This window comes from Enterobacter sp. RIT637 (assembly GCF_019718755.1).
GTDB lineage: Bacteria > Pseudomonadota > Gammaproteobacteria > Enterobacterales > Enterobacteriaceae > Enterobacter.
This window is the reverse complement of the sequence record NZ_JAIHAZ010000002.1, coordinates 115,343-230,685: the sequence shown is the minus strand read 5'-3', so window position 1 is coordinate 230,685 and position 115,343 is coordinate 115,343. Positions and strand designations below refer to the sequence as shown.

104 protein-coding genes and 3 pseudogenes (2 of these 107 running past the window's edge) are annotated in these 115,343 nt (G+C 55.5%); 52 read left to right on the top strand and 55 right to left on the bottom strand.

Going from position 1 to position 115,343, the window contains the following annotated elements; all coding sequences use genetic code 11:
* Positions 1-887: the 3' portion of a VasL domain-containing protein gene (locus K5E19_RS04665; protein ID WP_221550201.1), read on the top strand. It extends 427 nt beyond the left edge of the window; only the last 887 of its 1,314 coding nucleotides appear in the window; its start codon lies beyond the left edge, outside the window; its stop codon occupies positions 885-887.
* 110 nt (positions 888-997) lie between these two features.
* On the top strand, positions 998-1,477 hold the full coding sequence (locus K5E19_RS04660) for a hypothetical protein (protein ID WP_221550200.1): 480 nt from the start codon (positions 998-1,000) through the stop codon (positions 1,475-1,477).
* A gap of 74 nt (positions 1,478-1,551) precedes the next feature.
* Here K5E19_RS04660 and K5E19_RS04655 read toward each other — a convergent pair whose 3' ends face one another.
* From K5E19_RS04655 to K5E19_RS04645, 3 genes are all read right to left on the bottom strand, one after another.
* Positions 1,552-1,692, bottom strand: a complete 141-nt coding sequence (locus tag K5E19_RS04655; RefSeq protein ID WP_221550199.1) for an Ecr family regulatory small membrane protein — start codon at positions 1,690-1,692, stop codon at positions 1,552-1,554.
* 75 nt (positions 1,693-1,767) lie between these two features.
* Positions 1,768-3,000 carry a sensor domain-containing diguanylate cyclase gene (locus tag K5E19_RS04650; RefSeq protein WP_221550198.1) on the bottom strand — a complete coding sequence of 411 codons (1,233 nt, stop codon included), beginning with the start codon at positions 2,998-3,000 and terminating at the stop codon, positions 1,768-1,770.
* Positions 3,001-3,092: 92 nt separating this feature from the next.
* The gene (locus tag K5E19_RS04645) at positions 3,093-5,222 is read right to left on the bottom strand and encodes a bifunctional diguanylate cyclase/phosphodiesterase (protein ID WP_221550197.1); all 2,130 of its coding nucleotides are present in this window, start codon (positions 5,220-5,222) and stop codon (positions 3,093-3,095) included.
* A 520-nt stretch (positions 5,223-5,742) separates the two neighbouring features.
* Between K5E19_RS04645 and K5E19_RS04640 the strand changes: the two genes are divergently transcribed.
* The 4 genes from K5E19_RS04640 (at position 5,743) to dbpA (ending at position 9,706) form a co-directional block, all read left to right on the top strand.
* Complete coding sequence (locus K5E19_RS04640) at positions 5,743-6,720, top strand: methyl-accepting chemotaxis protein (RefSeq protein WP_260411639.1); 978 nt, start codon at positions 5,743-5,745, stop codon at positions 6,718-6,720.
* 143 nt (positions 6,721-6,863) lie between these two features.
* Entirely contained in the window at positions 6,864-7,847 is a 984-nt protein-coding gene (gene zntB / locus K5E19_RS04635; protein WP_221550195.1) for a zinc transporter ZntB, read from the top strand.
* 302 nt (positions 7,848-8,149) lie between these two features.
* Entirely contained in the window at positions 8,150-8,305 is a 156-nt protein-coding gene (locus K5E19_RS04630; RefSeq protein WP_311775515.1) for a hypothetical protein, read from the top strand.
* 27 nt (positions 8,306-8,332) lie between these two features.
* Positions 8,333-9,706, top strand: a complete 1,374-nt coding sequence (gene dbpA, locus K5E19_RS04625) for an ATP-dependent RNA helicase DbpA (RefSeq protein WP_221550194.1) — start codon at positions 8,333-8,335, stop codon at positions 9,704-9,706.
* Between the two features lie 42 nt (positions 9,707-9,748).
* Here the strand turns inward: dbpA and ttcA are convergent, their stop codons facing one another.
* Both ttcA and K5E19_RS04615 read right to left on the bottom strand, forming a co-directional pair.
* On the bottom strand, positions 9,749-10,684 hold the full coding sequence (gene ttcA / locus K5E19_RS04620; protein WP_010431562.1) for a tRNA 2-thiocytidine(32) synthetase TtcA: 936 nt from the start codon (positions 10,682-10,684) through the stop codon (positions 9,749-9,751).
* 29 nt (positions 10,685-10,713) lie between these two features.
* A pseudogene (locus K5E19_RS04615) lies at positions 10,714-11,085 on the bottom strand (site-specific integrase); the annotation flags it as partial.
* A 92-nt stretch (positions 11,086-11,177) separates the two neighbouring features.
* Between K5E19_RS04615 and K5E19_RS24355 the strand changes: the two are divergent.
* Positions 11,178-11,243 (top strand): DUF4113 domain-containing protein, encoded by a 66-nt coding sequence (locus tag K5E19_RS24355; protein ID WP_221550500.1) that lies wholly within the window; start codon positions 11,178-11,180, stop codon positions 11,241-11,243.
* 294 nt (positions 11,244-11,537) lie between these two features.
* Positions 11,538-12,656 carry an aspartate-semialdehyde dehydrogenase gene (gene asd, locus K5E19_RS04605; RefSeq protein WP_221550193.1) on the top strand — a complete coding sequence of 373 codons (1,119 nt, stop codon included), beginning with the start codon at positions 11,538-11,540 and terminating at the stop codon, positions 12,654-12,656.
* 23 nt (positions 12,657-12,679) lie between these two features.
* On the opposite strand, the pseudogene K5E19_RS24195 reads toward asd, so the two are convergent.
* Both K5E19_RS24195 and K5E19_RS04600 read right to left on the bottom strand, forming a co-directional pair.
* A pseudogene (locus K5E19_RS24195) lies at positions 12,680-12,799 on the bottom strand (SOS response-associated peptidase); the annotation flags it as partial.
* Between the two features lie 111 nt (positions 12,800-12,910).
* Positions 12,911-13,519, bottom strand: a complete 609-nt coding sequence (locus tag K5E19_RS04600) for a benzoate transporter (RefSeq protein ID WP_221550192.1) — start codon at positions 13,517-13,519, stop codon at positions 12,911-12,913.
* 252 nt (positions 13,520-13,771) lie between these two features.
* Between K5E19_RS04600 and K5E19_RS04595 the strand changes: the two genes are divergently transcribed.
* The 3 genes from K5E19_RS04595 to K5E19_RS04585 all read left to right on the top strand — a co-directional run bounded on the left by K5E19_RS04595 (position 13,772) and on the right by K5E19_RS04585 (position 14,805).
* Positions 13,772-14,107, top strand: a complete 336-nt coding sequence (locus K5E19_RS04595; RefSeq protein ID WP_221550191.1) for a DUF1294 domain-containing protein — start codon at positions 13,772-13,774, stop codon at positions 14,105-14,107.
* Between the two features lie 75 nt (positions 14,108-14,182).
* The gene (locus tag K5E19_RS04590; RefSeq protein ID WP_126546453.1) at positions 14,183-14,380 is read left to right on the top strand and encodes a hypothetical protein; all 198 of its coding nucleotides are present in this window, start codon (positions 14,183-14,185) and stop codon (positions 14,378-14,380) included.
* Positions 14,381-14,382: 2 nt separating this feature from the next.
* Entirely contained in the window at positions 14,383-14,805 is a 423-nt protein-coding gene (locus tag K5E19_RS04585) for a GFA family protein (RefSeq protein ID WP_221550190.1), read from the top strand.
* 62 nt (positions 14,806-14,867) lie between these two features.
* Here the strand turns inward: K5E19_RS04585 and ompC (K5E19_RS04580) are convergent, their stop codons facing one another.
* Together ompC (K5E19_RS04580) and nifJ are read right to left on the bottom strand one after the other, a co-directional pair.
* Complete coding sequence (gene ompC, locus K5E19_RS04580; protein ID WP_221550189.1) at positions 14,868-15,977, bottom strand: porin OmpC; 1,110 nt, start codon at positions 15,975-15,977, stop codon at positions 14,868-14,870.
* 389 nt (positions 15,978-16,366) lie between these two features.
* Positions 16,367-19,891: a pyruvate:ferredoxin (flavodoxin) oxidoreductase gene (gene nifJ / locus K5E19_RS04575; RefSeq protein WP_221550188.1), complete on the bottom strand. Its 3,525-nt coding sequence runs from the start codon at positions 19,889-19,891 to the stop codon at positions 16,367-16,369.
* Between the two features lie 271 nt (positions 19,892-20,162).
* On the opposite strand from nifJ, the gene K5E19_RS04570 reads away from it, so the two are divergent.
* Positions 20,163-20,429, top strand: a complete 267-nt coding sequence (locus tag K5E19_RS04570; protein WP_010431552.1) for a DUF333 domain-containing protein — start codon at positions 20,163-20,165, stop codon at positions 20,427-20,429.
* On the opposite strand, the gene hslJ is transcribed toward K5E19_RS04570, so the two are convergent.
* The 6 genes from hslJ to tssD all read right to left on the bottom strand — a co-directional run bounded on the left by hslJ (position 20,430) and on the right by tssD (position 24,851).
* Positions 20,430-20,867, bottom strand: a complete 438-nt coding sequence (hslJ, locus tag K5E19_RS04565) for a heat shock protein HslJ (RefSeq protein WP_211445494.1) — start codon at positions 20,865-20,867, stop codon at positions 20,430-20,432. It lies immediately after the preceding gene.
* 127 nt (positions 20,868-20,994) lie between these two features.
* The gene (locus K5E19_RS04560; RefSeq protein ID WP_042713512.1) at positions 20,995-21,123 is read right to left on the bottom strand and encodes a DUF2474 domain-containing protein; all 129 of its coding nucleotides are present in this window, start codon (positions 21,121-21,123) and stop codon (positions 20,995-20,997) included.
* Positions 21,123-22,133 (bottom strand): cytochrome d ubiquinol oxidase subunit II, encoded by a 1,011-nt coding sequence (gene cydB, locus K5E19_RS04555; RefSeq protein WP_221550187.1) that lies wholly within the window; start codon positions 22,131-22,133, stop codon positions 21,123-21,125. The genes K5E19_RS04560 and cydB overlap by 1 nt, the downstream gene beginning before the upstream one ends.
* The gene (locus K5E19_RS04550; RefSeq protein ID WP_221550186.1) at positions 22,133-23,533 is read right to left on the bottom strand and encodes a cytochrome ubiquinol oxidase subunit I; all 1,401 of its coding nucleotides are present in this window, start codon (positions 23,531-23,533) and stop codon (positions 22,133-22,135) included. The genes cydB and K5E19_RS04550 overlap by 1 nt, the downstream gene beginning before the upstream one ends.
* Positions 23,534-23,916: 383 nt before the next feature.
* On the bottom strand, positions 23,917-24,396 hold the full coding sequence (locus tag K5E19_RS04545; RefSeq protein WP_221550185.1) for a DUF2778 domain-containing protein: 480 nt from the start codon (positions 24,394-24,396) through the stop codon (positions 23,917-23,919).
* Positions 24,393-24,851, bottom strand: a complete 459-nt coding sequence (gene tssD, locus K5E19_RS04540) for a type VI secretion system tube protein TssD (protein ID WP_260411671.1) — start codon at positions 24,849-24,851, stop codon at positions 24,393-24,395. Before tssD ends, K5E19_RS04545 begins: the two co-directional genes overlap by 4 nt.
* 446 nt (positions 24,852-25,297) lie before the next feature.
* Here tssD and K5E19_RS04535 point away from each other — a divergent pair, with 446 nt between their 5' ends.
* The 9 genes from K5E19_RS04535 to K5E19_RS04495 all read left to right on the top strand — a co-directional run bounded on the left by K5E19_RS04535 (position 25,298) and on the right by K5E19_RS04495 (position 33,817).
* On the top strand, positions 25,298-25,486 hold the full coding sequence (locus K5E19_RS04535; RefSeq protein WP_023311998.1) for a hypothetical protein: 189 nt from the start codon (positions 25,298-25,300) through the stop codon (positions 25,484-25,486).
* 82 nt (positions 25,487-25,568) lie between these two features.
* Positions 25,569-26,978: a PLP-dependent aminotransferase family protein gene (locus K5E19_RS04530; RefSeq protein ID WP_221550184.1), complete on the top strand. Its 1,410-nt coding sequence runs from the start codon at positions 25,569-25,571 to the stop codon at positions 26,976-26,978.
* Positions 26,979-27,250: 272 nt separating this feature from the next.
* Positions 27,251-28,396: a putative ABC transporter substrate-binding protein YdcS gene (gene ydcS, locus K5E19_RS04525; protein ID WP_221550183.1), complete on the top strand. Its 1,146-nt coding sequence runs from the start codon at positions 27,251-27,253 to the stop codon at positions 28,394-28,396.
* 17 nt (positions 28,397-28,413) lie between these two features.
* Positions 28,414-29,427 (top strand): ABC transporter ATP-binding protein, encoded by a 1,014-nt coding sequence (locus K5E19_RS04520; RefSeq protein ID WP_221550182.1) that lies wholly within the window; start codon positions 28,414-28,416, stop codon positions 29,425-29,427.
* Between the two features lie 7 nt (positions 29,428-29,434).
* Entirely contained in the window at positions 29,435-30,373 is a 939-nt protein-coding gene (locus tag K5E19_RS04515) for an ABC transporter permease (protein ID WP_409334596.1), read from the top strand.
* The gene (locus K5E19_RS04510; protein ID WP_221550180.1) at positions 30,363-31,169 is read left to right on the top strand and encodes an ABC transporter permease; all 807 of its coding nucleotides are present in this window, start codon (positions 30,363-30,365) and stop codon (positions 31,167-31,169) included. Before K5E19_RS04515 ends, K5E19_RS04510 begins: the two co-directional genes overlap by 11 nt.
* Before the next feature lie 24 nt (positions 31,170-31,193).
* On the top strand, positions 31,194-32,618 hold the full coding sequence (gene patD / locus K5E19_RS04505) for an aminobutyraldehyde dehydrogenase (protein ID WP_221550179.1): 1,425 nt from the start codon (positions 31,194-31,196) through the stop codon (positions 32,616-32,618).
* Positions 32,619-32,801: 183 nt separating this feature from the next.
* Positions 32,802-32,975, top strand: coding sequence for a GhoT/OrtT family toxin (locus K5E19_RS04500; RefSeq protein WP_221550178.1), 174 nt, complete (start codon positions 32,802-32,804; stop codon positions 32,973-32,975).
* Positions 32,976-33,061: 86 nt separating this feature from the next.
* On the top strand, positions 33,062-33,817 hold the full coding sequence (locus K5E19_RS04495; RefSeq protein ID WP_221550177.1) for an alpha/beta fold hydrolase: 756 nt from the start codon (positions 33,062-33,064) through the stop codon (positions 33,815-33,817).
* Between the two features lie 104 nt (positions 33,818-33,921).
* Here K5E19_RS04495 and K5E19_RS04490 read toward each other — a convergent pair whose 3' ends face one another.
* The 3 genes from K5E19_RS04490 to K5E19_RS04480 are packed head-to-tail and all read right to left on the bottom strand — an operon-like array spanning position 33,922 to position 40,413.
* A complete protein-coding gene (locus K5E19_RS04490; protein ID WP_221550176.1) occupies positions 33,922-36,096 on the bottom strand; it encodes a virulence factor SrfC family protein in 2,175 nt (724 codons plus the stop codon).
* Positions 36,093-39,074 (bottom strand): virulence factor SrfB, encoded by a 2,982-nt coding sequence (locus K5E19_RS04485; RefSeq protein WP_221550175.1) that lies wholly within the window; start codon positions 39,072-39,074, stop codon positions 36,093-36,095. The genes K5E19_RS04490 and K5E19_RS04485 overlap by 4 nt, the downstream gene beginning before the upstream one ends.
* A gap of 4 nt (positions 39,075-39,078) precedes the next feature.
* A complete protein-coding gene (locus K5E19_RS04480; RefSeq protein WP_221550174.1) occupies positions 39,079-40,413 on the bottom strand; it encodes an SrfA family protein in 1,335 nt (444 codons plus the stop codon).
* Between the two features lie 280 nt (positions 40,414-40,693).
* Here K5E19_RS04480 and K5E19_RS04475 point away from each other — a divergent pair, with 280 nt between their 5' ends.
* A complete protein-coding gene (locus tag K5E19_RS04475) occupies positions 40,694-42,292 on the top strand; it encodes an ABC transporter substrate-binding protein (protein WP_221550173.1) in 1,599 nt (532 codons plus the stop codon).
* A 101-nt stretch (positions 42,293-42,393) separates the two neighbouring features.
* Entirely contained in the window at positions 42,394-42,627 is a 234-nt protein-coding gene (locus K5E19_RS04470; RefSeq protein WP_010431507.1) for a YdcY family protein, read from the top strand.
* 3 nt (positions 42,628-42,630) lie between these two features.
* Here K5E19_RS04470 and K5E19_RS04465 read toward each other — a convergent pair whose 3' ends face one another.
* Together K5E19_RS04465 and K5E19_RS04460 are read right to left on the bottom strand one after the other, a co-directional pair.
* Positions 42,631-43,080, bottom strand: coding sequence for a DMT family transporter (locus tag K5E19_RS04465; RefSeq protein ID WP_042716194.1), 450 nt, complete (start codon positions 43,078-43,080; stop codon positions 42,631-42,633).
* Positions 43,077-43,595, bottom strand: a complete 519-nt coding sequence (locus K5E19_RS04460) for a GNAT family N-acetyltransferase (protein ID WP_221550172.1) — start codon at positions 43,593-43,595, stop codon at positions 43,077-43,079. The genes K5E19_RS04465 and K5E19_RS04460 overlap by 4 nt, the downstream gene beginning before the upstream one ends.
* Positions 43,596-43,746: 151 nt before the next feature.
* Here K5E19_RS04460 and K5E19_RS04455 point away from each other — a divergent pair, with 151 nt between their 5' ends.
* The 3 genes from K5E19_RS04455 (at position 43,747) to K5E19_RS04445 (ending at position 46,348) form a co-directional block, all read left to right on the top strand.
* Positions 43,747-44,322: an XRE family transcriptional regulator gene (locus tag K5E19_RS04455; RefSeq protein WP_221550171.1), complete on the top strand. Its 576-nt coding sequence runs from the start codon at positions 43,747-43,749 to the stop codon at positions 44,320-44,322.
* A gap of 66 nt (positions 44,323-44,388) precedes the next feature.
* Positions 44,389-45,429, top strand: a complete 1,041-nt coding sequence (locus tag K5E19_RS04450) for an NADP-dependent oxidoreductase (RefSeq protein ID WP_221550170.1) — start codon at positions 44,389-44,391, stop codon at positions 45,427-45,429.
* Positions 45,430-45,679: 250 nt separating this feature from the next.
* Positions 45,680-46,348, top strand: a complete 669-nt coding sequence (locus K5E19_RS04445) for a GntR family transcriptional regulator (RefSeq protein WP_221550169.1) — start codon at positions 45,680-45,682, stop codon at positions 46,346-46,348.
* Between the two features lie 122 nt (positions 46,349-46,470).
* Here the strand turns inward: K5E19_RS04445 and pqqU are convergent, their stop codons facing one another.
* Positions 46,471-48,585, bottom strand: coding sequence for a TonB-dependent receptor PqqU (gene pqqU, locus K5E19_RS04440; protein ID WP_221550168.1), 2,115 nt, complete (start codon positions 48,583-48,585; stop codon positions 46,471-46,473).
* Between the two features lie 242 nt (positions 48,586-48,827).
* On the opposite strand from pqqU, the gene K5E19_RS04435 reads away from it, so the two are divergent.
* A complete protein-coding gene (locus K5E19_RS04435; RefSeq protein WP_221550167.1) occupies positions 48,828-49,889 on the top strand; it encodes a YncE family protein in 1,062 nt (353 codons plus the stop codon).
* Positions 49,890-49,981: 92 nt separating this feature from the next.
* Here the strand turns inward: K5E19_RS04435 and ansP are convergent, their stop codons facing one another.
* Together ansP and K5E19_RS04425 are read right to left on the bottom strand one after the other, a co-directional pair.
* Positions 49,982-51,478, bottom strand: a complete 1,497-nt coding sequence (gene ansP, locus K5E19_RS04430; protein WP_221550166.1) for an L-asparagine permease — start codon at positions 51,476-51,478, stop codon at positions 49,982-49,984.
* Between the two features lie 304 nt (positions 51,479-51,782).
* On the bottom strand, positions 51,783-52,697 hold the full coding sequence (locus tag K5E19_RS04425) for a LysR family transcriptional regulator (protein WP_221550165.1): 915 nt from the start codon (positions 52,695-52,697) through the stop codon (positions 51,783-51,785).
* Between the two features lie 113 nt (positions 52,698-52,810).
* Here K5E19_RS04425 and K5E19_RS04420 point away from each other — a divergent pair, with 113 nt between their 5' ends.
* The 11 genes and pseudogenes from K5E19_RS04420 to pptA all read left to right on the top strand — a co-directional run bounded on the left by K5E19_RS04420 (position 52,811) and on the right by pptA (position 62,492).
* Positions 52,811-53,209: a cupin domain-containing protein gene (locus K5E19_RS04420; RefSeq protein WP_221550499.1), complete on the top strand. Its 399-nt coding sequence runs from the start codon at positions 52,811-52,813 to the stop codon at positions 53,207-53,209.
* A 73-nt stretch (positions 53,210-53,282) separates the two neighbouring features.
* A complete protein-coding gene (locus K5E19_RS04415) occupies positions 53,283-53,822 on the top strand; it encodes an AAA family ATPase (protein ID WP_221550164.1) in 540 nt (179 codons plus the stop codon).
* A gap of 109 nt (positions 53,823-53,931) precedes the next feature.
* On the top strand, positions 53,932-54,933 hold the full coding sequence (locus K5E19_RS04410) for an LLM class flavin-dependent oxidoreductase (RefSeq protein WP_221550163.1): 1,002 nt from the start codon (positions 53,932-53,934) through the stop codon (positions 54,931-54,933).
* Positions 54,930-56,051, top strand: coding sequence for an amidohydrolase (locus tag K5E19_RS04405; RefSeq protein ID WP_221550162.1), 1,122 nt, complete (start codon positions 54,930-54,932; stop codon positions 56,049-56,051). Before K5E19_RS04410 ends, K5E19_RS04405 begins: the two co-directional genes overlap by 4 nt.
* A 16-nt stretch (positions 56,052-56,067) precedes the next feature.
* Positions 56,068-58,331 (top strand): annotated as a pseudogene (locus K5E19_RS24190) (NtaA/DmoA family FMN-dependent monooxygenase).
* 9 nt (positions 58,332-58,340) lie between these two features.
* Positions 58,341-58,850 carry a GNAT family N-acetyltransferase gene (locus K5E19_RS04390; RefSeq protein WP_010431475.1) on the top strand — a complete coding sequence of 170 codons (510 nt, stop codon included), beginning with the start codon at positions 58,341-58,343 and terminating at the stop codon, positions 58,848-58,850.
* Positions 58,851-58,859: 9 nt separating this feature from the next.
* Positions 58,860-59,786: an amino acid ABC transporter permease gene (locus K5E19_RS04385; protein WP_221550159.1), complete on the top strand. Its 927-nt coding sequence runs from the start codon at positions 58,860-58,862 to the stop codon at positions 59,784-59,786.
* Positions 59,770-60,543: an amino acid ABC transporter ATP-binding protein gene (locus K5E19_RS04380; protein WP_023335851.1), complete on the top strand. Its 774-nt coding sequence runs from the start codon at positions 59,770-59,772 to the stop codon at positions 60,541-60,543. The genes K5E19_RS04385 and K5E19_RS04380 overlap by 17 nt, the downstream gene beginning before the upstream one ends.
* A gap of 9 nt (positions 60,544-60,552) precedes the next feature.
* Positions 60,553-61,440: an ABC transporter substrate-binding protein gene (locus K5E19_RS04375; RefSeq protein ID WP_221550158.1), complete on the top strand. Its 888-nt coding sequence runs from the start codon at positions 60,553-60,555 to the stop codon at positions 61,438-61,440.
* Between the two features lie 166 nt (positions 61,441-61,606).
* Positions 61,607-62,224, top strand: a complete 618-nt coding sequence (locus tag K5E19_RS04370; RefSeq protein WP_221550157.1) for a glutathione S-transferase family protein — start codon at positions 61,607-61,609, stop codon at positions 62,222-62,224.
* A 37-nt stretch (positions 62,225-62,261) separates the two neighbouring features.
* Positions 62,262-62,492: a tautomerase PptA gene (gene pptA / locus K5E19_RS04365; RefSeq protein WP_010426149.1), complete on the top strand. Its 231-nt coding sequence runs from the start codon at positions 62,262-62,264 to the stop codon at positions 62,490-62,492.
* 39 nt (positions 62,493-62,531) lie between these two features.
* On the opposite strand, the gene K5E19_RS04360 is transcribed toward pptA, so the two are convergent.
* Positions 62,532-64,217: an NAD-dependent malic enzyme gene (locus tag K5E19_RS04360; protein WP_221550156.1), complete on the bottom strand. Its 1,686-nt coding sequence runs from the start codon at positions 64,215-64,217 to the stop codon at positions 62,532-62,534.
* 381 nt (positions 64,218-64,598) lie between these two features.
* Here K5E19_RS04360 and K5E19_RS04355 point away from each other — a divergent pair, with 381 nt between their 5' ends.
* Positions 64,599-65,927 carry a 2-hydroxycarboxylate transporter family protein gene (locus K5E19_RS04355; RefSeq protein ID WP_221550155.1) on the top strand — a complete coding sequence of 443 codons (1,329 nt, stop codon included), beginning with the start codon at positions 64,599-64,601 and terminating at the stop codon, positions 65,925-65,927.
* A gap of 121 nt (positions 65,928-66,048) precedes the next feature.
* Positions 66,049-66,690, top strand: a complete 642-nt coding sequence (locus K5E19_RS04350; RefSeq protein WP_221550154.1) for a helix-turn-helix domain-containing protein — start codon at positions 66,049-66,051, stop codon at positions 66,688-66,690.
* Here K5E19_RS04350 and K5E19_RS04345 read toward each other — a convergent pair.
* On the bottom strand, positions 66,683-66,982 hold the full coding sequence (locus K5E19_RS04345) for a helix-turn-helix transcriptional regulator (RefSeq protein WP_221550153.1): 300 nt from the start codon (positions 66,980-66,982) through the stop codon (positions 66,683-66,685). The two genes, K5E19_RS04350 and K5E19_RS04345, sit on opposite strands and share 8 nt — an antisense overlap.
* A 161-nt stretch (positions 66,983-67,143) precedes the next feature.
* Between K5E19_RS04345 and fusA the strand changes: the two genes are divergently transcribed.
* Positions 67,144-69,243, top strand: a complete 2,100-nt coding sequence (gene fusA / locus K5E19_RS04340) for an elongation factor G (protein WP_221550152.1) — start codon at positions 67,144-67,146, stop codon at positions 69,241-69,243.
* An 83-nt stretch (positions 69,244-69,326) separates the two neighbouring features.
* On the opposite strand, the gene K5E19_RS04335 is transcribed toward fusA, so the two are convergent.
* The 3 genes from K5E19_RS04335 to K5E19_RS04325 form a co-directional block, all read right to left on the bottom strand.
* Positions 69,327-69,752, bottom strand: coding sequence for a DUF3828 domain-containing protein (locus K5E19_RS04335; RefSeq protein ID WP_221550151.1), 426 nt, complete (start codon positions 69,750-69,752; stop codon positions 69,327-69,329).
* Positions 69,752-70,114, bottom strand: coding sequence for a CHAP domain-containing protein (locus tag K5E19_RS04330; protein ID WP_221550150.1), 363 nt, complete (start codon positions 70,112-70,114; stop codon positions 69,752-69,754). Before K5E19_RS04330 ends, K5E19_RS04335 begins: the two co-directional genes overlap by 1 nt.
* 126 nt (positions 70,115-70,240) lie before the next feature.
* A complete protein-coding gene (locus tag K5E19_RS04325; protein WP_221550149.1) occupies positions 70,241-70,813 on the bottom strand; it encodes a flavin reductase family protein in 573 nt (190 codons plus the stop codon).
* A gap of 108 nt (positions 70,814-70,921) precedes the next feature.
* On the opposite strand from K5E19_RS04325, the gene nhoA reads away from it, so the two are divergent.
* Positions 70,922-71,758, top strand: coding sequence for an N-hydroxyarylamine O-acetyltransferase (nhoA, locus tag K5E19_RS04320; RefSeq protein WP_221550148.1), 837 nt, complete (start codon positions 70,922-70,924; stop codon positions 71,756-71,758).
* Between the two features lie 9 nt (positions 71,759-71,767).
* Here nhoA and K5E19_RS04315 read toward each other — a convergent pair whose 3' ends face one another.
* The 8 genes from K5E19_RS04315 to K5E19_RS04280 all read right to left on the bottom strand — a co-directional run bounded on the left by K5E19_RS04315 (position 71,768) and on the right by K5E19_RS04280 (position 82,515).
* Positions 71,768-72,721, bottom strand: coding sequence for a GlxA family transcriptional regulator (locus tag K5E19_RS04315; protein WP_221550147.1), 954 nt, complete (start codon positions 72,719-72,721; stop codon positions 71,768-71,770).
* Positions 72,722-72,782: 61 nt separating this feature from the next.
* Positions 72,783-73,496 carry a cysteine hydrolase family protein gene (locus tag K5E19_RS04310; protein ID WP_221550146.1) on the bottom strand — a complete coding sequence of 238 codons (714 nt, stop codon included), beginning with the start codon at positions 73,494-73,496 and terminating at the stop codon, positions 72,783-72,785.
* Positions 73,497-73,660: 164 nt separating this feature from the next.
* Positions 73,661-74,341: a respiratory nitrate reductase subunit gamma gene (narI, locus tag K5E19_RS04305; RefSeq protein ID WP_221550145.1), complete on the bottom strand. Its 681-nt coding sequence runs from the start codon at positions 74,339-74,341 to the stop codon at positions 73,661-73,663.
* Positions 74,338-75,033, bottom strand: a complete 696-nt coding sequence (narW, locus tag K5E19_RS04300; RefSeq protein WP_221550144.1) for a nitrate reductase molybdenum cofactor assembly chaperone — start codon at positions 75,031-75,033, stop codon at positions 74,338-74,340. Before narW ends, narI begins: the two co-directional genes overlap by 4 nt.
* On the bottom strand, positions 75,033-76,577 hold the full coding sequence (gene narH / locus K5E19_RS04295; protein ID WP_221550143.1) for a nitrate reductase subunit beta: 1,545 nt from the start codon (positions 76,575-76,577) through the stop codon (positions 75,033-75,035). Before narH ends, narW begins: the two co-directional genes overlap by 1 nt.
* The gene (locus K5E19_RS04290) at positions 76,574-80,314 is read right to left on the bottom strand and encodes a nitrate reductase subunit alpha (protein ID WP_221550142.1); all 3,741 of its coding nucleotides are present in this window, start codon (positions 80,312-80,314) and stop codon (positions 76,574-76,576) included. The genes narH and K5E19_RS04290 overlap by 4 nt, the downstream gene beginning before the upstream one ends.
* A 27-nt stretch (positions 80,315-80,341) precedes the next feature.
* Complete coding sequence (locus K5E19_RS04285) at positions 80,342-81,730, bottom strand: NarK family nitrate/nitrite MFS transporter (protein ID WP_221550141.1); 1,389 nt, start codon at positions 81,728-81,730, stop codon at positions 80,342-80,344.
* A 209-nt stretch (positions 81,731-81,939) separates the two neighbouring features.
* Positions 81,940-82,515, bottom strand: a complete 576-nt coding sequence (locus K5E19_RS04280; protein ID WP_221550140.1) for a TetR family transcriptional regulator — start codon at positions 82,513-82,515, stop codon at positions 81,940-81,942.
* Positions 82,516-82,631: 116 nt separating this feature from the next.
* On the opposite strand from K5E19_RS04280, the gene K5E19_RS04275 reads away from it, so the two are divergent.
* The gene (locus K5E19_RS04275; protein ID WP_221550139.1) at positions 82,632-84,119 is read left to right on the top strand and encodes an MFS transporter; all 1,488 of its coding nucleotides are present in this window, start codon (positions 82,632-82,634) and stop codon (positions 84,117-84,119) included.
* A 260-nt stretch (positions 84,120-84,379) separates the two neighbouring features.
* Here the strand turns inward: K5E19_RS04275 and ompC (K5E19_RS04270) are convergent, their stop codons facing one another.
* Both ompC (K5E19_RS04270) and yddG read right to left on the bottom strand, forming a co-directional pair.
* Positions 84,380-85,453 (bottom strand): porin OmpC, encoded by a 1,074-nt coding sequence (ompC, locus tag K5E19_RS04270; protein ID WP_221550138.1) that lies wholly within the window; start codon positions 85,451-85,453, stop codon positions 84,380-84,382.
* A 627-nt stretch (positions 85,454-86,080) separates the two neighbouring features.
* Entirely contained in the window at positions 86,081-86,959 is an 879-nt protein-coding gene (yddG, locus tag K5E19_RS04265; protein ID WP_221550137.1) for an aromatic amino acid DMT transporter YddG, read from the bottom strand.
* Positions 86,960-87,180: 221 nt separating this feature from the next.
* On the opposite strand from yddG, the gene fdnG reads away from it, so the two are divergent.
* The 3 genes from fdnG to fdnI are packed head-to-tail and all read left to right on the top strand — an operon-like array spanning position 87,181 to position 91,773.
* Positions 87,181-90,228, top strand: coding sequence for a formate dehydrogenase-N subunit alpha (gene fdnG / locus K5E19_RS04260; RefSeq protein ID WP_221550136.1), 3,048 nt, complete (start codon positions 87,181-87,183; stop codon positions 90,226-90,228).
* An 11-nt stretch (positions 90,229-90,239) separates the two neighbouring features.
* Positions 90,240-91,124 (top strand): formate dehydrogenase subunit beta, encoded by an 885-nt coding sequence (fdxH, locus tag K5E19_RS04255; RefSeq protein WP_221550135.1) that lies wholly within the window; start codon positions 90,240-90,242, stop codon positions 91,122-91,124.
* On the top strand, positions 91,117-91,773 hold the full coding sequence (gene fdnI, locus K5E19_RS04250) for a formate dehydrogenase-N subunit gamma (RefSeq protein ID WP_042713865.1): 657 nt from the start codon (positions 91,117-91,119) through the stop codon (positions 91,771-91,773). The genes fdxH and fdnI overlap by 8 nt, the downstream gene beginning before the upstream one ends.
* A 60-nt stretch (positions 91,774-91,833) precedes the next feature.
* Here fdnI and ppk2 read toward each other — a convergent pair whose 3' ends face one another.
* On the bottom strand, positions 91,834-92,676 hold the full coding sequence (gene ppk2 / locus K5E19_RS04245) for a polyphosphate kinase 2 (protein ID WP_260411628.1): 843 nt from the start codon (positions 92,674-92,676) through the stop codon (positions 91,834-91,836).
* Between the two features lie 179 nt (positions 92,677-92,855).
* Here ppk2 and K5E19_RS04240 point away from each other — a divergent pair, with 179 nt between their 5' ends.
* Together K5E19_RS04240 and araJ are read left to right on the top strand one after the other, a co-directional pair.
* A complete protein-coding gene (locus K5E19_RS04240; protein ID WP_221550497.1) occupies positions 92,856-93,500 on the top strand; it encodes a QnrE family quinolone resistance pentapeptide repeat protein in 645 nt (214 codons plus the stop codon).
* Positions 93,501-93,620: 120 nt separating this feature from the next.
* Positions 93,621-94,796 (top strand): MFS transporter AraJ, encoded by a 1,176-nt coding sequence (gene araJ / locus K5E19_RS04235; RefSeq protein WP_221550134.1) that lies wholly within the window; start codon positions 93,621-93,623, stop codon positions 94,794-94,796.
* Between the two features lie 6 nt (positions 94,797-94,802).
* Here araJ and K5E19_RS04230 read toward each other — a convergent pair whose 3' ends face one another.
* The 8 genes from K5E19_RS04230 to K5E19_RS04195 all read right to left on the bottom strand — a co-directional run bounded on the left by K5E19_RS04230 (position 94,803) and on the right by K5E19_RS04195 (position 104,989).
* Entirely contained in the window at positions 94,803-95,894 is a 1,092-nt protein-coding gene (locus K5E19_RS04230) for an alkylhydroperoxidase domain protein (protein ID WP_221550133.1), read from the bottom strand.
* 10 nt (positions 95,895-95,904) lie between these two features.
* Positions 95,905-96,894: a putative FMN-dependent luciferase-like monooxygenase gene (locus K5E19_RS04225; RefSeq protein ID WP_221550132.1), complete on the bottom strand. Its 990-nt coding sequence runs from the start codon at positions 96,892-96,894 to the stop codon at positions 95,905-95,907.
* Complete coding sequence (locus tag K5E19_RS04220; RefSeq protein WP_221550131.1) at positions 96,891-98,498, bottom strand: ABC transporter ATP-binding protein; 1,608 nt, start codon at positions 98,496-98,498, stop codon at positions 96,891-96,893. Before K5E19_RS04220 ends, K5E19_RS04225 begins: the two co-directional genes overlap by 4 nt.
* On the bottom strand, positions 98,498-99,346 hold the full coding sequence (locus tag K5E19_RS04215) for an ABC transporter permease (protein WP_221550130.1): 849 nt from the start codon (positions 99,344-99,346) through the stop codon (positions 98,498-98,500). Before K5E19_RS04215 ends, K5E19_RS04220 begins: the two co-directional genes overlap by 1 nt.
* On the bottom strand, positions 99,343-100,287 hold the full coding sequence (locus K5E19_RS04210) for an ABC transporter permease (RefSeq protein ID WP_221550129.1): 945 nt from the start codon (positions 100,285-100,287) through the stop codon (positions 99,343-99,345). The genes K5E19_RS04215 and K5E19_RS04210 overlap by 4 nt, the downstream gene beginning before the upstream one ends.
* 10 nt (positions 100,288-100,297) lie before the next feature.
* Positions 100,298-101,917, bottom strand: coding sequence for a TIGR04028 family ABC transporter substrate-binding protein (locus K5E19_RS04205; RefSeq protein WP_221550128.1), 1,620 nt, complete (start codon positions 101,915-101,917; stop codon positions 100,298-100,300).
* 150 nt (positions 101,918-102,067) lie between these two features.
* Positions 102,068-103,078, bottom strand: a complete 1,011-nt coding sequence (gene adhP, locus K5E19_RS04200) for an alcohol dehydrogenase AdhP (RefSeq protein ID WP_121931609.1) — start codon at positions 103,076-103,078, stop codon at positions 102,068-102,070.
* Positions 103,079-103,276: 198 nt separating this feature from the next.
* Positions 103,277-104,989 (bottom strand): ABC-F family ATP-binding cassette domain-containing protein, encoded by a 1,713-nt coding sequence (locus K5E19_RS04195; RefSeq protein WP_221550127.1) that lies wholly within the window; start codon positions 104,987-104,989, stop codon positions 103,277-103,279.
* Between the two features lie 330 nt (positions 104,990-105,319).
* Here K5E19_RS04195 and K5E19_RS24185 point away from each other — a divergent pair, with 330 nt between their 5' ends.
* A complete protein-coding gene (locus K5E19_RS24185) occupies positions 105,320-106,147 on the top strand; it encodes an HNH endonuclease signature motif containing protein (RefSeq protein ID WP_260411626.1) in 828 nt (275 codons plus the stop codon).
* Positions 106,148-106,171: 24 nt separating this feature from the next.
* Here K5E19_RS24185 and K5E19_RS04185 read toward each other — a convergent pair whose 3' ends face one another.
* The 4 genes from K5E19_RS04185 to K5E19_RS04170 form a co-directional block, all read right to left on the bottom strand.
* On the bottom strand, positions 106,172-107,869 hold the full coding sequence (locus tag K5E19_RS04185) for an NAD-dependent malic enzyme (RefSeq protein ID WP_221550126.1): 1,698 nt from the start codon (positions 107,867-107,869) through the stop codon (positions 106,172-106,174).
* A 176-nt stretch (positions 107,870-108,045) separates the two neighbouring features.
* Positions 108,046-108,183, bottom strand: coding sequence for a stationary-phase-induced ribosome-associated protein (sra, locus tag K5E19_RS04180; RefSeq protein ID WP_013096533.1), 138 nt, complete (start codon positions 108,181-108,183; stop codon positions 108,046-108,048).
* A 95-nt stretch (positions 108,184-108,278) separates the two neighbouring features.
* On the bottom strand, positions 108,279-108,494 hold the full coding sequence (gene bdm, locus K5E19_RS04175; RefSeq protein ID WP_221550125.1) for a biofilm-dependent modulation protein: 216 nt from the start codon (positions 108,492-108,494) through the stop codon (positions 108,279-108,281).
* Positions 108,495-108,726: 232 nt separating this feature from the next.
* Positions 108,727-109,578 (bottom strand): Vmh family MBL fold metallo-hydrolase, encoded by an 852-nt coding sequence (locus tag K5E19_RS04170; RefSeq protein ID WP_221550124.1) that lies wholly within the window; start codon positions 109,576-109,578, stop codon positions 108,727-108,729.
* Positions 109,579-109,689: 111 nt separating this feature from the next.
* Here K5E19_RS04170 and K5E19_RS04165 point away from each other — a divergent pair, with 111 nt between their 5' ends.
* Positions 109,690-110,583: a LysR family transcriptional regulator gene (locus K5E19_RS04165; RefSeq protein WP_221550123.1), complete on the top strand. Its 894-nt coding sequence runs from the start codon at positions 109,690-109,692 to the stop codon at positions 110,581-110,583.
* 101 nt (positions 110,584-110,684) lie between these two features.
* Positions 110,685-111,113, top strand: a complete 429-nt coding sequence (locus K5E19_RS04160; RefSeq protein ID WP_108417415.1) for an OsmC family protein — start codon at positions 110,685-110,687, stop codon at positions 111,111-111,113.
* A 24-nt stretch (positions 111,114-111,137) separates the two neighbouring features.
* Here the strand turns inward: K5E19_RS04160 and K5E19_RS04155 are convergent, their stop codons facing one another.
* Positions 111,138-112,043 (bottom strand): LysR family transcriptional regulator, encoded by a 906-nt coding sequence (locus K5E19_RS04155; protein ID WP_221550122.1) that lies wholly within the window; start codon positions 112,041-112,043, stop codon positions 111,138-111,140.
* A 117-nt stretch (positions 112,044-112,160) separates the two neighbouring features.
* Here K5E19_RS04155 and K5E19_RS04150 point away from each other — a divergent pair, with 117 nt between their 5' ends.
* Positions 112,161-112,910 carry an SDR family oxidoreductase gene (locus tag K5E19_RS04150; RefSeq protein WP_221550121.1) on the top strand — a complete coding sequence of 250 codons (750 nt, stop codon included), beginning with the start codon at positions 112,161-112,163 and terminating at the stop codon, positions 112,908-112,910.
* On the opposite strand, the gene K5E19_RS04145 is transcribed toward K5E19_RS04150, so the two are convergent.
* The 3 genes in view from K5E19_RS04145 to ddpC are tightly spaced (each overlapping or abutting the next) and all read right to left on the bottom strand, a layout consistent with a single transcriptional unit that may run on beyond the window.
* Positions 112,907-113,836 (bottom strand): ABC transporter ATP-binding protein, encoded by a 930-nt coding sequence (locus tag K5E19_RS04145; protein WP_221550120.1) that lies wholly within the window; start codon positions 113,834-113,836, stop codon positions 112,907-112,909. The genes K5E19_RS04150 and K5E19_RS04145 overlap by 4 nt on opposite strands.
* Positions 113,829-114,815 carry an ABC transporter ATP-binding protein gene (locus tag K5E19_RS04140; protein ID WP_221550119.1) on the bottom strand — a complete coding sequence of 329 codons (987 nt, stop codon included), beginning with the start codon at positions 114,813-114,815 and terminating at the stop codon, positions 113,829-113,831. The genes K5E19_RS04145 and K5E19_RS04140 overlap by 8 nt, the downstream gene beginning before the upstream one ends.
* Positions 114,815-115,343 carry the 3' portion of a D,D-dipeptide ABC transporter permease gene (ddpC, locus tag K5E19_RS04135; RefSeq protein ID WP_221550118.1) on the bottom strand. 365 nt of this gene lie beyond the right edge of the window, so only the last 529 of its 894 coding nucleotides appear in the window; its start codon lies beyond the right edge, outside the window; its stop codon occupies positions 114,815-114,817. The genes K5E19_RS04140 and ddpC overlap by 1 nt, the downstream gene beginning before the upstream one ends.

Here is a 115,343-nt window from a genome sequence, read left to right as displayed (position 1 = left end):
GTGACGTGCTAGAGCGTTTGGAATTAAAGCATACCAGCCAGCTTGATGACCTCCGTATACTGATCCATAACGCAGCGGTGCGGCTGGAAAACAGCGAAAACGCAGGCGTGAGCCTCTCAGGTGAGGCCGTGTCCCTTGCGCCGGTAGAGCGAGTGAAGCGGGTGTATGTTATTCAACCTGACCCCCAGCCGCATGTGCAGGTGGAGACGGAATCTCCAGCACCCGTAAAACCATGGAAACCGTTTTTTGCCGGAATGCTGAGCATGATGGTACTGTCCGGTACAACGGTCCTGGGATGGCAGATAATGCATAAGCCGGAACCAGCTCAGATGCAGTTTGCGGCAACGCTTGCCCCGTTGCCCACTGCGCTTACGAATGAGCAAGTCCGGTCTTTCCGGCAATCCTCTCCTTCGCCTGATACGGGCATCAGGCAGACACAGCAGCAGCTCACACGACTTGTGCAGTTAAAACCGGACTGGGCCATCAGTTATGGTGATGAACTTCTGAAACAGGCGCTGGTGCTGTGGCCAGAACAAGCGAAGCCGCTGGCGCAAAAGTGGCAGCAGCAAATCACGATTGCGGCTCTTCCTGAGGACAATCTTAACGGCTGGCATCAGGGAATGATTCAGCTACAGCAGCTGGCGAACCGGCTGAATGCACTTGATGAACAGAAGGGGAAGTATATGACGGTCAGCGAGCTGAAATCGGCCGTGTTTGCCATGTCGCAGTCGTTCAATAGCGCTGTACCGGTCGAGGAACAGCTGCGTCAGCTGTCCATGTTACCGCCAAATCAATCCTGGCCTGCAGCGCTGCAGAGCCAGACGGAACAGCATCTGCAACAGCTGATTACCCGCTATGCTGCGCTGAAACAAAAAACGGCGGAATGAGCCGATTATCGGTAAAGAAGGTGTGGAAGCAGTTGAATAAAATGGCCGGTCCGCGTATCTCACGCTGAATCTGGCCCAACAGTATGTGTATTGTTAACAGGGACGACAACGTGTCAGCCAGAGACCGATTTTTTAAAAGAGTGCAGCAGAAAAATGACAGTATTCCGCCCGATCACGAATCAGCGGAGGGGGAAATCCGGGCATTCCGCCAGCGGATGGATGCGCTGGCGCAGCAGATTTGTGAGTGGTTTGAAGGGAGTGGAATTGAGGTCATTGTGTCGACGAAACATATTCATGACCTGAGTACCCTTGGTTACAGCCTCAGCAGCGGCATATGCCGGTATGACATCACTACCATCCGTCTGCTGAACGGAGATCGCAGTGCCAGCATCATGCCGGAGCAACTCTGTCGTCGCGCCGAAAGGGGCTGCGTGACAATGCGGGTTGATGCGCCCGGCATCAGCCAGGTGTTTTGCCTGAGCATGGCACCGGAAGAGGGCTGGTTTATCCGGCGTGAACATCAGGGCGTAAAAGAGAATGCCATTATGACGGAAAATCATTTTTTCCTGGCAGTGGACTGTCTGGCCTGATTATTCCAGCCGGGCACTCCGCGCATTGAGCGCTGTAATGTAAGACATAACTGACGCAAGGCCTGAAACGAGCCTTACGGTGCTTCAATGGTGGGGTAGAGGCTATTTTCAAAATAGGCGACAAGCACCCAAATTTCACCACTAAAAATAAACCACAAACCAAAAATAATAAGGCAGAGAATAATTAAGGTGAGGAGTATTTCTGTTTTTCCCATCTAAGCGATTACCCACCTGAAGTCTGTTTCAGCCCTGGCTGGGATTCTAACGGGGCTTTCTTCACAACTCCAGCGTCATGCGGCCAGCACCTTGTTGCGACCGTCATTTTTGGCGCGGTAGAGCGCATCATCGACACGTTTGAAGAGGTCATCAATGCTTTCGCCCTGATTGTGCCGTGCAACGCCGATGCTGACGGTGAAGCGAGGCAATCCGGGAATCGTAATATGCGCTACCGCGGCGCGAATGGATTCCGCTATCTGCATCGCGGTTTCAAGTGGGGTTCGCGGCAGCAGGAGCACGAACTCTTCACCGCCCCAGCGGAAAACATAGTCATCGGGACGGCTGCAGGCTTCCAGCGTGCGGGAGAGCGAAATGAGTACCTCATCACCCTTAAGGTGTCCGAAGAGGTCGTTGATGTTTTTGAAATGGTCAGTATCTACCAGCAACAGGCTAAACTGCTGCTGTGCCGGGAGGTGAGAAAGCGTGGTTTGCTCCGTGATGTTGTAAAACTGTCGGCGATTAAGCAGACCGGTCATTGAATCTCGCAGGGCCGCATGTTCCAGCTCCTGCTCCAGCCGCTTTTGTTCAGTGATATCGTGAATAATGCACAACATCAGCTTATCGCCGTAGATCTCAATCGGTCCTGCGTAGGTCTGCACGTGTCGGGTCGAACCATCTGCCAGCCGGTGGACAAAGTTAAGCGGTTTATGACCTCCGGGCAGGCTGGCGATCTCCGTCATAATAGGCAAGATGTCGCGCCCAAGCGTGTTAATTTCCCAGGTATGTTTACTGCACATGTCATCATGGGTGTAGCCGTAAAAATTAAGCGCAGCCAGATTGGCGTCAACGATGTGTCCATCACGGGCGGTGTCGATTAACAACATTGGTGCACTGTTGGTAAGAAAAAAGCGTGCGTAGAATCCCTGTTTTTTTCGCTGATAGGTTGCTGAACGGCTGGCTTTAAGCCCGGAAGGTGCCTGCTGCGAAATCCCCTCAAAGACAATCACATCACCATAAGGCGACAGATGCGTAAGCGTCAGACGACAGCTCAGTGTACTCTCTTGATTATCTCGCCAGACAGTGAGTATTTCGACGATATCCAGTTCGCTTTTGAGATCGGGGACATACATTGAGAGAGCGGTCTGCGCATTCGCGGAATAGATCCCAGTGCGCATCTCGATCAACGTTTTATCGCGCATAAGTTTGGTCGCCGCAGTATTGGCAAATATAATATTTTCTGCGACGGGTGAAATCAGCCACACCGGGTTTTTAATAACATTCAGCGCATCGAAGCTGTATTGCGACATAGGGAATTCCTGTACATCGGCACGGTATACCTGACGATCACGCCGGAATTGACTCGCGTGGGCTCCTTTGAAACATACCTTACTTAATCACATCAGGCGTGATTTTTTTGTGAAATAAAGGGCGATTCTGCCTGAATTTTACCGATTGGTATAATCTGTCCTCCAGACGTTTTTTGCAGCAGCAGCCACGGAACCTGTTCCGCAGGTAAAGGGCGTGAGTAGAGGTACCCCTGCAGATAATCACAACCCAGACTCACCAGCATTGCCCGCTGCGCTTCGGTTTCAATTCCTTCTGCAACGACATTCATCTCCAGAGTCCGGGCGATGGTAATTATCGTTTCCACAAGCTTTCTGCTTTTCTCATTTTCAAGCATTGAACTGACAAAACTTTTATCGATTTTCAGCTCTTTCGCCGGTAAGACGCTGAGCATGAGAAGATTTGAATAACCCGTACCAAAATCATCTATCGAAACGGTAATCCCGGCTTGGTTGAACGCAGTGAGCAATTCAATACTGCGATCGAGGTTTTTTAGCGCCGTACTTTCCGTCACTTCAAGGATCAACCGGGAGGGGGCCAGGTTATATTTTTGCAGCATGGACGAGATAACCTGAAAGATATCCTGCTGCTCAAATTGCATCGGCGACAGGTTAAATGACAATGTCCATTGGCTGAACCCCTGTTCAGTCCAGAAGCTCAGCTGTTTACAGGCCGCTTCAATCGCCCAGTTACCAACGGGAATGATCAGCCCGGTTTGTTCCAGGGACGGTAAAAAGAGCCCAGGAAGTAAAACACCTTGTTCCGGGTGACGCCAGCGTAGCAGTGCCTCAAACCCATGAATGGTATTCTCTTCTGCCAGCCAGGTTGGCTGATACCACATTTCAAACTGATCGCGTTCTAGCGCCAGGGATAACTCCTGCAAAAAAGCTGGCTCAGCAGGAACCGCCGTGGACATCTCGGTGCGATAAAGCGCCCAGCCATTACGACCTTGTTTTTTCACGGTATGCATTGCCGCATCGGCTTTAAGCTTTAGCTCATGCAGCGTTTCACCATGTTGAGGATAGAGGCTTACTCCTGCGCTGAGCGTGATAGTTAACGTATGCCCGCACAGGGAAAGGGGGCGGCGGATATCGTCCAGCAGGGGTGAAAGCAGCGCGTTAAGCTTGTCGTCATCGCATTCCGGGACCAGCAAAATGAAGGCATCACCCCCCAGGCGTGCCAGCGTCATTTCGCGTGTTAACCGTGCAGTCACGCGATGAGCCACGTTTATCAGCAGTTCATCGCCAACGTGATGACCCCAGATATCATTAATCCGCTTGAAATGGTCAATATCAAAAAATATCACCGCAAACGGCTTGTTGCTCAGCAGCGCGCTGTGCAGGCAGTCCTGCATCCGCACGTCCATCTGGTGACGATTGGCAAGTCCGGTAAGCACATCAAAACGTGCCTGCAACTCCAGTTGTCGGTTAAGCTGGCGCAAATTATCCGTCAGCCGGTTAGTCCGCCTGTGTGAATCTATCAGCGAGATAATCAGCATCAGCCCAAGCAGACACAATGTGGTGACGGAAACCCAAATTGATAATCCCAGTTCACTGATACCGCCCGGTAATGTGTTTTCCATTTCGTGGAAATGCGCGGCGTTCATTCCGGTGTAATGCATGGCGCAAATGGCTGCTGCCATCACTAGCGCAGCCGCAAGACGGTTGATATACACGCCTTTATGCTTTTCCCGTAAATGGAAGGCTAACCATAGTGCGGCACCGGACGCAATGACGGCAATCAGCACCGATAAGAGGACAATGCGTCGATCCCAGATAATGCTGCCCTTCAGCATTAATGCGGCCATACCCACATAGTGCATGGAAACGACACCCGCGCTGAGGATCAGCGTGGCGAGGAACAGTCGAAAGGGGGAAAGCGATTTCCCGGGAACGGCGATATTAATGGCAAGCGTAGAAGCAACGACGGCAATACCCAGCGAGCCAACGGTGAGCCAGAGGTGGTAGCTCATGATCATCGGCATTTTCATCGACAGCATGCCGATGAAATGCATAGACCAGATCCCGATACCGAGGGTTATACCGCCTGCCATACGCCAGAATAGTGCGGCCTTACGGCTGGCAAGGGAGATTTTACCCGCGCTGTCTAAAGCCACAAATGAGGCGATAAACGCCACCAAATATGAAACGGCTATTAAAACAGGGTCCCACGATACGTTGAGCATTTTGTCATCCCACGCCAAAAGCTACGGAGTTATCAATTAATTAAGAATATAAAATATATTAAGAAAACGACTCTTTTAAGTGCAACTAAACAGTATCCCGCTTTTAATGCAATGCCTCTTAAATACGCATGAATAGCTATCGTGTGGCGTAAGAACAGAGTATCGCGTACGGGTGACATAAACCAGAGCGGCAGCATGTCGCGCAATACATTTCCTGTAAAACCCGCTTTTGTTCTTTCTTAAGTGAAATCATGATAATCAAACTGCGAAACAACAAACTCGCGCAGATCGTGAGGACAAAGTTATCGCGCAATGCTATAAATTTTAATGCCGATAAAAATATAAAGCCCCAGGAAAATGTATGCTAAGAAATATTAGTGTCAGAACTTTTATTGTCTATTTTCTTTTGTGCCTCTTTTTGATTAATAACGGAGTGATTGCATTGTTTGCTAATGGCATGTCACTTTTTATTGCCGTGAATACGACACAGCTCATTGCACTGATTTTACTTTGGGCGTACATGACAAAATATCTTGTGACGCCGATCAATACTGTGAAGAAAAGTATTGAAGAAGTGACGTCGGGCAATCTTGGCGTCTCTATCCCTGAATTTGGCAATAACTGCGCAGGGCGTTTGATTCCAGGCATTAATAGCTTGTCCAGTAACATCGCCACGCTGGTCAGCGAGATCAGATCCTCTTCACAAACGGCCATGACGCTTGCGGAGCAGCTCTCATCCCGCAGTGCAGAACTGTCGGTAAAGACCGAGCAGCAGTCAGCGTCATTGATCCAGACGGCGGCCAGCATGGAACAAATGGCAGCGAGTACCCGAAACAACGCAGACAATACCCGTTTAGCCAGCGAGCAGGCGAATGCCGCAACGTTACAGGCACAAAAAGGCGGACAATTAATGGGGCAGGTTGCTCACAACATGCAGTCTATAACCGAATGTGCCCAGCAAATGACGGAAATTATCTCCCTTATTGATGGTATCGCTTTCCAGACCAATATTCTGGCGCTTAATGCGGCGGTAGAGGCTGCACGCGCGGGTGATCATGGCAAAGGATTTTCGGTGGTGGCCGGTGAAGTCCGTAATCTCGCACACCGAAGCGCCGAAGCGGCGAAAAACATCAAGTCGCTGATTGACGTGACCAGCAATAACGTGACGCAGGGCGTAAACGTTGTCTCGGAAGCGGAGAGAAATATGCAGGATATCGTGGCGGGATCGAATAACGTCAGCCGGTTAATGGACGATATCTCCGCCTCCACGTCAGAGCAGGAAAAAGGGATTTCGCAGATAACGCAGGCGCTGTCTGAACTGGAACGCGTGACGCAGAGCAATGTCGCCATGGTGGAGGAACTCAACGGATCCTCTGATGTGCTGCGTAACCAGGTGATTGAACTGCAAACCCGCACGCGTAACTTCCGGCTTGACCAGAGACATCATGCGGAAGCGCCCTTACCGCGACCTCAACGTTCCCCGATCCCCTCTCTCTGATAAAAAGCCTGGCTTGCCAGGCTTTCTCTTTGATGCGAAAAGTACAATTCCTGAGCGCATTCAGCGTGATGCTGAACATATCTATTGCTTAAGCCTGGACGAAAGCTAGACTGACACCGTGAAGATGAAAAGCGGGAGGCGCTGTGGAGAGCATGAAAGGGTCCGAAGTTAACGTGCCTGACGCAGTTTTTGCGTGGGTGTTCGATGGTCGTGGTGGTGCGAGGCCGCTGGAAGACAATGATGATATTGATAGTGAACATCCCTGCTGGCTGCATTTGAACTACACCCATCCAGACAGTGCCGAGTGGCTGGCATCGACGCCGCTCTTACCCAATAACGTGCGTGATGCGCTCGCAGGAGAGAGCCTCAGGCCACGTGTCAGCAGAATGGGCGAGGGGACATTAATTACGCTGCGCTGCATTAATGGCAGCACGGATGAACGTCCCGACCAGCTGGTTGCAATGCGCCTCTATATGGATGAGCGGATGATTGTCTCTACCCGCCAGCGTAAGGTGCTGGCGCTGGATGATGTGGTGAACGATCTGAAAGAGGGCACGGGCCCGACGGATTGCGGCAGCTGGCTGGTGGACGTCTGCGATGCCCTGACCGATCATGCCAGCGAATTTATCGAAGAGCTACACGATAAGATTATCGATCTGGAGGACAATCTGCTCGATCAGCAGATCCCCCCGCGCGGTTTTCTGGCGCTTCTGCGCAAACAGCTGATCGTCATGCGTCGCTACATGACGCCTCAGCGCGATGTATACGCGCGGCTGGCCAGCGAGCGCCTGAGCTGGATGAACGATGACCAGCGTCGAAGAATGCAGGACATTGCTGACAGGCTCGGAAGAGGGCTGGACGAGATCGACTCCTGTATTGCCCGAACGGCGGTGATGGCGGATGAAATTGCGCAGGTGATGCAGGAATCGCTCTCGAGACGAACTTATACGATGTCGCTCATGGCGATGGTCTTTTTACCCAGCACTTTTCTGACGGGACTATTTGGCGTCAATCTTGGCGGAATACCCGGCGGAGAATACCACTATGGCTTTACGGCCTTCTGCGTCATGTTAGTGGTTTTGATTGGCGGTGTTGCATGGTGGTTGCATCGCAGTAAATGGTTGTAAATTTACACTTTTTCGGTGTGTAGATTGCTTCAAAACGACATTTTAATTGAGCGAAGTCAATAAACATCTACCCCGCAAGGTGCAATATTACTCCCGCAGGTGAATGCAACGTCAAGCGATGGGCGTTGCGCTCCATATTGTCTTACTTCCTTTTTTTGAATTACTGCATAGCACAATTGATTCGTACGACGCCGACTTAATAGTCGGCTTTTTTTTTGCCTGTCGTTCCCCAGCGTCTACCCTAAAAGGGTCAATAATAAAACCTGGAGGAAGAGATGAGCATGCTACTCGCGCTGCAATTCATGCATTCACGCCAGTCCGATCCGGTCCCCACCGACCCAACGCCGATGCCCGATCCCATCCCGCGTCCTCAGCCTATGCCGGACCCGCCGCCGGATGAAGAACCGATTAAATTGTCGCATCCAACCCTGATATCTGCGAGGATACGCGCCATCTGACTGCGACGATGACCACGAGAGAATACTGTGACCGCTTTTTCGACCCTGAACGTTTTGCCTGCTGCCCAACTCGATAACCTTAACGAGTTGGGATACCTCACTATGACCCCTGTACAGGCGGCTGCGCTGCCGGCCATCCTGGAAGGCCGTGACGTACGCGTACAGGCAAAAACCGGCAGTGGGAAAACGGCCGCGTTTGGTCTCGGGCTGTTGCAGCATATTGATTCGGCGTTATTCCAGACGCAGTCGCTGATTCTGTGTCCGACCCGCGAGCTGGCGGACCAGGTCGCCGGAGAGTTGCGTCGTCTGGCACGTTTTCTGCCGAATACCAAAATTTTAACTCTCTGTGGCGGACAACCTTTTGGCGCACAGCGTGATTCGCTGCAGCATGCGCCGCATATTATCGTTGCCACGCCGGGGCGTCTGCTCGATCACCTGCAAAAGGGAACGGTTTCGCTTGATGCCCTGCAGACGCTGGTGATGGATGAAGCCGATCGTATGCTCGACATGGGCTTTAGCGATGCCATTGATGAGGTGATCCGCTTTGCACCGCAGGATCGCCAGACGCTGCTGTTCTCCGCGACCTGGCCTGAAGCCATCGCGGCAATCAGTGGTCGTGTGCAGAAGAATCCGCTGACCATTGAAATTGACAGCGTTGATGCTCTGCCCGCCATCGAACAGCAGTTCTTTGAAACGTCGCAGCACGGCAAAATCTCGCTGCTGCAAAAGCTGCTGAGCCAGCATCAGCCTGCTTCCTGCGTGGTGTTCTGCAACACTAAAAAGGATTGTCAGTCGGTCTGCGATGCCCTGAATGCCGCGGGTCAAAGCGCATTGTCGCTGCACGGGGATTTGGAGCAGCGCGACCGCGATCAGACGCTGGTGCGTTTTGCTAACGGCAGTGCGCGCGTTTTGGTCGCGACCGACGTTGCCGCCCGTGGTCTGGACATTAAATCGCTCGAGCTGGTGGTTAACTTTGAACTGGCCTGGGATCCCGAGGTACACGTCCATCGTATTGGTCGTACCGCGCGCGCGGGCAACAGCGGTCTCGCCATCAGCTTCTGCGCGCCGGAAGAGGCGCAGCGCGCCAATATCCTTTCTGAAATGCTGCAGATTAAACTGAACTGGGTGAATGCCCCGGGCAATATCAGCATAGTCCCGCTGGAGGCTGAAATGGCGACGCTGTGCATCGACGGCGGTAAAAAAGCCAAGATGCGTCCGGGTGATGTGTTGGGGGCGCTGACCGGTGATATCGGTCTGGACGGGGCGGATATCGGAAAAATTGCGGTTCATCCGGCGCACGTTTACGTGGCGGTTCGCCAGTCGGTGGCGCATAAAGCCTGGAAGCAACTGCAAAACGGTAAAATTAAAGGCAAAGCCTGCCGCGTTCGTCTGCTGAAGTAACGGAAAAAAAGCGTCTCAGATATCTCTCTGAGACGCTTCGTTTTATTTCACTTCCAGCACATTCAGACGCAGTTCTTCTAACTGACTGTCATCTTCTTCCGGCTGCCAGCCCGCAGGCTGCATTGGGATCTCTTCCCGGTCAAACGCCAGATCGCCACCGTTAACCACTTCTGATTCGTGGTTTATGCCTTTGAAGTCGAATAACTCTACATCCGCGAGATGAGAAGGGACGACGTTCTGCATCGCGCTGAACATGGTTTCGATCCGACCCGGATAACGTTTGTCCCAGTCGCGCAGCATGTCACCAATAACCTGACGCTGCAGGTTCGGCTGCGAGCCGCACAGGTTACATGGAATGATCGGGAAACCTTTAGCCTGAGAAAAACGCTCAATGTCTTTTTCGCGGCAGTAGGCGAGTGGGCGGATCACAATGTGCTTGCCGTCATCGCTCATCAGCTTAGGCGGCATGCCTTTCATCTTGCCGCCGTAGAACATGTTCAGGAACAGCGTCTGCAGGATATCGTCGCGGTGATGGCCGAGCGCAATTTTGGTCGCGCCCAGCTCCGTCGCGGTACGGTAGAGGATCCCGCGGCGTAAGCGAGAGCAGAGCGAGCAGGTCGTTTTCCCTTCGGGGATCTTCTCTTTAACAATCCCGTAGGTGTTTTCTTCGACGATTTTGTACTCAACGCCGAGATTCTCCAGATACTCTGGCAGAATGTGCTCAGGGAAGCCTGGCTGTTTCTGGTCGAGGTTCACCGCCACCAGAGAAAAATTCACCGGTGCGCTTTGCTGAAGATTACGCAGGATCTCCAGCATGGTGTAGCTGTCTTTACCCCCTGACAGACAAACCATGATGCGGTCGCCTTCTTCAATCATGTTGAAGTCCGCAATGGCTTCGCCCACGTTACGGCGCAAACGCTTTTGCAGCTTATTCAGGTTGTATTGTTCTTTTTTGTTCACTTCTTGATTTTGTTGCATTTATTACTACCTTCGGAGCCAGCAAGGTCGAAAGACGGGTTAGTGCCGGCAGATATAAGCCAGCAGGCAAAAGTATGTCGCGTATGGTACGGATTCCGGCGGCGAATACCAGCACGTTTTACAGCTGCGTTGAATCTTGCACCGATGCTCGATAAAGCGTAGTAGGCTTTCTGTTCTCCTTTGCGCATTCGGGGTATGAAAATGAATCGCAGGCTTTGATGTTCCACTGCGCCATACTCGCGATTATTAAAGATCATTTCGGCTTTAGGCTGTATCGCTGTCAGCTTGTGCTGTGCTTTCGAGGCTTCAAGTGCCGGCTCTAATAGGGTGATAACCCGGTTACCTGCATCGGTTTTGGGTGGGACGAACTTCTGATTCATCAATGTTCGTCCACGGTTCACTCAGCTCTGAAAAGGTTTGAACTGAAACAGTGGTTACGGTTTTTTTTGCTGTGGACGATGAATGGATGTGCTGGACCATTTGAACGCCAAAGATGAAACGTGAAATGCTTTCGCCTCGGTATACACCGAGATTTTCAGATCTGCTCAGGGTCCTATGAGTATTCCCGATGTCCTGGTCCTCTTTGTGCCACACGTGGACTTCTAAAGGAGACGTATCCTCGTCATTGGCGCTTAATTACTTATGCATGTAGTGCCAGCCTATGATTATTTCTTTACTATCATGGTGATGCGTCTTTTTTTTAAGGTTTGTCTATAAAAATCGCTGATGACCAATGAAACATTTTAATAATGAATAAATCTGATGCAGTTCGTAATGACCTTCATTTTGAGATGAGATATAACGTGTCTCGAAAATAAATTAACATTCTCATAACGTCATTAAGGTTGAACAAATGAAGCAGGTTGGCATTGTTGGTTGGCGAGGAATGGTAGGTTCTGTTTTGTTACAGCGCATGGTCGAAGAGAACGACTTCGAGGGTATCTCTGCGCATTTTTACAGTACTTCAAGTGCAGGTGCCGCCGGACCTGTCATTGGAGGCGTCAGCTATACGCTCAAAGATGCAAACTCCATAAATGCTCTGTCCGAAATGGATATCATCATTACCTGCCAGGGTGGTGATTATACCAAAGCAATATATCCGGCTTTAATTGATCATGGTTGGAAAGGTTACTGGATTGACGCGGCCTCAGCATTACGGATGGATGAGAAAGCATGCATTATTCTCGATCCCGTCAATCGGCCCAATATTGATCGTGCGGTAAATGAAGGGATTAAACTTTTTGTTGGTGGCAATTGTTCCATCACTCTGAGTCTAATGGGGCTTGCTGGACTGATAAAAGCTGACTTGATCGAATGGATGAGCGTGATGACTTATCAGTCTGCATCTGGTGCAGGGGCTCAGTATGTCAGGGAATTAATCTCTCAAAGTGCATATATCAGTAAGCATTTGTCCTCAGATGAACTAAAGCCATCAGGATCGGTGCTTCCTTTAGTCAATAAAGTTAGTGAGCTTATTAACAGTGCTGACATGCCCATTCAGAATTTCGGCGCACCTCTAATGGGGAGCATCATTCCATGGATTGATAGCGATTTAGGAGATGGGAATAGCCGCGAAGAGTGGAAAGGTGAGGCAGAAACAAACAAAATTCTTGGGCTTTCTCCTGGTACAATTCCGGTAAACGGTTTGTGTATTCGTGTCGGCGTGATTCGGTGCCATAGTGCTGCCATCACCCTAAAGCTCAAGCGTGAAGTTAGCGAAGAAGAATTTGCAGAGTTAGTGAAGCATTCCCACCCTTGGGTTAGATTTGTGCCAAACAACAAAGTTGAAAGTGTCAGTAGATTGACCCCAGCTTATATTAGCGGTTCGTTGCAGGTTGGAGTTGGCCGTTACAAGAAAATGTCACTAAACAATGATCCTATTTACTCGGTTCTGACGGTTGGCGATCAGCTGTTATGGGGTGCGGCGGAGCCATTACGTCGCATGTTGAATATTCTGCTAGGCAAAGTCTAAGACATATTATTTCGACAACAGCATCAACTGATCGGTTCGATTAGCTCCGGCCCTTGGTTCTTCACATAACCCACGGCGCGCGTAACGGCGTGCCAGATTAACTTGTCGGCTGGCACTGCTCCGTCGACAGCTATCTTCCGGGATGGCAACAGAGAGGGCGAGACCGATTCCTGTGATTATGGGAAAAAAGAGAGTGCTTTTTAGTATAACAGAAACATTAAAAGCACCCGATATTACCTGGTCAAAACCGCTGGTTAAATAATAAACTCTTTAAACTTCTCTTTATTATCGACCAGGTAGGCTGGAAACTCAGGCTTTTTAAGAACTTGCTTGGCTAATTTTCTGTCTCGACCCCAGATGTCTTCTGCATTCGTAATCACTCTCATGATGTGTTCCGGGTTATTGAATTCTGGCGTATCGTGTTCAGTGTGAGAGATCGTAGACATTTTTTTGGAGATGCGTTCTGGGGACATAACCCACGAGAAGTGCCAACCAGCATTTTTTACAATCTTGTTTCTAAATTTGAATGTCATTCTGGACAAAAAGTCTTTATATATTTCAGTGGACTTAACGTTTCTAAAGTCAAAGGGCTTTCCACCAAAATGATCTCTAAGATTACGCAACGTTGTTGCGCGCGGAAGTGTGCACAAGCGCGGAGAGTCATCTTTATTAAAGACTTGCAGGTTAAATTGATAATTGAAGAAATTCATGTGAAAAGTCGTACATAATTTCTTCGGGTTAATTTGCTTAATGGCTTCAGGTGTGAATATTTCATCGACATCGGAGATGATTTTATCTTTAAATTCAGGGGGTTTTTCGATATTAAAATTGAGCGGTTTTGGAATTCCTTTATCTTTTCGCAAGGTTGGTGCATTTATCCAGCACTTATCAAGTTCTTCTTTGCGTAATGCTACCTTAGAGAACTACAAAACTAAACAGATGGAGATAATTGATCTCTCAGGATATACGCATTTTACAAAAATAGTCAATAAAATCAATTTGATGATGTGGGAGGATGGTGGTGGCAGAAATTGACATAGCGCCCACCCGATACATTCACGTTATCGCGTATAATGCGGCACCTGAATACGCTCAACATACCCGTGGTCACTGCTATGACGCTCAATCGTTTTTGTTATCTGCTTCTGTTTTCCGCTGCGGCTGGCAGCCTTTTTACTTCGAATCCTCTTGTCATATGGTTCGTGCTCATCAATGTGTTGACGATGGCGATATATGGGGCGGATAAAATGGCGGCGCGAAAGGGCATGCGCAGAGTCCCGGAAGCCACTTTATTGGCGTTTGGGGTGACAGAGGGGTGGCCTGGCGCCATTCTGGGTCAACAACTGTTTCGCCATAAAACGCAAAAGCAGCCCTTTAAAACCTACTTTATGCTCAGTGTTCTCCTGAGCACCGCCGCGATGGCGGCGGTTTATTACTCCTCCGCGTTGTGAGCGTCGGTTGGCGTTACAAACATTCTTTTTACGGTTTTCCTGCTACGCTTTTCTGTTGTACAAGGGAGCACGATCATGAAGAACAAAGAAGAACAAACAGGATTGGTTGGGCTGGCGATTGGGGCCGCCGTTATTGGGCTGGTTTCAGCACAGAAGCCGATCAACCGTGAAAGTATAGTTGATGAACTGGTCAGGCTCGGCCGACAGAAGGGAGATGGCGTTGAGGATGAGGTGTTCGTCAAAGCCGCTGAGCTGGTCAGAAAAGGAGTATAACGATGACTGACATTCGCCATGCACAGTGCCATTGTGGCGCGGTAACGTTTACTGTCGAACTTACTGACGGGTTAAATACAGCGCGTCGTTGTAGCTGTTCTTTTTGTCGGATGCGGGGAGCGGTCGTGGTCTCTGCGCCACTCTCAGGCATCACAGTGACGACAGGTGAGGATAAGCTCACTGAATACCGATTTAACACGGGTACGGCTCGCCATTTCTTCTGCTCGGTCTGTGGTATTTACACATTTCATCAGAGACGTTCTAACCCTGACCAGTATGGTGTGAACGTAGCCTGTTTTGAAAACGTCACTCCATTCGATTTCCCAGAAGTGGTCGTAATGGACGGGGTTAATCATCCCATGGATGGTGACAGCGGTGTTTTTGGCTACCTCTCTTTTCGTAAAAAAGAAGCCGATCAGGTGTAACTGATGCCATCGCTACTCGTAGTGGCTGTTTTGAGCCCGCAGAAACCTGCGGGCTCGTAGGATCAGAACTGGTAAACCAGGCCTAATGCAACAACATCGTCAGTGCTGATGCCGTTATTTTTGTAGAAGCTGTCGTCTTCGTCCAGCAGGTTGATTTTATAATCAACATAGGTGGACATGTTTTTATTGAAATAGTAGGTGGCACCTACGTCAGCATATTTAACCAGGTCCTGATCGCCCTGACCGTTGCCCAGATCTTTACCTTTGGACTGCAGGTAAGAAATCGCCGGACGCAGACCAAAGTCGAACTGATATTGAGCGGTGACTTCAAAGTTCTGCGTTTTGTTAGCCACATTACCTTCGTTATCACCGTATGGTGTCATATTGCGGGTTTCGGAATACATTGCCGCCAGGTAGATATTGTTGGCGTCGTATTTCAGGCCAGCAGTCCATGCATCCGCTTTATCGCCGCCCGCGGTAGTACGTGTCACCTGATCGTTGGTACGGTCAGAAGAGGCGTAAGCCGCGCCTGCACTGATGCCCATGCCGAAATCATAAGTGGTAGAAATACCGAAACCGTCGCCGTTCTCATGGCGCGTATCACGACCGTTGTTGGTCCCTTCCTGATTGTTATTGCCGGATTCGTTTTTGCCCTGATACTGCAGCGCAAAGTTCAGACCCTGCACCAGGCCGTAAAAGTCGGTATTACGGTAGGTTGCCACGCCGTTTGCACGGCCGGTCATAAAGTTATCGGCGTTGGTGTATGAGTCGCCACCGAATTCTGGCAGCATATCTGTCCAGCCTTCCACGTCGTACAGCACACCGTAGTTACGACCATAATCGAATGAACCGTAATCACCTACTTTCACACCCGCGAAAGCCAGACGCGTCCAGGACTGGTTATCAGACCCTTCGGTGTTGTTAGCCTGAACGTTGTATTCCCACTGTGCGTAACCGGTCATCAGGTTGTTGATTTGGGTTTCACCTTTGAAGCCCAAACGCATATAGGTTTGATCGCCATCTTTTGATGCATCGTCAGAGAAGTAGTGGAGACCATCTACTTTTCCGTACAGATCTAATTTGTTGCCGTCTTTATTATAAATTTCTGCTGCATGTGTTGCGCCAGCCATTAACAGCGCAGGAATCATGAGGGCCAGTACTTTTCTTTGCATAGTGATATCCCTTTGCAATCATTTTTATTTAATTACTAGATGAACTTTCCGCACTGGAAAGATGTCTCATGCTAAATCACTCCTAATGAGGAGTCGTAATTATATTTGTTACGTTTTAAGTAAATTCTCAACTAAATAATACCGCTGAAATGTTGATAGATTTCATGAATGTATTAAGCGAAAGCATACAAAACTAAAATTATTAATTGTGCGGGAAAAAAGGTAAGATCACCGTCGTTATATGCCTTTAAGATTTCTTCATCCATAATTGATGTGAATATTATTTAGTTATCTAAATAGTATTTTGTGATTATCTGGATTAGCCCGGTGTGAATACATCGGGCTTTTTTTATGGCAAAAAAATGCCCGGACGAGCCGGGCAGGTAGACTTATTCGCTGGTCGATTTATCCGCTTTCCCGGCCATCTGTGCCAGGAAGTCATAGCGTTTTTGCAGATCCGCGGCGGCATCTTTCCAGAGCTGTTCTGCCACTTCAGGCTGTTGCGCGTTGAGGCGGCGGAAGCGCTGCTCCTGCATAAGCGTCTCGGCAAGGGCATCAGATGGCGGACGTGAATCCAGCGCCAGCGGCAGTTTGCCTTCATCCGCACGGCGTGGGTCGAACCGGTACAGCGGCCAGAAGCCGGTTGCTGTTAGCTGACGCATCTGATCGTGGCTGAGAGCCAGATCGTAGCCGTGCTCTTCGCATGGGCTGTAGGCAATGATCAGCGATGGGCCAGGGTAGGCTTCCGCTTCCTGAATCGCTTTCACGGTCTGATTAAGCTGCGCACCCAGTGAAATCTGCGCGACGTAAACGTGGCCGTACATCATCATGCTGACGCCGAGATCTTTACGCGCTTTGCGTTTACCGTGCTCACCAAATTTGGTGACGGCCCCTAGCGGTGTCGCTTTAGACGCCTGACCGCCCGTGTTGGAATAACACTGCGTATCCAGCACCAGAATATTAACGTTTTCGGTCAGGCTGAGGACATGATCAAGCCCGCCGAAACCAATATCGTAGGCCCAGCCGTCGCCGCCAATCAGCCAGATAGATTTCTCAACCAGCGCATCGGCATCCGTCAACAACTGTTCCGCACCCTCAACGTCCTGCAGCGCATTGCGCAGTTCAGCCACCTGCTCGCGCCGCACGTCCGGCGTGGCTTCCGAGTGAAGCGCATCATTTAAGGCCGCCGGGATTTTATCGGCAAACTGCTCCAGCAGACGCATTACGCGAGTGCGGTGCTGGTCGACGGTCAGACGGAAGCCAAGACCAAACTCGGCGTTATCTTCAAACAGCGAGTTCGCCCACGCCGGGCCGCGACCGTTAGCATCGGTAGTGTAGGGTGTGGAAGGGAGGTTACCACCGTAAATAGACGAGCAGCCGGTGGCGTTGGCGATCAGCATTCGGTCGCCGTAAAGCTGCGTAAGCAGTTTGATATACGGTGTTTCTCCGCAGCCAGAGCAGGCACCCGAGTATTCGAACAGCGGGGTAATCAGCTGCGAGGTGCGAATATCGATACGTTCCAGCTTGCTACGATCGATTTCCGGCAGGTTCAGGAAGAAGTCATAATTCACTTTCTCCTCTTCAACATGTTCCAGGCGCGACATCATATTGATGGCTTTGATGTCCGGGTTTTGACGATCTTTCGCCGGGCACACTTCGACGCAGAGGTTACAGCCGGTACAGTCTTCAGGGGCGACCTGCAGAACGTATTTCTGTCCGCGCATGTCGCGGGATTTTACGTCCAGCGAGTGCAGGCTGGCCGGTGCGGTTTCCATCTCTTCTGGTGAAACCACCTTGGCACGAATGGCCGAGTGCGGGCAGGCCGCCACGCAGTGGTTGCACTGGGTACACAGCTCTTCTTTCCAGATGGGGATCGCTTCGGCGATGTTGCGTTTTTCCCAACGGGTGGTGCCCATTGGCCAGGTGCCATCTGGCGGTAGCGCCGAGACGGGCAGGGCATCGCCCAGGCCGGCCAGCATCGCCGCCGTGACGGTTTTCACGAAATCCGGCGCCGCGTCGGACACCACCGGAGGACGGTTCGGGCTGGCTGCGTTCACCTGCTGCAGCGGTACCTCAAACAGCGATTCGCGAGCCAGCGCCAGCGCCTGCCAGTTGCGCTCGACCAGCTCCTGACCTTTGCTGCTATAGCTTTTGGCAATCGCACCCTGCAGCTCCATCAGCGCACTGTCGCCCGGCAGGATGTTGGTCAGATGGAAGAAGGCCATCTGCATCACGGTATTGATACGCGCCGCCAGGCCGCATTCGCGGGCAATTTTCGCCGCGTTAATCACATAGAGGCGGGCTTTTTTCTGGTTCAGCACCGCCTGCACTTCCTGCGGCAGTCGCGCCCAGACCTCATCAGCGCTGTACGGGGTGTTAATCAGGAAAACACCTCCAGGTTTCAGGCGCTCCGCCATCTGGTATTTGTCGATAAACTGTAGCTGGTGGCAGCCCACAAAGTCTGCCTGAGAAATAAGATAAGCCGAGCGGATAGGCTGTTCGCTGACGCGCAGGTGGGAAACGGTCAGCCCACCCGCTTTTTTGGAGTCATAGACGAAATAGCCCTGGGCGTACCACGGCGTCGAATTGCCGATGATTTTGATGTTGTTTTTGGTCGCTGAGACGCTACCGTCGCTGCCCAGGCCATAGAACAGCGCTTCAAGTTTGGCGGTCGAGGGTAGGGTATTTTCCGGCAACGACAGGGACAGGTTGGTCACATCATCATAAATGCCGACGGTAAAGCGCGGTTTTGGCTTCGCTTCATTCAGTTCGTTAAAGACCGCCAGCACGCAGTCCGGGCCAAACTCTTTGGATGACAAGCCATAGCGCCCGCCAATGACGCGCGGCAGCATTTCGCGTTCGCCGCTGTTAAACGCTTCCGCCAGGGCCGTCATTACGTCCAGATAAAGCGGTTCCGCGTGCGCACCCGGCTCTTTGGTACGGTCAAGAACGGCAACGGATCGCGCGCTTTCCGGAAGCGCTGAGAGTAAATGTTTGGCTGAGAACGGACGGTAAAGCCGCACTTTCAGCACGCCGACCTTTTCGCCCCGGGTCAGCAGTTCATCCACCACTTCTTCACAGGTGCCGATGGCTGAGCCCATCAGCACGATCACGCGTTCCGCCTGCGGATGGCCATAATATTCGAACGGTTTGTACGCCCGTCCGGTGGCGGTGGCGAACGCATTCATCGCCTGTTCAACATGGTCGTAAACCGCGTCGTACCACGGGTTGGTCGCTTCGCGGGACTGGAAATAGGTATCCGGGTTTGCCGAGGTTCCGCGAATCACAGGGTGTTCCGGATTAAGGGCGCGAGCACGGTGCGCATCGATCTCAGCCTGTGGCAGAAGATTGAGGATCGTATCGTCAGCCAGCGGAACGATTTTGTTGATTTCGTGAGAAGTGCGGAACCCATCAAAGAAATGAATAAACGGCACGCGGCTTTTCAGCGTCGCGATATGCGAAATCAGCGCGAAGTCCTGTGCCTCCTGGACGCTGCTGGCGCACAGCATGGCGCAGCCCGTCTGACGGACCGCCATCACGTCGGAGTGATCGCCAAAGATGGAGAGGGCGTGGGTGGCGACCGTACGGGCGGCGACATGCAGCACAAACGGCGTCAACTGGCCGGCGAGTTTGTATAACGTCGGGATCATCAGCAGCAATCCCTGAGAGGAGGTAAACGACGTGGACAGGGCCCCCGTCTGAAGCGCACCGTGCACTGCGGCAATCGCGCCCGCTTCGGACTGCATTTCAACCACGCGAGGGACATCCCCCCAGACGTTTTTTACCCCGTTTCCTGCCCAGGCATCCGCCTGTTCAGCCATCGTGGAACTTGGCGTAATCGGGTAGATGGCGATAACTTCGCTGGTACGGAACGCAACTGACGCGACTGCACCATTACCGTCAATAGTTTGCATAAGACGACACCCTTACATTGCGCAAAAAAGAGGGGCCTGTATAACGGCAACAAGCCCTGATAATTATTCTTTTATTTTAGCAAAGCTCAGGTTTTGCGATTTTCGCTTTTGTGTCCTCGATATTCCCGGCATCAATGAGTAGATCAAACATTTGCTGAAAAAATTGCGAGAAATTGTTTCCGGAACGCATAAATACGCACATCCACTCTCGACGATGCGGCGCCGCGTGCCTATTATGCATAGGTTTGTCATTATTCATGGGGGAGAGAACATGCGTTCAGCGTTTTGGGTAGGGTGTGCCGCGTTATTGTTGTCGGCATGTAGTAGCGAACCTGTTCAGCAGGCAACGGCGGCGCACGTTACGCCGGGTATGAGAGCCGCGATGTCAAGCTCCGGCCAGGCCAACTGCGCGATGATTGGGGGTTCTTTATCGGTTGCTCGCCAGCTCGACGGGTCTGCGATTGGTATGTGCGCGTTGCCAAATGGCAAGCGCTGCAGTGAACAGTCGCTTGCCGTGGGATCCTGCGGTAACTACTGATTACTCAACACGTTTAAACATCAGCGTCTTTTCGGCAGTCGCCAGCGTCAACTGGTCTTCAGTCAGGTCGACCTGTGCACCCTTGCGCAGCATGTCGCCGATGGCCTGATCCAGTTCGTTAAGCTGTGGGTCCGTGCACAGTTTCCGGGTCATCGCCAGCGTTTTGACGGTGAGCGCGCCTTCGGACAATTTCCCCTGTCCGTTATAGCGGTTACACATCACGCCTGAGACAGTAATGTTTTTAATCAGGCTGATATCTGACAGCGCGCTAAAGCTGATTTCAGGCTGCGTTGCCGTTTTGGTGATGGCTTTGCCATCGACGTTTTCCAGCACAAAGCGGTGGTTTTGAAGCTGCTCCGGCTGAACGGACGCTTTACCCGGGTTAACGCAGCCCGCCAGGGCCAGGCTCAGAAAAGTTACTGCAACGAGCTTTTTCATTTTTCTTCTCTAAATATCAATGCTGTGAATCTATTCCAAGTGTAACCATACGCCCGCGTGAGTTAATGGGGTTTATCTGAAAGTGCGAGAAGAGGCCGGGCAACAGCGCGGTGCCCGGCACAAGGTGTTAGTGAGATTTGAATCCCGCCGCCGCCATCAACATGCGGAAGAACATACTTACGGCGGCCAGCGCCAGGACGCTACCGCCCCAGATAATGGCCAGCCACATCAGACGTTTCCAGACTGGTTGTTGCATCAATGATAACCCTCCCCATGCTGTACTTTTCCGCGAAATACGTAGTAACTCCAGAAGGTGTAGACCAGAATAACGGGAATGATCAACAGTGCGCCCACTAGCATAAAGCCCTGGCTTTGCGGTGGAGCAGCGGCCTGCCATAGGGTGATAGACGGCGGGATAATGTGCGGCCAGATGCTGATCCCAAGCCCGCTAAATCCGAGGAAAATCAACCCCAGCGTCAGGACAAACGGCAGGTTCTGGCTATCAGGATCCTTCAGGCTCCGCCACTGACACAGGCTCAGGATCGCCACCAGCACCGGAACGGGCAGCAGATAAAACAGATTCGGCAGCGTAAACCAGCGCGCGGCGATAGCCGGTTGCGCCAGAGGCGTCCAGATACTGATTGCCGCAATAAAGCCCAGAAGGACGATTAACAGCGTTTTTGAAACCTCACGCATCCGCTGCTGCAGGGCATTTTCGCTTTTCATTACCAGCCACGTTGAGCCTAACAGGGCATAGGCTACGACCAGACCCGCGCCACAGAACAGGTTAAAGGCAGTGAACCAGTCAAAGGGTCCGCCGCTGTACGCGCGTCCAGTAACGGAGAAACCGTTAATCACAGCGCCGACCGTCACGCCCTGGGTGAACGTTGCCAGAATCGAGCCGCCAATAAAGGCTTTATCCCAGAACGGACGGTGCGCCGGAGTGGCTTTGAAGCGAAACTCAAACGCCACGCCCCGGAAAATAAGTCCGATCAGCATTAATGTCAGCGGAATGGTCAGCGCGTCGATGATGACCGCGTATGCCAGCGGGAAGGCACCAAACAAGGCCGCGCCGCCAAGCACCAGCCAGGTTTCGTTCCCGTCCCACACCGGCGCAACGCTGTTGACCATCACATCGCGATCGTCGCCGTCTCGCGTCGCGGGGAACAGGATGCCCATTCCCAGATCAAATCCATCCATCACGATGTACATCAGCGTGGCGAATACGATGATCACAAACCAGATAAGGGAGAGATCGATTCCCATTATGGTTTCTCCTTACGTTCAGTGGTAACGGCGGAAAGGGGACGAGCAGGGCGACCATCGGATTCTGTCGCAAACGACTCATGAGGCTGAGGGCCTTTTTTGATCAGGCGCACCATATAGCTGTAGCCCACGCCAAACACCGAGGTGTAAACCACGAAGAAGGCCAGCAGGCTGACGCTCATATGCAGATCGCCGTGCGCGGAAACCGCGTCTTTCGTGCGCTGCAGTCCGTAGACCACCCACGGCTGGCGGCCCACTTCTGTGGTAACCCATCCGGCAAGAATGGCAATCAATCCTGAGGGGCCCATCAGCAGGGCAAACCACAGGAAAGGACGAGAGGTGTACAGCCGTTTTTTGTAGCGCAGCCAGACCGCCGCAACCCCCAGCAGCAGCATCAACATGCCCAGGCCTGCCATAATGCGGAACGACCAGAAGACGATGGTGGAGTTAGGTCGGTCTTCTTTCGGAAACTCCTTGAGCGCGGGAACCTGTTTTTCCAGGCTGTGGGTCAGGATCAGGCTACCCAGCGCCGGGATCTCCAGCCCAAAGCGGGTGCGCTCCTGCTCCATGTCTGGCCAACCGAACAGCAGCAGCGGCGTCGGTTCTCCCGGCGGGTTTTCCCAGTGGCCTTCAATGGCGGCAATTTTGGCGGGCTGGTACTTTAAGGTATTCAGCCCGTGCATATCACCCACCATCGCCTGGATGGGGGCCACGATCAGGGTCATCCATAGTGCCATAGAGAACATGGCGCGAATGGCAGGCGTACTGTTACCGCGTAGCAGGTGCCAGGCGGCAGAAGCACCCACAAACAGCGCGCTACTGAGGAAGGCGGCTATCGACATATGCAGCAGGCGGTAGGGGAATGAGGGGTTAAACACCACGGCGAACCAGTCCACCGGCACAACCTGGCCGTTGACGATCTCATAGCCCTGCGGGGTCTGCATCCAGCTGTTCGAAGAGAGGATCCAGAAGGTGGAGATAATGGTCCCCAGCGCCACCATACAGGTCGCAAAGAAGTGCAGACCCGGCCCGACTTTGTTCCAGCCAAACAGCATCACGCCAAGGAAACCGGCCTCAAGGAAGAAGGCAGTGAGCACTTCATAGGTCAGCAGCGGGCCGGTAATACTGCCCGCAAACTGTGAAAATCCACTCCAGTTAGTGCCAAACTGGTAGGCCATCACCAGCCCGGAGACCACGCCCATGCCAAAGTTGACGGCAAAAATCTTCGACCAGAAATGGTACAGCGAGCGCCAGACCGGATTTTTTGTTTTGAGCCACAGCCCTTCCAGCACGGCGAGATAGCTCGCCAGACCGATGGTGATGGCCGGGAAAATAATGTGAAAGGATACGGTGAAGGCAAACTGTATCCGCGCAAGGTGAAAAGCATCTAAACCAAACATGCAAAACTCCGCGATGTAATTATGTCGATGCCATTCTAAGCCGCGCCAGAGCTGGGTTGCAGAAACAGACGATGGTTATTTATCTATAACAGTTTTCTTGCCTACCTGTGCTATAGCTTTTGTTGGGTGGCAATATTTCCTTCCAGGAGAGGTTCATTTTCGTAATGCCCAGAGGTAAATCAACATGGCATTGAGCAAAAATGAAAAGATGAAAAGCAATAGTGTATAGCTATCACTCCATTCAAGTTCAGTTACAAAGCCAAAATGTCTGGTGTAGAGATGATAAAGCAATACATCAGGCATGAAGTAACATACAACGGAGTAAATAACAAACAGCATCAATGTTTCAATAACCCAGGTCAGGACATGTTTTTTTGCATTCATCAATATACCTGTATTGTTCCAAGTGCATCTAATCCAGAAGTAACTTTAAACGTGCCAGATGCGAGTAGACCATGCATCAGTATTCTGTAATGGGAGTGATTTGGTAGCGTAATACATCCATTACTAATTCCAGACTGTCCCGCAGGGTGTAACCGAAAAGAACCACGCTCAACGTTATTGATAAAAGTTCTGTCGTCAATGTGAGTATCGTGGCGGTAAAGAGCAAACCAAAAGTCACGGTTTGAACCGCTTTCTAACCCTTTGATTGCGTCATGCCAATGAGTACCAAACCCGCCTCGTGGACGTGTTACGATATAATAAAGCCCCGGGGGTAAGGGGCCCACCTCAGCAGTCGCAACGGCATCAGGGTTATTTCTGTTATTCCCCGAGTTTCCTGAATACGCGGGGAAAAAGCCTAAGCCAGGGCAGCTCAAAGTGGAAAGCTGATAGCCATTCAAATGAAAAGTACAACGAATCATCGGTCTTTCCACTCGTCAGAAAAAATAATATTACCGTCGCAGTGCTTCCAGGTTATTTTTTCGTAACGCAGTGCGACGCTTTCCAGATGGTTATGTTTCTCTGTTGCCGGGTTTTTAACGTCGTGCATGAGTGGACATATAGATACCACTTTGACATTCTCTAGCTGCATATTGAAGTATTCAACCTCCTGCCCGGAATCGCTGATTTTATACCACTTAAATTCCGCACTTTTCAGCGTCTGACCTTTTGCAACGGCTTTGTAGAGATAGGGGCTAGAACTGTCGAATTCCTTCTCAAAAACGAGGGCAGAATGAATACGGGTACCAGTAATTTTCCCCGTCATGTTATCTGTCGGAAGATGCAGTCCATGACCGAATCCCATCACCTCAATACTTCCTTCCCGATCTTGTACGTCAACAGCGCCTCTGATATCTGCGCCGCCATCATCTTTCAGTCAAAGGTATGCTGGAATGGCCATATCAAACTCCTTTTTTCATTAACAATTCGTGTTTAACGAATGTTAATACTCCCTGTGAGTGAAGGTTATTAGGCAAAAAGTGTCATGCAAAATATTTATATTTCATTGATTTATAAGTGTTTTGCTTGTGATTAACTGAACCTATAGTTAGTGCCAGCCTTAGTGTTTCTGAATAAAAACTGTATTTTTATGATTTTTACGCATAAAACCGCTTGCCTTGTCATCTGCGCCGTGCGTTAATGGTCTTCTGGTTTTGAGTCCAAATAAATATCTGACGTAGTTTTATAAAGCAGTTCTCATCACGTTGTGCCTCTCCGCAGCCTCTCTTGGGTCTTTATCTACTTTCCGATTCGTTTTGTTTAAAACCATTATTGCCCAATCGGCCCATTAGTAATTTACGTTTTACGTTTCAGGAGAATCCTATGACTTCTTATATTCATTTTCGCTGCCCATGCTGTCATGGCTCGCAGTACCGTACCTCAGTCTTTGACATGTCTGAGAAAAACCCACTCGGCGCGAAATGCATCTTTTGCAAATCGTCGATGATTACGCTCGATCACCTGGCCGCTGCGCGTCAGGCGCAAAGCCACATTACCGAGTACCGTAAGTAATTCATTTCACGAACTATAACAGTTAGCTAAATCTTCTCTTTTTCTCCTGCTGATATACACTGTCGGTCATAAGGAGAATCTGATGAAAAAATACCAGCGTCTGGCGCAACAAATTATCTCGCAGATTGAGCTTGGCGTATGGCTGCCGGGCGATAAGCTGCCTTCGCTGCGAGAGCAGGTGGCGAGCAGCGGCATGAGTTTTATGACCGTTGGCCACGCGTATCAGATGCTGGAAAGCCAGGGGCGCATTGTCGCCAGACCGCAGTCGGGCTATTACGTTGCCTCGCGCCCGACCGCGCAACAGCCTGCTCCTCCGGCTCAGGTGATGCGCGATGAAGTGGTCGACATCAACACCTATATCTTCGACGTGCTGCAGGCTAGCCGCGATCCCTCCGTCGTGCCCTTTGCTTCCGCATTTCCCGATCCGCGCCTCTTTCCGCTTCAGCAGCTTAACCGCTCGCTGGCGAACGTGAGTAAAACCGCCACCGCGATGAGCGTGATCGAAAACCTGCCGCCGGGTAACGTCGATCTGCGCCACGCCATTGCCCGCCGCTACGCGCAGCAGGGGATGAATATCTCGCCTGAAGAGATTGTCATTACCGCAGGCGCGCTTGAGGCGCTGAATCTTAGTCTGCAGGCCGTCACCGAACCCGGCGACTGGGTGATCGTTGAAAACCCCTGTTTCTACGGTGCTCTCCAGGCGCTGGAACGCCTGAAGCTGAAGGCCCTGTCGATAGCGACCGACGTGCGCGAGGGGATCGACCTGAATGCCCTTGAACAGGCGCTGAATGATTATCCGGTAAAAGCCTGCTGGTTAATGACCAACAGTCAAAACCCGCTTGGTTTCACGCTGAGCGCGGAGAAAAAGGCGCAGCTGGTGGCGCTGCTAACGAAGCATAACGTCACGCTGATTGAGGACGATGTTTACAGCGAACTCTATTTTGGCCGTGAAAAACCGCTTCCAGCCAAGGCCTTTGACCGACAGGACATGACGCTGCACTGCTCCTCTTTTTCGAAATGTCTGGTGGCCGGTTTTCGCATCGGATGGGTGGCGGCGGGAAAACATGCTCGCCGCATTCAGCAGCTTCAGCTCATGAGCACCTTATCAACCAGCTCACCCATGCAGCTGGCGCTGGTGGATTATCTGGCGACCAAACGCTATGACGCCCATCTTCGCCGCCTGCGCCGCACGCTGGCCGAGCGCAAACAGCAGGGGTGGCAGTCGCTGTTACGCCATATGCCTGCTGGCGTCAAAATCCATCATAACGACAGCGGCTATTTTTTATGGCTGGAGCTTCCGGCGCAGCTGGATGCCGGGCTGCTGAGCGAGAAAGCGTTAGTCCACCACATCAGCATTGCGCCAGGTAAGATGTTTTCAACGTCAGACAGCTGGACGCCGTTTTTCCGGTTTAATACCTCCTGGGCGTGGGGTGAACGGGAAGAGCAGGCGGTTATTCAGTTGGGAAAATTAATTAGCGAGATGCTGGAATAAATCACGCGGTCGGCTTTTAAATAATCCTTCCTTATCTTTATGACGGCGCTGCGAATATCCCACAGCGCCGCATCATAGGAAATCTGCATACTCCCTTCCTCTGCTAACTCCTTGTCTATAATCCAGTTAACGGGGAATGCGCCCTCGGTCACACCTTGATGAAATTTCCTTTAGCCGTACGGTGCGGCGCATTTGCGCGGTCTACGTTTAATTCAGGAGATATTTTTACGGCAAGGCTGCCGCTAAATTTCATTGCGACTGGAGTAAATCTAATGAGCAAAAATTTTGCCCGCAGCAGCCTGTATGCGCTTGGCATGACCATCATGACCGCGCAAGCCGCCGAACCGCCCAAGGCCATCGGCGACGGGGAAGGACGTCTGGATATCATTGCCTGGCCGGGGTACATCGAACGCGGTCAGACGGATAAAAATTATGACTGGGTGACTCAGTTTGAGAAAGAGACCGGGTGTACCGTCAACGTCAAAACGGCGGCCACATCCGATGAGATGGTCAGCCTGATGGCGAAAGGGGGATATGACCTGGTCACCGCGTCCGGCGATGCGTCCCTTCGCCTGATCATGGGTAAACGCGTTCAGCCGATTAACCCCGAGCTTATCCCCAACTGGAAAACTCTCGACGCGCGGATTGTGAAAGGGGAATGGTTTAACGTCGGGGGGAAAGTCTACGGCACCCCGTACCAGTGGGGGCCAAACCTGCTGATGTACAACACCAAAACCTTCCCGACGCCACCGGACAGCTGGAGCGTGGTATTCACCAAACAGAATTTACCTGACGGTAAAACCAACCAGGGACGCGTGCAGGCCTACGACGGCCCGATTTACATCGCCGATGCCGCGCTGTTCGTCAAAGCCACTCAGCCGCAGCTGGGTATTAAAGACCCGTACCAGCTCACCGAAGAACAGTATGCCGCCGTGCTTAAGGTGCTTCGCGACCAGCACGCGCTGATCCACCGCTACTGGCATGACACCACCGTCCAGATGAGCGACTTTAAAAATGAAGGCGTGGTGGCCTCCAGCGCCTGGCCGTATCAGGCGAATGCCCTGAAGGCCGAGAACCAGCCCGTTGCCACTGTCTTCCCGAAAGAAGGGGTAACCGGCTGGGCGGACACCACCATGCTGCACGCGCAGGCAAAACACCCAATGTGCGCCTACAAATGGATGAACTGGTCGCTGACGCCAAAAGTGCAGGGGGATCTGGCGGCCTGGTTTGGCTCGCTGCCGGTGGTAGCGGAAGGCTGCAAGGCCAGCACGCTGCTGGGTGATAAAGGCTGCGAAACAAACGGTTATAACGAGTTCGAAAAAATCATGTTCTGGAAAACGCCGATCGCGGAAGGGGGGAAATTTGTCCCTTATAGCCGCTGGACGCAGGATTACATTGCCATCATGGGCGGTCGTTGAACGCCCGGGAGCAGAACATGACGTACGCAGTAGAGTTTAATGATGTCTCCCGTCTGTACGGCGACGTGCGAGCGGTGGATGGGGTGACAATTGGCATTCGTGACGGGGAGTTTTTCTCCATGCTGGGGCCTTCGGGCTCCGGCAAAACGACCTGCCTGCGCCTGATTGCCGGTTTTGAACAGCTGAGTGGCGGCGCGATAAAAATCTTCGGTAAAGAAGCCAGCGAATTGCCTCCCTGGGAGCGCGACGTCAACACCGTATTTCAGGACTACGCGCTCTTTCCGCACATGTCGATCCTCGACAATGTGGCGTACGGGCTGATGGTTAAAGGTGTCGACAAGAAAAAACGCTACGCGCTGGCCGGTCAGGCGCTGGAGAAGGTCGGCCTGAGCTTTGCCGTCGCGCGTAAGCCTTCGCAGCTCTCCGGCGGCCAGCGTCAGCGCGTGGCCATTGCCCGCGCGCTGGTCAACGAACCCCGCGTGCTGCTGCTGGACGAACCGCTCGGCGCGCTCGATCTCAAGCTGCGCGAGCAAATGCAGTTCGAGCTGAAAAAGCTTCAACAGGAGCTGGGCATTACCTTTATTTTCGTCACCCACGACCAGGGAGAAGCGCTGTCCATGTCGGATCGGGTGGCCGTCTTCAACAACGGGCGTATCGAGCAGGTTGATACCCCGCGCGAACTTTACATGCGTCCTCGCACGCCGTTTGTCGCCAGCTTTGTCGGCACCTCTAATGTTTTTGATACCGCGTTGGCCCGCCAGGTCTGTGGGATGGAGGGGATGTATTCGCTGCGCCCGGAACATATTCGTCTCAATGAAGGCGGAGACGTTCAGGTGCAGGGCGTGGTACAGGCGGTACAGTATCAGGGCGCGGCCACGCGTTTTGAACTGCGTCTTGCCGACGGTGCGAAACTGCTGGTCAGCCAGGCGAACCTTACCGGAGGCGCGATCCCGGCGGGAGTTGCGCCCGGACAGCAGGTGCTGGCCTCGTGGTCACGCGAGGCCATGGTGTTGCTTCATGAGGAGAGGTGAAATGGACATGAGCGTTTCACCCACGCCCGCGCCGCACGGTAGGTTAAGCCGTATTACCGCCTTGTTCTGGCGTAAACCCTCGCTCGGCCTGTTCCTGCTCCTGCTCGCGCCGCTGATGTGGTTTGGCATCGTCTATTTGGGTTCGCTTCTGACGCTGCTGTGGCAGGGTTTCTATACGTTCGACGACTTCACCATGTCGGTGACGGCCGATCTCACCTTCGCGAACATTCAGGCACTTTTTAACCCGGCGAACTACGACATCATCTTGCGCACGCTGGTGATGGCTCTTGCGGTCACTGTCGCCAGCGCGATCCTCGCGTTTCCGATGGCGTGGTATATGGCGCGTTATACCCGTGGTAAGTGGAAAGCTTTTTTCTACATCGCGGTGATGCTGCCCATGTGGGCGAGTTATATCGTTAAGGCTTACGCCTGGACGCTGCTGCTGGCGAAAGATGGGGTGGCACAGTGGTTTCTCAGCCATTTGGGACTTGAGCCGCTCCTGATTTCTCTGCTTACGCTTCCGGCGATTGGCGGTAACACGCTGTCGACATCAGGGCTGGGGCGCTTTCTGGTCTTCGTCTATATCTGGCTGCCGTTTATGATCCTGCCCGTGCAGGCGGCGCTGGAGAGGTTGCCCGCTTCTCTACTCCAGGCGTCTGCCGATCTGGGGGCGCGTCCGCGCCAAACCTTCCGCTACGTAGTACTGCCGCTGGCTATTCCGGGTATTGCGGCAGGATCAATATTTACCTTCTCGCTGACGCTCGGCGATTTTATCGTGCCGCAGCTGGTAGGGCCGCCGGGATATTTCATCGGTAACATGGTCTACGCCCAGCAGGGGGCCATCGGGAATATGCCCATGGCTGCCGCGTTCACGCTGGTTCCGATTGTGTTGATCTCGCTTTATCTGGCGTTCGTGAAACGCCTGGGAGCATTCGATGCACTCTGATCGCGCACCGTTGTTCCTGAAAGTGGCCGCGTGGGGTGGGGTCATCTTCCTTCACTTCCCGCTGCTGATTATCGCGATCTATGCGTTCAATACGGAAGACGCGGCCTTCAGCTTCCCGCCGCAGGGGCTAACGATCAAGTGGTTCAGCGTGGCGGCAGGGCGTGGGGATATTCTCGAATCCGTGACGTTGTCACTTAAGATCGCCAGCTTATCAACCGCCATTGCACTCGTGCTTGGCACGCTTGCTGCAGCGGCACTGTGGCGCAGCGACTTCTTTGGTAAAAACGCGATCTCTCTGCTGCTGCTGTTGCCGATTGCCCTGCCGGGGATTATCACCGGCCTGGCGCTGCTGACGGCATTCAAAACCATCAACCTTGAGCCGGGATTTTTCACCATCGTTGTAGGACACGCCACCTTCTGCGTGGTGGTAGTTTTCAACAACGTGATTGCCCGGTTCCGGCGCACCTCCTGGAGCCTGGTGGAAGCGTCGATGGATTTAGGTGCAGACGGCTGGCAAACCTTCCGCTATGTGGTGCTGCCTAACCTGGGCTCGGCGCTGCTGGCCGGAGGGATGCTGGCGTTTGCGCTGTCGTTTGACGAAATTATCGTGACGACATTTACGGCGGGACACGAGCGCACGTTACCGCTGTGGTTGCTCAACCAGCTTGGTCGTCCACGGGACGTACCGGTCACCAACGTTGTTGCACTGCTGGTGATGCTGGTGACAACCATCCCCATTCTGGGAGCCTGGTGGCTAACCCGCGACGGCGAAAACGATGCCGAAAGCGGGAAATAACATTGATTTCAACAGGATAATGCTATGCAAAAACTACTGCTGATTAATGGTGAACTGGTGGCCGGTGAAGGGGAAACGCAGCCTGTTTATAACCCTGCCACCGGCGACGTACTGCTGGACATTGCTGAAGCGTCAGCGGCGCAGGTCGATGCGGCCGTTCAGGCTGCGGATAGCGCGTTTATGGAGTGGGGGCAAACGACGCCTAAAACCCGCGCCGAGTGTTTGCTGAAGCTGGCTGATGCCATTGAAGCGCATGCTGAAGAGTTCGCCCGGCTCGAATCCCTTAACTGCGGAAAGCCTCTGCACTGCGCGCTGGGGGACGAAATCCCGGCGGTGGTCGACGTGTTTCGCTTCTTTGCGGGCGCGGCGCGCTGCCTGAACGGACTGGCCGCGGGCGAGTATCTTGAAGGGCATACGTCGATGATCCGCCGCGATCCGGTCGGCGTCGTTGCGTCCATTGCGCCGTGGAACTACCCGCTGATGATGGCTGCCTGGAAGCTGGCCCCCGCGCTGGCGGCAGGCAACTGCGTGGTGATCAAACCTTCTGAAATCACCCCGTTGACGGCCTTAAAGCTGGCCGAGTTGGCGAGAGACATCTTCCCAGCAGGCGTGCTTAACGTTCTCTTTGGTCGCGGTAAAACCGTCGGCGACCCGCTCACCGGACATGAAAAAGTGCGCATGGTCTCACTCACAGGGTCGATTGCCACGGGCGAGCATATTATCAGCCACACGGCGCCCTCAATAAAACGCACCCATATGGAGCTGGGCGGCAAAGCGCCGGTGATTGTTTTCGACGATGCCGATCTGGATGCCGTGGTGGAAGGGGTTCGCACGTTCGGTTTTTACAACGCCGGACAAGACTGCACGGCCGCCTGCCGTATCTATGCCCAGAAGGGCATTTACGCCGCGCTGGTTGAGAAGCTGGGGGCCGCCGTCGCCAGCCTGAAAATGGGGGCACCGGAGGACGAGTCGACAGAACTTGGCCCACTCAGCTCTGCCGCACATTTGTCACGCGTGTGCAGCGCGGTTGACGAGGCAAAAGCGCAGAGCCATATCCGCGTGGTAACCGGCGGGAGTAAACACGAGGGGGCGGGCTACTACTTCCAGCCAACCCTGCTGGCCGGGGCGAAGCAAGAAGATGCCATTGTTCAACGCGAGGTGTTTGGTCCGGTCGTCAGCGTGACGGAATTTGACGACGAAGCACAGGTACTAGCCTGGGCGAACGATTCGCAATATGGCCTGGCGTCGTCGGTCTGGACCAAAGACGTGGGCCGCGCCCATCGCCTGAGCGCGCGCCTGCAGTACGGCTGCACCTGGGTGAATACCCATTTTATGCTGGTGAGCGAAATGCCGCACGGCGGCATGAAATTATCCGGCTACGGCAAAGATATGTCGGTCTACGGGCTTGAGGATTATACGGTCGTGCGGCATGTGATGATCAAACACTAAGCCCATCCGGCCTGGTCGCTTGCGCGGCCAGGCGTTCTCCGCGCTCGCCATGGGTGTTACGTAAAATACTCAATTGTTATTATCCATAATTTTTAAGTGGTTATTCTGTAACGAAAAAACTTGATCTGCATCAACATATGACGCATATTGCGTGCGGTTATTTTTTCGGCTCCGGTATACAGAATGACGTTGTATCAAAAGATGTTGGTTTTTTACGCAGTCATGGCTGCCATCTGCGCATTAATTACCTGGTTCCTCTCCAAAGACCGCAAACGTATCCGCCTGCTCAGTGCTTTTCTGGTGGGGTCCACCTGGCCAATGAGTTTTCCCGTTGCGCTGCTGATCTCGCTTTTCTGAAGCACGTTTCCATTTTTAAAAGATGAATATGGCATTCCAGATACGATAACTGTATAAATAAACAGTTCATCGTAAAAGGAGTGCTTATGAACAGCTTTTACTCGCAGCAGGCCGGTTGCACCGTGCGCTGGCATGACTTGCCCGGCACCGACGATCCCGTGGTGTTCATTCACGGGCTGGGCTGCGCCTCATCCTATGAATATCCCCGTGTCGTTCATGACCCGCTGTTTGGCGCACGCAGAGCGATTCTCATCGATTTGCCCGGCAGCGGCTACAGCGATAAGCCTGAGCACTACAGCTATAAAACTACCGACCAGGCGCACGTTGTGGCGGAACTGATTGACCACCTGAAACTGGATTCCTTCTGGTTATATGGCCACAGCATGGGGGGCAGCATTGCTATTGAAACGGCGGGGCTGCTGGCGGGGCGCGTGAAGGGACTGATGGTCTCAGAACCCAACTTTCATGCGGGCGGGGGGATGTTCAGCCGGTCAATTGCCGCACAAACCGAACAACAGTTTCTGACGCAGGGTTATGACGCCATGCTGAACGCGGAAACGACGGCGTGGGCGGGGTGCCTGAAAAGCAATGCCCCTTATGCCGTCTGGCGGGGTGCGTCGAGCCTTGTTCACGGTGTTGAACCTGACTGGGCAACACAATTCCTGTCGCTTGCCTGTCCGGTTACCTTGATTTTCGGCGAGCTGTCTCTGCCTGATGAAGATGTTAATGCGCTTTCTCAGAAAGGCGTTGAGGTGAAAATCATCCCCGCTGCGGGGCACTCAATGTCCTGGGAAAATCCCTCTGCGCTGGCGCAGACGCTAGCCGGGTGTATGACGGAGTAATGAGCGCGGCGCGACGCTTGCACGGGCCTACTACAGTGAAGAATGTAGGCCGGGTAAGCGCAGCGCCACCCGGCAAGAAAGGCGGCTACATTGTTAATCAGCGTTCAGCGCAATAATGCGTATAAGGCCTGACGCGCGCCAGGCTGGACATCATGCGGATGCTGGTAATCAATGTTCTCTATCGCACGGCTATAGAGCGCGACCAGCCAGTCGTACACATATGCCGTTGCGGCATGAACGGGTTGCTCGCCCAGACGCGCCAGACGCGGGGTTGCACTGCTCACAACGGGCGTAACAAAGATTGCCTGACCTTTACGGATGCGGCTTGCAGGACGCTCAGACACCGGCACGCTGTCGTAACCCAGCCAGCCAATGAAATTACCCATCACCGCATGCAGTTGCGCAGCGCTGCTTTTATCCGTCTCAACGATCCGCTGCAACTGCTGAGGTAAATCCAGACGGTAACTGGCGACGACGAGCACATCGGCAACCTGCTGTAAAACCGCCGGTTCAAGGCCTAACCGGGCGGCGGCGGCATCGTTGCGGCTCCATTGACGCAGATGGTTGATCCACACCTTGTGTGCGAGGCGTGCTTTATCTTTGGTCTGAACGGTGCCGGTGCTTTCCTGCGTATTTTCCGCGAACAGGTCAATAACGTCGGTGAACAACCCGTTGACCTGCTCCTCGCGCGGCTGCTGGACTGCCAGGAGCGTTTCAAAGGCTTTGAGCGGCGGTAACAGCCCTTCAAGCAGTTCACCGTGGCGTGCGGCGCTGCTTTGCAGCATTCTCACCATATTTTCGGCCTGTGAACGTCTTCCTCCTGCATCCTGAGCGACGGGGGCAAGGTAAGGGTGCATAAGCGCCGCCAGATCCTGCTGTAAAAGCGTTTTTAGCTTAGTGAGCCGCTTGTGACGCTGTGACGGCAGCGTGGCCTGAGAAAGCCACTCAATCATGCGCTGCATGCTGTGGCTGTCCAGCGCCTGCAGCGTGCCCCAGCGCAGTCCCGGCTGGCCCAGCAGGTGCTGGACGGCTTCGTCCAGATTCTGTTTCGTGGTAAAACGCGCGTCGTGCGGCGTAATTGCCCACACGAGACCGGGGAGAGCGGATTCTTCCGCTGGCTGCGTCTCTTTGACCCAGTTCTGAAGGGTTCGCGCTGTTTTTGCCGTCTGCTGATGATGCGCGGTGGCGTTACAGATGACCAGAACATCGGGCTGCAGCTGCTGGCGATAATGCTCCAGCAGCCACAGGCATTTGGCCTGCGTCATCAACGAAGCGCCGTCGTCAGACAGCGCAGGAATATCAATAATATCAACATTATCAATTACGCATCCCTCTACCGGCAGCACCAGCTCACGGGTAAGGAAGGCGAGGATATCAACGGGAATGCTAATGGCATTTAGCATGTCACCGTCGCTGATCGGGTGCAGCAGCGCGTCCTGCGCCTCAGGCGCGGTCAGCGCCCCGTGCGTCAGGAAACCTTCACTCGGTAGACCAAAGTTATCCACCAGCAGGCTAAGGGGGGTCGCAAGCAGCGTGGCGTGGCTGGTTTGATGCAGAACGTGGGCGAGCTTAAGCCACTGTTGGGTTAACTCCTGTTGTTCCCCCCACAGCAGAGACCAGACGCTGGCGCGGGTGCTGAGATCGAGCGACGGGATCAGCAGTGCAAACTGGTGCCACAGGGCATCGTCCATGTGCTGTTTCCCGCCGGGAACGGTGCTCTGCCAGAAACGGGCGATTGCACCCACCTCCTGCGCGGTGATCCCCGGAACGCCCTGCGGTTGACGCAAGGCGCGCCACTTCTCCAGCCGCGTTTCAATCACGGCTTTATCCACCGGGCGGATCTGCGGGTGCAGGGTGGTGCGAGCAATAAACAGCTGGACCAGTTCGGCTTCGGTCACCAGTCGCAGACGCAGCGGAAACGCCTCATCGGCAATATCCCCCTGTTCGCGGGTGAAGCGAATGGCCATATTCGTCGCCGCATGGCCGGGATTGATATGTGAAAAATAGTCGAACGTGCGCTGGCCGGGTGACACGTTCAGCCGACCGTTGCCGCTGCCGCACAGTGACGAAAGTAAATGCGATTTCGCCGCCTGAGAATGGCCGTACAGCCCGATGCTGCTCTGGCTCTGGAGCGCACGGTCAATGGCCTGCTCACGCGCCTGGGCAGACGTGACCCGTGCCAGCAGGGCATCAGCATCGTTATCCAGCATGGGAGCGTGCAGGCGCGTGTCGTTAATCCACCCGATTAAGGCCTGAGTGGTGGCAGTCGTCGCAGTCATTTCAGGTATACGCTCCCGCTGTCAATCCAGTAGTGGCTGCCGCTATGACGGCGATCGGCCAGGGTATTCAGTTTAAAGGTCAATGCATCCGGGGGAACCGGCGTGCCGTCCTGCAGCCAGGCGTCGCTGAGCTCGAAGGACTCCGGCCCTTCATGCTTGCTGCCGCCGCGCAGCTTCAGGCGCACGTTCAGCACGCCGTCGCCCGCAATGGCTTTTGCCAGCTCAGCAGAGTTTATGCTCAGGGTATACAGCGGCGTCGCTGGCCAGCGGGCGTTCGCAAGCTGACGGAAACCGAGCGTGACGTTCCCGCGTAGCGGGAAATGGAGCCTGGCATCCAGTTTCGCGCCCGGCTTATCGAGATCGATATCCTGGTACCAGACGTTCTCTTCGCGCAGGGTATTGATGGTGTTGTCCAGCACGCCCAGGTAGCGAACCGTCGAGTACGCGCCAATATCGGCTGCCTTAAAGTTAAAGCGCGGCAGGCGAAGATCCAGCGCCAGGCTGCACAGCATCGCGCCGACGGCGGCGGTAGATTTCGGATTGCCGATACGCCCCTGCTGGCTGAAGGGATACCATTCATGCACCTGATACTTATCCAGCCAGACGATGCGGTTGACCGGCACCGGCTGCAGGTGGCGAATGAGCGCCTGGACACCCGGCAGGCAGCCCGGGCGGCCCGTGATCAGCAAAATATCGCAGCTGTAATGGGAAATGGCCTCGCATACCGCATGAAGGGGAGACGCCAGCGTGAACTGTCCGGCCAGCATCGCATCCTGCATCTCGCGGAAATTAACGTGCAGCGGAACGGCAAAGAGATCGAACGCTTCAGACCCCGCGGGCAGCGCATGGTCGATCGCCTGCTGCAGATAGTTCAGGACGTTGCGCGTCGGTTTTTGCACAAGGAGATCGCCGAAGGTGGCATGCAGCCCGGCCAGCGGATCGTCAATGTCGCTGGATTCCCACGCGGCGAGGATCGCATGACCAATCGGCATAAACAGCTGAAGCGCCGTTTGCTGGCGCAGCACGGCCTGCGTGTCAATGCGTCCTGAATCGCCAAACAGTGACGCCATCAGGAGGGAAGCGTCCGCAATCCCGGATTTCTGCAGCTGGGTTTGCAGCGCAGGCAGCACATAGCGCTGGATCACGTCCAGCAGCGTATCGTCTCCGGCGACCTTAAACCCTTCGCGGAACAGCAGCTGCGGAGTAATTTTGACGTTGTTACCGGAACCGTCGTCTAGCTGATAGTGCGTAATTGCCATATCCGTCGTGCCGCCGCCAATATCAATGGAGGCCACGCGCAGCGAACGCCCGGGTTGAACGCCCGGTTCAGGCTCGCGGTCCGGACGGGCGAGGGAGGCGAAGAACGCTTCCGTCTGGCCGCCGAAATGGGAGATGGCTTCGTTATACAGCCAGACCAACTGGCCGCAGCTGGCTTCGTCCCATTCCATCTGAATTTCAGGTACCGGCACCACGCTTTTTTCTTGCTGTTTGCGGCTGGCAAAATCTTCATCCTGCGGGTGCCAGCCCATCGCTTTCCAGACGATAGCAATGGCTTCAAACATACGGCGACGGAAGATCTCACGCTCCTGTTTCGGCATGGCCGAGGGCAGGGTAAGAATGAGCGTGCGCAGCTGACGCGGCGACGCCGGGAAGCCCAGGCGCAGGCGCGTGGCGACGCTGTTGATCTGCCCCAGCGCCTGTGCCAGCAGCTCGCAGAGCATATGGGTCATTAACGTGCTGCGGCTGTACTGCGGGGAAAATACCGGCAGACGTTCATCCTGAGGCAGGGTGAAGAGCGGCTCACCGTCATCGTTCATCAGGTTCATCAGCGGGAACGCGGTCGCCAGCGGTTCACGCTGGGTTTTGCTGTTCATTTGACTGAAGCGCCAGTCCTGAACCACCGGAGTTTCGTCCCACAGGTAGCGACGCGGGCTGGAGATGCCGCTGTTGCCTTCGGTCCCCAGACGCTGCATTGCCAGCTTGCGCGCTTCGTCTCCCACGCGCACGATTGACGGCCAGACGAAGGCATCTTCACGGCCGCTTTCCACGGAGAAGTGCTGCTTGCCGAAACGCGCTTCGGAGAACTCCAGGCGGCTGGTGAAGAGCGGTTCATTCAGGAACTGCGGCTCGCTTAGCGAGCGAACCTGCAGCTCGGCGGTCTGGCGTAGCCCGTCGTTCGCATCGCCATGATCTTCAATTATGACGCCGCAGGTGTGGGTGTTGCCGACGTCGAGGATCAGGTCGACCGGAATGGCAGGGGTGCTGAGCGTGTGGGTGACAAATTTTACCTCAGGCACGCTCAGCTGCTCGCCGAGCATCGACAGGAGGTTCAGCCAGTGCGCCTGATATTCAAAGCTGCGCATTGCCTGGTGCAGTTCGCGTTCAGAGCGTTTTTCAACGCCGTCAGCAAACTGGGTAAAGGCTTCGCGCAGCCAGCCGTCAATCCAGGTCTGATCGAGGAAGTTCTCCACTTCCTCATCGCGCCAGGCAAGGGCGAAACGGGTGCCGTTCAGAATATCGTTTTCGACAGGCGACAGCGCGGAAGTGGCGTGTTCTGCAATCTGGCTGTCGAGCGCGAGGGTCACGCGATGCGTATTGCCTGCCGCATCCGGGGTATCCAGCTTACGCACCTGCACGCGAGCCCAGTTGTCCGGGCCATCAACGAAGGTGCGCGGAGGATTAAAGCGCAGGAACGGCAGCGGGAGCCAGACGCCGTCCAGTACCGTCAGAGACTGATGCAACGGAATGGTGCTTTCCGGTTTCACCACCTCCGGCTGGCTGCCGCCGGTCGCCGGGAGCGTATAACGGCCATTCACCAGGTCGAAATCAAGGCGCAGCAGCGGGCCATTTGCCGTTTTACGCACGAAACGGCCGTTGCTGGCGGTGTCCTGCGGGGTCAGGCCAAAATCAAGAAACTGTACGCCGCTGTTAGCAATGAGCGTGACGCTCTGTTTATAGTCGCAAAGGGTTACCAGCATAGGATCACGCACCCGCTTTCTTGAACGTCAAAGGAACGACGGTGTTGGCATCATAACGTGCGCTACACTCCGCCACATCGCTGGTGCCTGCTTTGCAGGCGACTTCAGGCATGGGATAGCGTGAGCCGTCCGTGCAGCGGGCGTTGCCGCGCGTTTTAATCAGCAACTCACCGTTGCTGTGCAGCCCGGAGAACACTTCGACGCGGCAAACGATGTTGTCGCCGTGAACCACGCGCGCGGTGCCTTTATTATTTTGTATTTGGTAGCGCAGCGACGGCGGCTTGCCGGTGACCGGATCTTTCACGTCGAGAAGGGCGCGCCAGGTCCCGTTCAGGAACCGCGTAGAGCCTGCTTTGACCTGATTTGCCTCCATCACCATGGCATCTTTCGGGATCGCGGCAATCACGACAGGCTCCGGTTTCGGTGCGGGCGCTTGTACCTTCGGCTCCAGCACTTCGGCCTGGTGCAGAGGCAGGTTCATGGCAAGCGGTTCCACCGGCTTAATGGGGTTTGGCGCAATGGCGACAGGCGCTGCCGGGACGACGACAGGTTCAGCAGAGGGGGCCTGTTTTGGCCAGAGTAATGGGGTCGCTATTGCCGCAACAATCACTGCCGCGACGGGCAATGACCACAGGGGAACGCGGCGTTTCTTCGGCACGATTTCAGGCGCGGGTTCTTCTGCTACAGGCGGCACGATCGCGCGAGGCGGTTCTGGCTCGTACAGCGCCTCCTCGGTGATGCGCACGCTGGTCGCAGGCGTAACGAGCGGCTCATCGGCTTGTTCAAAGGTAATCACCGGCGTCGGCTCGGGCTCAGGCTCGGGATCGTGAATGACAACGGGCGCGGGCTCCGGGATCAGCGATTCCCTCAGACAATCAAGCACGTCATCACGGGCGTTCTCGTTAAGGTTCACAAAGCCCCAGAAGCACAGCACCGGTTTACCATCGACCAGATAGAGGAAGTTTTCGCCGGGGAACTGGAAGGTTTTTGACAGCAGGGAACCAAACAGCTGTTGCGCGGTTTTCGGTGACTGCAGACACTTTTTGCTCAGCGATTCTACGCTGGCCAGGGTGTTCTCCAGGTAGCGCAGGGCGCGATAGCGCTCATCTTCCTCTGCGGCTTTCCAGCTGGATACCGTTCCGTCAACGGGGGAATACCAGTCAACGCGGTCGCCGCCGTCGTTCACCTGAGGAATGGCCAGGCAGTCAACAATAGCCTGCTGTTTGCGCAGCCGAAGCGCTTCACGGATTTGCAACGCTGATTCAAAAACGGCCTGTCCGCCGCCGCCAACGGCCTGAAAATCATCCAGATTACCGCTGCGTAAAAGTGTTTTTGCCACGATTTGGTCCCATAGACTACTTCACACCGTTACTTTAACGAAACCGGGACGCAAGCAAACGGCTGAGGAGACGCCAAAAGGGCCGATTTCTTACCGCATTGATCGCGACGGTTGTGCTTGACGAATAATGACACTTAAGGCAAATCGCTTTTTTTCTTGACTGGAAAAGCAGCAATAAACTCTGCTTTAGAATAACCTGATAGTGTTTCGTTATTTGTCAGGTCAAAACAGCTGTGCTGTTATTACCGTTCACAATAATAAAACTGAAAGGGTTATAACCATGTCTACAGGGAAAACACTGCTTGCTCTCGCGTTGAGCACGCTTTTACCGACAGGGGCCGCATGGGCGGCAAACACCGATACCATTATTTACTGCTCCGAGGCTTCACCCGAGTCGTTTAACCCGCAAATCGCCAGTTCGGGCCCGTCTTTTGTCGCCAGCTCCCAGGTGCTGTATAACCGCCTGATCAATTTTGACCCGGTGAAAAATACCCCGGTTCCGTCGCTGGCGGAGTCGTGGACCATTTCGCCGGACGGCAAAACCTATACGTTCACCCTGCGCAAAGGGGTGAAGTTTAACAGTAATAAATTCTTCAAGCCGACCCGTGACTTTAACGCGGATGACGTTATTTTCTCGGTCATGCGTCAGAAAGACCCTAAGCATCCGTATCACAACGTCTCGCAGGGGAATTACGAGTACTTCAACGATGTGGGGCTGGACAAGCTAATTCAGGACGTGAAAAAGGTCGATGATTACCACGTCCAGTTTACGCTTAGCGAACCGAACGCCGCGTTTCTGGCCGACTGGGGGATGGATTTTGCCTCTATCCTGTCAGCCGAGTATGCCGACGCAATGCTGAAAAAGGGCACGCCTGAGAACGTCGATACCTGGCCAATCGGCACCGGGCCTTACGTGCTTCAGCAGTATAAGGTGGACTCGCTTATCCGCTACGTTGCAAACCCGAACTACTGGGACGGCGCGGTTCCGACCAAACACCTGATCTTCTCTATTACGCCTAACGTAGAAACCCGCCTGGCGAAACTGCAAACTAACGAATGCCAGATTATCCCTGCGCCGTCGCCGGTTCAGTTTGACGTCATCAAGAAAAACAAAGATCTGACGCTGCATTCGGTCGATGCGCTTAACGTCGGCTATCTGGCGTTCAACACCGAGAAAAAACCGTTCGATAACGTGCTGGTGCGTCAGGCGCTTAACTATGCGACCGACAAAAAGGCGATCGTGAACGCGGTGTTTATGGGCTCAGGTACGGTGGCAAAATCGCCGATCCCGCCAAATATGCTCGGCTTTAATAAAGATCTGAAGGATTACAGCTACGATCCTGAAAAAGCGAAAGCGCTGCTGAAGCAGGCCGGAATGGAGAAGGGCGCCGAAGTGACCCTGTGGTCAATGCCGGTTCAGCGTCCGTATAACCCTAACTCGCGTCGTATCGCCGAGATGATCCAGGCCGACTGGGCGAAAGTGGGCGTGAAGGCGAAAATTGTCTCTTACGAGTGGGGCGAGTATCTCTCCGGCATGCGTAAAGGTGAGCACGACTCCGCACTGTTTGGCTGGATGTCCGACAACGGCGACCCGGATAACTTCGCCGACGTGCTGCTGGGCTGTGACAGTATCAAAACCGGATCTAACGCCGCGCGCTGGTGCGATAAGGGTTATGACGCTCTGGTGAATAAAGCGAAGCTGACCAGCAACCCGGCAGAACGTGCGAAACTCTACGGTCAGGCGCAGGAGATTTTCTACCAGCAGGCGCCGTGGATTGCCCTTGCGAACGGCAAAACGTTCTACGCGACCCGAAGCAACGTGACGGGTTACAGCGTGAGCCTGATGGGCAGCGATTTCTCGAAAGCGAAGCTGAACTAAGCGTTTTATCGCCGGGTGGCGGCTACGCCTTACCCGGCCTACATTTGGCACCCGTAGGCCAGGTAAGCGCAGCGCCACCGGGCACATAACAAGGAGTGACAATGTCACATTTAAATGACGTAACAGCCCGAGTGGATGCCGCTATCAAAGAGAGCGTGATTACCCACATGAACGAACTGCTGATTGAACTCAGCGATGATGCAGAGCTGAGCCGCGAGGACCGCTACACCCAGCAGCAGCGCCTGCGCACCGCGATTTCACACCATGGTAAGCAGCATAAAGAAGAGATGGATGCGCGTGAGGAACAGCTGACCAAAGGCGGCACCATACTGTAACGATCAAAACTGGCGTCGGGCTACCAGCCAGGCGCCCACCACCAGCATCACCGCGCCGCACACAGGGCCAACCAGCGCGCGCAGCGGAATGCCGTGGCTTCTCAGCACGTCCAGCACCAGCCCACCAATCAGCTGGCTTGCCACCAGCACCGCAATAGTGGTCGCCGCCCCTACATTCTGATACCCGCTAATGCTGGCAAAGACAAAAAACGAGCCCAGCAGGCCCGGAATCAGCGTCCACCAGCGAACCGTTGACGCCAGTTCATGAAAGCCGGTAAATCCCTGCTTAATCAACAAAATGCTAACAAACAGCACAATGCCAACCAGCGAGTTCAACAGCATGGCGATGAGAATGGTGGACGAGCTTTGGGTTATGCGCACCATCAGCGTGTTTTGCACCACCAGCCCAATACCCGCGGCAACGAGGAACGCCAGCGTGAGCGATTGATTCATGGGAGTGCATCCGGTTCGCTGCGCTCGTCAAGCTGCAGCTGCATGAAGGTTAAGTCCAGCCAGCGGCCAAACTTGGTCCCAACCTGCGGCATCTGTCCAGTGGTGACAAACCCCAGCGTCTCATGAAGATGAATGGAGGTCTGGTTTTGCGCTTCAATCCCCGCCACCATGACGTGTTTGCCAATTTTTCGCGCTTCAATAATCAACGCCTTCATCAGCAACCGCCCGATGCCTTTACCCTGGTGCTCCGGGTGTACGTAGACGGAGTGCTCAACGGTGTGGCGAAAACCGTCGAACGCCCGCCAGTCGCCGAAGGAGGCATAGCCCGTTACCACGCCATCGTCTTCGCTGACCAGCACGGGATAACCCACCAGCGTGCGCGCTTCAAACCACGCGATTCGGTTATCGGTATCCACCGTTTTATCGTTCCAGATGGCGGCCGTATGCAGAACCGCGTGGTTGTATATTTCACCGATAGCGGCGCAATCTTCTTTACTGGCATGACGAACGATCATGGTTAACCCTCAGGCTGAGTTGTTCACTATAGTGGTACGATAATGTCACGATAGTACACAAGAGTGCCGGCTTACGGCTACGGTATAAACCATATTTTTTTGTTATGAAAACCGCCATTGAAATGCTGTTCATACACTATAGTATGACGTGATGAATACTATGACAGACAATATGAATCAACGGATTAGCGCGCGTATTCGTATCGAACGCGAGTCGCGAGGCTGGTCCCTGAGCGAACTGGCCGACCGGGCAGGCGTATCGCGCGCGATGATCCATAAGATAGAGCGTGGGGATAGTAGCCCCACGGCGACGCTGCTCGCCCGGTTATCGGGTGCCTTTGGCATCAGCATGTCCACGTTAATCGCGCGGGCGGAAATGCAGGAAGGCAAACTGCTGCGCCTGGCGAATCAGCCGGTCTGGCGCGATCCGCAGACGCATTACGTGCGTCGTCATGTGTCGCCGCGTACCGATTTGCCTATCGATCTCGTGCAGGTGGAACTTCCCCCCGGCAGCGACGTGCCGATGCCCGCATCGTCCTACGCGCTGGCGCGTCAGCTGATCTGGCTGCAGTCCGGCGAGCTGGTGTTTCAGGAAGGGGATACCCGGCATGAAATGAAGGCCGGAGATTGCCTTGAGCTGGGGCCGCCCAATGACTGTCGGTTTATTAACGAAACTGACGAAACCTGCATTTATCTGGTTGTCCGCCTCAATCAGTCTGGCTCGTAATGTCAAAGCGTCATGCCGGATAAGGGACTAGTCTCTAGAGACATTTGCACGAGAAAGGAGTGATATATGAGTCAATCTTCCACGCGAAACCGTCGTTGGCTTTTGGCCTCTCGCCCACACGGCGCGCCTGTGGCAAATAACTTCCGTTTAGAAGAACAGCCGCTCCCCGCTCTGGCAGAGGGACAGGTGCTATTACGCACGGTCTGGCTCTCGCTGGACCCGTATATGCGCGGTCGCATGAGCGATGCGCCTTCCTATTCTCCGCCCGTAGAGATTGGCGCGGTAATGGTGGGCGGTACGGTAAGCCGGGTTGAGCAATCCAACCATCCGGATTACAAACCGGGTGAATGGGTGCTGGGCTATAGCGGCTGGCAGGAGTATGAACTCTCGGACGGCAGCGGCCTGGTCAAGCTCGGGGAAAACCCTTCGCACCCTTCATGGGCGCTTGGCGTGCTCGGGATGCCGGGCTTCACCGCCTATATGGGCCTGCTGGATATCGGCCAGCCAAAAACCGGTGAAACGCTGGTGGTGGCTGCGGCGACCGGGCCGGTTGGGGCAACGGTCGGGCAAATTGGCAAGATTAAAGGCTGCCGCGTTGTGGGTGTCGCGGGTGGTGCTGAAAAATGCCGTCATGCTGTTGAGGTACTGGGTTTTGACGAGTGCCTTGATCACCACGCTGCGGATTTTGACGCGCAGCTGGCAGCAGCCTGCCCGCAGGGCATTGATGTTTATTATGAAAACGTTGGCGGGAAAGTCTTTGATGCCGTACTGCCGCTACTGAATACCGCCGCGCGCGTGCCGGTGTGTGGGCTGGTCAGCGGCTACAATGCAACCCGCCTGCCGGACGGCCCGGATCGTTTGCCGCTGTTGATGGCAACCCTACTGAAGAAACGCATTCGCATGCAGGGTTTTATCATCGGTCAGGACTACGGACACCGTATCAAAGAGTTCCAGGACGAAATGGGGCGCTGGGTGCAGGAAGGTAAAATCCATTATCGCGAACAGGTTACTGACGGACTCGAAAACGCACCCGAGGCGTTGATTGGGCTGCTTGAAGGCAAAAACTTCGGCAAAGTCGTGATTCGCGTCGCGGCGGACAATAAATAAACGACAATATGGCGGGTTTCCCGCCATATTTATTTGTGAAGATACGATATATTGTCTTTAATTATATCGACGCAGATTTTGCGCCATCAGAGCGACTGTACCAGATAACAATAAAATGTATTTAAAATACCTTTTTATGCAGTTAAATGCATCTCCCACCAGGCATGACGATACAGGATATATCGAACCAGCGTCGTTATAAAAAGCGTCGCTTATAAATAGCATTAAGTATTAGCTACAGGAATTGAACATGCTTGATTTGGATCATTTAGAAAAAGCGCAAAGAGTCAGTCTAACCATGCAAGTTGAGATCAGTTTAAAAGGGGCGTTAATTACAGGCTCACTTAAACCTGGCGCTCGACTGATTACGAAAGAGATCGCCGATAAATTAGGCACCAGTATCACCCCGGTACGCGAGGCGCTTTTACGTCTGGTATCGGCAGGTGCGCTGCACGCCACGCCGGCACAGGCATTCCTGGTGCCGGAGGTAACGTTAGATCGCTATAACGAGATAAATGCCATCAGAAAACAGCTGGAGCCAATGGCGGTAGCGGCAGCCTGTCAGCACATGACCGAGAGCAAGCTGGAAACGCTGCACAAGCTGTCTGAGGCATTTCATGACGCCATGTCTAACGGCAACGTACAGCAGGCGCTGTACGCAAACCGAGTTTTTCGCTTCACGCTGTATCAGTACGCGGAAATGCCGACGCTCAGCGCACTTATTGAGCAGCTGTGGGTGCGGATTGGCCCCTGCATTAACTATCTGCACCGGGAGCTGAATGATATCAGGGTGTCAACCTATCATTACGCAGATTTACTTTCTGCCCTGGAAAGAAGGGATGTCGAAGGGAGTAAGAAAGCAATAGATAAGCTGATTGATGAAGCAAACGATCTGCTACAGCGACAATATTTCAACTGAGAGATTATTTTAACCCGCGACTATTTACCGCATCTATTTATTCTTTTGATGAATAACTCCTGCTGGCATTTAGCCAACAGGAGTTAAAATATTAAAAAAGAGAATAGGGGCGTCGCGTATCCTTACTCGAAGCGATAAGAGACCGACAGTCCTACGCCGTAGTTGCGGCCCGGAGCAGGTTCGTAATAACGCCCGTTGGACTCATTGACAATCACCGAGCCCGCGTACTCTTTATCGAACAGGTTATCGACGCGGCCAAAGAGATCCATTCCCCAGTTGCCGTAGTTGAATTTATACCCGGTATTGAGTCCGACAACCGTATAAGACGGCGCTTTGGCCGTGTTTTCGTCGTCGGCCATGATGTCGCTCATGTAGCGCAAGTCAGTCCCCGCATACCAGCCTTCTTCTGGCTGCCAGCCAAACGATGCGAAGCCCATGTTGCGGGCAATACCCGGCATACGGTTGCCATTGCAGCTATCATCACCGCATACGTTGGTACGGTAGGTGGCATCAAGGTAGGTCCACGCCATTTTCAGCTTCCAGTTTTCCGCAAACTGCTGGTCGAGGGAAACTTCCACACCCTGACGGCGGGTTTTACCGGCGTTTTTATAGCTGGTTCGGCCTCCAGAGCTGGAATCCACCACAATCTCGTTATCCGTATCGGTGCGGAACAGCGCCGCTGTCAGCAGACCGTTGCCGATACGGGTTTTGCTGCCCACTTCATAGGTATTGTTGGTGGACGGCTTCAGGCCAATGTTCAGCCCACCCTGGTTATCAGGGCGATAGGAGAGTTCATTGATGGTTGGCGTTTCAAATCCACGACCCGCAGCGGCATAGAGATTCCACGCGTCGGTCACGGCGTATTTCACCGAGCCCGCCGGGAGCCATTTATGGTAGCTCGCGTCGCCGCTGTCATCGCCATTGCCGGGCGTAACGTAATGGTCGTTGGAATCAAACCAGACGGAGCTGTAGCGCACACCTGCATCGACGGAGAGTTTTTGCGTTAACTGCCAGCTGGTTTGCAGATATGGGTCAAGGTTCCACATCAGGTTACGTTCGTCACGACGCTTATCGCCTTTGACACCGTAATCCGGCACGCCGTTGTTCATGACAAAGTTCTCGTACCCGCGACGATCTTCGCTCAGATTTTCGTAGTTCAGCCCGGTGGTAAAGGTGACGGGAACCAGCAGCTCGCCCCGGTGCGTCCAGCGGGTATCGACACCCTGATAGTGACGCTGCATATCAATCACGCCGCCGGAATGAGTTGGTCTCAGCTGCGGCTGATACGGAATGGATTGATACTGCGTCATTTCACGCTCACCGGCGTACATCATCACGCTGAGATCGTCCTGCTCGCTCAGCTGACGGTCATAGCGCAACCCGGCCTGGGTCTGCTTGATGGTTTTGCGGGTGTTGTACTGGTCGCCGCGCGGTGACTGCCGCGGGTTGTCATGCCACTCCTGATAGTCAAGACCGCCCGGATCGTTAGCTTTCATATCTACGCTGTTGAAAATCAGCGTCAGCTTGCTCACGTCATCAATGCGCACGCCCAGCTTCGCGTTGGCGAGGTTCTTACGCGCGCCGCTGTGGTCGCGATAGCCATGGGTGGTGAAGCGGGTGGTCGACACGGTGTAATCCACATCGCCCGCATGCGTACCGTCGCCCATCGCACCGGTCGCTTTCATGCCGTAGCGCCAGGTGCCGTAGCTGCCGTAATAGCTGCTGGCCTCAATGGTCGGCGGCTGCTGGCCGGTCTGCGTATTAATGTTAATCACGCCGCCAGAGGCGTTGCCGTAAAGGGCAGAGAAGGGGCCGCGAAGCACTTCCACGCTATCCACGCTGGTGAGATCGATGTTCGAGGTCTGACCCTGTCCGTCCGGCATGGTGGCGGGAATACCGTCCACGTACATCCGAATACCGCGCACGCCGAAGGTAGAGCGGGCACCAAAGCCACGCATTGAAATCTGCAGATCCTGCGCATAGTTCTGGCGATTCTGAATTTGCAGCCCCGGCACGCTGCCGAGGGATTCAGAGAGGTTGATCCGTGGCGCGGCCTGACGCATATCGTCGCCATTGACGACGCTGACCGCCGCGGGCGTATCCAGTTCAGAGACCGTCTGCGGCGTGGCGCTGACGATCATGGTCTGCTCGTCCGCGCCTATCGCCTCCAGGGGCGCAAAAATAACAGGAACCAGCAGCAGCGGGAGCGTTGCCTTATTGGCAGTAATGATTTTCATGAAGTAAACCAGTTAAGGAAAAGAAACGAACCAAATGGAACATGTGCATACATGTTAAATCTTTTGTAAATGTTTTGAAAACTATAACCGCACATTGCGTTAATGAAAGGATGGGAGGGAAGAAAAACTCCACATTTCGATAATTAATGATTACTATTCTCATTATCATAAAGGTGGCGCCATGACGCTGCCCGTTGGAAGCGATGTCAGCAGTACACTTATTCTTCAAAAAAGGAATTGTTATGTCTTTACGTCATCTGTGCTCGCCGCGCCTGCGCGGTTCTCTGCTGTTAGGCTCTTTATTGTTCGCCGGTACGTTCCAGGTTCATGCTGCAGAAGAGATGCTGCGTAAAGCGGTCGGCAAAGGGGCTTATGAGATGGCGTTGAGCCAGCAGGAGAACGCGCTGTGGGTGGCGACATCACAAAGCCGTAAAACCGATAAAGGCGGCGTCGTTTATCGGCTTGACCCGGTCACGCTGGACGTGACGCAAGCGATCCATAGCGATCTCAAGCCGTTCGGGGCGACCTTCGATAACGCCACTCAGACGCTGTGGCTGGGTAATACCATCAACGGTGCGGTGACGGCCATTGATGCCAAAACGGGGGATGTGAAAGGGCGTCTGGTGCTCGACGATCATAAACGCAGCGAAACGGTTAAGCCGCTGCAGCCGCGCCAGCTGGTGGCGGATGACGCGAGCAACACCGTTTACATCACCGGAGTAGGCAAAGAGAGCGTGATTTGGGTCGTGGACGGTGCAACCCTGAAGCTGAAGGACACCATCGCCAATACCGGTACCTACAGCACGGGTCTGGCGCTGGATGCGCAGGCGAAACGTCTCTACACCACGAATGCGGACGGCGAACTGCTGACCATTGACACGGCCACCCACAAAATCATCAGCCGTAAAAAAGTGCAGGACGACGGCAAAGAGCATTTCTACCTGAACCTGAGCCTGGACACCGCCGGTCAGCGTGCGTTCCTGACCGATTCAAAACAGCCGGAAGTGCTGGTGGTGAGCCTGAAAGACGGCAGCGTAATGGAGAAGATCGCCGCGCCTGAATCACTGGCCGTCCTGTTTAACCCGGCGCGCAATGAAATCTACGTGACGCACCGCGAAGCGGGCAAGGTGAGCGTGATTGATGCGAAAACCTACAAGGTGAGCAAAACGTTCGATACGCCGGTTTACCCGAACAGCCTGGCACTCTCTGCCGATGGCAAAACGCTGTACGTGACGGTGAAACAGAAGTCCACCCGCCAGCAGGAAGCGACCCAGCCTGACGACGTGATTCGTATCGCGCTGTAAGGTGGGAATTGCCCGGTGGCGCTGCGCTTACCGGGCCTACACAACGATGAGATGTAGGCCGGGTAAGGCGAAGCCGCCGCCCGGCTTTTTTATTAACGCGAGGTTTCTTCCACCAGCGGCGCGTCGTGTTTTTCATCGTCGTGATGAACCGGCGCGGTGCTGTGGATCTCGTGCACGCGCTTACGCACGCCGAACCAGCCCGCAATCAGCAGTACCGCCAGCAGCGGGATCGTCGCGATGGTGTAAGTACCGTTCGGATAGTCAAACGCCATCAGCACCAGCACGCTGAACAGGAACAGCAGGGTGAGCCAGGAGGTCACCGGTGCGCCCGGCATCTTGAAGCTCACATCAGCCGCTTTGCCTTCTTTGATCGCTTTGCGCAGACGCATCTGGCAGACCACAATAAAGGCCCAGGAGGCGATAATCCCCAGTGCCGCCACGTTCAGAACGATCTCAAATACGCGGGACGGCACCAGATAGTTCAGGAATACGCCAAAGACGTAAACCACCAGCGTCGCCAGGATCCCCGCATAAGGAACCTGCTGCTTGCTCATCTTCGACATGAACTTCGGCGCAGAACCGCCCATCGACATGGAGCGCAGAATACGGCCAGTAGAATACAGGCCAGAGTTCAGGCTGGAGAGCGCGGCGGTCAGTACCACGATGTTCATGATGCTTCCCACGTAAGGCACGCCCAGCTTAGAGAAGAAGGTCACGAACGGACTCTGACCTGCCTGATAGGCGTTCCACGGCAGCAGCAGAACCAGCAGCACCACGGAGCCGACGTAGAACAGGCCGATACGCCAGATCACGCTGTTGATGGCTTTTGGCACCATCGTCTGCGGGTCTTTACATTCACCCGCCGCGGTGCCGACGAGCTCAATGGAAGCAAAAGCAAACACTACGCCCTGAACCAGCACCAGCGCAGGCAGCAGACCGTGCGGGAAGAAGCCGCCGTTATCGGTTATCAGGTGGAAGCCGGTGGCATTGCCGTCCAGCGGTTTACCGCTGCCGAGGAACACCGTACCGACAACCAGGAAAATCACAATGGCCAGCACTTTGACCAGCGCAAACCAGAACTCCATCTCGGCGAACCACTTCACGCCGATCATGTTCATGGTGCCGACAATCGCCAGCGCGCCGAGCGCGAAGACCCACTGCGGCACATCGCCAAACGCGCCCCAGTAGTGCATATACAACGCAACGGCGGTGATATCGACGATACCGGTCATCGCCCAGTTGACGAAGTACATCCAGCCTGCCACGTAGGCGGCTTTCTCACCGAGGAATTCACGGGCGTAAGAGACGAAGCTTCCGCTGGAAGGGCGATGCAGTACCAGTTCGCCCAGGGCACGAAGGATGAAGAAGGAGAAGATCCCGCACACCAGATAGACCAGTGCAAGTGCGGGGCCCGCCATTTGCAGACGTGCGCCAGCACCTAAAAACAGACCTGTACCGATAGCGCCGCCGATGGCGATCATTTGAACCTGACGGTTGCCCATCGCTTTGTGGTAGCCCTCTTCGTGGGAGTTCAACCAGCGACGTTTAGCAGCGTGATGATCGGCTGCGCTTTTATTGCTTGTTTTCATTGAGTTACCTGTTTGCCTGTCTGAACCATTATCGTGATAGTCCTGCCTGGCAGAACGCAATACAAACGATTGCTTCTGCGCAAACACATGCTGCCTTTCCAGTCATTCTGTGTATGGATAAGGCGAAACATGGCGTCGCATCCTACCCGCAATTGATAAGCGACGCAAAATATAACCGTGCCGAAAGTGATGCACGTCGAAGGAAATCGTGTGGTCAGAGCAGACGGGGATCACAATGCGCTGAAACGTGGCGAGTTTTTAGACAAAACGCGCGTTGAAGCGGTGCTTTAATCATCAGGTTTGCTTAATAATTACCTGCGGTTATCGATGACGGCTGACGCAGGGCATCCAGCAGCAGCTTGAAAGCGTGCGCGTGCTGGTGACGACTGGGATAATACAGGTGATATCCTTCAAATGTCGGACACCAGGCGTCGAGGACCTGAACTAACCGTCCTTCCGACACGGCCTTACTGACCGACGTTTCCGGCACGTAGGCCAAACCGAGACCGTTCTCGGCGGCATCGATACGCTGCGGCAGGCTGTTCAAAGTAAGCTGTCCTTCAACTCGCACGCAAAAACCGCGCCCGTCGCGTTCAAATTCCCAGGCATATAATCCCCCAAGAGTGGGCAGGCGCATATTGATGCCGCGGTGCGTCGCAAGCTGCTCCGGTGTTTCCGGCACGCCAAAGCGCTCCAGATAATCTTCGGACGCGACGACGGCCATGCGCATGTCCGGCGCGATCCTCACCGCCACCATATCTTTCGCCACCTGTTCACCCAGGCGCACGCCCGCGTCGAAACGCCCATCAACAATATCGGTCAGGCCGTTATCCACCGTCACTTCAACGTTAATATCCGGGTATTGCGCCATAAAGGATTTCAACACCGGCCAAAGTACGCTCTCCATGGCATGTTCACCCGCGGTAATACGGATATTCCCCGCAGGCCTGTCGCGCGTATCGCGCAGCGCCGTTAGCTCCTGTTCGATCTCCATCAGATGGGGACGTAAGCGGATAAAAAGCTGCTCGCCGGCCTCGGTAGGAGCAACGCTACGGGTGGTTCGGGTCAGCAGGCGAACGCTGAGTCGGGCTTCAAGATTGCGCATCGCATGGCTCAGTGCCGATTGCGAGACGCCCAGCTGTGCCGCGGCTCGTGTAAAGCTGCGCTCGCGGGTGACGACCATAAACGAGAGCAGATCGTTGATATTGTCTTTTAACATGGCGGCAAGCCCTCATTTATGAATTCTGTTCATGTTTACGTTCTGATTATGCACTCTAATGCTGCGGATGGCTTTGCGCTACTGTTAACGCAACAGTCAACGAGGAGTACATGATGAAAATTATCCGTAGCGGTTCATTACCGTCAGTAAAGGGGCCAGACGGCTGGTTCACCGGCACCGTGCGCACTGATGCGCCGTTCCAGGCTACAGAACCGGCAAAAGTAGGCGGGGCCACGGTGACCTTCGAGCCGGGCGCGCGTACCGCCTGGCACACTCATCCGCTGGGGCAAACGCTGATTGTCACCCATGGGCGCGGCTGGCTGCAGGAGTGGGGCAAAGAGGCGGAGCCGCTTAACCAGGGCGACATCGCGTGGATCCCGCCGGGCGTCAAGCACTGGCACGGCGCGTGTGCGCAAACGGCGATGACTCATATTGTCATCGCCGAAGCGGTAAACGGCAGTCCGGTTGAGTGGCTGGAGAAAGTGAGTGACGTGCAGTACCCGGATGATTAGCTATTGAGCGTTTCGGTGACAAAAAGAAAGGGATATGATGCGATCCTTTTTTTCAGCATAGTCAGGCGGAACGGTGAAAATCAATATTATCGGCACCAGCGGGAGTGGCAAAAGCACGCTCGCCCGGCGCATCGCAACGGAATTGTCACTCCCGTACATCGAGATGGACAGGCTGTACTGGCGTCCTGACTGGCAGGGAACGCCCGACGAGGTGCTGCTGAAAACGCTGGCGGAGACGCTGGCCGCCACGCCCGGCTGGGTGCTCGACGGTAACTACAATCGTACTCGTCCCGTGAAGTGGCGCGAAGTAGATCTGGTGGTGTGGGTGGACTGCGGGTTCGCCCGCACGCTCTGGCAGGCAGTAACGCGCGCCTTCAGGCGTGCATGGCACCAGCAGGAACTGTGGCCCGGCACCGGAAACCGTGAAAGTTTCCGCCGTTCGTTTTTTAGCCGGGAGTCCATCATCATATGGACCCTCAAAACCTGGCGCAGCAATCGCGAACGCTACGAAGCCGATATGCAAAATCCGCAATATACCCACATTCGCTTTGTCCGCATCACCCGTCGGCAGGAGGCGGAGGCGCTGATTTCATCGCTGAAATCACACCGTTAGCAGGGATTACATATCTGATTTCCGGCAAACTAAATGTAAATTAATTGTTTCTCAGAGGTTAATTACGCCTTTAATAATGACGACATGTTAAGTCAAACGAGAACGCAACATGTCATGGCGAATCAGCATTCTGGATAAAAGCCCCGTCGCAGAACACGAAACCGCCGCCGATGCGCTGGCACGAACCTTAACACTGGCGCAGCAGGCGGAAACGCTGGGCTATCACCGTTTCTGGATTGCCGAACACCACAACACCCCTCAGCTCGCCAGCCCATCGCCGGAACTGCTGATTGCCTGGATCCTCGGGCAAACAAAGCGCATTCGCGTGGGATCGGGCGGCGTCATGCTTCAGCACTACAGCCCCTATAAGGTCGCAGAAAACTTTAATCTTCTGGCCGCGCTGGCACCGGGCCGCGTGGATATGGGCGTCGGGAAAGCCCCCGGCGGTCTTCCGCTCTCCACCCGCGCACTGCAGCCTGGCTTACACCCGCATGAAAAAGGCAGCTTTGCTGAACAGCTGACGCAGCTGGACGGCTGGATCCGCCCTGAAAATCAGTCGGCGGAGGAGGCCGTTCGCGCCACGCCGCTGCCGCCGGTGCCTGCGCAGGGCTTTCTGCTGGGTGCCAGCATCGAAAGCGCGCTGCTTGCCGCATCACTTGACTGGCACTTTGTCTTTGCCGCCCATCTGAATGGCGATCCGGAACTGCTGCGAGAGGTGGTGTCAACCTGGCGTCAGAACAGCACACGCGATGTGATTGTTGCCGTGCAGGCCATTGTGGCGGAGTCGCAGGAGCAGGCCGACGCGCTGGCGCAGAAGGTCGAAGTGTGGGGCGTTGAGCTGGCAAACGGCCAGCGCGTGACCGTGGCCAGCGAAGAGCAGGCCTATGCCTTTGCGCGTCAGGCAGACAGCGAGCCGGTGCGCATTGCCCGTCGGGCGCAGTCCCTGCTGGCGGGCACCGCAGAGTCGGTGCTTGAACAATTGAACGCCCTGCACGCGCAGTGGGGCATTGACGAATTTATCATCGACACGCCGGTCGCGGAGGGGGCAACGCGCGTCGCGTCGCTGCGTCTGCTGGCCGAGGCGCGTCTCAACAAGGAGGTCACCGTATGAGTTTTGGCGAACAACTGATTGCCTGGCGTCGCGAGCTGCACCAGAACCCGGAACTCTCCGGACAGGAGGTCGAAACGACCGCACGCCTGCGCCAGTGGCTGACGAATGCTGGCATTACGCCACTGCCGTACGATCTGACTACCGGGCTGGTGGCGGAAATCGGCACGGGTAATAAGCTGATTGCGCTGCGCGCAGACATTGATGCATTGCCGATAGAGGAGCGCAGCGGCGTGCCGTTTAGCTCGCAGCGTGCAGGCGTAATGCATGCCTGCGGACATGATATCCATACCAGCGTGATCCTCGGCGCGGCGCTGAAGCTGAAAGAGCGTGAAGCGTCGCTCGACGGGCGGGTGCGGATCCTGTTCCAGCCGGCGGAAGAGAACTTTGGCGGCGCAAAAAGCATGGTGCGGGCCGGTGCCCTGCGTGACGTTCGCGCTATCTTCGGTATGCATAACGAGCCGGGGCTGCCGGTGGGTGAGTTTGCTACTCGCGGCGGGCCGTTTTATGCCAACGTTGACCGCTTCGTGATCCGCATTACCGGCAAGGGGGCGCACGCCGCACGTCCACACGAAGGCAACGACGCTATCGTGCTGGCGAGCCAGCTGGTGACGGCGCTGCAAAGCGTCGCCAGCCGCAACGTCAACACGCTGGATTCGGTGGTGTTGAGCGTAACGCGCATTGCCGGAGGCAACACCTGGAACGTTCTGCCGGAAAGCGTGGAGCTGGAAGGCACGCTGCGCACCCATCGGACGGAAGTGCAGCAAAACGTGAAGGCCCGCGTGGGCGAAATCGCCGCCGGGTTTGCCAGCGCCTTCAGCGCGCAGATCGACATTACCTGGTATGCCGGACCGACCGCGCTGGTGAACGACGAACGCTGGGCGGATTTCGCCACCTCTGTTGCCAGAGAATCAGGGTACGAAACCCAGCATGCGGAGCTGCACATGGGCGGGGAGGATTTTGCGGTCTATCTGCAGTCTATTCCCGGCGCGTTTGTCAGCATCGGCAGCAACAGCCCGTTTGGTTTACACCACCCGTCCTTTAATCCGGATGAAGCCTTAATTGAACCCGCTGCCCGCTATTTTGCACAGCTTGCGGAAAAAGCCCTGCAACACGTTTAACTAATTTGAGGTGAATATGTCTGCACATCGTCAACTGCGGCTGGGGACCATTTTGCATGGTGCATCCGGAAATATGTCCGCCTGGCGTCATCCTGCGGCCGTCGCGGATGCCAGCATCAATTTTGATTTTGTTAAAGAGACGGCGCTAAAAGCGGAAGAGGGCAAACTCGATTTCCTGTTCGTTGCCGATGGTCTCTATATCAACGAGAAATCGATCCCGCATTTTTTAAATCGCTTTGAACCGCTAACGGTATTATCCGCGCTGGCGAGTGTTACCTCGCGCCTTGGCCTGGTGGGAACCTTATCCACCTCCTACAGCGAGCCTTTTACCACGGCACGCCAGTTCGCCAGCCTCGACCACCTCAGCAACGGACGCGCGGGCTGGAACGTGGTGACTTCACCGCTGGAAGGATCGGCAAAGAACTTTTCCCGTGAAAAACACCCCGAGCATGCGTTGCGCTACCGCATTGCGGATGAGTATCTCGACGTGGTGAAAGGGCTGTGGGATTCCTGGGAGGACGACGCCTTTGTGCGCAATAAAGAGAGCGGTCAGTTCTTTGATTCGGCCAAACTGCATACCCTCGACCACCACGGTGATTTCTTCCAGGTCGCCGGTCCGCTGAATATTGGTCGTACGCCACAAGGACGACCGATTGTCTTTCAGGCGGGCGCGTCGGACGACGGCAAAAAGCTGGCGGCGAAACATGCCGACGCCATTTTTACGCATCACGAAACGCTCGACGAAGCGAAAGCCTTTTACCGCGACGTGAAGCAGCAGCTGGAAACTAACGGACGCCGCGCGTCTGATTTGCATATTTTCCAGGGCGTCAGCGTGATTGTGGGCAAAGACGCCGATGACGTGGAAAACCAATATCAAACCACGGCGGCGCTGGTGTCGATTAACGATGCCCTCAACTACCTCGGACGTTATTTTGAGCATCACGATTTCAGCCAGTATCCGCTCGACGAGCCGTTCCCGGATATCGGCGACTTAGGCAAAAACAGCTTCCGCAGCACCACCGATGAAATTAAGCGCAATGCCGCAGAGCGCAGCTTAACCCTGCGTCAGGTAGCGCTGGAAGCCGCATCGCCGCGTCCGCGCTTTTCCGGTACGCCGGAAGAGGTGGCCGACGGCCTGCAGGCCTGGTTTGAAAGCTATGCCGCAGACGGCTTCATCATTCAGGGCGGTACGCCGGACACTTTCCCGCGCTTTGTTGACCAGGTGGTGCCCGTTTTACAGGCGCGCGGCCTGTTCCGCACCGACTATCCAGGCACCACGCTGCGCGAAAGCCTCGGCTTAGACGAACCTAAAAACCAGTTCACACAACAATAAAAGAGAACCCCGCTATGCAGAAAACATCGCTTATTCTGGCGCTCGCGCTGGCCTTAACCCCTGCCGTCTGGGCAGAGAATGTGAATATTAACGGCACTGGCGTGAGCATCGAGGCCAATAAAACGCCGGTAAATACCGCCAAAAACAATGATGCGGTGGCACAGCTGCCGAAAGATTATCGCTTCGCCGTGCCGGGGAAATTTACCGTAGCGGTGGCGGGCCTCAATCAACCTCCGCTGACGGTGTTTTCCGATGACAACAAAACGCTGCTGGGAAGCGAAGTGGACGTCGCCCGTCTGGTCGCTGACAGCCTGGGGCTGGAGCTGAACGTGGTGCCGACCTCCTGGGAAGACTGGCCGCTGGGCGTGGCCTCCGGGAAATACGATGCCGCCATCAGCAACATCACCGTGACCAAAGAGCGCAAAGAGAAGTTTGACTTTGCCACCTACCGAAAAGATTCCCTCGGGTTCTACGTGAAATCAACCAGTCCGATCACGTCGCTTGAGAAGGCTGAGGATATCGCCGGGCTGCGGATTATCGTCGGCTCCGGCACCAACCAGGAGGCCATTCTGCTGGCATGGAATGCCGAAAACCTGAAGAAGGGACTAAAGCCCTTTACCCCGATCTATACCAAAGACGATGCGGCACAAACGTTGGCCCTGCAGTCCGGCCGCGCGGACGCCTATTTTGGTCCGAACGTGATTGGCGCGTGGAAAGCGGCGCTGAACGGGAAAACCAAACTGGTTGGCAGCGTCGACGGCGGCTGGCCGAAGGCGGCGCACATTGCCGTGACGCTGAAAAAAGGCAGCGGGCTGGTTGAGCCGGTGCAAACCGCGCTGAACGGTGTCATTAAAAACGGCGATTACGACAAAGTGCTGAACCGATGGGGGGAAGGTGTTGAGCGCATTCCTCAGTCCGAAGTGAACCCGGCTGGCCTGGGCGATTAAGGAGGCTACATGAGCGAACAATTTCGTGACGTTTCGCCGGAAGATGCCGAGCTTCAACCCATTATCGAAGGGCTGTTCGGTGAATACGCCGCCCGCTACGGGGACTACTTCTCTAAAGACGCGGAAGTGGAACTTACCGAGTGGTATTTAGCGCCGCAGGGGCTGTTTATCGTGCTGGAGCGCGACGGGAAGATTATCGCCACCGGCGCGTACAAACCTTTCGACGAACGCACTGCGGAAATCAAACGCATCTGGACGGACAAAACCCTGCGTCAGCAGGGGCTTGCCGGGCGCGTGGTGCAGGAGCTTGAACGCAGGGCGGTGCTGGCAGGCTATAGCCAAATCTACCTGACAACCGGTTTTCGCCAGCCGGAAGCGGTCAGGCTCTACCTCAGCCAGGGATATCAGGCGCAGTTCGATCTCAACCGGGATCCGGAAGAGTACAGCCAGCCGCCGTTTGACGGTCGGCTGCGCTTCACAAAAACGCTGGTACGCGAAGCGTTCAGTAAAACCGCATGAGGAACGACGATGAGCAACGTTGAAACCATTAAGGTGGTCCCGGCGCGTTATCCGCTGCGGGCCGTCGGCGCCGCGGTGGCGCTGTTTGTCCTGGCCGTCGTGATTCAGTCCGTGGCCTTTAACCCGCGCTGGGAGTGGGCGGTATTCGCCCGCTGGTTCTTTGACCCGGTGATCCTGGAAGGCGTAGGGCAGACTCTGCTGCTGACCCTGATCGGCACCGCGCTGAGCGTGGTGTTGGGCGGCATACTGGCGCTGGCGAGACTGTCCTCGTCATGGCTGCTGAGCAGCCTGGCGTGGGGCTATATCTGGCTGTTTCGATCGCTGCCGCTGATTGTGGTGCTGATTGTTCTCTACAACTTCTCCTATCTCTACGACACACTCTCTCTCGGCGTGCCGTTCACCGGCATTACCTGGGGCAGCTTTGAAACCATCAACGTGCTGGGGCAGTTCTCTACCGCCGTGGTGGGGCTGACGCTGGTACAGAGCGCCTATACCGCCGAAATTATTCGTGGGGGCTTCCTCGGGGTCGATCACGGCCAGTACGAAGCGGCCGCCGCGCTGGGTCTCCCCGCCTGGCGCCGCACGGTGCGGATCATTTTGCCTCAGGCATTGCGCACCATACTGCCGTCGGGGTTCAACGAAATCATCAGCCTCGCCAAGGGCACGGCGATGGTGTACGTCCTGGCGATGCCGGAGCTGTTCTATACCATTCAGATGATCTACAACCGCACGCAGGAGGTGATCCCGCTGCTGATGGTCGGTGCTGCCTGGTACCTGGCGATCACCACCGTCCTGTCCGCTATCCAGTATGGCGTCGAGCGCGGTCTGGCGCGCAGCGAACGCCGCTCTGCCGTTAATCAGAATCGTGTCGCTCGTCGTACCCGTTCTGTCACCACCACGCCAGCACAGGAGCCCGTCCATGCAAGCCTCTCCTGAAGGACATATTTCGATTACCGGCGTCAGCAAATTTTTTGGCCGCCATAAGGCGCTCGACAACGTTTCGCTTGAGATCCCGCCCGGGTCCGTGACGGTGATCCTCGGGCCGTCCGGTTCTGGCAAATCAACCCTGCTGCGCACCATTAACCATCTGGAGCGCGTCGACGAAGGCTTTATTCAGATCGACGGGGATTACATTGGCTATCGCCGTCAGGGCGACAAGCTCTATGAGCTGAAGGAGAAGGAGATCCTCAAACAGCGTGTCAACGTGGGCTACGTATTCCAGAACTTCAATCTCTTCCCGCATCTGACGGTGCTGGAAAACCTGATTGAAGCGCCCATCGCGCACAAAAAACTCAGCAAAAAAGAGGCGGTGGAAAGGGCGTACAGCCTGCTGGACGTGGTTGGGCTGCGGGATAAAGCCGATGCCTGGTCACGCCATCTTTCCGGCGGTCAGCAGCAGCGTATCGCGATTGCCCGCGCGCTGGCGCTGCGCCCCCGCGTGATGCTGTTTGATGAACCCACCTCGGCGTTGGATCCGGAGTTGGTAGGGGAAGTGCTGGACGTGATCAAAAAGCTCGCCCGTTCCGGCACCACGCTGGTGGTCGTCACCCACGAGATCGGCTTTGCCCGTGAAGTCGCGGATCAGGTGGTATTTATGGTTGACGGGAAAATTGTTGAGCAGGGCAGTAGTGACGAGGTATTAAACCGTCCGTCACATGCGCGAACGCGCCAGTTTCTCTCCAAAGTCTTGTAAGGAGTGCCAATGAAATATGGACTTCTGGCGGGGCTGGTCTTCACGACGGTGAGCCACGCCAGCATTGATTTGAAAGCCAACGAGCAGCCGCTGCCGGTAACGCGCGATCCGCTGGCGGTGGCGAAGATCCCCGCCAATTATAAATTCGTTGAGCCGGGCACGCTGACGGTCGCCGTTTCGGCGCTGAATTCTCCGCCGCTGGCGCTGCTGGCCAGCGATAACCGCACGCGCATCGGCAGCGACCCGGATATCGCTCGCCTGCTGGCGGGCAGTCTGGGGCTAAAGCTGAAGCTGGTGCCGACGGCGTGGGAAGACTGGCCGCTGGGGATCAGCTCTGGGCGCTACGACGTGGCACTGGTGAACATTGCGGTGACCGAACAGCGCAAAGAGAAGTTTGATTTTGCGACCTACCGCGTCGATTCGCTGGCGTTTTCGGTGAAATCCACCAGCGAGATCCAGTCAATCAAAAGCGCGGAAGATCTGGCAGGGAAAAAGGTGATTGTCGGCTCCGGTACGAATCAGGAGCGCATTCTGCTTGGCTGGAACGAAGAGAACAAAAAGGCGGGGCGGACGCCCGCGCTGCCGGTCTATCTCCAGGACGATGCCTCGGGCAATCTCTATATTCAGTCCGGCAGGGCGGACGTGTTCTTCGGCCCTCAGTCGGTTTCAGCCTACAAAGCGGCGCTCACAGGCAAAACCCGCGTTGTCGGTTTAGGGCCGAAGAAGGCGTTTGTTGCCACGACCACGAAAAAAGGTAATGAGCTGGTCTACGCGCTGCAGGCCGCGCTGGACGGTGCGATCAAGCGGGGAGAGTACCAGAAGGTGCTGGCGCGCTGGGGTGAGCAGGGCGAAGCGGTGGCACAGTCGGAGGTCAACCCGCCTGGGATAACCTACTAATGGTGCTCTATACCCAAAATAATTCAAGTTGCAGGAAGGCGGCAAGGGAACGAATCCCCGGGAGCGTACATAAGTACGTGACTGGGGTGAGTGAGTGCAGCCAACGCACCTGCAACTTGAAGTATGACGGGTATACACTTAGGGTTTTCATCCCGGAGGAGGCAACATGATTAAACTCTATGGCGTACCTGGCTGGGGCTCGGCAATCAGTGAAGTGATGCTAACCCTGGCTGATATCCCTTATCAATTTATCAACGTGGACGGGTTTGACCAGCCCGGCCCGCAGCGTGAGCTGCTGCAAAAGCTTAACCCGCTGTGTCAGGTGCCGACGCTGGCGCTGGAAAATGGCGCCATCATGACCGAAACGGCGGCGATAGCGCTGATGGTGCTCGACCGTTGCCCGGATCTTGCCCCGCCCGTCGGCCGGGCCGAGCGCCAGCAGTTTCAGCGTTTGCTCATCTGGTTTGTGGCCAACGTCTATCCCACCTTTACCTATGCCGATTATCCCGAGCGCTGGGTGCCCGACGCGCCGGAGCAGCTGAAGAAAAACTGCATCGAATACCGAAAGTCCCTCTATTTATGGTTCGAAACTCAGCTTAAGGCCGCCCCGTTTGCGCTGGGGGAACAGCTGACTCTGCTCGACGTCTATATTGCGGTCGCGCGCACCTGGGGGCCACGTCACGAATGGTTTGCAGCCAATACGCCAAATCTGACGTCAATTGCCGATTCCGTTTGTGCGCTGCCGGAACTGCACAAGGTGTTAAAGGCAAACGAGATTATCTGATAACGTGGAACGCTCACCCACAACAGGAAGCCTGCACATGCCACACGTTGATATCAAATGTTTTCCCCGCGATTTGAATGATGAACAAAAAAACGCTCTGGCGGCGGATATCGCCGAGGTGATTACGCGCCATCTGAACAGCAAAGATCGCTCCATTTCGGTTGCGTTGAATGAAGTTCAGGAAGCCGACTGGAAAGCGCAGGTCTGGGATACCGAGATCGGACCGAAGCTGGACGAGCTGATCAAGAAGCCTGGGTACTCAATGTAAGGTTTGCCGGGCAGGCGGGAACGCTACCCGGCGTTGAATCTACAGCGCCGACCTGCGGTACGGCGCATAGTCCGCCTGCCACCAGGTTTTTTCGATTTGGGCCAGCAAGGTCTCGTCATCCATTGCAGCCGCGACGCCTTGCTTGATCGCCGCCCGGGCGACCGCAAACGCGATATTACGCGACACGGTATCAATGCGATCGACGGGAGGGAGTAACCCACCTTTTTCAGTGGTGACCAGCGGCGACTGCGCCGCCAGGCTGCGGCTCGCCACCATCAACATCTCTTCGGTAACCCGCCGCGCGTTGCTGGCCAGTATTCCCAGCCCCAGACCGGGGAAAATGTAGGCATTGTTACACTGGGCAATGTCGTACTGTTCGTTCTGCCAGAATACCGGCGAGAAGGGGCTACCCGTCGCAACCAGAGCGCTACCCTGCGTCCATTCGATCAGATCCTGAGGTTGCGCCTCTGCGCGCGATGTTGGGTTGGAGAGGGGCATAATGATAGGGCGCGGGCAGTGGCGGTGCATCTCTTTAACAATCGCTTCGCTGAACAGCCCCGGCTGACCGGATACCCCGATCATCACGGTTGGATGGGCATTTCTGACTACCTCCATCAGCGAAATATTGCACGATTCCACCTGCCAGTCTCGAATGGCTTCCCGCGCCGTAAGCAGGTTTTTCTGGAAATCGAGCAGGTTGGTCATGTCGTCGGTCAGTAAGCCAAAGCGATCGACCATAAAAATCCGGCTGCGGGCCTCGGCCTCGGTTAGCCCGTCGTCGACCATCAGCGCCACGATTTTTTCGGCTATACCGCATCCGGCAGAGCCGCTGCCGAGGAAGACCACGCGCTGATCGCGAATGCGGGTTCCGGCTGCATGAGCAGCAGCAATCAGCGTGCCGGCCGTGACGGCAGCGGTTCCCTGAATATCGTCATTGAAGCAGCACAGCTGGTCGCGGTAACGCTGGAGTAACTTTGTCGCATTTTTTTGCGCAAAATCTTCGAACTGCAGTAAAACAGTTGGCCAGCGGGCTTTGACCGTACTGATGAACATATCCATAAATTCAGCGTATTGCTCGTCGCTGATGCGCGGGTGCCGCCAGCCCATATACAGCGGGTCGTCCAGATGTTGCTGATTATTGGTGCCGACATCCAACATAATCGGCAACGTTGAGGCCGGATGAATACCACCGCACGCGGTATACAATGACAATTTGCCAATCGGAATGCCCATTCCGCCGATCCCCTGGTCGCCAAGGCCCAAAATACGTTCTCCGTCAGTTACCACGATCACGCGAATATCATTACGCGAGAAGCTTTGCAGCATTTCATCGATGCGGTGGCGATTCGGCCATGAAATAAAAAGCCCGCGCGCCCGACGATAGATGGTAGAGAAATGTTCGCAGGCTTCACCGACCGTTGGGGTATATATGATCGGCAGCGTCTCCTTCATATGTTTCCGCAACAGATTGTAAAACAGGGTCTCATTGGTGTCCTGAATATTGCGCAGATAAACGTGACGGGAAATATCACTTTTGAAATGACAGAATTGTACCCATGCGCGTTCGGTCTGCTCTTCAATGGTTTCGACATTATGCGGTAATAACCCGTGCAGATTAAAATTATCACGCTCTTCTTTAATGAACGCGAGGCCTTTATTCAGTAATGGGTTTTCCAGCAGCACCGCGCCGTTATAGGGCGTGTACAGCACTTCTTTGCGAGACATGGTTGACTCCTGAAATAGTAAAACGGATTAAATAAGATTTGCGAAGCAGGTCTGTTCTCAAGCGCGTTTATGTTTTTATTTAGCGCTAATCTAGCGGTTAAGAATCAGGGTGGTGGTGATAAGGGTCACACTCTGCCTGGTTTTATTAATTTCAAAATGTCGGGGTGATGAATAACTTTACTTACTAAAAGATGAATTAACTTTATAAAATGAAATCATTGCGGCCTTCACATTTCTGGCTGAATCCCCGTGCTAATTTCACGCTGAACCATTTTATCAATGGTGATTTAAAATTATTAAATATAAAGAATATTTTTGAACACGGGAGCCATCGGTTTTTACTCCTGTTTTTATATCCGAACCTACTAATCAGGTGATTATATGAAAGATAATCCTGTATCGACTTCTCCGGTCTCCTCGCGTTTTACGTTAGGGTTGAGTAATGCCGAAGTGGGCGCTGTCCCACTGATGCTGTTTGTGGGCATTGCGACCATCGTGGCGACGTCCGCATGGGCGGGGCTGCTGCCGAAAAATATGATCGGTGGACTGGCGGTGATCATGACGCTCGGTTTCGCCTTTGCCAAAATCGGTCGTCAGATCCCGGTGTTGAAGGACATCGGTGGCCCGGCCATTCTCTGCCTGATGGTGCCATCCATCCTGGTCTATTTTGGCGTATTCGAAAAACAGACGCTGGATACCGTACACCTGCTGATGAAAGAGGCGAATCTGCTCTATTTCGTCATTGCCTGTCTGGTGGTGGGAAGCATTCTGGGGATGAACCGGGTGCTGCTGATCCAGGGGATGATCCGCATGTTTGTACCGCTGGTTGTCGGGACGCTGATGGCGGTAATGAGCGGGTTAATCGTCGGCTCGCTGTTTGGCTATACGCCTTACCACACCTTTTTCTTCATCATCGTGCCGATTATTGGCGGCGGGATTGGTGAGGGAATTTTGCCCCTGTCGCTGGCGTATTCGGCCATACTCGGACAAGCGCCTGACGTTTACGTCGCACAGCTGGCGCCTGCCGCTGTCGTCGGTAATATCTTCGCCATCATCTGTGCCGGTACGCTGGCGCGTCTGGGAACGAAACGTCCTGCGCTTTCGGGAAACGGCATGCTAACCCGCAGCAAGGACGATCAGAATCTGTTTGCGGGGACGCAAAGCGCTCAGCAGACGGATTTCCACCTGATGGGGGGCGGGCTGCTCATGGTGTGCGCATTTTTCATCGTCGGTGGCCTGTTCGAAAAACTGGTGCACATCCCTGGTCCGGTGCTGATGATCCTCATCGCCGTGCTGTGTAAGTATTTCAGGGTGATCCCCGGCTCCATGGAGCAGGGGGCGCACAGCTGCTATAAATTTGTCTCGGCAGCGCTGGTCTGGCCGCTGATGATCGGTCTTGGCATGCTGTACGTACCGCTGGAGAGCGTGGTGGCGGTCTTCTCGGTGGGCTACGTTGTAGTGTGCGGATCGATCGTGATTGCCATGGCGCTGAGCGGCTATTTTATTGCGTCGCGTCTGAATATGTATCCCGTGGAAGCGGCTATTGTGACCTGCTGCCACAGCGGACTGGGTGGGACAGGGGACGTGGCGATTTTATCCGCCTCTAACCGCATGTCGCTGATGCCGTTCGCCCAAATCGCTACCCGCATCGGCGGCGCATCGACGGTGATTTTCGCCACGCTGCTGATGGGCTGGATAATGGCGCACTGATTCGAAATATCAGGAGACTGAATCGCAACGGCATTTTGTGAATGCCGTTGCGGTTCAGTCCTTTATAAAAGTCGCCGCGCTGGATAGAATTACCGCATCCACAGCGACCGGATACACCACTATGACCGGAAGAGTCGATTACCAGATTGAAAAATATCTCCTCACCGAAGCCGCCGAGCCGGAGCGCCTGACGCGCCAGTGGGCAGAGGTGCTGGAAGAGTGTCGTGAGCAAAAATCCGGCGCTGAGGAGCGCTTGCGCCTCGCGCTGCTCAATGTGGATTACGTGACCAGCTTCGAGCTTCCCTTCAGGCTTCTCCTCACCCGCGCACCGCAACTGATAGACGGCGTCAGAAACGAGCTTCAGCTTAGTCAGAAAAATGTTCTGTTTAACGGCAAGCGTTTTGGCTGCGTCTATAGCCTTAAAAAGGATCTCAACGGAATACCTGACGAGTTTACCTATCAGCTGAAAACGCGGATCCAGCGCAGCGACGCGACAGGATGTAATGAAGTCCCTTACCGGCAAATCGCCCAGCAGGTGAAAGCGCCCCGCGAACGACTCAAGCTGGCGCTGGAAAACGGGCTGTCCGTGACGGCGCTCGACGGGCTTTTCTGGTTTGGTATTCAGCGCATCGCGGCGGATGTGCAACGGTTACGCAAAACGGGGATCAGGATAGTGACATCTGAGACCGAGGTATTTGATACGCTCACCAGAACAGCTCGACGGATCCCCGTTTATCGTCTTGAAGGGGCAGAGACTATTTAACCTGCAGCAGTATCTTCATTAGCCCCGGAAAGCGGGCATCCAGATCGTCTCTTCGCAATGAAATCATATTTTCCCGCCCCTGCGGGCGCTGCCAGATAACGCCGCTGTCGCGCAGTACGCGCCAGTGGTGTGTCATTGTCGATTTCACTACATCCTCCGGGCGTAGCGCATTGCAACTCAGTTCACTGCCATCTGCCAGCCTGCGGATTATGGACAGGCGCAACGGGTTGCCGAGGGCAAACAGCACGTTTTCCAGGAGTATTTGCTCAGGTTCGGGGTGGTTTGGGATCATGGTTTTCCTGCGTGAAATGTCAGATTGAGCTATATCAACAATAGGTCAATCGTTAAAAAATAGTTCGATAATACTCGTACAATAGGACTATTATAGCAAACGAACGAATATACGACCATCCCGGTCGTCACACTACAGTCTTGAAGACTTAAGGAAATATCATGCCCCGACCCATCCCCCTCGAACGTTATCGCAACATCGGTATCTCCGCGCATATCGATGCCGGTAAAACAACCACCACTGAGCGCATCCTGTTTTATACCGGGATGAGCCACAAGCTGGGTGAAGTACACGATGGCGCGGCAACCACCGACTGGATGGCGCAGGAGCAGGAACGCGGGATCACCATTACCTCCGCGGCGGTCAGTTGCTTCTGGCCAGGTATGGACCGGGGGGTTGAACCGCACCGGATCAACATCATCGACACTCCGGGGCACGTGGATTTCACCATAGAGGTGGAGCGTTCCATGCGCGTACTCGACGGCGCCGTGATGGTGTATGACTCCGTGGGCGGCGTACAGCCGCAGTCGGAAACCGTCTGGCGTCAGGCGAACAAATACAAGGTTCCACGCATCGCGTTCGTTAACAAAATGGACCGTCCGGGCGCCGATTTTTTCCGCGTCGTGCGGATGATGCAGGAACGCCTGAAGGCCAATCCCGTACCGATTGTGATCCCGGTGGGCGCAGAAGATCATTTCACCGGGGTGGTGGATCTCATCAAGATGCGCACCATTCTGTGGGACGATGCCACCCAGGGCATGGCGTTTAGCTATGCGCCGGTACCTGACGATCTGCTCAGTACCGCACAGGAGTGGCGCGAAAAAATGGTCTCTGCGGCGGCAGAAGCAAGCGATGAGCTGATGGATAAGTACCTGGAAACGGGCGACCTTGATGAAGCTGAAATCATCAAGGGGTTGCGTATTCGCACCATTGCCGGGGAAATCCAGCCGATGCTGTGTGGCAGCGCCTTCAAAAACAAAGGCGTGCAGCGCATGCTGGACGCCGTGATCGAACTGATGCCGTCGCCGCTGGACGTGCCTGCCATTGATGGCGTGGATGAAAAAGGGCAGCACGCGGAGCGTCATCCAAGCGATGATGAGCCGTTCTCGGCGCTGGCGTTCAAGCTGATGAGCGACCCGTACGTTGGGCAACTGACCTTTATCCGCGTCTACTCGGGCGTGCTGCGCAAAGGCGACGCGGTGTACAACCCGGTGAAAGGCAAGAAAGAGCGCATCGGGCGTATCGTGCTGATGCATGCCAACGATCGCCATGAGGTGGACGAACTGCGCGCCGGGGATATCGCGGCCTGCGTGGGTCTGAAAGATGTCACGACCGGTGACACGCTGACCGACCCTAATGCGGTCATTACGCTTGAACGCATGGAGTTTCCGGACCCGGTGATTTCTCTGGCGATCGAGCCGAAAACCAAGGCCGACCAGGAGAAAATGGGTATTGCGCTGCAGCGTCTGGCGGCGGAAGACCCGTCGTTCCGACTCCACACCGACGAGGAATCAGGCCAGACAATTATCTCCGGGATGGGCGAGCTTCATCTGGAAATTATCGTCGACCGCATGAAGCGTGAGTTTGGCGTGGAGGCGAATATTGGTCGTCCACAGGTAACCTATCGTGAAACGCTGCGCAAAGCGGTGAAGGACATCGAAGGCAAATTTGTCCGTCAGTCCGGCGGTAAAGGGCAGTACGGCCATGTGGTACTCAGCCTTGAGCCGTTAGAGCCGGGCAGCGGCTTCAAGTTTGAAGATGCCACCAAGGGTGGCGTGGTACCGCGCGAGTATATTCCTTCCGTTGAGAAAGGATTGCGTGAGGCCATGAACTCCGGCGTGCTGGCGGGGTATCCGGTAGTCGATGTCAAAGCGACGCTGACGTTTGGCTCGTATCACGACGTCGACTCTTCGGAGATGGCCTTCCGCATGGCGGCGATCCTGGGCTTCAAAGAGGGCGCTCGTAAAGCGGAACCTGTCATCCTGGAGCCGGTGATGCACGTGGAGGTGGAAACGCCGGAAGAGTACGCCGGTAATATTATGGGCGATCTCTCCTCCCGTCGCGGCATGGTGCAGGGGATGGCTGAGCAGTACGGCAGCCAGATTATTCGTGCCGACGTGCCGCTGGCAGAGATGTTTGGCTATGCCACCACGCTGCGCTCGATGTCGCAGGGGCGCGCGACCTATACGATGGAGTTCCATCATTTTGCGGAAGCCCCGCGGAATGTTGCGGATGAGATTATTGCGCGTCGTGCGAAGTAGTTAATTAATTGCACACGGTAGCCGCTGGGCTATCGTGTGCTTTTTCCTCTGCAACAGAGGGCGATTCCTATCATATCATGATGTTACTTTATCAGCGTGGCCGAGCGAACTTTCCATGCGCCTTTTTCCTGAACGAGACAATCTGCTACAACGTGATCTTGTTTCTTACCAAACGCGATATAGACGTTTGTGCAAACGGCATCAAAATCAGAGTGTAAGATGGTTATCTGATCCCAGTCTTCATCCCAATCCTGGGATTTGATGAACATATCCGCATCTGGCATGTCTTTTTCGTTACTGTTGCCTGAATACATTTTTTTAATCGCTGCGATGGTCCCTGAGGCTACGTAATCATTCATGATGTCGGGATTAAGTACTGGCGGTTTATTCGTATTTAATTGCGCGATATACCATTGATTGAATTTAAGCGCCGCCAGGCCCGGTGAAGAGATGCTATTTGCGACCGCGAACGGAGACAGGGCGAAAAGAAAAAAGCAGAGTGTTTTCATTAGTCATGCCTGAACAGTTCGTAATGGGGCTGTATGGTTCGGTAAGCCTGTCCTGGATACAGAGAGCGTTGTACAAAATCGCTGATCCACTGCTGGCCATCGTATATGCAAACGTGCCCGCTATCGTGACCCATAATATTTTGGATAACGGCTACGTCACCGGCGTGAGGTTGATCGTATACCAGGCGGAAGCCTGCATTGACCAGTGTCCGCCCCATGTCTTTTGCCAGACGCGTATTGGGGATTTTTAATCTTCCGCACGTTCTGATCGCTTCGGTGACGTAGTGAGCACAATAACCCGTGCTCTTCGGTTGGGCGTGTGATTTGGCATACGAGATTGCGCCATCTTTATTCCATGTCATTGATATTTCCTTCTGGTGAGAGTGTTAATGCAGCAACTCCGGAAATATCCCCCGTTTTACCTCGTCATGGTAAACATAAAATGCCATAGAAATTTATTATAATTCAGTGGGATATGATTTAGGCAGTCAATCCAGCGCCTTCACCATCTTCCCACTCGCCACAAACGTCCCGGCGCCAAGATGATGCAGTGTATTCAGCTTATCCCCGTCAAACTGCCAGCGGCCAGCGACAAACGCGCGTTCGTCTGCTGCTGCTGAAACCACTTCACCAAACAGGGTGTCATATTTTTCTGCCGCAGAAGTTACAGGTAATAACCGGCACTCCATCCACGCCAGGCACTTCTCTTCAATAACCGGCAGGCCAAGCTCAGGGCCGTTCACGACCGGGATCCCATAGCAGTTGAATTTGTCTTCATCACGCCCGCTGACGCTACCAACTGCCCAGGTCCAGTTGGCCGCTGCCACGCCGGGGATGACGATGCCAAATTTCCCGCTGCGCTCAATCAATTCGCGCGACCAGGTACTTTTATCTACGACGATTGCGATGCGCGGCGGTTCAAACTCAACGGGCATTGACCATGCGGCGGCCATCACGTTGCGTCTGCCGAGTGTGCCATCCCGGCTGGTGATAAGCACAGTCGGGCCGTGGTTCAACAGACGGCTGGCATGACGTAATTCAACAGGGCGAAAGTGATTCATAGAGGCTCCTTATTTACTTTGATGAGTATGACGAAAAAGCACGTAAATCAAAGTGGGCGCATAAAATTAGTTTATAAACAGAACATCACAATCAAAGGAAACTGATTAATGTCCCCATTTCTGACCGCCTATTTCGCTCGCATCGGCTGGACGCAACCGACCGCTGTTAATATCGATACCCTGCGCGCGTTGCATTTACACCACAACTGTGCGATCCCGTTTGAAAATATTGATGTCGTTCTGCCGCGAGAGATCCACCTTGAGGATCAGAGTCTGGTCGACAAACTGGTCTCCGCGCGCCGTGGAGGCTATTGCTTTGAGCAAAACGGCCTGTTCGAACGCGTGTTGCGCGAGGTTGGCTTTACGGTTCGCAGCGTACTGGGACGCGTCGTTCTGGCAAATCCACCGCAAATGCCGCCGCGCACGCATCGCCTGCTGCTGGTTGAGCTTAACGGTGAACGCTGGATTGCCGACGTAGGATTTGGCGGCCAGACGCTGACGGCGCCGATTCGTTTGCTTGCCAATGAAGAACAAGAGACGCCGCACGGGCTGTATCGTCTGCTGAGTGAAGGTAACGACTGGGTGCTACAGTTCCGCCACCACGAGCACTGGCAGTCGATGTATCATTTTGACCTGACGACGCAGTATTTCAGTGATTACGTGATGGGGAATTTCTGGTCGGCGCACTGGCCGCAGTCGCATTTTCGCCACCATCTGCTGATGTGTCGTCACCTGCCGGATGGTGGCAAACTGACGCTGACCAACTTCAACTTTACCCACTGGCAGAACGGCCATGTGGAGGAGCAGGTCCATTTGCCGGACGCTGGCGCGCTTTATCAGCTCATGCAGGAACGTTTTGGTCTGGGCGTTGACGATGCAAAACACGGATTTTCACTGGCTGAGCTTACGGCCGTGATGGCGGGTTTTGAAACGCACGGAAAATAACTCACGTCGCTATCGGCCGCGAAACTCGCGTCGATAGCGGGAAGGTGAGGTATTGAGCAGATTGTGAAAGTGACGGCGTAAAGAGGTCGTTGAGGGAAAACCGACGCGCTCGGCAATGTCATCCACCGGCTGGTCGGTTTTTTCGAGATAGCGCTGTGCGACGATGATGCGCTGGTTGAGCAGCCAGCGCGAAAAACTTTCCCCCGTGGTTTGCTGGAACCGCCGGGTAAAACTGCGGCGGCTCATGCAGGCTTTCTCCGCCACGCAGTCCAGCGTCAGTGCGAGCTGGAGATTCTCCGTCGCCCAGGCCAGCGCATCGGTGAAATAATCCCCGCGACGCGTATTCTGAACCGGCAGCTCGACATACTGCCGCTGCCCGCCCTGGCGGTGCGGCGGGACAACCAGTAAGCGCGCCACGCCGTTTGCCACTTCGGCACCCCATGCCTGACGCACCAGATGCAGGCAGCAGTCAATGCTGGCCGCCGTTCCCGCAGAAGTGACAACGTCACCATCATCAATATAAAGCACGTCTTTATCCATTTGCACGGAGGGATAAAGGCGCTGAAAGTCAGCCGCCCATCGCCAGTGCGTGGTTGCAGGACGATGTTCCAGTAACCCGGCGGCGGCAACCACAAATGCACCCATGCACAAACCCACAATGCGTGCCCCCGCAGCATGGGCCTTTTGCAGCGCCAGAAGGAGGTCGGGATCCGCGGCTCGCTCGGGAACATCCCAGCTTGGGACGATCACCATATCCATTCCGGCCAACGCATCGAGCCCGCGTTCAACAACGATAGAAAATCCGGCATTGGTCTTCAGTACGCCAGGCGTCGTGGCGCAAACGACCAGCTGACAAAGGGGCTCGCCTTGTGGCGTGAGCGCTTTCTCAAACACGGCATAGGGCACCGAAAGGTGAAAAGGGATGATGCCATCAAATACCACGATACCAATTTTCAACGTCATAAAAGCCTCCATGAGCCAGCCAGTATAGAAGTCTGGCTGGCGAAGGAGATCAAGTCCGGTCTTATTTTGTGACCGGCAGTGCCATAACGTCTTTGGTGGTCATGACCTCAGCGAAGACATCGGCCACGCCGGCGAGTGCCGCCCGCTGCAGCGTTTTGTGATCCACCACGCCGCCCTGGCCGTCATCCAGATCGCGCGTTGCCGTTGCATCTTCAGGAATAATAACGCTGTAACCCAGCGGTACAGCGTCACGCGCGGTCGACGAAATGCACATGTGCGTCATCAGCCCAATAACAATCACCGTTTTAATCCCTTTTTTCTTTAATTGCGCATCCAGGTCGGTGCCAACAAAAGCGCTCGGGGTTGCTTTGGTGATAATGGCGTCTTGCGCTGAAGGCTGCAGATCTTTATGGAACTGCGCATAAACAGATCCTTCGGCAAACAGCGGGCTCTCTTTCGGCCCCATATGACGAACGAAGTAGACCGGCATCCCTTGTTGGTGGGCATAGCTGACCAGCTTTTGACTGTTTTTCAGCACGTTTTCACCATCCGGGATCACCATCTGACCGCGAAAATCTTTTGATGCGTAATACTCGTTTTGAATATCCACCACGATTAACGCAGTTTCAGATGCCGATAAGGATGGGGTAGCTTCTGCGCCTGTCATTGCGCGAATGGTTTTGGTATTCATGCGGGTTGTCTCCTGTGCGGTAGCATAAGTGGAAAATGCGCTCATCATGCCGATCAGCAATGCCGTACGAAAAATGGGTCTCATTTCATAAACGTCCTCTGCGTTGTGTTCGGACGCCATTATTTCGCAGAGTCTACAAAGGAAGGAGTCACCTGCAGAACAAATAACGATACTTTTGGGCCAATGTGGGACGGCGGATGTTATCTGCGTAAATAGCCCGGTGGCGGCTACGCCGCCACCCGACACATTCAGCGGCGCGATCTCACCACCTGATACCGACGGGTTAAATACTCAAACGGCGCGCTCCACACGTGCACCAGACGGGTGAACGGGAAGATAAGGAAGATCGTCATCCCCAGTACCAGATGAACGCGGAAGATCGGCGCGACGCCGCTCAGCATTTCTGATGAGCCTCCCTTAAACGTCACGATCCCCTGCGCCCAGCCGACCAGCTTCATCATCTCACTCCCGTCAGGATACTGTGCGGAGAAGGGGATGGTGGTCAGCCCGAGAATGCACTGGATCAGCAAAATGCTCATGATGATGATATCCGGCATGGTGGACGTGGCGCGCACGCGCTGATTGAACAGGCGGCGGTAAAGCAGCATAGAACCGCCAATCAGCGTCAATACGCCACAAACCCCGCCAGCCATCATGGCCAGCTGCTGTTTAACCGCAACGGGTAAAAACCAGGCGTACATCCAGTGCGGGGTTAACATGCCGAACAGGTGTCCGAAGAATATCCCCAGGATCCCGATATGAAAAAGGTTAGAACCCCAGTTCATACCGCGTTTGCTGAGCATCTGGCTCGACGAGGCGCGCCAGGTGTATTGCCCGTAGTCGTAGCGCAACCAGCTGCCGAGGAAAAAGACGGTGGCGCAGATGTACGGGTAAATGTCGTAGAAAAACACGTTCAGGTAGTGTGTCATTTTGGGCCTCCGGCGCTGACGTCCAAGTACTGGGGCGCGACGTCCTGGCTAAAGCGTCGTTGATATTGCTGCATCGGCGAGCTGTCGCACGATGTGGCGTTGTCTTCGATAAACTTGACCTGTTCCTCTTCCCATACGGCGTCCAGCGCCTGGCGGGTATCATCCCGTTTTTCACCGGACACCTGTGTCGCCACGCTATCGCTGGAAAGCCGCGTTCCCGCCAGCGCCAGCAGGGCATCAAACAGCTGGTAATGCGCTACGCCACGCTGCTTCAGGCGTCCCCCAATCAGCGCCAGGATCGGCGCGACGTTATGTAATCCTTCGCGTGCTTCGTCGTCGGTGACGATGCTGAGGTATTCCAGGTAGAGCGGCAAATAGTCCGGCAGCTCGCGGCAGTCCAGCTGTAGCCCGGCTTTCTCGTACTGACTCATCAGGTCGACCATCGCCTGACCGCGATCGCGGGACTCAGCGTGAACGTGCTCGAACAGCAGCAGCGACGTTGCGCGACCGCGCTCAAAAACCTCGCACCACTCGGCCTGCTTGTCCAGCAGCGGGGCGTTCAGATGCTGCCGGGTAAACGGCAGCAGCGTGGGCGCGTCCTGCTCAATTAACGAAAGCGCTTCATCGCGGTTTTCCCACAGGGTCTCATCGGGATATTCGATCAGCAGCGCGATGATTTTGAGGATTTGCATTACTCTCCCTCCCCGTGTTCGCGCACCTCGATGATGTTAATCGCGTCGATGCGGCTGCTGTTGAAGAGGTTGAATTTGGTGTCGGAGCCGTGGCAGCCGTCGCCAAAGGTAAAGCCGCAGCCGTTTTTCTCCGGGAAGGCGTCGCGCGCCATTTCACGGTGGCTGGTTGGGATCACGAAGCGATCTTCGTAATTGGCAATGGCCAGATAACGATACATCTCTTCAACCTGCGCTTCGGTCAGGCCCACTTCTTCAATGGCGCGGGTATCGGTCACGCCTTCCACGGTCTGGGAACGTTTGTAATGGCGCATCGCCATCATGCGCTTCAGGGCGCGCAGCACCGGGCCGGTATCGCCCGCACTGAGCATATTCGCCAGATACTGCACCGGAATGCGCAGGCTTTCCACGGCAGGCAGGACACCGTCGCTCTGCGGCAGGCCGCCAGCATCAGCATAGGACTGAATCGGTGACAGCGGCGGCACGTACCAGACCATCGGCAGGGTGCGGTATTCCGGATGCAGCGGCAGAGCCAGCTTCCAGTCCATCGCCATTTTGTAAACCGGCGAACGCTGGGCGGCGTCAATCACGTTCTGCGGAATACCCTGTTTCACCGCTTCTTCTATGACAGCCGGGTCGTGCGGGTCCAGGAATACGTCACACTGGCGTTCGTACAGATCGGTTTCATGCTCGGTGCTGGCCGCCTCTTCAATGCGGTCCGCGTCATACAGCAGCACGCCGAGGTAGCGGATGCGCCCGACGCAGGTTTCCGAGCAGACAGTCGGCTGGCCGGATTCAATGCGCGGATAGCAGAAGATGCATTTTTCTGATTTGCCGCTTTTCCAGTTGAAGTAGATTTTCTTGTACGGACAGCCGCTGATGCACAGACGCCAGCCGCGGCATTTGTCCTGGTCGATCAGCACAATGCCGTCCTCTTCGCGCTTGTAAATCGCGCCGCTCGGACAGGTGGCGACGCAGCTAGGGTTCAGGCAGTGCTCGCACAGGCGCGGCAGGTACATCATGAAGGTGTTTTCAAACTGGCCGTACATCTCTTTCTGGATCTTCTGGAAGTTGCGGTCGCGGGCGCGTTTTTCGAATTCCCCGCCCAGCAGTTCCTCCCAGTTGGGACCCCAGACGATTTTGTCCATCCGCTTGCCGTCAATCAGCGAGCGCGGGCGGGCGGTAGGGAGGTGATCGCCCTCCGGGGCGCGGTGCAGATCCTGATAGTCAAAGGTGAAGGGCTCGTAATAATCGTCAATCTGCGGCAGGACGGGGTTGGCGAAAATCTTCGACAATACGCCCATTTTGCCGCCGAGGCGCGGCGTTAGCTTGCCGTGAATGCCGCGGATCCAGCCGCCTTGCCACTCCTCCTGATCTTCCCAGTTTTTTGGGTAGCCGATACCCGGTTTGGTTTCGACGTTATTAAACCACGCATATTCCATGCCTTCACGCCCGGTCCAGACGTTCTTACAGGTGACCGAGCAGGTGTGGCAGCCAATGCATTTATCGAGATTCAGAACCATGCCAACCTGTGAGCGTATTTTCATTTTTTCGCCTCCTGTACCTGATCCCGACCTTCGCCGTCGAGCCAGTTAATGTTTTTCATTTTGCGGATCATGATGAACTCGTCGCGGTTCGAGCCAACGGTGCCGTAATAGTTAAAGCTGTAGGCCAGCTGGGCGTAGCCGCCGATCATGTGCGTCGGTTTTGGGCAGACGCGGGTGACCGAGTTGTGGATCCCGCCGCGCCGTCCGGTCACTTCCGAGCCCGGTATGTTCAGGATGCGCTCCTGGGCGTGGTACATCATGGTCATGCCCGGCGGCACGCGCTGGCTGACCACCGCACGGGCGGTGAGGGCGCCGTTGGCGTTGAAGGCTTCTATCCAGTCGTTATCCTCAATGCCCAGCTCGCGCGCGTCGGTTTCGCTGATCCAGACAATCGGCCCGCCGCGCGACAGGGTTTGCATTAGCAGGTTTTCGCTGTAGGTGGAGTGGATGCCCCATTTCTGGTGCGGCGTCAGGAAGTTGAGCGCTTTTTCCGGGAAGCCGTTCGGCGGGATCTCGCGCATATGGCTGACGCTGCGGGTATCAATTGGGGGACGGTAGGCGACCAGGCTCTCACCAAAGGCGCGCATCCACGGATGATCCTGATACAGCTGCTGGCGGCCCGAAAGGGTACGCCATGGGATCAGCTCGTGGACGTTGGTATAGCCTGCGTTATACGAGACGTGCTCGCTCTCAAGGCCGGACCAGGTTGGGCTGGAGATGATTTTCCGCGGCTGGGCCTGGATATCGCGGAAGCGGATCTTTTCGTCTTCTTTGTTCAGTGCCAGATGAGTGTGATCGCGCCCGGTCAGTTCCCCGAGCGCTTCCCAGGCTTTCACCGCCACCTGACCATTGGTTTCCGGTGCCAGAGCGAGGATCACTTCAGAGGCGTCAATAGCGGTTTCAATGCGCGGGCGGCCTTTGGCCGGGCCGTCGAGCTTGACGTAGTTCAGCTTGCCGAGGAAATCGACCTCGTTCTGCGTGTTCCATGAAATACCTTTTCCGCCGTTGCCGAGCTTATCCATCAGCGGGCCGAGGGCGGTGAAGCGTTCGTAGGTTTCCGGGTAGTTACGCTCGACGACCGCAATGTTCGGCGCGGTTTTGCCGGGGATCAGGTCGCATTCCCCTTTGCGCCAGTCCTGAATATCAAACGGCTGCGACAGCTCCGCCGGGGAGTCGTGTTGAAGCGGCTGCAGCACCACGTCGGTTTCGGTGCCCAGATGCCCGACGCAGACCTCGGAGAAGACTTTGGCGATGCCTTTGTAGATCTCCCAGTCGCTGCGGGACTCCCACGCCGGGTCGACGGCGGCGGAGAGCGGATGAATAAACGGATGCATATCCGAGGTATTCATGTCGTCTTTTTCGTACCAGGTGGCGGTGGGCAGGACGATATCCGAGAACAGGCAGGTGCTGGACATGCGGAAGTCGAGCGTCACCAGCAGATCGAGCTTGCCCTCGATGGCGGCGGTTTGCCACTCCACCTCTTCAGGTTTCACGTCATCGGTAGAGCCGAGATCCTCGCCCTGAATGCCGCTCTCGGTGCCGAGCAGGTATTTCAGCATGTACTCGTGGCCTTTCCCGGAGGAGCCGAGCAGGTTAGAGCGCCAGACGAACAGGTTGCGGGGATGGTTTTTACCGTTGTCGGGCTGCTCGCAGGCGAAACGCACGTCACCGGATTCGAGTCCCTGCACGGTATACTCCTGCGGCGTCATGCCCGCCGCCTCCGCGCGGGCTTTAATGTGCAGCGGGTTAAGGTTGAGCTGCGGGGCCGACGGCAGCCAGCCCATGCGCTCAGCGCGGACGTTGAAGTCGATCAGGTGGCCGGTGAATGTCGAGGCGTCCGCCAGCGGGGAGAGCAGCTCCTGCGCGGTCAGCTTCTCATAGCGCCACTGGCAGGCGTGGTTGTAAAAGAATGAGGTGCTGTTCATCTGGCGCGGCGGACGGTTCCAGTCCAGCGCGAAGGCCAGTGGCAGCCAGCCGGTTTGCGGGCGCAGCTTCTCCTGGCCCACGTAGTGCGACCAGCCGCCGCCGCTCTGCCCGACGCAGCCGCAGAAGACCAGCATGTTGATCATCCCACGGTAGTTCATGTCCATGTGGTACCAGTGGTTCACCCCGGCACCCAGAATGATCATTGAGCGACCGTGAGTTTTGTGCGCCGTGTCGGCAAACTCGCGGGCGATTTTTTCTATCAGGTAAGCGGGTACGCCGGTGATCTGTTCGCCCCAGGCGGGCGTGTAGGCTTTGATCTGGGCATAGCTGTCTGCGGCGTTACTATCCTCCAGACCGCGATCGAGACCGTAGTTAGCCAGTATCAGATCGTAAACGCTGACCACCCGTTTCTGACTGCCGTCGGCGAGCGTCAGGGTTTTGCTCGGCACGCGGCGTGTCAGCACCGGCTCCTGCTTGACGCTGCGGAAGTGTGGGTTTTCGTTGCCACCAAAGTAGGGGAAAGCGACATCCGCAACGCTGTCGTGCGTGATCAGTAGAGAAAGCGTCAGTTCAGTTTCCTGTCCTGCCGCAAGCGATTCGAGGTTCCATTTGCCTTTTTCTCCCCAGCGAAAGCCAATCGATCCGTTTGGCACCACGAGGTTCCCGGCAATATCAAAGGCGACGGTCTTCCACTCAGGGTTATTGGCTTCACCCAGCCCGTCGACAAGGTCCGAGGCGCGCAGCATGCGGCCCGGCACCACGCGACCGTCTTCCTGCTCGTCGAGCTGCACCAGCATCGGCATGTCGGTATAGCGGCGACAGTAGTTGAGGAAGTAGTCGCTGGGGTTATCGAGGTGGAACTCTTTGAGGATCACGTGGCCCATCGCCATGGCGAGGGCGCTGTCGGTTCCCTGTTTGGGGGCCAGCCACTGGTCGCTCAGTTTCGCCACCTCCGAGAAGTCCGGCGTGATGGCGACGGTTTTGGTCCCTTTGTAGCGCACCTCGGTGAAGAAGTGGGCGTCCGGGGTACGGGTCTGCGGCACGTTCGAGCCCCAGGCAATGATATAGCTGGAGTTGTACCAGTCGGCAGACTCCGGCACGTCGGTTTGCTCGCCCCAGGTCATCGGCGACGCCGGAGGCAAGTCGCAGTACCAGTCATAGAAGCTCAGGCAGGTACCGCCCAGCAGGGAAAGATAGCGCGTGCCGGCGGCGTAGGAGACCATCGACATCGCCGGAATCGGGGAAAAACCGGCCACGCGGTCGGGGCCGTAGTTTTTGATGGTCCAGACGTTGGCGGCGGCGATCAGCTGGTTTAGCTCTTTCCAGTTCGAGCGGATAAACCCGCCTTTACCGCGCGCCTGCCGGTAGCTCTGCGCCTTTTGCGGATCGCTCTGGATAGCGTCCCAGGCCAGCACCGGATCGGTATGCTGCGCCAGCGCCTCGCGCCAAAGCTCAATTAGCCTGCGGCGGACCAGCGGGTATTTGAGACGGTTGGCGCTGTAGAGATACCAGGAGTAGCTGGCACCTCGGGGGCAGCCGCGCGGCTCGTGGTTGGGCAGGTCAGGGCGGGTCCGCGGATAATCGGTCTGCTGGGTTTCCCAGGTCACCAGGCCGTTTTTGACGTAAATCTTCCAGCTGCAGGAGCCGGTACAGTTCACGCCGTGGGTGGAGCGCACAATCTTGTCGAACTGCCAGCGCTGACGGTAGCTGTCCTCCCAGTCGCGGTTGGTGTGGTACACCTGCCCGTGCCCATCGGCGAAACTGTCGCCTTTTGTTTTGAAATAACGAAAGCGATCCAACAGTTTGCTCATGACATTTCTCCTGCTTCGGACGTGTAGTTATTCTTTTTTTGCGGATTTGCGGCCATACACCAGCCAGGTAACAAGCACGCAGATGATGTAAAACACGAGGAACACCTTCATGGCGCCGACCGGCGAACCGGTCATCGCCAGCGAGGTACCAAAGGCTTTGGGAATGAAGAACCCGCCAACGGCGCCGATAGCGGAGATAAAGCCCAGCGCGGCGGCAGTCTCGGTCACCGCTTCGTGCTGCGCCTGCTCGTCCGTGCCGCCCTGCTTTTTGACGCGGTCGAGAGTGATTTGGCGGAAAATAATCGCGATCATCTGGAAGGTGGATCCGCTGCCCAGCCCGGCGGTGAGGAACAGTCCCATAAAGACCAGATAGAACGCGACAAAGCTGCCGGAGCCAGAGCCGGGGAGCGTCAGGAAGATCAGGGCGCTAAAGACGGCCATAAAGACGAAGTTAATCAGCGTGACCCGCACGCCGCCCAGTTTGTCAGAGATCATCCCGCCCGCTGAACGCGCCAGCGCACCGATAAGTGGGCCAAAGAAGGCGAGGTGCAGGATGTTGACGTCCGGAAACTGAGTTTTTGACAGCATGGCAAAGCCCGCCGAGAAGCCGATAAACGAGCCGAAGGTCGCCAGATAGAGCAGGCTCAGCAGCCAGAGGTGAAAGCGCTTCAGCACCGGGAGCTGGCTGGCAATAGAAGCCTTAGAGCTGGCAATATCGTTCATGCCAAAAAATGCCGCAAGGGTTGCCAGCAGCAGCAGCGGCGCCCAGATCCATGCTGCGTTGGCCAGCCACATCGTCGAGCCATCTTCCTGAGGCACGCCGTGCACGCCGAGGAAAGTGAACATCGGCAGAAATATCACCAATGGCGCGACCAGTTGCATCACGCTGACGCCCAGGTTGCCGAGCCCGCCGTTAATGCCGAGCGCGCTGCCCTGTTTTGCCTTGGGGAAGAAGAAGCTGATGTTGCCCATGCTGGAGGCAAAGTTGGCACCTGCAAAGCCGCAGAGCAGGGCAATCACGATAAAGACCCAGTAAGGCGTCGCGGTGTCCTGAACGGCTATCCCCAGCCAGACGCAGGGAATAATCAGGATGACGGTACTCAATACCGTCCAGTATCGTCCGCCAAATATTGGCACCATAAACGAATAGGGGACGCGCAATATCGCGCCGGAGAGAGAAGGTAATGCCGTTAGCATAAAAAGTTGATCGGTAGTGAAATTAAATCCGACTTTATTGAGATTGACCGCGATTGCGCTAAACAGCATCCATACGCAAAAGGCCAGTAGTAAACATGCCACCGAGATCAACAGATTTCTTTGCGCGATATGTTTGCCTTTATTCTCCCAAAATTGCGCGTTTTCAGGTTTCCAGTTACTTAAAAGATGCGGGTTACTCTTTTCACTTTGTGGTGACATATCGCCCTCTTACTTGCCATAATGGAGAGAAAAACGAAGTGAAAACAAAAAGATAAATGAGAGTGGGGACTAGGATTTATTGGATGTTTTGGGATACATCTGAAAGGATAGATAAAAAAGCGAACCCCAGAGAATAGAATGGGAATAGGGGGTCGCTTAATGTGTTACTAATTGTAACATTTCGGAATGTGAATACTCAGGAAGGAGTATTAAAACAATTCAAGAGTGATAAGTTTATCGAGATGCTTATTAAAAGCCGCATCGTCCATCTCCGGCATATTTAATATGTAGATACCGTCCAGTCCGCACACCAGACCTATCAAACGCCAGGCAATATTTTCTGCACGATCGTTAAGCCTAAATTCGCTAGCCTCCGCCCCGGCACGAATAATGGCAACGGTCTCCTGGTGCCACATCTCCATTGTCAGTACGTAAGCGCCTTTAATTTCGGCATCCCGAATGGCCAGAATTTGGGCTTCACGCCACAGGCGAATATAAGGCTCAAATCTGCCGTCATCGCTGCCGAGCATAGCGTGAAGACGCTCCCGCCAGCTGGCACTTTCTCCCAGTGCGTCGGCGTCCAGTAGCTCGCGGATCAAGCGCACAAACGCCAGTGATTTTAGCTCCCCGCCGGAGGTGAAGTGATGGTGCACCTGTCCGGTGGCGACGCTGGCTTCAGAGGCAATACGTCGCACCGTCATTGCCGCCAGTCCTTCAGCCAGCGCCACGCGCATGGCGGCCTGTAAGATGGCTTCCCGCCGTTCATCCTTGCTCAGATATCGCATGTTTAATCACTCTCAATGGCAATGAAACGAGTGTAACAAAAAGCTGGACATGCGTTCAACTTTACGTAGGATCGCATCCTGGACATGTGTCCATGTTTTAAAAGAAAGGGAAATTTATGTTTCGTCAGTGGTTAGCGTTAGTGATTATCGTGCTGGTGTATATCCCGGTGGCGATCGACGCGACGGTGCTGCACGTGGCGGCGCCGACATTGAGCATGACGCTGGGCGCCAGCGGCAATGAATTGCTGTGGATCATCGACATTTACTCGCTGGTGATGGCGGGAATGGTACTGCCGATGGGGGCGCTGGGTGACCGCATTGGTTTTAAACGATTGCTCATTATCGGCAGCACGCTGTTTGGCCTGTCGTCGCTGGCGGCAGCGTTTGCGCCGTCAGCAGGGTGGCTGATTGCGGCGCGCGCGTCGCTGGCGATTGGTGCGGCGATGATCATCCCGGCTACGCTTGCTGGGATCCGTACGCTGTTTATCGACGCGCGGGATCGTAATATTGCGCTCGGCGTCTGGGCGGCAGTGGGTTCCGGCGGCGCGGCATTTGGCCCGCTGATTGGCGGTATGTTGCTGGAACACTTCTACTGGGGGTCAGTGTTTTTGATCAACGTGCCAATCGTGCTTATTGTTGTCACCCTTGCGGCACGTTTTGTTCCCCGGCAGCAGGGGCGGCCTGAGCAGCCGTTGAACATTAGCCATGCGATCATGCTGATCGTGGCGATTTTACTGCTGGTCTACAGCGCTAAAACCGCGTTGAAAGGCGCGCTGTCGCCGTGGCTGGTGGCCTGTACGCTGCTGACTGGCGCAGTGATGCTGTTTATTTTCGTGCGCATTCAGCTGCGCGCCCGCGTGCCGATGATCGACATGCGCCTGTTTTGCCACCGCATCATTTTAAGCGGCGTGGTGATGGCGATGACGGCGATGATCGCGCTGGTGGGGTTTGAACTGCTGATGGCGCAGGAGCTGCAGTTTGTTCATGGCTTCACGCCGTTTGAGGCGGGCATGTTTATGCTGCCGCTGATGGTGGCGAGCGGGTTTAGCGGCCCGATAGCGGGTGTCCTGGTGGGGCGTCTCGGTCTGCGTCTTGTGGCGGCAGGGGGGATGGGGCTGAGCGCGGTCAGTTTTATCGGTCTGTCGATGCTGGATTTCAGCACTCAGCAGTTGCTGGCGTCTGCCCTGATGGTTCTGCTCGGCTTTAGCGCGGCCAGCGCGCTGCTGGCCTCGACCTCTGCGATTATGGCCGCTGCGCCAAAAGAGAAAGCGGCTGCCGCAGGGGCGATTGAAACCATGTCCTACGAGCTGGGGGCGGGGCTGGGGATCGCGATTTTCGGCCTGCTGTTAACCCGCAGCTTCTCGGCGTCAATTGTGCTGCCGCAGGGGCTGAACCCGTCGCTTGCAGATAAAGCCTCGTCCTCTATTGGTGAAGCGGTGAAAGTGGCGCAGGATCTGACCCCGTCGCTGGCGGAGTCGGTGATTGAGGCGGCGAAAACGGCGTTTATCACCTCGCACAGCGTGGCGCTGGGTAGCGCAGGCGGAATGTTATTGCTGCTGGCGGTGGGGATTTGGTTTAGTCTGGCGAAAGCGCCCCAAAAGTAAAAGTGAGCCCGTTGACGCCATGTTGTCCGGGCTTTTTATCGGTGTTCTTACGCTGTCTGACGTGTCACCCGATAGCGCGACTGCACCAGCCCCGATGGGAAGCTGCGGCTTGATATAAGCGTTAAATCGATACGGGTTACAAAAAAGCAGTGAGTCAAGATGCGGGAGACAGCGTCATTATACCGAAACCGGGGAGATTCTATGCGCAAACAGGCACAAAAAAGCCAGCCGCATGGGCTGGCCTTGTAGAGTGACACATCTTAGAACTGGTAGGTCAGACCCACAGCCACGATGTTGTCGGTAGACACTTTGGCATCTTTGGTGAACGTGTTGTCGTCCAGCAAGTTGATTTTGTAATCAACGTAGGTAGACATGTTTTTGTTGAAGTAGTAGCTCGCGCCAACATCAATGTATTCAACCAGATCCTGATCGCCATAAGAACCGATGTCCTTACCTTTAGATTTCAGGTAAGCGATGGATGGACGCAGGCCGAAGTCGAACTGGTACTGTGCAACCACTTCGAAGTTCTGCGCTTTGTTCGCCACGTGACCGTTACCGAACGCGGTCATGTTACGGGTTTCAGAGTAGGTGGTTGCCAGGTAGATGTTGTTCGCATCGTACTTCAGGCCCGCTGCCCAGACTTCTGCGTTTTCTCCACCAGCGTTCAGCTCGCTTGCTGCGTTAACCTGACGGTCAGTACGGTCGGATTTCGCATAGGTCGCACCTGCAGCGAAGCCGTCGAACTCATAGCTGGAAGACAGACCCCAGCCGTCACCGTTGGACTCGGTGATATCGTTACGGTCGTTTTTACCCTGGTACTGTGCCGCAAAGTTCAGGCCGTCAACCAGACCGAAGAAGTCGGTGTTACGGTAGGTTGCAACGCCAGTGGTACGGCCCGTCATAAAGCCATCGGTCTGGGTCCAGGTATCGCCACCGAACTCTGGCAGAACGTCAGTCCATGCGCCGATGTCGTAAGCCACGCCGTAGTTACGACCGTAGTCGAAAGAACCGAACTCGTTGAACTTCAGACCGGCAAATGCCAGACGGGTTTTGTTACCGTCAGAGCCCTGCGCTTCAGAGCGGTTGCCTTTGAACTCATATTCCCACTGACCGTAACCGGCCAGCTGGTCGTTGATCTGCGTTTCGCCTTTAAAGCCCAGACGTACGTAAGTTTTGTCGCCGTCGTTGTCAGCGTCATCAGAGAAATAGTGCAGACCTGTTACTTTGCCGTACAGATCCAGTTTGTTACCGTCTTTGTTAAAAACTTCAGCCGCGTTTACAACGCCTGCTGCCAGCATAGAAGTGACTGCCACTGCAACTAATTTAAGTTTCATCTTAAACATTCCTTATAATTTTCTTAGGTATTTCCTGAGCCAATTTGAACGATTTCTAAACGAGGCGTTTCGTCAATGGCAGACTATTTTTAAAAATCTTGTAGCCTGCTTTCAATAATAAGTTTCAAAATATTAAAGATAATTTCAATTAGTGTGATCCTGATCGGAATAATTGCCGTAAAAACGCCTTATTCGATTAATATTTACACATAAAGTGACGCTTTACGTCTCGTGAAAATTACGTAGCAAATAGTTTTTGTACGTTGTAGTTCATCGGTGCAATATTCGTGATTAACGATTATTTAGGGGCGGGGTGGTGATGATAAATTCAATGAAAACAGTCTGATGGAAGTTCTATTGCATCAGATTTATGATAGGGCGCGTGACACATCCGGAAATGTATTATTGCATTCTGTGCTATATAGTTCGTTAATATACGCAGCGAACTAATCACTATGCGTTGTCAGTTTATGTCAATATAAGAAAAGGCGAACTTACGTCCCGTGGCTAATATAAACAGAATTTAAACAGGTCACGATAATTTTGATAAATATTCTGAGGCAGGCTCACATTTTAAATTAATGTTAATTATGTTGCCGGGATGAAAATATCCCCGGCATCGGGGGCTTATTTGCGTGTGGCATACCAGCAAAGGAGCGAACCGGCGCAGACCATCAGCGCCCCCTGCCAGAAGGCGAATGAGAGGGGGGAACTCAGCACTGCGGCGGCAAGCGCGGCTGAAAGGACGGGGGTGAAATACGATACGGCAGCCAGTACCGTGACGTTACCGTGGAGGATGCCAATATTCCATGCGGCATAGCCAAACCCAAGCGCGACGCCGCACATGACGAGCTTCACCACCACCGGGATGCTGAACACCATTTCCGGCTGATCGCTGAGCGCATATTTCACCCACAGGCTCAGCGCGGTCAGCAAAACGAAAAGGGTTATACCGTTTTGTCCTTTGGCAAATTTGGCAGTGACGGTGCAGTAGGCCGCCCAGATAAATGCCCCTGCAAACGCCAGCGCGTAGCTCAGCGGGCTGGAAACGATATTGCGGGTTATTTCATCAAGATGTAAACCCTGTTCACCGCCCAATACCCAGCAGACGCCCAGCAATGAGACGGCTAAGCCGGGGATCACCCACACGTTTGATTTCTGCCCGTTGAACAAGATGGCAAACACAATGGTCAGGCTTGGCCAAAGGTAATTGACCATGCCCACTTCAATGGCCTGCGATCGCGTGGCGGCATAACCCAGCGACAGCGCCAGGCATATTTCGTAGCTGACAAACAAAACGCTGCCTGAAATAAGATAGCGGGGGGAAAACCGCCTGATATCAGGAAATCCTACCGTCACCAGACACAGCAATCCGCTGAGGGTGTAGATCATCGCCGCACCGCCTACCGGACCCAGTCCCTCACTCACGCTGCGGATCAGACCGACCATTGTGCTCCATAACAGTATTGCCGCCAGTCCAATAAGCGTTGCTCTTTTTCTGTCCATTACGTCTTCATCGCTAATAAAATCAAAGGAAAAATTTATAGCATTAATTCGGCAACCGCCGCGAATAATTCTCTTAAGCGCTTAACCCTAAAGGATTATTCAAACGCGGCAGCAGTGACTATTAAGGGGGCGAAGTCAGGCGACCTTGATTTGACGCAAAAAAAACAGAGGCTTTGCTGTTAGTTTGCGGCGCGAAGTCTTATTCGAACACGAGGACAACAATGGACGTCAGCCGCAGACATTTTTTCAAAATCTGCGCGGGCGGTATGGCCGGAACAACGGCAGCCATGCTGGGATTTGCTCCCAAAATGGCGCTGGCTCAGGCACGCAACTATAAGCTGCTGCGCGCGAAAGAGATCCGTAACACCTGCACATACTGCTCCGTAGGTTGTGGGCTTTTAATGTATAGCCTGGGCGATGGCGCGAAGAACGCCAGAGAAGCGATTTACCATATTGAAGGGGATCCGGATCATCCGGTGAGCCGCGGGGCGCTGTGCCCGAAAGGGGCGGGGCTGCTGGACTATGTGCACAGCGAAAATCGCCTGCGCTACCCGGAATACCGCGCGCCGGGTTCGGATAAATGGCAGCGAATCTCCTGGGATGAGGCCTTCTCCCGCATTGCAAAATTAATGAAAGCCGACCGCGACGCCAACTTTATTGAAAAGAACGCGCAGGGCGTAACGGTTAACCGCTGGCTTTCCACCGGTATGCTGTGCGCCTCGGCGGCGAGTAATGAAACCGGCATGCTGACGCAAAAATTTGTGCGCTCTCTCGGCATGCTGGCGGTAGACAACCAGGCGCGCGTCTGACACGGACCAACGGTAGCAAGTCTTGCTCCAACATTTGGTCGCGGTGCGATGACCAACCACTGGGTTGATATCAAAAACGCTAACGTCGTGGTGGTGATGGGCGGTAACGCCGCAGAAGCCCATCCGGTGGGATTCCGCTGGGCGATGGAGGCAAAAAACAACAACGATGCGACGCTTATCGTCGTCGATCCGCGCTTTACGCGCACGGCATCGGTGGCCGATATCTATGCGCCAATCCGCTCCGGCACGGACATTACGTTCCTGTCCGGCGTCCTGCTGTACCTGATCGAAAACAACAAAATTAACGCGGAATACGTTAAGCATTACACCAACGCGAACCTGCTGGTGCGGGATGATTTTGCCTTCGATGACGGGCTATTTAGCGGCTATGACGCCGAAAAACGCCAGTACGATAAATCGTCCTGGAACTATCAGTTCGACGAAAACGGCTATGCGCTGCGTGATGAAACGCTGACGCACCCGCGCTGCGTGTGGAATCTGCTGAAAGAGCACGTATCCCGCTATACGCCGGACGTGGTGGAAAACATCTGCGGTACGCCAAAAGCGGACTTCCTGAAGGTGTGTGAAGTGCTGGCCTCAACCAGCGCCGCAGACAGAACCACCACGTTCCTGTACGCGCTGGGCTGGACGCAGCATACCGTCGGCGCGCAGAACATCCGCACCATGGCGATGATCCAGCTGCTGCTCGGCAATATGGGCATGGCGGGCGGTGGCGTAAACGCGCTGCGCGGTCACTCCAACATTCAGGGCTTAACAGACCTTGGCCTGCTGTCGACCAGCCTGCCGGGCTACCTGACGCTGCCGTCTGAAAAGCAGACCGATCTGCAAACGTATCTTGAGGCCAATACGCCGAAAGCGACGCTGCCGGATCAGGTCAACTACTGGAGCAACTATCCGAAGTTCTACGTCAGCCTGATGAAATCCTTCTACGGCGACGCGGCGCAGAAGGAGAACGACTGGGGCTTTGAGTGGCTGCCTAAGTGGGACCAGGCTTACGACGTCATCAAGTATTTCAACATGATGGATAAGGGCAACGTCACGGGCTATATCTGCCAGGGCTTTAACCCGGTGGCCTCCTTCCCGGACAAAAACAAAGTCGTCCGCAGCCTGAGCAAGCTGAAGTACATGGTGGTTATCGATCCGCTGGTGACCGAGACCTCCACCTTCTGGCAGAACCACGGGGAATCAAACGATGTCGATCCGGCGTCGATTCAGACCGAGGTGTTCCGCCTGCCGTCCACCTGCTTTGCGGAAGAGGATGGCTCCATCGCTAACTCCGGCCGCTGGCTGCAGTGGCACTGGAAAGGTCAGGATGCACCGGGCGAAGCGCGTAATGACGGCGAAATCCTCGCCGGGATTTACCATCGCCTGCGCGAAATGTACCGCACCGAAGGCGGCAAGGGCGCTGAGCCGCTGCTGAAAATGGGCTGGGACTACAAGCAGCCGGACCATCCTGAGTCTGAAGAAGTCGCCAAAGAGAACAACGGCGTGGCGCTGGCGGATCTCTATGACGCAAACGGCAACCTGGTGGCGAAGAAAGGCCAGCTGCTGAACAGCTTTGCGCTGCTGCGTGACGACGGCACGACGGCATCGTCCTGCTGGATCTACACCGGCAGCTGGACGGAGCAAGGCAACCAGATGGCAAACCGCGATAACGCCGACCCGTCCGGGCTGGGCAATACGCTGGGCTGGGCATGGGCGTGGCCGCTGAACCGTCGCGTGCTGTACAACCGCGCGTCTGCGGACGTAAACGGCAAGCCGTGGGATCCGAAGCGCATGCTGATCCAGTGGAACGGGGCGAAGTGGACGGGTAACGATATCCCGGACTACAACACTGCCGCGCCGGGCAGCAACACCGGGCCGTTTATCATGCAGCCGGAAGGGTTGGGACGTCTGTTTGCCCTCAACAAGCTGGCAGAAGGGCCGTTCCCGGAACACTACGAGCCGATGGAAACGCCGCTGGGGACTAACCCGCTGCACCCGAACGTGGTCTCAAGCCCGGTGGTGCGTATCTACGAAGAGGACGTGCTGCGCCTGGGCAAAAAGGACAAGTTCCCGTACGTCGGAACGACCTACCGCCTGACCGAGCATTTCCATACCTGGACCAAGCACGCGCGGCTTAACGCCATCGCGCAGCCGGAACAGTTTGTGGAGATCAGCGAAACGCTGGCGAAGGTGAAAGGCATTGCCAACGGCGACCGTGTGAAGGTGAGCAGCAAGCGCGGTTTTATTCGCGCGGTGGCGGTGGTGACCCGTCGTTTGCAAAGTCTGAACGTGCACGGCCAGCAGGTGGAAACCGTCGGCATCCCGCTGCACTGGGGCTTTGAGGGCGTGGCGCAGAAAGGCTACATCGCCAACACCCTGACGCCTAACGTCGGCGATTCCAACTCGCAAACGCCGGAGTACAAGGCGTTTCTGGTCAACATCGAGAAAGCGTAAGGAGCGATTGAATGGCGATGGAAACACAAGACGTTATCAAACGCTCCGCGACCAACCCGATAACGCCCGCGCCGCGCGCGCGGGACTACAAGGCAGAGGTCGCCAAGCTTATCGACGTCTCCTCCTGCGTGGGCTGTAAAGCCTGCCAGGTGGCCTGCTCGGAGTGGAACGATATCCGCGATGAGGTGGGGCACTGCGTTGGGGTCTACGACAATCCGGCTGACCTGAGCGCCAAATCCTGGACGGTAATGCGCTTTAGCGAAACCGAGCAGAACGGCAGGCTGGAGTGGCTTATCCGCAAAGACGGCTGCATGCACTGTGAAGATCCGGGCTGCCTGAAGGCGTGCCCGTCTGCCGGTGCGATTATTCAGTACGCCAACGGGATCGTCGACTTCCAGCAGGACAACTGCATCGGCTGCGGCTACTGCATTGCGGGCTGTCCGTTTAATATCCCGCGCCTCAATAAAGAGGATAACCGGGTATACAAATGCACCTTGTGCGTGGACCGCGTCAGCGTCGGGCAGGAGCCTGCCTGCGTCAAGACCTGTCCGACCGGCGCGATCCACTTCGGCACCAAGAAAGAGATGCTGGACGTGGCGCAGGCGCGGGTGGACAAGCTGAAAGCGCGCGGCTACGACAAGGCGGGCATTTACAACCCGCAGGGGGTAGGCGGCACGCACGTGATGTACGTGCTGCACCATAACGACCAGCCGGAGCTGTACCACAATCTGCCGAAAGATCCGGCGATCGATACCTCGATCAACCTGTGGAAAGGGGCGCTCAAACCGCTCTCTGCGGCGGGCTTTATCGCCACCTTTGCGGGGCTGATTTATCACTACATCGGTATCGGGCCAAACAAAGAGGTGGATGACGACGAGGAGGAGCATCATGAGTAAGTCGAAAATGATTGTGCGCACGAAGTTTATCGACCGCGCCTGTCACTGGACGGTGGTGATCTGCTTCTTCCTGGTGGCGGTGTCGGGGATTTCGTTCTTCTTCCCGACGCTGCAGTGGCTGACCGAGACCTTCGGTACGCCGCAGATGGGGCGCATTCTGCACCCGTTCTTCGGCGTGCTGATTTTCGTGGTGCTGATGTTTATGTTCGTGCGTTTTGTTCATCACAACATTCCGGACAAGCAGGATATCCCGTGGGTAAAAGGGATTGTTGAAGTTCTGAAAGGCAACGAGCATAAAGTCGCGAAGGTGGGCAAATACAACGCCGGGCAGAAGATGATGTTCTGGACCATCATGAGCATGATTTTTGTGCTGCTGGTGACCGGCGTAATTATCTGGCGTCCGTATTTTGCCCAGTATTTCCCCATTCAGGTCATTCGCTACGCGCTGCTGATCCACGCCACGTCGGCCATCATTCTGATCCACGCTATCCTGATCCATATGTATATGGCGTTCTGGGTGAAAGGATCGATTAAAGGGATGATTGAGGGGAAGGTGAGCCGTCGCTGGGCGCAGAAACACCACCCGCGCTGGTATCGTGATGTGGAACGTCTGGAAGCGAAACAGGAAAGTACGGAAGGAATGAAGTGAGCCCTGCGCCGTCGGCTTTGTCCGGCGGCGCTGCGCTTGCGCGGGCCTACCCCTGCTATATCAGAACCGCTCCTCCACATACCGGAACGGGTATTTTGTGGGTTTAACTTTACCAATTTTGCGTTTCGGTAAATCCACCTTTTCAACGTGTATTTCTTTATACGGAATTTGGGTTAGCAGGTGCGAAATAATATTCAGGCGCACGCGTTTTTTATCTTCTGAACGCGCCACAAACCACGGCGCCCAGGCGGTATCGGTGGCTTCAAACATCGCGTCGCGTGCGCGGGTATACTCGTCCCATAGGTTAAAGGATTTAATATCCATCGGCGATAGCTTCCAGATTTTACGACCATCGTTAATACGGTCGCGCAGGCGGCGCTCCTGCTCTTTCGGCGTCACCTCCAGCCAGTACTTAAGCAGAATAATACCGGCATCCACCATCGCTTTTTCCATCACCGGCGTGCCGTCCAAAAATTTCTCCACCTGTTCCTCAGTGCAGAAACCCATTACCCGCTCGACACCCGCGCGGTTGTACCAGCTGCGGTCGAAAATGACGATCTCCCCGGCGGCAGGCAAATGGGGAACATAACGTTGAAAATAGAGCTGGGTTTTCTCTTTCTCGGTGGGTGCCGGGAGGGCAACAACGCGAAACACGCGAGGGCTGACGCGCTCGGTGATCGCTTTAATAGTACCGCCTTTACCGGCGCCGTCGCGTCCTTCAAAAACAATACACACTTTGAGTCCTTTGGCGACGACCCACTGCTGGAGCTTTACCAGTTCCACATGTAGGCGACGAAGCTCTTTTTCGTACTCTTTGGTCTTCAGCGCGGGGTTAACCAGGCTATCTACGCTCGCTTTGGTCACGGTCACTGCTTTGGTTTTATTCTGTTTTGCGTTTCCCATGATAATCCTCATCTCCGGATCGGGTGATGTGCTTAGAAGGAACTAACACTTTGAAGTGTAATGCTGACCTGCAACCTTCGCGGGAATTTTTGACATATGTGCCTGATAAGCGAGTTTCGCTTCTGCAGGTAAAGGGTTAGAATGAAGAAAGGTACTGTATGAATAAACAGGTGGGTGTGATGGCATTGATTTTTGAGGGCGAAAAAATCGGTCGTACTCGTTTTACCGGCGAGAAAATAGAGAATGCGATCTTTCGTAACTGCGACTTTTCAGGCACGGATTTAACCAGCACGGAGTTTATCGGCTGTCAGTTCTATGACCGGGAAAGCCAGCAGGGCGGTAAGTTTACTCGGGCGCAGCTTAAAGATGCTATTTTCAAAAGCTGCGATTTATCGATGGCGGACTTCAGGCATTCTAATGCCTTAGGCATCGAAATTCGTGAGTGCAGGGCGCAAGGGGCTGATTTTCGCGGGGCCAGTTTTATGAACATGATCACTACGCGTACCTGGTTTTGCAGTGCTTACATAACAAAAAGCAACCTGAGCTATGCCAATTTTTCGAAGGTGGTTCTGGAAAAATGCGAGCTGTGGGAAAACCGCTGGAACGGTGCGCAAATACTCGGTGCCACCTTCAGCGGCTCGGATCTGTCGGGGGGCGAGTTCTCCTCTTTTGACTGGCGGGCGGCCAATTTTACTCACTGCGACCTGACCAACTCAGAACTGGGTGAACTGGACGTGCGTGGTATTGATTTGCAGGGTGTCAAACTGGACAGCTATCAGATTGCCCAACTGATGGATCGGCTTGGCATCGTGGTTTTGGGCTAGCGGTATTCACAGCCTTACCTGAATTAATGGATTAACCTGTCAGCCACCTGATTTGAACTGGCTCACCATACCAGATTGTTTGATAATGCCCGTCGCGAATAGTTAACCCGTGGTCGTGGTATGAAAAAAACAATCTTTTCGTTGGCGCTTGGTACGTTTGGTCTGGGAATGGCCGAATTCGGCGTGATGGGCGTGTTGACGGAACTGGCGAAGGACACCGGGATTTCGATTCCCTCCGCCGGAAACATGATCTCCTTTTACGCCTTCGGCGTGGTGATCGGCGCACCGATTGTGGCGCTGTTTTCCAGCCGGTTCTCGCTGAAAACAACATTACTGTTCTTAGTGGCGATGTGCGTCATCGGGAATGCCGTGTTCAGCATTTCGCATTCTTACGTCGGGCTGGCAACAGGCCGCTTAATTTCTGGTTTCCCACACGGCGCGATTTTCGGCGTAGGGGCGATAATCCTCTCCAAAATTGCGCCGCCGGGAAAAGTCACGATCGCGGTGGCCGGTATGATCGCCGGAATGACCGTTGCCAATCTTGTCGGCGTACCGCTCGGGACGTGGCTTGGGCATGAGTACAGCTGGCGCTACACCTTTTTCCTCATTGCTGCCTTTGATGTGCTGGTGATCCTCTCCGTGTTGCTGTGGGTGCCGACGCTGCACGATAAATCCGAGATCAAATTGACCGAGCAGTTCCACTTTCTGAAAAAACCAGAACCCTGGCTGATTTTTGCCGCCACCATGTTTGGCAACGCCGGTGTCTTCGCGTGGTTCAGCTTCGTTAAGCCGTTTATGGTCAATGTATCCGGCTTCACCGAAGGCACGATGACCGTCATCATGATGCTGATGGGGCTTGGCATGGTGCTGGGCAATCTGCTGAGCGGTAAACTCTCGGGGCGTTTTAGCCCGCTGCGCATTGCGGCCACCACCGACATGGTGATTGTTGCCACACTGCTGCTGCTTTTCGCCTTTGGCGAACTGAAAACGGCCTCGCTGGTCATGGGCTTTGTCTGCTGTGCAGGCCTGTTTGCACTTTCCGCACCGCTGCAAATTCTTCTGCTGCAGAATGCGAAAGGGGGTGAAATGCTGGGTGCGGCGGGCGGACAGATGGCCTTTAATCTGGGTAGCGCGGTAGGGGCATACTTTGGCGGGATGATGATTACGCTCGGCTTTAGCTGGAGCTATGTCACGCTGCCAGCGGCGTTGTTGTCCTTCGCTGCGATGACCTCGCTGTTGATGTATGGCCATCTCTGCGCCAAAAAACGTCAGGCCAACGCGCGCGCGCTGGCCTGATTTTTTTCAGGCAAGCCAGGGCTCACCCAGGGTCAACATCAGACGGTTGGCCCAGGCAAAGAACGCGGCGGATTGCAGCAGATCGAGCTGTTCAAGCGTATCCAGCTTCTGTTTTTCCAGCTCAGCCAGATGGCCCGGCGTGGCGGCCGGTGGCGTGACCGACAGCGCCGCCGCATAGTTGATTTCCGCCTGCCAGCGCGCAGACTGCCCCTCGCTCAGAGAGCGCCCCGGCCTGACGGCCAGAAGGGTTTCCACCGCGCCGTCGTCCTTTGACAGCTGGCTCGCTTTGCGCGCATGGACAGATGCGCAGTAAATGCAGCCGTTGATTTTACTGGCTACCGTCGCGGCCAGCTCGCGTTCAGCACGCGGTAATCCTCCGGGCGTGTAAAAAATCCCTTTATCCGTTAACGTGCGCTGTTCCAGAACCGGCAGATTGCGGCCCAGCAGGCGGAAATAGTCAGATTCCGTATGGCCAAATTTGGCGAGAATGGCCACTTCATCATCGTTAAATTCTGCCAGAGGTTTAGCGGCAATCCATGGCTCCCAGCCCAGTTCCTGCTGGGTGAACGCGACGGGGGCCGATTTACCGGTGGCAGTGGCAGCGTGGGTGTGCCATGCCCCCGCCGCGACGGGCGTATCGCTGGCTGCGATGGGTTTATCGTTCAGTAAACGAAGCCCGGCAATAAGTCGGCTCTGGAAGCTGACGAAGGCGATCAGTTGAGCAAGGGTGACAATGCCTTCTTTGCTCCATCCCGCCTTTACAAGCGCCTGTAATGCGCCGGGTGTGGCGTCGACCGGAGAGAAGGTGAGCAGGCGGGCAAAGTTCAGCGCAGCGGTCAGGCGCCCGGAGGTCGGATCGGCCAGCCCAAATCCGGCATAGTGCGCCGCCAGCGCCTCTGCGTTGTGCCATTTTGCGACCTTCGCCGCCACGGCAAAGCGTTCATCCCGCACAAATGCCGCATCCTGCTGGCTGAATAAAATTTCATAACTGCCCTGAGCGTGACGCGTGGCGGCGTCCCGCGTGGCCCGCGCCTCGGCCAGCGGCGAACCGGGCACGATTTCCGCCAGTTCGGCGAGAATATCCTGACTTAAAGCCATACGTGTCTCCTCAAACAATGTGGGGGGCGATATGTTCTGCAATCAGTTCAATCGATCGTAGGGTGTCCTGGTGCGACGGTTCTACCGAATGCACCTGGAATGAGATATCCGTGGCGCGGGCCAGTACGCTGTCCGCTTTAAGCGAGTTCAGTACCGTTTCCGGCGACCCAATATGCGCATCGAATTGCCTGCGATAATCCGTGACGGTGTCACCTGTTACCTGGTGTCCCGCCGCGCGATGCTGCTGCGCCTGTCGGGTTAAGCCCGGCGTCGCCACCTTCAGCGCATAGTCATCGCTGTCGGCGACGAACGCCGTGCGGGAGGCCAGGATCCGAGGCGCGATACCGGCGGGTAGCGCGTCAAGATAGGCGTCAACAATCGGGTTCTGGATCTGGTCGAGCGTTAAATCCAGCCGATCTGCCGGGCGCGGCTGCGTGCGGGAGAGCATTAAACCGTGTCCGGCCCGCGCGGCGCGCGCGGCACCGTCAACGGAGAAGGTGGCAATCCAGATACGGTCGGCCAGCTGTGGCGCAGGCGGATAAAGGTGGTTATCCGGATGGGTAAGCGAATCCCCGCGCCAGGCGCTCTGGATCGTGTGCAAATGGTCAGCGAAGGCCGCGCCGCGTTCTTCAAACGTCAGGCCAAAGGGCAGAAAAGAGGTCGGCGTGCCGCCGGAACCAAAACCGACTTCAAGACGGCCATCGGCGAGTAAATCCAGCACGGCGGCATCTTCCGCGACGCGCAGCGGGTTTTCCATCGGCAGGGTGATGATGGCCGTGCCCAGACGGATGGTTTCGGTATGCGCGGCGACGTGCGCCAGAAACAGCAGCGGCGACGGCAGGCCGCCCTCATTTTCGTGGAAGTGGTGCTGCGCAATCCAGGCGCTGTCAAAACCGTGGCGTTCGGCGTGGCGGATCTGTTCAGTTGCCAGACGATAGCGCTCCTTCGGCGTAGCGTCGTCAAGCAGGCGGGTGAAAAACCCCAGGCGTTTTCGCGTCATGCGAACTCCTCCGTTGCGGGTGAAAAATGGGGAATGGCGTCAATCAGCTCGCGGGTATAATCGTTCTGCGGCGACGCGAATAAGGTTCCGACGTCGCCCTGTTCGACCACCTGACCGCTGCGCAGCACCGTGACGCTGTGGGCGATCCGGCGGACGGTAGACAGATCGTGCGTGATAAAGAGGTAGGTCAATCCCAGCTGCTGCTGCAGTTGCTGAAGCAGAGCCAGAATCTGCGCCTGCACGGTGACGTCCAGCGCGGAGGTGGCTTCATCCAGCACCAGAATGGTCGGCTCCAGGATTAGCGCCCGGGCGATAGCAACGCGCTGACGCTGTCCGCCTGAAAGTTCCCGGGCGGTGCGGGTAAGGAGTTCGACGGGCAGGGCAACCCACTGCGCCACTGTCTCCACCTGGACCTTTCGCTCCGCCTTACCGAGGCGAGAAAAATTCTTCAGGGGCTCTTCGATGATCTCGAACAGCGTCTGACGCGGGTCGAGAGAGGCAAACGGGTTCTGGTAGACAAACTGGATCTTCTGGCGCAGCTGACGGCGGGCCTCCCGGCTGAGCGCGGTGGCATCAATATCATCAATGATGACCTGCCCGCGGTCGGCCTGTTCAAAACCGAGCAAAATACGGGCGAGGGTGGTTTTCCCGGATCCCGATTCGCCGACCAACGCGTGCGTGCTGCCGCGCGTCACGTCAAAGCTGACGTCGTCCAGCGCCTGAAGCCGATGCCCTTTGCCCAGCGAGAACTGCTTGCTGATGGACAGCGCGCGAATGGCAGGCGAGGCGAGCGAGCGCCCCGAGACTGGCGCGATAGTCAGTCGCTGGCCCTGTAAATCGCTTAACAGCTGGCGGGTATAGGCATGCTGCGGGGCGCGGACGATATCATCGGTCGCGCCGTGCTCCTGCACTTCACCGTGGCGGAACACCAGCAGCCTGTCGGCGCGCTGTGCGGCCAGCGCCAGATCGTGAGTCACAAACAGAACGGCGGTTCCCGATTCCCGGCGCAGGATATCCAGCAGATCGAGAATGCGTTTTTGCACCGTTACATCCAGCGCGCTGGTCGGCTCATCGGCAACGATCACATCCGGGCGCAGGGCAATGGCGATGGCAATCAACACGCGCTGTTTCATCCCGCCGGAGAGCTGATGGGGATACTGCGTCATGCGCTGTTCGGGGTGGCTCAGGCCGACCTTTGTCAGCAGGGCGAGCACCTGCTCGTCGCGCTCGGCGCGGGTCACTTTCTGGTGTAGCTGAATAATTTCTCCGACCTGCGCACCGATGGTTTTCACCGGGTTAAGCGAATTACCCGGATCCTGCGGAACCAGGCTAATTCGCGCCCCGCGAAGAGTATCGAGACGCTTCGCGGACCATCGGCTAATCTCCTCGCCGTTGAGCGATATTTTTCCCGCATCGCGCCGGGCGTTGTCAGCCAGCAGGCCAATGATCGCCTGTGCCGTGGTTGTTTTGCCGGATCCGGATTCGCCGACAAACGCCAGCATTTCCCCTCGCCAGAGCGTGAAGCTGACGTTATGCACCACCTCTCGCCACTGGCGCGCGGTACGGTAGCTGATCGTCAAATTTTCCACTGAGAGTACGGTCACTAGCGACCTCCGCTGAACTGTTGGCTGATACGGTTGGTGGCCAGCACCACGGCGATGACAACCGCGCCGGGGAAGGTGGTGAGCCACCAGGCGGTAGAGAGATAGTTACGGCCTTCGGCAATCAGTAAGCCCCATTCCGGCACGGGCGGCGGGGTGCCGTAGCCGAGAAAGCTCAGCGTGGAGAGCGCCAGGATGGCCTGTCCAAACTGCAGCGTGGCAAAGGCAAGGACGGCGGTTAAGGCGTTGGGCAGGATGTGTCGCCACAGCACGGCGAAAAACGTCCCGCCGCTGCCAAACGCCGCCTCGACGTAATCCGTGTGCCGGATGCGCACCACTTCACCGCGCGCGAGGCGGGCGAAGCTGGCAATGGAGGCCACGCCGACGGCAATCGCGGCGTTAACGGTGCCAAACCCGAGCAGAATAATCACCGTCAGCGAGAGCAGCAGGGACGGGATGGACAGCAGCACGTCAACAAAACGCATCAGCAGAGACTCGACGCGTCCGGCGAACGCCCCGGCGATCACCCCTAAGCCGGTACCGACCACCAGACCCATCGTCACGGCGGCCAGCGCCGCGCTCAGGGAGTGTGATGCACCGTAGACAATACGCGTGTAAACATCGCGGCCAAGCTGATCGGTGCCGAGCCAGTGTCCCGCCTGCGGCGCCAGGCGTTGTGCCCCGGCGATGCCCTCAATCGGGCTGTAGTGGGTTACCAGGCCGGGCGCCACGGCGGCAAAAGCGGCGAGAATAATCACCCCCCATGCCAGCCACAATCCCGGCTGCCATTCCACTCCCTGCCACACGGGAACGCGTTTTCGCGCGGCGGCAGCGTAATCGACCAGACTCATGATGCACCTCCGGTAACGGTTTGCAGACGGGGATCCAGCAGCGGCATCAGCAGATCCACCAGCAGATTGATCAGGACAAAACCCAGGGCAGAAATCATCACTACCGCCTGAAGTACGGCGATATCCTGGTTATTCACCGCCTGCTGGGTCAGCTGTCCGAGCCCGCTGCGGCCAAAAACGGTCTCGGTGATCAGCGCCCCGGCAATCAGCTCGCCCAGCAGCAGCCCGGCAATGTTCAGGACCGGCAGCAGGGCGTTGCCGGTAACGTGACGCCACAGGACGGCGGTTTCACTCAACCCTTTAGCACGGGCGACGGCGACAAACGGCTGCGTCGTCACCTGGTCCAGACTGCGCATCAGAATTTGTGCCAGCGGGGCGGAGATCGGGATCGCGACGGTCACGATCGGAAGGATCAGTCCCTGCAGCGGCGTCGGGTTAATTACCGGGATCAGCCGCAGCTGGAAAGAGAAAAGCTGAATCAGGGCAATGCCAAGCCAGAAGGTGGGCAGCGAGATAAACAGCACGGGTAAAGACTGGAGGGTATTACTCAGCCAGCGCAGACCCGGCAGGCGGGAGGCAAAGGCCAACGCAAACGCCAGCAGGACCGCGAGCACAAACGCGGGCAGAGCGAGGCTCAGGGTATCCGGCAGATTGCTGGCAATCAGCTCGCTGACCGGCACTCCGGCCTGTAACGAATAGCCGAAATCCCCGCGCAGCATCGCCAGCAGCGTGTGGCCGTATTGCTGCCACAGCGGGCTGTCCGCGCCGTAGGCCACGCGCATCTCCTCGATTTGCGCCGGGCTTAAGCCCAGGTCCGGGTTCTGAAATTTAATCAGCACCGCGTCGCCCGGCAGCACCTGGAGCAACACGAACGAGAGGGTAAAGGCGGCCCACAGCACCAGCAGCCCGTGCCCAAAGCGTTGAAGAAGTGCGTGGCGCATCGTCAGCTCCTCAGTGTTTCTCAATCCACGCGCCGTAGAACGACGGGCGGCCTACCGCTTCAAAATTGACGCCTTTCAGCCACGGCGCACCGGCAAAGACCTGCGGCTCTTCGAAAATCGGAATGACGTAGGCGTTATCCAGCAGGTAGCGCTGGGCGTCCCCCGCCAGTTGCAGGCGTTTTTGCGGATCGACCTCAGCCGAAATGTTCACCAGCAGTTCATTCAGCTTGTCGTCTCGGAAGTTTTTGACCTTGTCGCTTGATCCGCCTTTTTGCAGCAGCGCGTCGCGGTTAGCCGGGTAGAACATGCTTTTCACCACGTCAGGATCGGCGCGGCCGACTTCGGAGACGGTTAACGGGGTTTTCAGCGGGTCGAGGTTATCCAGCGTGCGGCTGCCTGCGTCACCGGCTTTGACGCTCAGCGCCACGCCCACCTGGCGCCACTGCTGGGCAACCAGCTGCAGCACCTCTTTGTTTTGCGGCTGCGGCAGGGATTCATACACCGTCAGTGCCAGACGTTGGCCGTTTTTGGCACGGATCCCGTCGCCGCCTGCTTTCCAGCCTGCCTCGTCCAGCAGCCGGTTGGCTTTAGCCGGGTCAAAGGTCAATTTATCGCTGAGATCGACAAAGCCTGCGGCGGAATCGGCAATCACTGACTTCGCCTGCGGATAGTTGGCCGAGAAGAGGGTCTCGACCACCTGTTTGGCATTGGTGGCATGCAGCAGCGCCTGGCGTACGCGAATATCAGAGACCAGCGGATTATCCGGGCGGAAGCTGATGCTGTCGTTCACCCCGCGCGTCGGGGCGGCGTAGATCTTATAACCCTGGTCTGTCGCCTGCTTTTCGTCATACGCCTGCACCTGGCGAATAATGTCGGCCTGACCGGCCAGCAGGGCGCCGACGCGTACGCTGTCTTCCTGAGTGACGATAAACTTAATGCCATCGAGATTGGCTGGCCCCTGTTGCGCCAGATTTTTGGGGCCCCACTGATAGTCTTTGCGCGCTTCGAGCGTCACTTCACGGCCCAGTTTCTCGTCCTTCACCACAAACGGGCCGGAGCCAATGATATGGCGGGCATCCCCCAGCTCTTCGAAGTTGCGCTTCAGCGTGCTGAGCGAAACCAGACCCGAGCCAATGGTGGCGGTGCCTTGCAGGAAACCCGGCGACGGTTTTTTGAAGTAGAACTTCACGGTCAGCGGGTCGATGACTTCGCTGCGATCGTAGTTATTGATCACTTCTGACACCGGCAGGCGCTGCGCCTTATTACCTAAACCGTAGGTATCAAAATTTTTCGCCACGGCGTTCGCGTCCAGCGGCGTGCCGTCGGAGAAGGTGATGTCGGGACGAAGTTTAAAGGTGTATTCGGTTTTATCGGCGTTGGTGGTCCAGCTTTCTGCCACCCAGGGTTCCACCTGCAGCGTCTTTGGGTTCTGCCACGTCAGCTTGTCGGTGATTTGATTCAGAATACCGCCGTTCGGGTAAAAGCCACCGGCGGGCGGATAGAGGTTGGTGTGCGCCTGTTGCTCCAGATAAATCAGCGTGCCGCCTTTGACGGGCGCATCTGCTGCCCAGGCTGCGGTTGTCGCCAGAATCAGCGCCGTCAGCAGCGGCAGACGAAATGGGGTTTGCATGGTGAATTCCTTTGTTATCTTCTTGTTAGCGTCGGATTCATCATCGGGCGCGGGGGAAAACAAGGGAACAAAGGAATTAAGATAAGGATTGCCGGAAAATGGCTATAAAAAAAACCGCCCCGGAGAGGAGCGGTGATAAAAGATGATCGCTTATGAACGCAGGTCGATCACCATACGGCCACGGATCTGGCCCTGTTCCATCTCTTTAAAGATGGCGTTGATGTCCTCCAGAGGGCGCATCGTCACTTTCGGCACAACCTTACCTTCCGCGGCGAACTGGAAGGCTTCCTGCAGATCCTGACGGGTGCCGACCAGCGAACCGACAACCTGAATGCCGTCCAGCACCAGACGCGGAATGTCGAGGCTCATTGCTTCCGGCGGCAGACCAACCGCAACCACGCGGCCACCGGCACGCACGGCATCAACGGCTGAGTTGAATGCCGCTTTTGCAACGGCAGTGACGACTGCGGCATGCGCGCCGCCGGTTTTCTCCTGCACAATTTTCGCGGCATCTTCACTTCGGGAGTTGATGGTTAAATCCGCACCCATGCTGGCCGCCAGCTTCAGCTGTTCGTCGTTAACGTCAAGGGCGATGACTTTGGCGTTAAAGACGTTTTTGGCGTACTGCAGCGCGAGGTTGCCCAGCCCGCCCAGACCGTAAATCGCAATCCACTGGCCTGGTTTGATTCCGGACACTTTCACCGCTTTGTAGGTGGTAACGCCAGCGCAGGTGATACTGCTGGCCGCCGCGGATTCCAGACCGTCCGGCACTTTTACGGCGTAGTCAGCGGTGACGATGCACTCTTCCGCCATGCCGCCGTCAACGGAGTAACCCGCGTTTTTCACGTCGCGGCACAGAGTTTCGTTGCCGGTATTACAGTATTCGCAGTGGCCGCAGCCTTCGAAAAACCACGCCACGCTTGCGCGGTCGCCGACTTTCAGCGACTTCACGCCAGGGCCGACTTCTTTTACGATACCAATCCCTTCGTGGCCCAGGATAACCCCGGTTTTATCGCCGAAATCACCGTTCTTCACGTGGAGATCGGTATGGCATACGCCACAGCATTCCATCTTCAGCAGGGCTTCCCCGTGCTTTAGCGGGCGTAAGGTTTTTTCGGTGACGTTGACCTGATGATCCTGAGTGACAACAGCAGCCTTCATGTGTATCTCCTTGTTCATGATAAGAATCTGCATAGCAGGTGTAGTACCCCATAAGGATTAATACATTAGCCTGGTAATGCAAGGCTGCGGCAACATAATGTCATCATTTAAGCCGATTTCAGATTAAGAATACGGCGTTCCTCTAATAATTTAGGGGGAAAATACTGGCCCGACGAGAGAAACTCGCCGGGCGCAGATTTACAGCAGTGCTTCTATCTCCTCAATCTCTTTACGCCATTGCGCCTGCAGCTGCGGCTTTTGATGCTTCGGCTTACGCGCCAGATCGTCTTCCAGCAGCGTTTCCAGCGCGACCAGCCGTTCGAGCAGATCGTCATACGGCGAGGATTGAACCGTCTCCGCATTCATGACTGGCGCGGCGGTGGTCACCAGACCCGCGCTTTCACGCAGGCGCTCAAACACCGCTTCGGCATCGTGCCATTCGCTCAGCTTGCCATTCTCAATCAGCCAGAAACGGTTGCAGCTTTGGCTTATTAACTGACGGTCATGGCTGACCAGCAGCACGCCGCCTTCGAACTGCTGAAGGGTTTGTGCCAGCGCCGCTTTGCCTTCCATGTCCAGGTGGTTGGTCGGCTCATCCAGCATCAGCAGACTATAGCGGGCAAGCGTCAGGCCAACGAACAGCAGGCGCGAGCGTTCGCCACCGCTGAGCGTGCTGACCGTTTGCCCGTGACGCGCCCACGGGAAACCCGCGCTTATCAGCGCCATTTTGCGGTTCTGCGGATCCGGCGCGAACGGCTCCAGTGCGTCAAGCAGCGTGGCGTTGTCCGCAAGCTGATGAAGCGTCTGGTCGTAATAGCCTGGCGACACGCGCGGATGGATTTTCAACCCGCTGTCTGCGGGCTCATCGGCAAACTGTTGCCAGATAAGCCTCATCAGCGACGATTTGCCGCAGCCGTTACGACCGACAATCGCCACGCGATCGCCGCTTTTCAGCCGCGCCATGTCGATGTTAAACAGCGGCGGTAGCCCGGGCGCAGGCGGGACGCTGAGGTTCTCCATCTCCAGCAGACGGTCTGCCCGCAGCGCGTCGCCGCGCAGGGTTAACGTCCACTGGCTGCCTGCTGTGAGCGCCGTCTGGCTCTCCTTCAGCCGTTCGACCTGCTTTTCCATCTGTTTGGCTTTGCGGGCCAGGTCTTCGTTGTCGTAAACCTTGCCCCAGGTCGCCAGCCGTTTCGCGCTGGCGGTCACGCGGTCGATCTCCTTTTGCTCCGCCTTGTGGCGCTGCGCGTCGCTCTCATCCTTTGCTTCAAGCGCCTCGCGGGCAGCGGTGCAGGGAAGGGCGAAGTAGTGCAGCGTCTTATCGCGCAGGATCCAGCTGCCGTTGGTGACGGCATCCAGCAGCTGTCTGTCATGCGAAACCAGCACGAAGCTGCCTGACCAGTTCTGTAGAAAGTGTTCCAGCCACAGCAGGGTTGGCAAATCGAGATGGTTACTTGGCTCATCGAGCAGGAGCAGGTCCGGTTCGTGAATCAGCGCCCGCGCCAGCAGCAGGCGGGTGTGTTGCCCGCCGCTGAGCGTGGCGGATTGCAGCATCATATCCTGCGGCGTGAAGCCCATGCTCGCCAGCAGCGTTTCGGCTTTCCAGCGCAGGCTATCGCGCTCAGCTAAAGGCAGCAGTGCGAGTACGGCATCCAGCATGGACAGTGGGAAAATGGCGTCCGGTAGATGTTGCTCCACGCGCGCCATCAGGCAGTGTCCGGCCAGCGCTACCGTGCCAGCGGCGGGGGAGTCAGTGCCGTCCAGCACCTTTAGCAGCGTACTTTTGCCGCATCCGTTGTCGCCCAGCAGGCCAATGCGGTCGCCTTTTTTCAGCGTAAAGGAGAGTGAGTCGAAGAGCGTGCCAAACGCCGTATCAACGCGTAAAGATTGTGCAGTGAGTAAAGTGCTCATTGTTGCTTACCCAAGAGTTACAGGCATGTTTATGCCTCGTCAAACATCGCTGACGATAACTCAGTAAGCCCGAGAGAAGGGATTTCAGGGGTTGGTGTCTTCGCTCAAGCAGAAGTTATCGCAGCACGATACCGATAACGCTTGAGCTGGTGCGATCACCAAATGTATGTGAAACATTGAAAATTTCACGATACAGCATAATTGGCCTCCTTATATATTCAGTAGGTTAATGTGTGTCGAAAGTATAATCGAATGTCACACAATTGCACGTTAAGAATTTTGTCATTATGCCGATACCCTTCATTATGAAACCAAAAGGAGGTTGAGCGTATGGCCTATTATTACGCCTATCACAGTGCATCTAATTCCAGCAATTTCGATTACATCAAGGGATATGGTGTTAGTGCAAGTAGTGAGAAAAAGCTGAGTAATGTAAAAACAGGTGACTTTGTCTTTGTCATCCAAAATGTTCATAAATCTGTGGGATACCAGCTTTGCGGACTTTACCGTATTGAAGGGATCGATTTCGAGGAGGGAAACGTTTACCCCCATCGCGTGCAGTTGAGCGATGTGTCTAAGCTAGATGATTTTATTACGCTTGATCGCCACGAACTAAGCAAAGTTCTGCCTCCAGCGGGCAAAGAATACCGTTGGGATCGCTTCATGAATCACTTCGCTCAAACAGGAAGGACATTCCAGAAGCCTCTGGACGCGACGGTTATTGCCATCCTTGAGGAACAACTTAACCAACAGCAAGTGGACAGCGAAGATATTCCAGGTCGCGATGAAAACGACTTTTACGGCAAAGTCAGTAAGGCGTTAAAACTACAATCTGAGGAAAGACGAAAGCGGCTGCAAAATGCGTCTGTGCATCCGGCGAAAAAACAGGTTTCCGTCTGGCGTTACGATCGTAATCCAGATGTGGTGGCCGAAGTACTTCTCAGAGCTCAAAATAATTGTGAATGTTGTGATGCCCCGGCACCATTTCAGCGCACGAAGGATGGGAGATATTATTTAGAAGTTCATCACATTATTCCGCTATCAGAAAATGGGGAAGACAACGTAGACAATGCTATTGCCCTTTGCCCTAACTGTCATCGGCAGGAGCATTACGGTGAACCGCAGATAGATAAAAGCTGGCAACCTAGCAAAAAATAAGTGGGCCAGTGGCCCACTCACATTTTAAATCGAGGTACGGCGATAGCTGCGGTATTCAGGCTTCCAGAAGTTGTCGTCGATGGCCTGCTGCAGCGCGTCAGCAGAGGTTTTCACCGCCACGCCCTGCTGCTGTGCCATTTTACCGACCGCAAACGCGATAGCGCGTGACACCTTGTGAATGTCTTTCAGCTCTGGGAGCACCAGCCCTTCACCGTTGTTGACCAGCGGCGAGTAGCCCGCGAGGGTTTCGCTTGCCGACATCAGCATTTCGTCGGTGATGCGGGAGGCGCCGGAGGCGATCACGCCCAGACCAATACCCGGGAAGATGTAGGAGTTGTTGCACTGGGCAATCGGATAGGTTTTATCCTTCCACACCACCGGATCGAACGGACTGCCGGTCGCGACCAGCGCGTTACCCTCTGTCCAGGCGATGATGTCCTGCGGCGTCGCTTCCACTCGCGAGGTCGGGTTGGAGAGCGGCATCACGATAGGGCGCTCGCAGTGCTTGTGCATCTCGCGAATAATCTCTTCAGTGAAGAGACCGGTTTGCCCGGAAACGCCGATCAGAATATCCGGCTTCACGTTGCGTACCACGTCCAGCAGGGAAAGGACTTCGTTGTCGGTATCCCAGTTTTTCAGGTTTTCGCGCTTCTGCACAAGCTTGGTCTGGAACGGCAGCAGGTTTGGCATACCGTCGGTCAGGAGGCCGAAACGGTCAACCATAAAGACGCGGGAGCGGGCCAGCTCTTCGCTTAAGCCTTCGCGCTGCGTCTGGGCGATAATCTGCTCGGCGATACCACAGCCAGCAGAGCCTGCGCCCAGGAAGACGATTTTCTGGTAGCTCAGCTGGCTGCCGGCTGCGCGGCTGGCGGCGATAAGCGTACCCACGGTCACGGCTGCGGTGCCCTGGATATCGTCGTTAAAGGAGCAGATCTCATCGCGATAGCGGTTCAGCAGCGGCATCGCGTTTTTCTGCGCGAAGTCTTCAAACTGCAGCAGAACGTCTGGCCAGCGGTGCTTCACGGCCTGAATGAAATCGTCGACAAACTGATAGTACTCGTCGTCGGTAATACGCGGATGACGCCAGCCCATATAGAGCGGATCGTTGAGCAGCTGCTGGTTGTTGGTGCCAACGTCCAGCACCACCGGCAGGGTATACGCCGGGCTGATGCCGCCGCAGGCGGTATACAAGGAGAGCTTACCGATTGGGATCCCCATCCCGCCAATGCCCTGGTCACCCAGACCCAGAATACGTTCGCCGTCGGTCACTACGATGACTTTAATATTGTGGTTCGGCACGTTCTGCAGAATATCGTCCATGTTGTGACGGTTCTGATAAGAGATGAATACCCCGCGTGAACGACGGTAGATCTCTGAGAAACGCTCGCAGGCCGCACCCACCGTCGGGGTGTAGATCACCGGCATCATCTCTTCGAGATGGTTTTGCACCAGGCGATAGAAGAGGGTTTCGTTGGTGTCCTGGATGTTGCGCAGGTAGATGTGTTTGTCGATTTCCGTCTTGAAGCCCTGATACTGGATCCAGGCGCGCTCTGCCTGTTCTTCAATGGTTTCAACAACTTCAGGCAAGAGTCCTAGCAGGTTAAAACTGCCGCGCTCTTCCATGCTGAAGGCGCTGCCTTTGTTGAGCAGGGGGAATTCGAGTAAAACCGGTCCGGCGTATGGGATGTATAAGGAACGATGTTTTTTCAGTTTGTTGTCCATGTCACTCACTCTTTTTATGAAGATCCGTCCCTGACACTGCTGTTTGTCATCTTTCTGGCCTGTGCTACGGGGTGCGGTCGGGCGGTATTATAAAGGAGCTAAATATTAATTACCGCAACACATAAACAAAAACACCATCGGGATTACCGATGGTGTCGTGAATGTCTTACCGGAACTTACTTGCCTGCGTGGCGTTTTCTGCCCGTGGCGTGGGTGACCTGCGTTTCGCTGTCGCCCTCAATCACCACTTTACGTTGGTTTGAAAGCTTGTAGTTCAGTCCCAGAATATGGCGTGCCTGACGGTTCGATTTCATATTAACTCCTCAATCCTGTTGATAGTTTTAAGGACAAGCTTGCTTACGCAAACGAAATGTAACCCCTTAGGTTGCAGATCCAGCTTAGCAGTTTTTTACAAAGGTGCGTTTCGCCCGCTAACGACATAGTTAATGGTCTGCTGGTAGATGTCACTGAGGATGTCATTGTCTGTGGATTCCACCCACTTGGTCAGTTCCATCAAAATGTCATCTTCAGTCACAGCACCGTGCTCGGCGTGAAGACCCTGCGCAATCGCGTTAACGAGTTCAGGTTGTGCTGCTGCGGTATTAGCCGGGTAATAAGTAAACATGCTGCCTCCGTGTCGTTGTCTGTTTAATGGTACGGCTCGCAAAAAATTTAATTCATAAACAGAATGGCAAATATTTTCCCGGTTGTGTCTCAGATTCATCTTAGAAATAAAAATGACATAAGTGCATGCTTTTATACGCTTTTAAAATGCGTGGGCAACTCGACGGGTAACGGCGGGGATATTTTGGTGATGCCCCTGCTATCACGGAAATATAGCAGGAGCAGATTTTAAATTACCACTTCATTTCGCCAGTATTTACCTTAGCGCTTAATTCCAGTGAGCTCTCTTCAGCCAGACCCGGATACTGTTTTTTCAGGGTGCTGATGACGCCTGCAGAATCTTTATGCGCCGATAAGGCTTTTTCAAAGTGATGCAGATAGTCGCGGGTAAAGTCGATCGCGCCGGTTCCGGCTGGCGGCGTACCGAGGTAGTGGCCCGGGACCACGCGCTCAGGCTTGTGCGCGGCCATTTTATCCAGGGTTTCCTGCCACTGCTGACGGCGAGCCGGCGTTTGGGTATCCGCCGTCCAGACGTGAATACCCCAGGAGACCCCGGTGCCGCCGAGGATAGTCTTCGCTGACGGGATCCACACGTAGGCCGCGTAGCTGTCTGGCTCCTCAATATCGACCTTTTCTCCGTCAACCATAAAGGTGGTGGAGGCAAGCACCTGCGGGACGACCAACTCCGTTGGCGCGCCGTCTTTCATCTGCGGGCCCCAGAAGGCGAGCTTGGCATCTTTGGTGGCTTTGATATGGTCAACCACATGCTGCGTGGCCACTACTTTGGCATTCGGGAAAGCTTTCACCAGCGGCTGAAGACCAAAATAGAAATCCGGATCGCCGGAGGTGATCACAATCTTGTTCAGGATTTTGCCGCTTTTGCGGATTTTTTCTACCAGCGCTTCGCCATCCTTCACGCTGAACTGCGCGTCAAACAGCACCGCCTCTTTCGGACCGGAGACCAGCGTGGAGGAGACCGCGAAAATGCCTTTTTCCTGCGGGTTATAGGTATCAATGGTCAACGGGGCCGCAAACACAGCCGGCGTGAAAAGGGTGGAAAGCAGGGCAAGGTGAGTGAATTTCATGCTGTTGTCTCTGTTGTTCAGGAATATCGCTATTGTACGGATATTCGCATTTGCCAGAATTCCTGAAACAAGACATGCTTTGTTTCATAAATCGAGCAAATGGAGTTCTGTATGGATCGCGTTATCGCCGCCCAGGTCTATAACCGAATATGCGAGCTGGGGAGCCTCAGTGCGGCAGCCCGCGCGCTGGGTATTTCTCGCCCTATGGTCAGCCGCTATCTGGAACAGATGGAAAAGTGGGCGGGAACGCGGCTGGTAAACCGTTCGACGCGCAAGCTGACGCTGACGGCTGCAGGGGAAAAGGTGCTGCAAAAAACGCGCACGCTTTCGCAACTGTCCCAGGAAATTGAAGATCAGTCGGCAAAAGATTTGCCTTCAGGCACGCTGCGGGTGGCCTGCGCGCATTTTACCGCTATGCACATTATCGCGCCGGTGCTGCCCGATCTGTTGTCCCGGTATCCGCAGCTACGCGTTGAGCTGGACGTGAACAACCATCCGGTGAGCCTTGTCGGAGAACGGATTGACGTGGCGATCCGCATCACGGATAACCCGGAGCCGGGAATGATTGCCCGCAGGCTGGGGGAGTGCCGCTCCGTGCTCTGTGCATCGCCGCAGTACCTCGCTACCCACGGCACGCCAGCGCATGCGGATGATCTCGCGCAGCACAACTGCCTGCACTACAGCTTTTTCGCGGGCCAGTCGTGGCACTTCCTGACGCCGGAAGGAGAAAACGTCAGCGTCGCCGTAAGCGGCAACCTCAGCGCCAGCATCTCATCATTGTTGATGGAGGCGGCAGAGAAGCACTGCGGCATTGCGATGCTGCCAGAGCAGGAGGCACACGCCGCGATTGAGCAGGGTACGCTGGTCCCGCTGCTGAGCGGGCTGAAACCCAAAACCTTAGCCATCCACGGTATTTATCAGTCCCGTGAATATCAGCCCGCGGCGCTGCGCGTCTTTCTGGACGAAATTGCGCGCTATCTGTCAAACGACGCACAGCAGGGCTGATGGTTATTAAATAAAGGTCAGTTACGGAATTGTCTGGGTTCAGAGGAGTGCCAGAGGCATAGTCTATACTTAACCCTTTGTAAGCCAAAAGGAGAGCAAGAATGACGATTCATAAGCACGGTTCGGCACACTGGTCTGGTGACATCAAATCAGGAAAAGGGACGGTTTCAACGGAAAGCGGCGTCCTGAATCAACAACCTTACGGCTTTAACACCCGTTTTGAAGGCGCTAAGGGCACGAACCCGGAAGAGTTGATTGGCGCAGCGCACGCCGCCTGTTTCTCAATGGCGCTGTCGCTGATGATTGGTGAAGCGGGCTTCACCGCGGATTCTATTGATACCACGGCGGATGTCTCACTGGATAAAACCGACGGTGGTTTTGCGATTACAAAAATTGCGCTGACCAGTAAGGTCACCGTACCGGGTATTGACCCGCAGAAATTCGACGGCATCATCCAGAAGGCCAAAGCTGGATGCCCGGTATCGCAGGTATTAAAAGCAGAAATCACGCTGGACTATAAGCTCAACTAAGTCAAAAGCCGGGCGCCCGCCCGGCTAGCCCTTCAACGCTGTCGGGAACACTTCACCCAGCCACGCAATAAATGCCCGCAGGCGATGCGTTAAATGCCGGTTTTGCGGATAAACCACGTGAAAAGGATAATCCGTCGGACGCCAGTCATGAAGGATTTCAACTAGCGATCCGGTTCTCAAAGAGGAGCGGGCCGCGTAGCCAAAAGTCTGAATAATTCCCAGCCCCGCGACTGCCGCCGCCAGGTGCGCATTGCTTTCGTTCACCCCAAGATGGTGCAGCACGCTGATTTCCAGCGCCTCGCCGTTTTCTCTGAAGCGAAAAGGAAACGCCCGTCCGGTCACGGGGGAGAGATAGCTCACCAGCTTGTGCCCATTGCGCAGCTCTTGCGGGTACGCGGGAATACCGTGACGCTTCAAATAGTCGGGTGACGCACAGGTTACCCTTTCCGCCTCCCCGATGCGGCGGGCGATCAGCGTTGAATCATCAAGCGGGCCACCGCGGATCACGCAGTCCACGTTGCCGCCTATCAAATCTACCGGCCGGTCAGCCACGCCCAGATCGATGCGAATATCCGGATACCGCTGCATAAAATCCGGCAGAAGGGGGATCAGCACGTCGCGGGCGGTGGAGCCGCCGACGTCAATGCGCAAATGCCCTTTCGGCGTACAGCAGGAGGCGCGAAACGAGGTGTCGATATCCTCAATATCAATCAGCACCCGCAGGGCTTTTTCATAGTATTCCGTCCCCTCCAGCGTCGTTACGACGCGGCGGGTCGTCCGGTGCAGCAGCCTCGTTTCCAGATGCGTTTCCAGCGATTTAACCAGCTTGCTTAGCGTGGCGATCGGCATGTTCAGAGAATCTGCCGCACGCGTGAAGCTGCCGGATTCGACGACTCGCGTAAACGCCCGCATCGCCAGTAATTGATCCATGCGATCCCCCGGATTATTTCTCTGTGTGAATAGTCATTTTCATTTTTGCCCATTTTTCACCAATAACGCCAGCGATAAAGTGTGCTCAACCCAACCCCCTCATTAAAGGTGAATACGATGAACACAACACTCGCAGGAAAAATCGCACTTGTTACCGGCGGCAGCACAGGTATTGGTCTGGCAACCGCGCAGGAGCTGGCGGCACAGGGTGCTAAGGTCTATATCACCGGTCGCCGCCAGGCCGAACTGGACGCCGCCGTTGCCAGCGTCGGTGCCGCTGCGGTGGGTATCCGTGCAGACGTCTCTTTGCTTGCCGATCTCGACCGGATCTACGCCCAAATTGCACAGGAAGCAGGTCACCTGGATATCCTGTTTGCTAACGCCGGTGGCGGGGACATGCTGCCGCTCGGGGCCATCACCGAAGAGCAGTTTGACCGGATCTTCGGCACCAACGTGCGGGGCGTGCTGTTTACGGTACAAAAAGCGCTGCCGCTGTTGGTCACCGGCTCATCCATCATCCTTACAGGATCGACCGTGTCGGTGAAAGGGACCGCCAACTTCAGCGTGTACAGCGCCAGTAAGGCCGCCGTGCGTAACTTTGCCCGCTCCTGGGCACTGGATTTGCAGGGGCGGGGCATTCGCGTCAACGTCGTCAGCCCTGGTCCAGTCAAAACCCCAGGACTGGGTGACCTTGTGCCGGAATCCCAGCGCCAGGGGCTTTACGACGCATTGGCCGCTCAGGTTCCGCTGGGCCGCTTAGGCGCACCGGGAGAAGTTGGCAAAGCGGTGGCGTTTCTGGCTTCCGACGCGGCCAGCTTTATTAACGCCGTCGAGCTGTTTGTCGACGGCGGGATGGCGCAAATCTAACCCGCATTTCGCCAGCAGCGCACGTTCCGGCCCTCACGTGAGGGCTGTAACGGCTGAGGGCGTTCACATCCCTGTGCTGCCATCGGGCAGCGGTCGCGGAAATAACAGCCTTCAGGCAGATGACGATTGCCCGGAAGATCCGTTTTACGCAGCGCCAGCGCCTCATCCAGCGGCACGCCGGTTTTTGGGACGGAGTCCAGCAGCAGCCGGGTATACGGATGCTGAGGATCCCCCAGAACCTGCGCGGCGCTTCCCAGCTCAACGATTTGCCCCAGATACATCACCGCCACGCGGTCGCTCATGTGCCGGACCACCGAGACGTTATGCGAAATCAGCACGTAGGTGAGATTGCGCTGCTGCTGCAGCTTGACCAGCAGATTGAGGATCTGCGCCTGCACGGAGATATCCAGCGCGCTGGTGGGTTCATCCAGCACGATGACGTCAGGATCGGAGGAGAGCGCACGGGCGATGGCGATGCGCTGGCGCTGGCCGCCCGAAAAGGCGTGGGGAAGCCTGTCGAGGTATTCCGGGCGAATGCCGACCTGCAGCGCCAGGTCCTCAGCAAGCAGGCGACGTTCACGTACGCTGCTGCGTTTTTGCACCCACACTGGCTCGGTGATAATCCGCCAGACCGGCAAACGCGGATCGAGCGACGAGAGCGGATCCTGAAACACCATCTGCATATCGCCAGCATGGTCTGTCCGCTGGCAGACGCCGGTACTGGGTTTGAGCATTCCCATCAGCAGCTGCGCCAGCGTGCTTTTGCCGCAGCCGGACTCTCCAACAATGCCCAGCGTTTCGCCCCGATGGAGCTGGAGATCCAGCCCGTTGAGGGCGTGAACCTGCTCGGTAACGCGCCCCAGCCAGTTTTTGCGCGCGGTAAAGTTCAGGTGCACGTTGTTCAGTTCCAGCAGAATGTCAGACATGGTGTGCCCCCTGTTGCGGGTACCAGCATGCCGCCTGTTGGTCTTCAGCGCCATGTGGCATCAGGCGGGGCGTTTCGCCGCATTTCGCGCCAGCGGCAAAGCAGCGCTCGCGAAATGCACACCCGCGCGGAAGCTGGCTCAGGTTGGGTACCGTGCCGGGAATGGCGGGGAGAACGTTGCGAGGCTCTCCGTTTTCCGGAGCGCACTGCAGCAGGCCGATGGAATAGGGATGAACGGGATGGTGAATTAACGTCTGCGTGGCGCCGCTCGCTATCACGCTCCCTGCATACATCACGTACATCCGGTCACAAAGCTGCGACACCACGGCCATATCGTGGCTGATAAACAGCACCGAGGTGCCGCTGGCGCGCGCTTTATGTTTCAGTAGCCGCAACACCTGCAGCTGGACGGTCACATCCAGCGCGGTGGTGGGCTCATCCGCAACGATCAGCTCCGGCTCGCAGGAGAAGGCAAGGGCAATCATCACCCGCTGACGCATGCCGCCGGAAAGCTCAAACGGATAGCGCTCCATCACTCTGGCCGCGTCGGGGATTTGCATCTCCTCCAGCAGGCTAATCGCTTTTTGCTGCGCCTCCCGCCGGGAAAGCGGCTGATGCTGACGGATCACCTCCACCATCTGTTTGCCGATGCGCCGGGTGGGATTGAGCGCCGTCATCGGCTCCTGAAAAATCATCGCCACCTTCGCGCCGCGCCACTGGCGAAGCTGTTTTTCCGTGGCGTTCAGCACGTCTTCACCCAGCAGAGTGACCTTTCCGTGATGAACATGGTAGCTGCCTTCCGGCAGCAGGCGCATCGCCAGCATCGCCGTCACCGATTTGCCCGAACCGGATTCACCCACCACGCCGACGATTTCCCCGCGTTTGATCTCCAGCGACACGTGGTTAAGCGCATGAACGTCGCCGCGAAAAATCGGGAAGCTCAGGTGGAGATCTTCTATCGTTAAAACGGCATCACTCATCACTGTTTTCCTCCCGATTTCGGATCCAGCAGGTCGCGGATCCCGTCGCCAAACAGGTTAAAACCGACAGCGGTGATCAGAATCGCCGCTCCCGGAAAGGCGCAGTACCACCACTGGTCAAGCACGTAGTTGCGGCCAACGGCGACCATCGCACCCCATTCGGCGGTGGGCTGCTGCGCGCCTAAACCAATGAAGCCCAGCGTGGCGGCCATCAGGATCGCGCTGCCGATATCCAGCGAGGCCTGCACAATCAGCGGCGGCAGTGCGTTGCGCAGGATGTGCCAGCTGATCAAGTGCCAACGCGAAGCGCCAAAGGTGCGTGCGGCCTGCACGTAGGTAAACTGGCGCACCACCAGCGTTTGCCCGCGCGCCAGGCGGACGTAAAACGGAATGCGCACAATCGCAATCGCCAGCATGGCGTTAAACAGGCTTGGGCCGAGCGCGGCGGCCAGCGCCATCGTCAGCACCAGCGAAGGGATGGAGAGCATAATGTCCATGATCCGCATGATAATGGCGTCACCGCGCCCG

Coding starts and splice junctions, on each gene's coding strand:
- K5E19_RS04655 (WP_221550199.1), bottom strand. CDS start 1,692: ATGGGAAAAACAGAAATACTCCTCACCTTAATTATTCTCTGCCTTATT.
- K5E19_RS04650 (WP_221550198.1), bottom strand. CDS start 3,000: ATGTCGCAATACAGCTTCGATGCGCTGAATGTTATTAAAAACCCGGTG.
- K5E19_RS04645 (WP_221550197.1), bottom strand. CDS start 5,222: ATGCTCAACGTATCGTGGGACCCTGTTTTAATAGCCGTTTCATATTTG.
- K5E19_RS04640 (WP_260411639.1), top strand. CDS start 5,743: ATGACAAAATATCTTGTGACGCCGATCAATACTGTGAAGAAAAGTATT.
- K5E19_RS04630 (WP_311775515.1), top strand. CDS start 8,150: ATGCATTCACGCCAGTCCGATCCGGTCCCCACCGACCCAACGCCGATG.
- ttcA (WP_010431562.1), bottom strand. CDS start 10,684: ATGCAACAAAATCAAGAAGTGAACAAAAAAGAACAATACAACCTGAAT.
- asd (WP_221550193.1), top strand. CDS start 11,538: ATGAAGCAGGTTGGCATTGTTGGTTGGCGAGGAATGGTAGGTTCTGTT.
- K5E19_RS04595 (WP_221550191.1), top strand. CDS start 13,772: ATGACGCTCAATCGTTTTTGTTATCTGCTTCTGTTTTCCGCTGCGGCT.
- K5E19_RS04590 (WP_126546453.1), top strand. CDS start 14,183: ATGAAGAACAAAGAAGAACAAACAGGATTGGTTGGGCTGGCGATTGGG.
- K5E19_RS04585 (WP_221550190.1), top strand. CDS start 14,383: ATGACTGACATTCGCCATGCACAGTGCCATTGTGGCGCGGTAACGTTT.
- ompC (WP_221550189.1), bottom strand. CDS start 15,977: ATGCAAAGAAAAGTACTGGCCCTCATGATTCCTGCGCTGTTAATGGCT.
- nifJ (WP_221550188.1), bottom strand. CDS start 19,891: ATGCAAACTATTGACGGTAATGGTGCAGTCGCGTCAGTTGCGTTCCGT.
- K5E19_RS04570 (WP_010431552.1), top strand. CDS start 20,163: ATGCGTTCAGCGTTTTGGGTAGGGTGTGCCGCGTTATTGTTGTCGGCA.
- hslJ (WP_211445494.1), bottom strand. CDS start 20,867: ATGAAAAAGCTCGTTGCAGTAACTTTTCTGAGCCTGGCCCTGGCGGGC.
- K5E19_RS04560 (WP_042713512.1), bottom strand. CDS start 21,123: ATGCAACAACCAGTCTGGAAACGTCTGATGTGGCTGGCCATTATCTGG.
- cydB (WP_221550187.1), bottom strand. CDS start 22,133: ATGGGAATCGATCTCTCCCTTATCTGGTTTGTGATCATCGTATTCGCC.
- K5E19_RS04550 (WP_221550186.1), bottom strand. CDS start 23,533: ATGTTTGGTTTAGATGCTTTTCACCTTGCGCGGATACAGTTTGCCTTC.
- K5E19_RS04545 (WP_221550185.1), bottom strand. CDS start 24,396: ATGATTCGTTGTACTTTTCATTTGAATGGCTATCAGCTTTCCACTTTG.
- K5E19_RS04535 (WP_023311998.1), top strand. CDS start 25,298: ATGACTTCTTATATTCATTTTCGCTGCCCATGCTGTCATGGCTCGCAG.
- K5E19_RS04530 (WP_221550184.1), top strand. CDS start 25,569: ATGAAAAAATACCAGCGTCTGGCGCAACAAATTATCTCGCAGATTGAG.
- ydcS (WP_221550183.1), top strand. CDS start 27,251: ATGAGCAAAAATTTTGCCCGCAGCAGCCTGTATGCGCTTGGCATGACC.
- K5E19_RS04520 (WP_221550182.1), top strand. CDS start 28,414: ATGACGTACGCAGTAGAGTTTAATGATGTCTCCCGTCTGTACGGCGAC.
- K5E19_RS04515 (WP_409334596.1), top strand. CDS start 29,435: ATGAGCGTTTCACCCACGCCCGCGCCGCACGGTAGGTTAAGCCGTATT.
- K5E19_RS04510 (WP_221550180.1), top strand. CDS start 30,363: ATGCACTCTGATCGCGCACCGTTGTTCCTGAAAGTGGCCGCGTGGGGT.
- patD (WP_221550179.1), top strand. CDS start 31,194: ATGCAAAAACTACTGCTGATTAATGGTGAACTGGTGGCCGGTGAAGGG.
- K5E19_RS04500 (WP_221550178.1), top strand. CDS start 32,802: ATGACGTTGTATCAAAAGATGTTGGTTTTTTACGCAGTCATGGCTGCC.
- K5E19_RS04495 (WP_221550177.1), top strand. CDS start 33,062: ATGAACAGCTTTTACTCGCAGCAGGCCGGTTGCACCGTGCGCTGGCAT.
- K5E19_RS04490 (WP_221550176.1), bottom strand. CDS start 36,096: ATGACTGCGACGACTGCCACCACTCAGGCCTTAATCGGGTGGATTAAC.
- K5E19_RS04485 (WP_221550175.1), bottom strand. CDS start 39,074: ATGCTGGTAACCCTTTGCGACTATAAACAGAGCGTCACGCTCATTGCT.
- K5E19_RS04475 (WP_221550173.1), top strand. CDS start 40,694: ATGTCTACAGGGAAAACACTGCTTGCTCTCGCGTTGAGCACGCTTTTA.
- K5E19_RS04470 (WP_010431507.1), top strand. CDS start 42,394: ATGTCACATTTAAATGACGTAACAGCCCGAGTGGATGCCGCTATCAAA.
- K5E19_RS04465 (WP_042716194.1), bottom strand. CDS start 43,080: ATGAATCAATCGCTCACGCTGGCGTTCCTCGTTGCCGCGGGTATTGGG.
- K5E19_RS04460 (WP_221550172.1), bottom strand. CDS start 43,595: ATGATCGTTCGTCATGCCAGTAAAGAAGATTGCGCCGCTATCGGTGAA.
- K5E19_RS04455 (WP_221550171.1), top strand. CDS start 43,747: ATGAATACTATGACAGACAATATGAATCAACGGATTAGCGCGCGTATT.
- K5E19_RS04450 (WP_221550170.1), top strand. CDS start 44,389: ATGAGTCAATCTTCCACGCGAAACCGTCGTTGGCTTTTGGCCTCTCGC.
- K5E19_RS04445 (WP_221550169.1), top strand. CDS start 45,680: ATGCTTGATTTGGATCATTTAGAAAAAGCGCAAAGAGTCAGTCTAACC.
- pqqU (WP_221550168.1), bottom strand. CDS start 48,585: ATGAAAATCATTACTGCCAATAAGGCAACGCTCCCGCTGCTGCTGGTT.
- K5E19_RS04435 (WP_221550167.1), top strand. CDS start 48,828: ATGTCTTTACGTCATCTGTGCTCGCCGCGCCTGCGCGGTTCTCTGCTG.
- ansP (WP_221550166.1), bottom strand. CDS start 51,478: ATGAAAACAAGCAATAAAAGCGCAGCCGATCATCACGCTGCTAAACGT.
- K5E19_RS04425 (WP_221550165.1), bottom strand. CDS start 52,697: ATGTTAAAAGACAATATCAACGATCTGCTCTCGTTTATGGTCGTCACC.
- K5E19_RS04420 (WP_221550499.1), top strand. CDS start 52,811: ATGAAAATTATCCGTAGCGGTTCATTACCGTCAGTAAAGGGGCCAGAC.
- K5E19_RS04410 (WP_221550163.1), top strand. CDS start 53,932: ATGTCATGGCGAATCAGCATTCTGGATAAAAGCCCCGTCGCAGAACAC.
- K5E19_RS04405 (WP_221550162.1), top strand. CDS start 54,930: ATGAGTTTTGGCGAACAACTGATTGCCTGGCGTCGCGAGCTGCACCAG.
- K5E19_RS04390 (WP_010431475.1), top strand. CDS start 58,341: ATGAGCGAACAATTTCGTGACGTTTCGCCGGAAGATGCCGAGCTTCAA.
- K5E19_RS04385 (WP_221550159.1), top strand. CDS start 58,860: ATGAGCAACGTTGAAACCATTAAGGTGGTCCCGGCGCGTTATCCGCTG.
- K5E19_RS04380 (WP_023335851.1), top strand. CDS start 59,770: ATGCAAGCCTCTCCTGAAGGACATATTTCGATTACCGGCGTCAGCAAA.
- K5E19_RS04375 (WP_221550158.1), top strand. CDS start 60,553: ATGAAATATGGACTTCTGGCGGGGCTGGTCTTCACGACGGTGAGCCAC.
- K5E19_RS04370 (WP_221550157.1), top strand. CDS start 61,607: ATGATTAAACTCTATGGCGTACCTGGCTGGGGCTCGGCAATCAGTGAA.
- pptA (WP_010426149.1), top strand. CDS start 62,262: ATGCCACACGTTGATATCAAATGTTTTCCCCGCGATTTGAATGATGAA.
- K5E19_RS04360 (WP_221550156.1), bottom strand. CDS start 64,217: ATGTCTCGCAAAGAAGTGCTGTACACGCCCTATAACGGCGCGGTGCTG.
- K5E19_RS04355 (WP_221550155.1), top strand. CDS start 64,599: ATGAAAGATAATCCTGTATCGACTTCTCCGGTCTCCTCGCGTTTTACG.
- K5E19_RS04350 (WP_221550154.1), top strand. CDS start 66,049: ATGACCGGAAGAGTCGATTACCAGATTGAAAAATATCTCCTCACCGAA.
- K5E19_RS04345 (WP_221550153.1), bottom strand. CDS start 66,982: ATGATCCCAAACCACCCCGAACCTGAGCAAATACTCCTGGAAAACGTG.
- fusA (WP_221550152.1), top strand. CDS start 67,144: ATGCCCCGACCCATCCCCCTCGAACGTTATCGCAACATCGGTATCTCC.
- K5E19_RS04335 (WP_221550151.1), bottom strand. CDS start 69,752: ATGAAAACACTCTGCTTTTTTCTTTTCGCCCTGTCTCCGTTCGCGGTC.
- K5E19_RS04330 (WP_221550150.1), bottom strand. CDS start 70,114: ATGACATGGAATAAAGATGGCGCAATCTCGTATGCCAAATCACACGCC.
- K5E19_RS04325 (WP_221550149.1), bottom strand. CDS start 70,813: ATGAATCACTTTCGCCCTGTTGAATTACGTCATGCCAGCCGTCTGTTG.
- nhoA (WP_221550148.1), top strand. CDS start 70,922: ATGTCCCCATTTCTGACCGCCTATTTCGCTCGCATCGGCTGGACGCAA.
- K5E19_RS04315 (WP_221550147.1), bottom strand. CDS start 72,721: ATGACGTTGAAAATTGGTATCGTGGTATTTGATGGCATCATCCCTTTT.
- K5E19_RS04310 (WP_221550146.1), bottom strand. CDS start 73,496: ATGAGACCCATTTTTCGTACGGCATTGCTGATCGGCATGATGAGCGCA.
- narI (WP_221550145.1), bottom strand. CDS start 74,341: ATGACACACTACCTGAACGTGTTTTTCTACGACATTTACCCGTACATC.
- narW (WP_221550144.1), bottom strand. CDS start 75,033: ATGCAAATCCTCAAAATCATCGCGCTGCTGATCGAATATCCCGATGAG.
- narH (WP_221550143.1), bottom strand. CDS start 76,577: ATGAAAATACGCTCACAGGTTGGCATGGTTCTGAATCTCGATAAATGC.
- K5E19_RS04290 (WP_221550142.1), bottom strand. CDS start 80,314: ATGAGCAAACTGTTGGATCGCTTTCGTTATTTCAAAACAAAAGGCGAC.
- K5E19_RS04285 (WP_221550141.1), bottom strand. CDS start 81,730: ATGTCACCACAAAGTGAAAAGAGTAACCCGCATCTTTTAAGTAACTGG.
- K5E19_RS04280 (WP_221550140.1), bottom strand. CDS start 82,515: ATGCGATATCTGAGCAAGGATGAACGGCGGGAAGCCATCTTACAGGCC.
- K5E19_RS04275 (WP_221550139.1), top strand. CDS start 82,632: ATGTTTCGTCAGTGGTTAGCGTTAGTGATTATCGTGCTGGTGTATATC.
- ompC (WP_221550138.1), bottom strand. CDS start 85,453: ATGAAACTTAAATTAGTTGCAGTGGCAGTCACTTCTATGCTGGCAGCA.
- yddG (WP_221550137.1), bottom strand. CDS start 86,959: ATGGACAGAAAAAGAGCAACGCTTATTGGACTGGCGGCAATACTGTTA.
- fdxH (WP_221550135.1), top strand. CDS start 90,240: ATGGCGATGGAAACACAAGACGTTATCAAACGCTCCGCGACCAACCCG.
- fdnI (WP_042713865.1), top strand. CDS start 91,117: ATGAGTAAGTCGAAAATGATTGTGCGCACGAAGTTTATCGACCGCGCC.
- ppk2 (WP_260411628.1), bottom strand. CDS start 92,676: ATGGGAAACGCAAAACAGAATAAAACCAAAGCAGTGACCGTGACCAAA.
- K5E19_RS04240 (WP_221550497.1), top strand. CDS start 92,856: ATGGCATTGATTTTTGAGGGCGAAAAAATCGGTCGTACTCGTTTTACC.
- araJ (WP_221550134.1), top strand. CDS start 93,621: ATGAAAAAAACAATCTTTTCGTTGGCGCTTGGTACGTTTGGTCTGGGA.
- K5E19_RS04230 (WP_221550133.1), bottom strand. CDS start 95,894: ATGGCTTTAAGTCAGGATATTCTCGCCGAACTGGCGGAAATCGTGCCC.
- K5E19_RS04225 (WP_221550132.1), bottom strand. CDS start 96,894: ATGACGCGAAAACGCCTGGGGTTTTTCACCCGCCTGCTTGACGACGCT.
- K5E19_RS04215 (WP_221550130.1), bottom strand. CDS start 99,346: ATGAGTCTGGTCGATTACGCTGCCGCCGCGCGAAAACGCGTTCCCGTG.
- K5E19_RS04210 (WP_221550129.1), bottom strand. CDS start 100,287: ATGCGCCACGCACTTCTTCAACGCTTTGGGCACGGGCTGCTGGTGCTG.
- K5E19_RS04205 (WP_221550128.1), bottom strand. CDS start 101,917: ATGCAAACCCCATTTCGTCTGCCGCTGCTGACGGCGCTGATTCTGGCG.
- adhP (WP_121931609.1), bottom strand. CDS start 103,078: ATGAAGGCTGCTGTTGTCACTCAGGATCATCAGGTCAACGTCACCGAA.
- K5E19_RS04195 (WP_221550127.1), bottom strand. CDS start 104,989: ATGAGCACTTTACTCACTGCACAATCTTTACGCGTTGATACGGCGTTT.
- K5E19_RS24185 (WP_260411626.1), top strand. CDS start 105,320: ATGGCCTATTATTACGCCTATCACAGTGCATCTAATTCCAGCAATTTC.
- K5E19_RS04185 (WP_221550126.1), bottom strand. CDS start 107,869: ATGGACAACAAACTGAAAAAACATCGTTCCTTATACATCCCATACGCC.
- sra (WP_013096533.1), bottom strand. CDS start 108,183: ATGAAATCGAACCGTCAGGCACGCCATATTCTGGGACTGAACTACAAG.
- bdm (WP_221550125.1), bottom strand. CDS start 108,494: ATGTTTACTTATTACCCGGCTAATACCGCAGCAGCACAACCTGAACTC.
- K5E19_RS04170 (WP_221550124.1), bottom strand. CDS start 109,578: ATGAAATTCACTCACCTTGCCCTGCTTTCCACCCTTTTCACGCCGGCT.
- K5E19_RS04165 (WP_221550123.1), top strand. CDS start 109,690: ATGGATCGCGTTATCGCCGCCCAGGTCTATAACCGAATATGCGAGCTG.
- K5E19_RS04160 (WP_108417415.1), top strand. CDS start 110,685: ATGACGATTCATAAGCACGGTTCGGCACACTGGTCTGGTGACATCAAA.
- K5E19_RS04155 (WP_221550122.1), bottom strand. CDS start 112,043: ATGGATCAATTACTGGCGATGCGGGCGTTTACGCGAGTCGTCGAATCC.
- K5E19_RS04150 (WP_221550121.1), top strand. CDS start 112,161: ATGAACACAACACTCGCAGGAAAAATCGCACTTGTTACCGGCGGCAGC.
- K5E19_RS04145 (WP_221550120.1), bottom strand. CDS start 113,836: ATGTCTGACATTCTGCTGGAACTGAACAACGTGCACCTGAACTTTACC.
- K5E19_RS04140 (WP_221550119.1), bottom strand. CDS start 114,815: ATGAGTGATGCCGTTTTAACGATAGAAGATCTCCACCTGAGCTTCCCG.